This is a genomic window from Qipengyuania sp. ABI-127-1, from assembly GCA_022953095.1.
In the GTDB taxonomy this organism is placed as follows: Bacteria; Pseudomonadota; Alphaproteobacteria; order Sphingomonadales; family Sphingomonadaceae; genus Qipengyuania.
On sequence record JALJCR010000001.1, the window covers coordinates 1,126,138 to 1,239,415 of the forward strand.

The 113,278-nt window shown below is 63.6% G+C and carries 114 protein-coding genes (2 of these 114 running past the window's edge); 62 read left to right on the top strand and 52 right to left on the bottom strand.

The features are described from left to right. The 5 genes in view from atpD to MUY37_RS05530 are tightly spaced (at most 30 nt apart) and all read right to left on the bottom strand, a layout consistent with a single transcriptional unit that may run on beyond the window. Positions 1-250: the 5' portion of a F0F1 ATP synthase subunit beta gene (atpD, locus tag MUY37_RS05510; protein WP_499194378.1), read on the bottom strand. The gene continues 1,208 nt to the left of window position 1, outside the view; 250 of the gene's 1,458 nt are visible here — the first part of the coding sequence; it begins with the start codon at positions 248-250; its stop codon lies off the left edge, out of view. 18 nt (positions 251-268) lie between these two features. Continuing rightward, a complete protein-coding gene (locus MUY37_RS05515) occupies positions 269-631 on the bottom strand; it encodes a hypothetical protein (protein WP_234041445.1) in 363 nt (120 codons plus the stop codon). Between the two features lie 11 nt (positions 632-642). After that, positions 643-1,515: a F0F1 ATP synthase subunit gamma gene (locus MUY37_RS05520; protein WP_499194379.1), complete on the bottom strand. Its 873-nt coding sequence runs from the start codon at positions 1,513-1,515 to the stop codon at positions 643-645. A 30-nt stretch (positions 1,516-1,545) separates the two neighbouring features. Then, positions 1,546-3,075: a F0F1 ATP synthase subunit alpha gene (gene atpA, locus MUY37_RS05525; RefSeq protein ID WP_499194380.1), complete on the bottom strand. Its 1,530-nt coding sequence runs from the start codon at positions 3,073-3,075 to the stop codon at positions 1,546-1,548. Positions 3,076-3,087: 12 nt separating this feature from the next. Beyond that, positions 3,088-3,642: a F0F1 ATP synthase subunit delta gene (locus tag MUY37_RS05530; RefSeq protein ID WP_499194381.1), complete on the bottom strand. Its 555-nt coding sequence runs from the start codon at positions 3,640-3,642 to the stop codon at positions 3,088-3,090. A 171-nt stretch (positions 3,643-3,813) separates the two neighbouring features. Between MUY37_RS05530 and MUY37_RS05535 the strand changes: the two genes are divergently transcribed. Further along, entirely contained in the window at positions 3,814-4,680 is an 867-nt protein-coding gene (locus MUY37_RS05535; protein WP_499194382.1) for a TauD/TfdA dioxygenase family protein, read from the top strand. Positions 4,681-4,698: 18 nt separating this feature from the next. Here MUY37_RS05535 and MUY37_RS05540 read toward each other — a convergent pair whose 3' ends face one another. After that, on the bottom strand, positions 4,699-6,249 hold the full coding sequence (locus tag MUY37_RS05540) for a S1 family peptidase (protein WP_499194383.1): 1,551 nt from the start codon (positions 6,247-6,249) through the stop codon (positions 4,699-4,701). A 90-nt stretch (positions 6,250-6,339) separates the two neighbouring features. Here MUY37_RS05540 and ada point away from each other — a divergent pair, with 90 nt between their 5' ends. Together ada and MUY37_RS05550 are read left to right on the top strand one after the other, a co-directional pair. After that, entirely contained in the window at positions 6,340-7,380 is a 1,041-nt protein-coding gene (gene ada / locus MUY37_RS05545) for a bifunctional DNA-binding transcriptional regulator/O6-methylguanine-DNA methyltransferase Ada (protein WP_499194384.1), read from the top strand. After that, on the top strand, positions 7,377-8,120 hold the full coding sequence (locus MUY37_RS05550; RefSeq protein WP_499194385.1) for an isocitrate lyase/PEP mutase family protein: 744 nt from the start codon (positions 7,377-7,379) through the stop codon (positions 8,118-8,120). Before ada ends, MUY37_RS05550 begins: the two co-directional genes overlap by 4 nt. A gap of 26 nt (positions 8,121-8,146) precedes the next feature. Here the strand turns inward: MUY37_RS05550 and MUY37_RS05555 are convergent, their stop codons facing one another. From MUY37_RS05555 to MUY37_RS05575, 5 genes are all read right to left on the bottom strand, one after another. Further along, complete coding sequence (locus tag MUY37_RS05555; protein ID WP_499194386.1) at positions 8,147-9,526, bottom strand: NAD-dependent succinate-semialdehyde dehydrogenase; 1,380 nt, start codon at positions 9,524-9,526, stop codon at positions 8,147-8,149. Between the two features lie 138 nt (positions 9,527-9,664). Further along, on the bottom strand, positions 9,665-10,567 hold the full coding sequence (locus tag MUY37_RS05560; protein ID WP_499194387.1) for an OmpA family protein: 903 nt from the start codon (positions 10,565-10,567) through the stop codon (positions 9,665-9,667). Positions 10,568-10,813: 246 nt separating this feature from the next. Then, complete coding sequence (locus MUY37_RS05565) at positions 10,814-12,385, bottom strand: cryptochrome/photolyase family protein (protein WP_499194388.1); 1,572 nt, start codon at positions 12,383-12,385, stop codon at positions 10,814-10,816. A 43-nt stretch (positions 12,386-12,428) separates the two neighbouring features. Next, positions 12,429-14,045 (bottom strand): tetratricopeptide repeat protein, encoded by a 1,617-nt coding sequence (locus MUY37_RS05570; protein WP_499194389.1) that lies wholly within the window; start codon positions 14,043-14,045, stop codon positions 12,429-12,431. Between the two features lie 102 nt (positions 14,046-14,147). Further along, positions 14,148-16,313 carry a primosomal protein N' gene (locus MUY37_RS05575; protein ID WP_499194390.1) on the bottom strand — a complete coding sequence of 722 codons (2,166 nt, stop codon included), beginning with the start codon at positions 16,311-16,313 and terminating at the stop codon, positions 14,148-14,150. 65 nt (positions 16,314-16,378) lie between these two features. Here MUY37_RS05575 and MUY37_RS05580 point away from each other — a divergent pair, with 65 nt between their 5' ends. The 11 genes from MUY37_RS05580 to MUY37_RS05630 all read left to right on the top strand — a co-directional run bounded on the left by MUY37_RS05580 (position 16,379) and on the right by MUY37_RS05630 (position 25,808). Beyond that, positions 16,379-17,074: a DUF4197 domain-containing protein gene (locus MUY37_RS05580; protein ID WP_499194391.1), complete on the top strand. Its 696-nt coding sequence runs from the start codon at positions 16,379-16,381 to the stop codon at positions 17,072-17,074. 65 nt (positions 17,075-17,139) lie between these two features. Next, entirely contained in the window at positions 17,140-17,802 is a 663-nt protein-coding gene (gene fsa, locus MUY37_RS05585; protein WP_499194392.1) for a fructose-6-phosphate aldolase, read from the top strand. Next, positions 17,803-19,626: a cobaltochelatase subunit CobT gene (gene cobT, locus MUY37_RS05590; RefSeq protein WP_499194393.1), complete on the top strand. Its 1,824-nt coding sequence runs from the start codon at positions 17,803-17,805 to the stop codon at positions 19,624-19,626. It begins immediately after the preceding gene. Continuing rightward, positions 19,626-20,036, top strand: a complete 411-nt coding sequence (locus MUY37_RS05595; RefSeq protein ID WP_499194394.1) for a hypothetical protein — start codon at positions 19,626-19,628, stop codon at positions 20,034-20,036. Before cobT ends, MUY37_RS05595 begins: the two co-directional genes overlap by 1 nt. Next, positions 20,033-20,455, top strand: a complete 423-nt coding sequence (locus MUY37_RS05600; protein ID WP_499194395.1) for a GNAT family N-acetyltransferase — start codon at positions 20,033-20,035, stop codon at positions 20,453-20,455. Before MUY37_RS05595 ends, MUY37_RS05600 begins: the two co-directional genes overlap by 4 nt. A gap of 2 nt (positions 20,456-20,457) precedes the next feature. Next, positions 20,458-21,129, top strand: coding sequence for a nitroreductase (locus MUY37_RS05605; RefSeq protein ID WP_499194396.1), 672 nt, complete (start codon positions 20,458-20,460; stop codon positions 21,127-21,129). Positions 21,130-21,233: 104 nt separating this feature from the next. Further along, positions 21,234-22,676, top strand: a complete 1,443-nt coding sequence (cysS, locus tag MUY37_RS05610; RefSeq protein ID WP_499194397.1) for a cysteine--tRNA ligase — start codon at positions 21,234-21,236, stop codon at positions 22,674-22,676. 2 nt (positions 22,677-22,678) lie between these two features. Beyond that, complete coding sequence (locus MUY37_RS05615; protein ID WP_499194398.1) at positions 22,679-22,990, top strand: DUF559 domain-containing protein; 312 nt, start codon at positions 22,679-22,681, stop codon at positions 22,988-22,990. Between the two features lie 31 nt (positions 22,991-23,021). Further along, positions 23,022-23,960 carry a D-2-hydroxyacid dehydrogenase gene (locus MUY37_RS05620; protein WP_499194399.1) on the top strand — a complete coding sequence of 313 codons (939 nt, stop codon included), beginning with the start codon at positions 23,022-23,024 and terminating at the stop codon, positions 23,958-23,960. 49 nt (positions 23,961-24,009) lie between these two features. Beyond that, positions 24,010-25,443 (top strand): aldehyde dehydrogenase family protein, encoded by a 1,434-nt coding sequence (locus MUY37_RS05625; protein ID WP_499194400.1) that lies wholly within the window; start codon positions 24,010-24,012, stop codon positions 25,441-25,443. A 104-nt stretch (positions 25,444-25,547) separates the two neighbouring features. Next, positions 25,548-25,808 (top strand): hypothetical protein, encoded by a 261-nt coding sequence (locus tag MUY37_RS05630; RefSeq protein WP_499194401.1) that lies wholly within the window; start codon positions 25,548-25,550, stop codon positions 25,806-25,808. Between the two features lie 77 nt (positions 25,809-25,885). Here MUY37_RS05630 and MUY37_RS05635 read toward each other — a convergent pair whose 3' ends face one another. Together MUY37_RS05635 and MUY37_RS05640 are read right to left on the bottom strand one after the other, a co-directional pair. Then, complete coding sequence (locus tag MUY37_RS05635; RefSeq protein WP_499194402.1) at positions 25,886-26,239, bottom strand: hypothetical protein; 354 nt, start codon at positions 26,237-26,239, stop codon at positions 25,886-25,888. Further along, positions 26,229-26,444 (bottom strand): hypothetical protein, encoded by a 216-nt coding sequence (locus MUY37_RS05640; RefSeq protein ID WP_499194403.1) that lies wholly within the window; start codon positions 26,442-26,444, stop codon positions 26,229-26,231. The genes MUY37_RS05635 and MUY37_RS05640 overlap by 11 nt, the downstream gene beginning before the upstream one ends. A gap of 174 nt (positions 26,445-26,618) precedes the next feature. Between MUY37_RS05640 and MUY37_RS05645 the strand changes: the two genes are divergently transcribed. Continuing rightward, positions 26,619-27,260, top strand: coding sequence for a S24 family peptidase (locus MUY37_RS05645; RefSeq protein ID WP_499194404.1), 642 nt, complete (start codon positions 26,619-26,621; stop codon positions 27,258-27,260). Here the strand turns inward: MUY37_RS05645 and MUY37_RS05650 are convergent. After that, positions 27,257-27,634 carry a hypothetical protein gene (locus tag MUY37_RS05650; RefSeq protein ID WP_499194405.1) on the bottom strand — a complete coding sequence of 126 codons (378 nt, stop codon included), beginning with the start codon at positions 27,632-27,634 and terminating at the stop codon, positions 27,257-27,259. The genes MUY37_RS05645 and MUY37_RS05650 overlap by 4 nt on opposite strands. Positions 27,635-27,754: 120 nt before the next feature. Here MUY37_RS05650 and MUY37_RS05655 point away from each other — a divergent pair, with 120 nt between their 5' ends. Then, positions 27,755-28,396 (top strand): MBL fold metallo-hydrolase, encoded by a 642-nt coding sequence (locus MUY37_RS05655; RefSeq protein ID WP_499194406.1) that lies wholly within the window; start codon positions 27,755-27,757, stop codon positions 28,394-28,396. Positions 28,397-28,630: 234 nt separating this feature from the next. Here the strand turns inward: MUY37_RS05655 and MUY37_RS05660 are convergent, their stop codons facing one another. After that, complete coding sequence (locus tag MUY37_RS05660) at positions 28,631-29,029, bottom strand: MAPEG family protein (RefSeq protein ID WP_499194407.1); 399 nt, start codon at positions 29,027-29,029, stop codon at positions 28,631-28,633. A 241-nt stretch (positions 29,030-29,270) separates the two neighbouring features. Between MUY37_RS05660 and rpmF the strand changes: the two genes are divergently transcribed. The 5 genes from rpmF to MUY37_RS05685 all read left to right on the top strand — a co-directional run bounded on the left by rpmF (position 29,271) and on the right by MUY37_RS05685 (position 32,275). Continuing rightward, the gene (gene rpmF / locus MUY37_RS05665; RefSeq protein WP_067464131.1) at positions 29,271-29,450 is read left to right on the top strand and encodes a 50S ribosomal protein L32; all 180 of its coding nucleotides are present in this window, start codon (positions 29,271-29,273) and stop codon (positions 29,448-29,450) included. Positions 29,451-29,477: 27 nt separating this feature from the next. Next, positions 29,478-30,515 (top strand): phosphate acyltransferase PlsX, encoded by a 1,038-nt coding sequence (plsX, locus tag MUY37_RS05670; RefSeq protein WP_499194408.1) that lies wholly within the window; start codon positions 29,478-29,480, stop codon positions 30,513-30,515. Beyond that, positions 30,512-31,477, top strand: a complete 966-nt coding sequence (locus tag MUY37_RS05675; protein WP_499194409.1) for a beta-ketoacyl-ACP synthase III — start codon at positions 30,512-30,514, stop codon at positions 31,475-31,477. Before plsX ends, MUY37_RS05675 begins: the two co-directional genes overlap by 4 nt. A gap of 125 nt (positions 31,478-31,602) precedes the next feature. Beyond that, positions 31,603-31,902, top strand: coding sequence for an integration host factor subunit alpha (locus tag MUY37_RS05680; RefSeq protein WP_115417952.1), 300 nt, complete (start codon positions 31,603-31,605; stop codon positions 31,900-31,902). Between the two features lie 7 nt (positions 31,903-31,909). Beyond that, positions 31,910-32,275 (top strand): MerR family transcriptional regulator, encoded by a 366-nt coding sequence (locus MUY37_RS05685; protein ID WP_499194410.1) that lies wholly within the window; start codon positions 31,910-31,912, stop codon positions 32,273-32,275. A gap of 24 nt (positions 32,276-32,299) precedes the next feature. Here MUY37_RS05685 and MUY37_RS05690 read toward each other — a convergent pair whose 3' ends face one another. The 5 genes from MUY37_RS05690 to MUY37_RS05710 form a co-directional block, all read right to left on the bottom strand. After that, positions 32,300-33,508, bottom strand: a complete 1,209-nt coding sequence (locus tag MUY37_RS05690) for a GGDEF domain-containing protein (RefSeq protein ID WP_499194411.1) — start codon at positions 33,506-33,508, stop codon at positions 32,300-32,302. A gap of 133 nt (positions 33,509-33,641) precedes the next feature. Continuing rightward, a complete protein-coding gene (smc, locus tag MUY37_RS05695; RefSeq protein ID WP_499194412.1) occupies positions 33,642-37,064 on the bottom strand; it encodes a chromosome segregation protein SMC in 3,423 nt (1,140 codons plus the stop codon). Positions 37,065-37,091: 27 nt separating this feature from the next. Further along, complete coding sequence (locus MUY37_RS05700) at positions 37,092-37,832, bottom strand: thioredoxin domain-containing protein (protein WP_499194413.1); 741 nt, start codon at positions 37,830-37,832, stop codon at positions 37,092-37,094. A 109-nt stretch (positions 37,833-37,941) separates the two neighbouring features. Further along, a complete protein-coding gene (locus MUY37_RS05705; protein WP_499194414.1) occupies positions 37,942-38,649 on the bottom strand; it encodes a thioredoxin domain-containing protein in 708 nt (235 codons plus the stop codon). Continuing rightward, complete coding sequence (locus MUY37_RS05710) at positions 38,646-39,191, bottom strand: DUF721 domain-containing protein (protein ID WP_499194415.1); 546 nt, start codon at positions 39,189-39,191, stop codon at positions 38,646-38,648. Before MUY37_RS05710 ends, MUY37_RS05705 begins: the two co-directional genes overlap by 4 nt. A 14-nt stretch (positions 39,192-39,205) precedes the next feature. Here MUY37_RS05710 and mutY point away from each other — a divergent pair, with 14 nt between their 5' ends. Then, positions 39,206-40,225, top strand: coding sequence for an A/G-specific adenine glycosylase (gene mutY, locus MUY37_RS05715; protein ID WP_499194416.1), 1,020 nt, complete (start codon positions 39,206-39,208; stop codon positions 40,223-40,225). 78 nt (positions 40,226-40,303) lie between these two features. Here mutY and MUY37_RS05720 read toward each other — a convergent pair whose 3' ends face one another. Next, positions 40,304-40,525 (bottom strand): hypothetical protein, encoded by a 222-nt coding sequence (locus MUY37_RS05720; protein WP_417322952.1) that lies wholly within the window; start codon positions 40,523-40,525, stop codon positions 40,304-40,306. 110 nt (positions 40,526-40,635) lie between these two features. Between MUY37_RS05720 and MUY37_RS05725 the strand changes: the two genes are divergently transcribed. From MUY37_RS05725 to MUY37_RS05735, 3 genes are read left to right on the top strand one after another with little or no spacing between them, the layout of a single operon-like run. After that, positions 40,636-41,946 carry a serine hydrolase domain-containing protein gene (locus MUY37_RS05725; RefSeq protein ID WP_499194417.1) on the top strand — a complete coding sequence of 437 codons (1,311 nt, stop codon included), beginning with the start codon at positions 40,636-40,638 and terminating at the stop codon, positions 41,944-41,946. Between the two features lie 3 nt (positions 41,947-41,949). Next, positions 41,950-42,807 carry an NAD(+) diphosphatase gene (gene nudC / locus MUY37_RS05730; protein ID WP_499194418.1) on the top strand — a complete coding sequence of 286 codons (858 nt, stop codon included), beginning with the start codon at positions 41,950-41,952 and terminating at the stop codon, positions 42,805-42,807. Beyond that, entirely contained in the window at positions 42,804-43,487 is a 684-nt protein-coding gene (locus MUY37_RS05735) for a DsbA family oxidoreductase (protein WP_499194419.1), read from the top strand. The genes nudC and MUY37_RS05735 overlap by 4 nt, the downstream gene beginning before the upstream one ends. Positions 43,488-43,578: 91 nt before the next feature. Here MUY37_RS05735 and MUY37_RS05740 read toward each other — a convergent pair whose 3' ends face one another. The 3 genes from MUY37_RS05740 to mgtE all read right to left on the bottom strand — a co-directional run bounded on the left by MUY37_RS05740 (position 43,579) and on the right by mgtE (position 47,757). Next, positions 43,579-45,381 (bottom strand): methyl-accepting chemotaxis protein, encoded by a 1,803-nt coding sequence (locus MUY37_RS05740; protein WP_499194420.1) that lies wholly within the window; start codon positions 45,379-45,381, stop codon positions 43,579-43,581. A gap of 174 nt (positions 45,382-45,555) precedes the next feature. Continuing rightward, positions 45,556-45,945, bottom strand: coding sequence for a DUF1489 family protein (locus tag MUY37_RS05745; RefSeq protein WP_499194421.1), 390 nt, complete (start codon positions 45,943-45,945; stop codon positions 45,556-45,558). A 360-nt stretch (positions 45,946-46,305) separates the two neighbouring features. Continuing rightward, complete coding sequence (gene mgtE / locus MUY37_RS05750) at positions 46,306-47,757, bottom strand: magnesium transporter (protein WP_499194422.1); 1,452 nt, start codon at positions 47,755-47,757, stop codon at positions 46,306-46,308. Positions 47,758-47,858: 101 nt separating this feature from the next. Here mgtE and MUY37_RS05755 point away from each other — a divergent pair, with 101 nt between their 5' ends. The 6 genes from MUY37_RS05755 to MUY37_RS05780 all read left to right on the top strand — a co-directional run bounded on the left by MUY37_RS05755 (position 47,859) and on the right by MUY37_RS05780 (position 53,461). Next, the gene (locus MUY37_RS05755) at positions 47,859-48,320 is read left to right on the top strand and encodes a peptidylprolyl isomerase (RefSeq protein WP_499194423.1); all 462 of its coding nucleotides are present in this window, start codon (positions 47,859-47,861) and stop codon (positions 48,318-48,320) included. 130 nt (positions 48,321-48,450) lie between these two features. Next, positions 48,451-49,794: a tRNA (N6-isopentenyl adenosine(37)-C2)-methylthiotransferase MiaB gene (gene miaB, locus MUY37_RS05760; protein WP_499194424.1), complete on the top strand. Its 1,344-nt coding sequence runs from the start codon at positions 48,451-48,453 to the stop codon at positions 49,792-49,794. Between the two features lie 168 nt (positions 49,795-49,962). Beyond that, positions 49,963-50,994: a PhoH family protein gene (locus MUY37_RS05765; protein ID WP_499194425.1), complete on the top strand. Its 1,032-nt coding sequence runs from the start codon at positions 49,963-49,965 to the stop codon at positions 50,992-50,994. A gap of 86 nt (positions 50,995-51,080) precedes the next feature. Beyond that, positions 51,081-51,566, top strand: coding sequence for an rRNA maturation RNase YbeY (ybeY, locus tag MUY37_RS05770; protein WP_499194426.1), 486 nt, complete (start codon positions 51,081-51,083; stop codon positions 51,564-51,566). Between the two features lie 72 nt (positions 51,567-51,638). Continuing rightward, positions 51,639-52,508, top strand: a complete 870-nt coding sequence (locus MUY37_RS05775) for a hemolysin family protein (RefSeq protein ID WP_499194427.1) — start codon at positions 51,639-51,641, stop codon at positions 52,506-52,508. Between the two features lie 68 nt (positions 52,509-52,576). Further along, entirely contained in the window at positions 52,577-53,461 is an 885-nt protein-coding gene (locus tag MUY37_RS05780) for a LysR substrate-binding domain-containing protein (RefSeq protein ID WP_499194428.1), read from the top strand. A 6-nt stretch (positions 53,462-53,467) separates the two neighbouring features. On the opposite strand, the gene MUY37_RS05785 is transcribed toward MUY37_RS05780, so the two are convergent. The 7 genes from MUY37_RS05785 to MUY37_RS05815 all read right to left on the bottom strand — a co-directional run bounded on the left by MUY37_RS05785 (position 53,468) and on the right by MUY37_RS05815 (position 57,726). Continuing rightward, positions 53,468-54,364, bottom strand: a complete 897-nt coding sequence (locus MUY37_RS05785) for a lysophospholipid acyltransferase family protein (protein WP_499194429.1) — start codon at positions 54,362-54,364, stop codon at positions 53,468-53,470. Then, positions 54,336-54,758: a Fur family transcriptional regulator gene (locus MUY37_RS05790; protein ID WP_115417948.1), complete on the bottom strand. Its 423-nt coding sequence runs from the start codon at positions 54,756-54,758 to the stop codon at positions 54,336-54,338. Before MUY37_RS05790 ends, MUY37_RS05785 begins: the two co-directional genes overlap by 29 nt. Positions 54,759-54,833: 75 nt before the next feature. Then, positions 54,834-55,274, bottom strand: a complete 441-nt coding sequence (locus MUY37_RS05795) for a Ros/MucR family transcriptional regulator (protein ID WP_499194430.1) — start codon at positions 55,272-55,274, stop codon at positions 54,834-54,836. Positions 55,275-55,422: 148 nt separating this feature from the next. After that, positions 55,423-55,875: a GNAT family N-acetyltransferase gene (locus MUY37_RS05800; RefSeq protein ID WP_499194431.1), complete on the bottom strand. Its 453-nt coding sequence runs from the start codon at positions 55,873-55,875 to the stop codon at positions 55,423-55,425. Continuing rightward, a complete protein-coding gene (gene tsaB / locus MUY37_RS05805) occupies positions 55,872-56,483 on the bottom strand; it encodes a tRNA (adenosine(37)-N6)-threonylcarbamoyltransferase complex dimerization subunit type 1 TsaB (protein ID WP_499194432.1) in 612 nt (203 codons plus the stop codon). Before tsaB ends, MUY37_RS05800 begins: the two co-directional genes overlap by 4 nt. A gap of 36 nt (positions 56,484-56,519) precedes the next feature. Beyond that, the gene (locus MUY37_RS05810) at positions 56,520-57,104 is read right to left on the bottom strand and encodes a malonic semialdehyde reductase (RefSeq protein ID WP_499195118.1); all 585 of its coding nucleotides are present in this window, start codon (positions 57,102-57,104) and stop codon (positions 56,520-56,522) included. 40 nt (positions 57,105-57,144) lie between these two features. Continuing rightward, on the bottom strand, positions 57,145-57,726 hold the full coding sequence (locus MUY37_RS05815) for a NifU family protein (protein WP_236924470.1): 582 nt from the start codon (positions 57,724-57,726) through the stop codon (positions 57,145-57,147). Between the two features lie 101 nt (positions 57,727-57,827). Between MUY37_RS05815 and MUY37_RS05820 the strand changes: the two genes are divergently transcribed. The 10 genes from MUY37_RS05820 (at position 57,828) to trxB (ending at position 71,242) form a co-directional block, all read left to right on the top strand. After that, positions 57,828-60,767 carry a M16 family metallopeptidase gene (locus MUY37_RS05820; RefSeq protein ID WP_499194433.1) on the top strand — a complete coding sequence of 980 codons (2,940 nt, stop codon included), beginning with the start codon at positions 57,828-57,830 and terminating at the stop codon, positions 60,765-60,767. Positions 60,768-60,889: 122 nt separating this feature from the next. Continuing rightward, positions 60,890-62,263: a class II 3-deoxy-7-phosphoheptulonate synthase gene (locus tag MUY37_RS05825; protein WP_499194434.1), complete on the top strand. Its 1,374-nt coding sequence runs from the start codon at positions 60,890-60,892 to the stop codon at positions 62,261-62,263. Between the two features lie 192 nt (positions 62,264-62,455). Further along, the gene (gene egtB / locus MUY37_RS05830) at positions 62,456-63,715 is read left to right on the top strand and encodes an ergothioneine biosynthesis protein EgtB (RefSeq protein WP_499194435.1); all 1,260 of its coding nucleotides are present in this window, start codon (positions 62,456-62,458) and stop codon (positions 63,713-63,715) included. After that, complete coding sequence (gene egtD, locus MUY37_RS05835) at positions 63,715-64,713, top strand: L-histidine N(alpha)-methyltransferase (protein WP_499194436.1); 999 nt, start codon at positions 63,715-63,717, stop codon at positions 64,711-64,713. Before egtB ends, egtD begins: the two co-directional genes overlap by 1 nt. Positions 64,714-64,764: 51 nt before the next feature. Further along, positions 64,765-65,424 carry a retropepsin-like aspartic protease family protein gene (locus tag MUY37_RS05840; RefSeq protein ID WP_499194437.1) on the top strand — a complete coding sequence of 220 codons (660 nt, stop codon included), beginning with the start codon at positions 64,765-64,767 and terminating at the stop codon, positions 65,422-65,424. Positions 65,425-65,470: 46 nt separating this feature from the next. Beyond that, a complete protein-coding gene (gene otsB / locus MUY37_RS05845) occupies positions 65,471-66,214 on the top strand; it encodes a trehalose-phosphatase (RefSeq protein WP_499194438.1) in 744 nt (247 codons plus the stop codon). Further along, positions 66,211-67,998 (top strand): glycoside hydrolase family 15 protein, encoded by a 1,788-nt coding sequence (locus MUY37_RS05850; RefSeq protein WP_499194439.1) that lies wholly within the window; start codon positions 66,211-66,213, stop codon positions 67,996-67,998. Before otsB ends, MUY37_RS05850 begins: the two co-directional genes overlap by 4 nt. Next, positions 67,956-69,380, top strand: coding sequence for an alpha,alpha-trehalose-phosphate synthase (UDP-forming) (locus MUY37_RS05855; protein ID WP_499194440.1), 1,425 nt, complete (start codon positions 67,956-67,958; stop codon positions 69,378-69,380). Before MUY37_RS05850 ends, MUY37_RS05855 begins: the two co-directional genes overlap by 43 nt. 55 nt (positions 69,381-69,435) lie before the next feature. Next, positions 69,436-70,215, top strand: a complete 780-nt coding sequence (locus MUY37_RS05860; RefSeq protein ID WP_499194441.1) for a tyrosine-protein phosphatase — start codon at positions 69,436-69,438, stop codon at positions 70,213-70,215. A gap of 61 nt (positions 70,216-70,276) precedes the next feature. Beyond that, complete coding sequence (gene trxB / locus MUY37_RS05865; RefSeq protein WP_499194442.1) at positions 70,277-71,242, top strand: thioredoxin-disulfide reductase; 966 nt, start codon at positions 70,277-70,279, stop codon at positions 71,240-71,242. A 138-nt stretch (positions 71,243-71,380) separates the two neighbouring features. On the opposite strand, the gene MUY37_RS05870 is transcribed toward trxB, so the two are convergent. The 3 genes from MUY37_RS05870 to MUY37_RS05880 all read right to left on the bottom strand — a co-directional run bounded on the left by MUY37_RS05870 (position 71,381) and on the right by MUY37_RS05880 (position 73,311). Then, positions 71,381-71,815: an MAPEG family protein gene (locus MUY37_RS05870; protein WP_499194443.1), complete on the bottom strand. Its 435-nt coding sequence runs from the start codon at positions 71,813-71,815 to the stop codon at positions 71,381-71,383. A gap of 15 nt (positions 71,816-71,830) precedes the next feature. Continuing rightward, the gene (locus MUY37_RS05875) at positions 71,831-72,283 is read right to left on the bottom strand and encodes an MAPEG family protein (RefSeq protein WP_499194444.1); all 453 of its coding nucleotides are present in this window, start codon (positions 72,281-72,283) and stop codon (positions 71,831-71,833) included. 68 nt (positions 72,284-72,351) lie between these two features. Then, positions 72,352-73,311: a threonine ammonia-lyase gene (locus tag MUY37_RS05880; RefSeq protein WP_499194445.1), complete on the bottom strand. Its 960-nt coding sequence runs from the start codon at positions 73,309-73,311 to the stop codon at positions 72,352-72,354. A gap of 67 nt (positions 73,312-73,378) precedes the next feature. Here MUY37_RS05880 and MUY37_RS05885 point away from each other — a divergent pair, with 67 nt between their 5' ends. The 4 genes from MUY37_RS05885 to MUY37_RS05900 all read left to right on the top strand — a co-directional run bounded on the left by MUY37_RS05885 (position 73,379) and on the right by MUY37_RS05900 (position 78,459). Next, complete coding sequence (locus tag MUY37_RS05885; RefSeq protein WP_499194446.1) at positions 73,379-74,590, top strand: saccharopine dehydrogenase family protein; 1,212 nt, start codon at positions 73,379-73,381, stop codon at positions 74,588-74,590. After that, entirely contained in the window at positions 74,590-75,888 is a 1,299-nt protein-coding gene (locus tag MUY37_RS05890) for a S41 family peptidase (protein ID WP_499194447.1), read from the top strand. The genes MUY37_RS05885 and MUY37_RS05890 overlap by 1 nt, the downstream gene beginning before the upstream one ends. Before the next feature lies 1 nt (position 75,889). Beyond that, entirely contained in the window at positions 75,890-77,068 is a 1,179-nt protein-coding gene (locus MUY37_RS05895; protein WP_499194448.1) for a carboxynorspermidine decarboxylase, read from the top strand. Between the two features lie 188 nt (positions 77,069-77,256). Beyond that, a complete protein-coding gene (locus MUY37_RS05900) occupies positions 77,257-78,459 on the top strand; it encodes a type III PLP-dependent enzyme (RefSeq protein WP_499194449.1) in 1,203 nt (400 codons plus the stop codon). A 9-nt stretch (positions 78,460-78,468) separates the two neighbouring features. Here MUY37_RS05900 and MUY37_RS05905 read toward each other — a convergent pair whose 3' ends face one another. The 3 genes from MUY37_RS05905 to MUY37_RS05915 form a co-directional block, all read right to left on the bottom strand. Beyond that, complete coding sequence (locus tag MUY37_RS05905) at positions 78,469-79,695, bottom strand: RNA polymerase sigma factor (RefSeq protein ID WP_499194450.1); 1,227 nt, start codon at positions 79,693-79,695, stop codon at positions 78,469-78,471. 7 nt (positions 79,696-79,702) lie between these two features. After that, positions 79,703-80,041, bottom strand: coding sequence for a YciI family protein (locus tag MUY37_RS05910; protein WP_499194451.1), 339 nt, complete (start codon positions 80,039-80,041; stop codon positions 79,703-79,705). A 125-nt stretch (positions 80,042-80,166) separates the two neighbouring features. Then, the gene (locus tag MUY37_RS05915; protein ID WP_499195119.1) at positions 80,167-80,916 is read right to left on the bottom strand and encodes a helix-turn-helix transcriptional regulator; all 750 of its coding nucleotides are present in this window, start codon (positions 80,914-80,916) and stop codon (positions 80,167-80,169) included. 68 nt (positions 80,917-80,984) lie between these two features. Here MUY37_RS05915 and MUY37_RS05920 point away from each other — a divergent pair, with 68 nt between their 5' ends. Next, positions 80,985-81,557 carry a glutathione S-transferase family protein gene (locus tag MUY37_RS05920; protein ID WP_499194452.1) on the top strand — a complete coding sequence of 191 codons (573 nt, stop codon included), beginning with the start codon at positions 80,985-80,987 and terminating at the stop codon, positions 81,555-81,557. Between the two features lie 13 nt (positions 81,558-81,570). On the opposite strand, the gene MUY37_RS05925 is transcribed toward MUY37_RS05920, so the two are convergent. The 6 genes from MUY37_RS05925 to murI all read right to left on the bottom strand — a co-directional run bounded on the left by MUY37_RS05925 (position 81,571) and on the right by murI (position 86,966). Continuing rightward, positions 81,571-82,350, bottom strand: coding sequence for a hypothetical protein (locus MUY37_RS05925; RefSeq protein WP_499194453.1), 780 nt, complete (start codon positions 82,348-82,350; stop codon positions 81,571-81,573). Next, complete coding sequence (locus tag MUY37_RS05930) at positions 82,347-83,039, bottom strand: nitroreductase (RefSeq protein ID WP_499194454.1); 693 nt, start codon at positions 83,037-83,039, stop codon at positions 82,347-82,349. Before MUY37_RS05930 ends, MUY37_RS05925 begins: the two co-directional genes overlap by 4 nt. A gap of 62 nt (positions 83,040-83,101) precedes the next feature. Beyond that, entirely contained in the window at positions 83,102-84,283 is a 1,182-nt protein-coding gene (locus tag MUY37_RS05935; RefSeq protein ID WP_499194455.1) for a cell wall hydrolase, read from the bottom strand. A 70-nt stretch (positions 84,284-84,353) separates the two neighbouring features. Further along, complete coding sequence (hemA, locus tag MUY37_RS05940; RefSeq protein ID WP_499194456.1) at positions 84,354-85,574, bottom strand: 5-aminolevulinate synthase; 1,221 nt, start codon at positions 85,572-85,574, stop codon at positions 84,354-84,356. 108 nt (positions 85,575-85,682) lie between these two features. Further along, a complete protein-coding gene (locus MUY37_RS05945; protein ID WP_499194457.1) occupies positions 85,683-86,165 on the bottom strand; it encodes a hypothetical protein in 483 nt (160 codons plus the stop codon). 6 nt (positions 86,166-86,171) lie between these two features. Next, entirely contained in the window at positions 86,172-86,966 is a 795-nt protein-coding gene (gene murI, locus MUY37_RS05950) for a glutamate racemase (RefSeq protein ID WP_499194458.1), read from the bottom strand. Between the two features lie 111 nt (positions 86,967-87,077). On the opposite strand from murI, the gene plsY reads away from it, so the two are divergent. The 5 genes from plsY (at position 87,078) to MUY37_RS05975 (ending at position 93,814) form a co-directional block, all read left to right on the top strand. After that, entirely contained in the window at positions 87,078-87,665 is a 588-nt protein-coding gene (gene plsY, locus MUY37_RS05955; RefSeq protein ID WP_115417941.1) for a glycerol-3-phosphate 1-O-acyltransferase PlsY, read from the top strand. Continuing rightward, positions 87,662-88,771 carry a DNA-processing protein DprA gene (dprA, locus tag MUY37_RS05960; protein ID WP_499194459.1) on the top strand — a complete coding sequence of 370 codons (1,110 nt, stop codon included), beginning with the start codon at positions 87,662-87,664 and terminating at the stop codon, positions 88,769-88,771. Before plsY ends, dprA begins: the two co-directional genes overlap by 4 nt. Positions 88,772-89,029: 258 nt before the next feature. After that, entirely contained in the window at positions 89,030-91,606 is a 2,577-nt protein-coding gene (topA, locus tag MUY37_RS05965) for a type I DNA topoisomerase (protein ID WP_499194460.1), read from the top strand. After that, positions 91,606-91,788, top strand: coding sequence for a hypothetical protein (locus MUY37_RS05970; protein WP_236924441.1), 183 nt, complete (start codon positions 91,606-91,608; stop codon positions 91,786-91,788). The genes topA and MUY37_RS05970 overlap by 1 nt, the downstream gene beginning before the upstream one ends. 202 nt (positions 91,789-91,990) lie before the next feature. Beyond that, complete coding sequence (locus MUY37_RS05975; RefSeq protein WP_499194461.1) at positions 91,991-93,814, top strand: diguanylate cyclase; 1,824 nt, start codon at positions 91,991-91,993, stop codon at positions 93,812-93,814. Positions 93,815-93,864: 50 nt separating this feature from the next. On the opposite strand, the gene MUY37_RS05980 is transcribed toward MUY37_RS05975, so the two are convergent. From MUY37_RS05980 to lepB, 4 genes are read right to left on the bottom strand one after another with little or no spacing between them, the layout of a single operon-like run. Further along, on the bottom strand, positions 93,865-95,118 hold the full coding sequence (locus tag MUY37_RS05980; protein ID WP_499194462.1) for an MgtC/SapB family protein: 1,254 nt from the start codon (positions 95,116-95,118) through the stop codon (positions 93,865-93,867). 22 nt (positions 95,119-95,140) lie between these two features. Further along, the gene (era, locus tag MUY37_RS05985) at positions 95,141-96,055 is read right to left on the bottom strand and encodes a GTPase Era (protein WP_499194463.1); all 915 of its coding nucleotides are present in this window, start codon (positions 96,053-96,055) and stop codon (positions 95,141-95,143) included. Beyond that, positions 96,052-96,723, bottom strand: a complete 672-nt coding sequence (gene rnc / locus MUY37_RS05990) for a ribonuclease III (protein WP_499194464.1) — start codon at positions 96,721-96,723, stop codon at positions 96,052-96,054. Before rnc ends, era begins: the two co-directional genes overlap by 4 nt. Further along, complete coding sequence (gene lepB / locus MUY37_RS05995) at positions 96,720-97,616, bottom strand: signal peptidase I (protein WP_499194465.1); 897 nt, start codon at positions 97,614-97,616, stop codon at positions 96,720-96,722. The genes rnc and lepB overlap by 4 nt, the downstream gene beginning before the upstream one ends. Before the next feature lie 67 nt (positions 97,617-97,683). Between lepB and pgi the strand changes: the two genes are divergently transcribed. After that, the gene (gene pgi, locus MUY37_RS06000) at positions 97,684-99,234 is read left to right on the top strand and encodes a glucose-6-phosphate isomerase (RefSeq protein WP_499194466.1); all 1,551 of its coding nucleotides are present in this window, start codon (positions 97,684-97,686) and stop codon (positions 99,232-99,234) included. On the opposite strand, the gene MUY37_RS06005 is transcribed toward pgi, so the two are convergent. Both MUY37_RS06005 and MUY37_RS06010 read right to left on the bottom strand, forming a co-directional pair. After that, complete coding sequence (locus tag MUY37_RS06005; protein WP_499194467.1) at positions 99,231-100,352, bottom strand: PAS domain-containing sensor histidine kinase; 1,122 nt, start codon at positions 100,350-100,352, stop codon at positions 99,231-99,233. The genes pgi and MUY37_RS06005 overlap by 4 nt on opposite strands. Next, positions 100,339-101,130 carry an alpha/beta fold hydrolase gene (locus MUY37_RS06010; RefSeq protein ID WP_499194468.1) on the bottom strand — a complete coding sequence of 264 codons (792 nt, stop codon included), beginning with the start codon at positions 101,128-101,130 and terminating at the stop codon, positions 100,339-100,341. The genes MUY37_RS06005 and MUY37_RS06010 overlap by 14 nt, the downstream gene beginning before the upstream one ends. 271 nt (positions 101,131-101,401) lie before the next feature. Between MUY37_RS06010 and MUY37_RS06015 the strand changes: the two genes are divergently transcribed. Next, the gene (locus MUY37_RS06015; protein ID WP_499194469.1) at positions 101,402-102,772 is read left to right on the top strand and encodes a DEAD/DEAH box helicase; all 1,371 of its coding nucleotides are present in this window, start codon (positions 101,402-101,404) and stop codon (positions 102,770-102,772) included. Between the two features lie 94 nt (positions 102,773-102,866). Then, positions 102,867-104,219: a glutathione-disulfide reductase gene (gorA, locus tag MUY37_RS06020; protein WP_499194470.1), complete on the top strand. Its 1,353-nt coding sequence runs from the start codon at positions 102,867-102,869 to the stop codon at positions 104,217-104,219. Positions 104,220-104,289: 70 nt separating this feature from the next. Here gorA and MUY37_RS06025 read toward each other — a convergent pair whose 3' ends face one another. Continuing rightward, the gene (locus MUY37_RS06025; RefSeq protein WP_499194471.1) at positions 104,290-105,387 is read right to left on the bottom strand and encodes an NAD(P)/FAD-dependent oxidoreductase; all 1,098 of its coding nucleotides are present in this window, start codon (positions 105,385-105,387) and stop codon (positions 104,290-104,292) included. Positions 105,388-105,458: 71 nt separating this feature from the next. Here MUY37_RS06025 and MUY37_RS06030 point away from each other — a divergent pair, with 71 nt between their 5' ends. The 8 genes from MUY37_RS06030 to MUY37_RS06065 all read left to right on the top strand — a co-directional run bounded on the left by MUY37_RS06030 (position 105,459) and on the right by MUY37_RS06065 (position 111,661). Further along, positions 105,459-106,478 carry an NAD-dependent epimerase/dehydratase family protein gene (locus MUY37_RS06030; RefSeq protein WP_499194472.1) on the top strand — a complete coding sequence of 340 codons (1,020 nt, stop codon included), beginning with the start codon at positions 105,459-105,461 and terminating at the stop codon, positions 106,476-106,478. Next, complete coding sequence (locus MUY37_RS06035; protein WP_499195120.1) at positions 106,478-107,200, top strand: SDR family oxidoreductase; 723 nt, start codon at positions 106,478-106,480, stop codon at positions 107,198-107,200. Before MUY37_RS06030 ends, MUY37_RS06035 begins: the two co-directional genes overlap by 1 nt. Positions 107,201-107,299: 99 nt before the next feature. Further along, on the top strand, positions 107,300-107,848 hold the full coding sequence (locus MUY37_RS06040) for a TspO/MBR family protein (protein WP_499194473.1): 549 nt from the start codon (positions 107,300-107,302) through the stop codon (positions 107,846-107,848). Between the two features lie 199 nt (positions 107,849-108,047). After that, positions 108,048-108,293, top strand: coding sequence for an accessory factor UbiK family protein (locus MUY37_RS06045; protein ID WP_499194474.1), 246 nt, complete (start codon positions 108,048-108,050; stop codon positions 108,291-108,293). 56 nt (positions 108,294-108,349) lie between these two features. Next, positions 108,350-108,637 carry a GIY-YIG nuclease family protein gene (locus tag MUY37_RS06050; RefSeq protein ID WP_499194475.1) on the top strand — a complete coding sequence of 96 codons (288 nt, stop codon included), beginning with the start codon at positions 108,350-108,352 and terminating at the stop codon, positions 108,635-108,637. A 70-nt stretch (positions 108,638-108,707) separates the two neighbouring features. Next, positions 108,708-109,307, top strand: coding sequence for a DNA repair protein RecO (gene recO, locus MUY37_RS06055; RefSeq protein WP_499195121.1), 600 nt, complete (start codon positions 108,708-108,710; stop codon positions 109,305-109,307). Positions 109,308-109,421: 114 nt separating this feature from the next. Beyond that, entirely contained in the window at positions 109,422-110,489 is a 1,068-nt protein-coding gene (gene leuB, locus MUY37_RS06060) for a 3-isopropylmalate dehydrogenase (RefSeq protein WP_499194476.1), read from the top strand. 26 nt (positions 110,490-110,515) lie between these two features. Continuing rightward, positions 110,516-111,661, top strand: coding sequence for a glycosyltransferase family 2 protein (locus MUY37_RS06065; protein ID WP_499194477.1), 1,146 nt, complete (start codon positions 110,516-110,518; stop codon positions 111,659-111,661). 166 nt (positions 111,662-111,827) lie between these two features. Here the strand turns inward: MUY37_RS06065 and MUY37_RS06070 are convergent, their stop codons facing one another. Both MUY37_RS06070 and MUY37_RS06075 read right to left on the bottom strand, forming a co-directional pair. After that, the gene (locus tag MUY37_RS06070) at positions 111,828-113,099 is read right to left on the bottom strand and encodes a phospholipid carrier-dependent glycosyltransferase (RefSeq protein WP_499194478.1); all 1,272 of its coding nucleotides are present in this window, start codon (positions 113,097-113,099) and stop codon (positions 111,828-111,830) included. Between the two features lie 43 nt (positions 113,100-113,142). Next, on the bottom strand, positions 113,143-113,278 hold the 3' portion of the coding sequence (locus MUY37_RS06075; RefSeq protein WP_499194479.1) for a hypothetical protein. Its footprint extends 251 nt past the window's final position; the window shows 136 of its 387 coding nt (coding positions 252-387); its start codon lies beyond the right edge, outside the window; its stop codon occupies positions 113,143-113,145.

Genomic DNA, 113,278 nt, shown 5'->3' on the forward strand with positions numbered 1-113,278 from the left:
TCTGCGCGCCGGTGTTGACGACTTCCTGGCCGCGAACGAGGCCGTCGGTGCCGTCCATCGCGATGGTACGCACGGTGTTTTCACCGAGGTGCTGGGCGACTTCGAGAACCAGCGTATTATCGCCGTTCTTCGTTTCGAGCGCGGTCAGGATCGCCGGCAGTTCGCCGGGGAACTGGACGTCGACGACGGCGCCGATGACCTGGCTGATGGTGCCGTTGGGCGATTGGTTGAGTACGGGTGCGGTGGCCATGATATCTATCCTACTGGCTCAGGAGTCTGCGAGGGTGGCGCCGTGTTCGGCGCAGATGGCGGCGGCATCGGCGAGGTTCCAGCCGGTGCTGTCTTCATTGACTTCAAGCTGCGCCTTGTTGCGCATGTATTCATCGTCGCCGAGGCCGAATTCGCAGCTCACGACATCGGATCCCATGGCACGCTTGCACATGGCGACGCTGACGGGTTCCGCGCCTTCGCAGGTTTCGGCGAAAACCGTTTTGAACAGGGCTTCGTCCGGTGCCGGCGGCGTATTGGCGGGTTCGGGCGAGACGACCTGTTCGGGCACAGGTTCGGCAGCGGGCTCTTCACCGCAAGCGGCGAGCAGGGCAAGGGGAAGGATGAGGGCGAGATTTTTCACGTCGATAGTCCTTACAGCGCTTCGGCGCCGGCAATGATTTCGATCAGTTCGGTGGTGATCGCGGCCTGGCGGCTGCGGTTGTACTGGATCGTCAGCTTGTTGATGAGATCGCCCGCATTGCGCGTGGCGTTGTCCATCGCGGTCATCGAGGCGCCCTGTTCGGAGGCTTCGCGTTCCAGCAGGGCACCGAATAGCTGCGTCTTGACGTAGCGAGGCAGGAGCTCCTCGAGAATCTCCTCTTCGCCCGGCTCGTATTCGACCACGGCATCGCCGCCGGTGCCTTCGCCTTCGGGCGAAGGGACGGGGATCAGTTGGTCGACGGTCGGGTCTTGCGCCAGCGCCGACTTGAAGATCGGGTAGACGAGGTGGGCGACGTCGAATTCGCCCTTCTCGAAGCGCTCGATCAGATCGTCGGCAATCGCCTCGGCTTCCTCGAAGCCCAGATTGCGCACCGCAGACGTGTCGAAATGCTTCTCGATCCGGTCGGCATAGTCGCGCTTGATCGGGGCGCGGCCCTTTTTGCCGACAAGGTAGAAGGACACGTCCTTACCCTCGGCGAGCAGCGCGCGCGCCTTGATCTTGGCAGCCTTCACGATGTTCGAGTTCAAGCCACCACACAGGCCCTTGTCGGTGTTCACGACCACCAGCAGGTGGCGCTTGTCCGACCCGGTGCCCGCGAGCAGCTTGGGGGCGCTGTCGCCGCTTACCTTGCCTGCGAGCGAAGCCATGACGCCCGACAGCCGCTCGGCATACGGACGTGCAGCTTCGGCAGCAGCCTGCGCACGGCGCAGCTTGGCCGCTGCGACCATCTGCTTGGCCTTGGTGATCTTCTGGGTCGATTTGACCGAGTTGATCCGGCCCTTGAGTTCCTTGAGGCTAGCCATTTCGGCTCCCTATCTTCGTGTCTCTAAGGCTCAGGCGAACTGCTTGGCGAAGGTCTTGAGCGCGTCGACGACCTTGTTCTTGGTGTCGTCTTCGAACTTGCCGGTGGTGCGGATGGTTTCCAGCACGTCGGCGTGTTCGGCGCGCATGAAGCTCAGCATCTGGGCTTCGTAGTCGGTGACGCGGTCAACCGGCACTTCGTCGATATAGCCGTTGGTGCCGGCGAAGATCGACACAGTCTGCTCTTCGAACGGCATCGGCGAGAATTGCGGCTGCTTGAGCAGCTCGGTCAGGCGCGCACCGCGGTTGAGCAGCTTCTGCGTTGCGGCGTCGAGGTCCGAGCCGAACTGCGCGAAGGCAGCCATTTCGCGGTACTGGGCGAGGTCGAGCTTCATCGAGCCCGAGACCTTCTTCATCGCCTTGGTCTGGGCGGCACCGCCCACACGGCTGACCGACAGGCCGACGTTGATGGCCGGGCGGATGCCCTGGTAGAACAGGTCGGTTTCGAGGAAGATCTGACCGTCGGTGATCGAGATCACGTTGGTCGGAATGTAAGCCGACACGTCGCCTGCCTGCGTTTCGATGATCGGCAGCGCGGTCAGCGAGCCGCCACCCTGCGACTTGTTCATCTTCGCCGCGCGCTCGAGCAGGCGGCTGTGGAGGTAGAACACGTCGCCCGGGTATGCTTCGCGTCCCGGAGGGCGACGCAGCAGCAGCGACATCTGGCGGTAGGCGACGGCCTGCTTCGAAAGGTCGTCGTACACGATCACGGCGTGCATGCCGTTGTCGCGGAAGAATTCGCCCATCGCGGCGCCGGTGTACGGCGCGAGATACTGCAGCGGAGCGGGCTCCGAAGCGGTCGCGGCGACGACGATGGTGTATTCCATCGCGCCGTTTTCTTCGAGCTGCTTGACGATCTGTGCGACGGTCGAGCGCTTCTGGCCGACGGCGACATAGATGCAGTAGAGCTTCTTGCTCTCATCGTCCGACTGATTGACTTCCTTCTGGTTGATGAAGGTATCGATCGCGACGGCGGACTTGCCGGTCTGGCGGTCGCCGATGATCAGTTCGCGCTGACCGCGGCCGACGGGCACGAGGGCGTCGATGGCCTTGAGGCCCGACTGCACCGGCTCGGAAACCGATTCGCGTGGGATGATGCCGGGGGCTTTCTGTTCGACCAGGCGGCGCTCGGTGGTTTCGATCGGGCCTTTGCCGTCGATCGGATTGCCGAGCGCGTCGACCACACGGCCGAGCAAGGCCTTGCCGACGGGAACGTCCACGATGGTGTTGGTGCGCTTGACGCTGTCGCCTTCGCCGATTTCCTGGTCGGAACCGAAGATAACGGCACCGACATTATCGGCTTCGAGGTTCAGCGCCATGCCCTGAACGCCGTTAGAAAATTCGATCATTTCACCGGCCTGAACCTTGTCGAGGCCGTGGATGCGGGCAATACCGTCACCCACCGAAAGCACGGTACCGACTTCGCTGACTTCGGCTTCACTGCCGAAATTGGCGATCTGGTCCTTGATGACCTTGGAGATTTCTGCGGCGCGGATATCCATGATGTGTGTCCTTTAAGCCTTCATGGCCTGGGAAAGCGAATTGAGACGGGTGCGGATCGAGCCGTCGATGCGCTTCGATCCGATGGTGACGACGAGGCCGCCGAGGAGCTCGGGATCGACCTTCGTAGAAAGCTTGACCGTGCGGCCTTCGCGGACCGTCAGCTTGGTCTTGAGCGCATCGAGCTGCGCATCGGTCAGCGCGTGCGCGCTGGTGACTTCGGCGGTCACTTCGCCGCGCTGGGCGGCGGCGATCGCGCGGAAGGCGCAAATTACCTGCGGCAGCTGCGACAGGCGGCGGTTCTGCGCCAGCACGCCGAGGAAGTTCTGCGTCAGCTCGGACACGCCGAGAATGGCGGAGACGCCCCACAGCGCCTTCTGTGCGGCACCGCGGCTGACCTTGGGGTTGGTGGTAACGGCGGCGAGCTCGGCCGATTCGGCGAGCGCGGCCTCGACCTTGTCGAGGTCCGATTCGACTGCGGTCACGGTTCCGTTTTCGCTAGCGAGATCGAACAGGGCCGAAGCGTAACGCCCTGCCAGGCTAGCCTGAATACCGGCGGAAATATCCACGCGCTTGAGGTCCTCTCGGGTCCGGAAGAAAAGTCTGTGCGATCCTGGCCGTGAACGGGTGACGGGAGTCGCCCCCGGCAAGGTCGGCGCGCGCCTAGCAAAGCCCCCCGTCAATGGCAAGCCGAGTCCGGGCAGGGAATCTGGACTCCGCTCGTAAGGGGCGTAGATTGCGTGGCACAAAGCAACCATTTGCGTGGGAGAGAGGCAATGGAGATGGCGGCACTGGCGCCCGCATGCGGGGTCGAAGTTGCCGGGGTGAGTCTGGCCGAAGCGGAGGGCGATACGCTCGATGCGATTAAGCAGGCGATCTACACTCACGGAATCGCGCTGTTTCGCGGGCAGGACGATTTCACGCCCGAGGCCCATATCGCCTTCGCCAGGCGCTGGGGCGGGATCGATCTCAACAATTACTTCCCGCTGACCGACGAACATCCGGAAATCGCCGTGGTCAGAAAGCGCGCCGATCAGGTCACCAATATCGGCGGCGGATGGCATACCGACCATTCCTACGATCAGGTGCCAGCCATGGGTTCGATCCTGGTTGCGCGAACGCTGCCGCCGAGCGGAGGCGACACTCTATGGGCGCATATGGGCGAAGCCTATGATGCGCTGCCCGACGATCTCAAGACCGAGATCGAAGGGCTCGAGGCCTATCACACTGCCGACCATATTTACGACGAAGACGGGCTTTATGCCAAGACCGACATGGGCGGCGATTTGCGCGGCAAGGCGCTCAAGACAGGGGCAACGCACCCGATCGTGATCCGTCACCCTCAGACCGGCCGCAAGCTGCTCTATGTCAACAGCGCCTTCACGGTGAACATCGTCGGCCGAAGCCGCGAAGAGAGCTTGCCGCTGCTACAGAAACTCTATGCGGCCGCCACTGCGGCGGACAACACCTGCCGCGTGGCGTGGGAGCCGGGTTCGGTGGCGATCTGGGACAATCGCACGACCTGGCATTTGGCGATGAACGATTATCAGGGGCACGCCCGCGAGATGCACCGCATCACGCTGACCGGCGAACCGCTGGCTGCGTGAGGCTGCGCGGATCGGCGGCTAGGGCCGCCGTGCGCTGCATTCATAGACCAGCCGTTCATTGGCTTGCCGGGGCAGCTTGCCGAGGACTTCCGTCTGCATCTCGCCGAGTTGCGCGGAGGCTTCCTCGGCCCCGCATTGGGGGGCCTCGTACTTGCCGCGCGCCTCGCGGGCCTCGTTCATGGCCTTGCGCGACAGAAGATAGCGTTCGGTGCGGAAGATACGTCGGTCGGGGTCGAAGCTGTTGACCGACACCGCGTCTTCGGAATTGGGTACGAATACGCGGCTCCAGGTGCCGCCCGAATACCCATATTGCGTTCGGCTGTTGACACAGCCGTCTGCGGTCCAGTCGAATTCTATGTCTTCGACCTGGGCACTGGTGACCCGGCTGCGTTCGGGCACGAGAGTGCATGTCAGCACGAGATCGCCCGATGCAGACATCCCCGCCCCTTCCGGATCATCCTCCCCAGCCTGCATGGCGGCGGCGACACGGCGGTCGATTTCGTCGAGGCCGGGGCGGGTAAGATAGGCGGCAAGCGCGGCGAGCACGATTGCGGCGGCTGCCCCCCCGACTATTCTCAGGCGGGTTTCATCGCGCTCTTCTTCGTCTTTCTGCCACAAGGCCATTGCCCATTGCCCCAGGCCGAAGGCGATCAGAAGCAGGACGATAGAGAGAAACAGACGGTCTTCGCGTTCGGTCATGACCCCCTGTTCGGCTTCGAGCAGGGCACGTTCGCGCTTTTCCCGCTGCGCTTCGAAACGCTGCGCGAGATCGGCGCGCGCAGTCATCTGTTCGCGCTGCAACCGCTCGCGCTCGGCCGCGTCGAGATCGGCCATGGAGCGGCAGGCGGAGCTGTTGATGCGCGGCTCGACGTCGTTGGCGCGTAGGAAAGGCACCATTTCGCGGTTCGACACCGCGAAGAAAAACTCCGCATCGCCGCCATCGCTGTCCGCGCCAAAGCTGTTCACCCCCACCACGCGGCCGCAGGGATCGAGCAGCGGACCGCCTGAACTGCCGCGCGCGATGGGCGCCGTGTGGAGGATGGTGTCGAACTGGCGGCTGGGCCGCGCCCCCGAAATGAAGCCGCGGCTTTTCACCGGGGGCTGGCTGCGAAAGATGTCGTTGAAATCCAGCCCCTGCGCGCGGTCGACATTCATGGGATAGCCAACACTGGTGACTTCGCCGCTGTCGGGCGGCGCGCCTCCGGCCAGGGCAAGCGGGGGCAGGCGCAAATCGCCGGTGATGCGGATCAGCGCCAGATCGTTGCGCGCGCTTACCGCCAGCGTCTGGCCATAGACGGCTTCGCCGCCGCCGCTGGGAATAATGCCGATTCTAAGCTCGCCATCGCGCAGCGCATCGCGCACCACATGGGCATTGGTGACGACCCGGTCGGCCGCAACGGCAAAACCGGTCCCGTGGCTGATCGGAAGCAGTTCGTCAGTGTCTTCGCCGATAATGACCACGCGCACCACGCCGCGCGCGGCGGCATCGATATCGGCGGGCTCCGCTTGCGCGAATGCGGGAGTGAACAGCGCCAGGATACTGGCCAGAAGAGTGACAAACCGTCCCATTTGCTGCGCCTTGTGACGATCATTGGCTTTGACCGCAAGCCGCGGGATGCGCGGCTGTCGATCGACGCGCACAAACGGGCCACTTGCGCTATGGAGATAGTCGTGACGATTACCGATGACACTGCCTGGGCCGCTGTCCTGCGCCGCGATCGCGCCTTCGACGGGCGCTTCGTGACCGGTGTGTTGACCACCGGCATCTATTGCCGTCCCTCCTGCGCGGCGCGGCATCCATCGCGCGGGAACGTGCGGTTCTTCGCCGATGGCGCGGCGGCGCGTGCGGCGGGGCTGCGCGCCTGCAAACGCTGCCTCCCGGACGATGTCGGACGCGACGAGGCGGCGGTGCTGGCGGCGATCGACGAGATTCGCGGCGCCGAAGACGCGCCTTCGCTGGCGGCGTTGGCCCAGCTCACGGGCTATTCGCCAACCCATTTCCAGCGTGTGTTCAAACGCGCCATCGGCCTCTCGCCCGCTGCCTATGCCCGCGCGCTGCGCGAAGAGCGGGCGCGCGATGCGCTGGCCGAGGCCGATAGCGTGACCGGCGCGATCTACGAGGCAGGCTATGGCTCGGCCTCACGCTTCTATGACGATACGAAAGGACGATTGGGCATGATGCCGAGCGACTGGCGCGATGGGGGCAGGGGCCGCACCATCCATTGGACATGCGTCGCAACGACGCTCGGCACCATGCTCGTCGCCGCGACGGAAAAGGGCGTGTGCTGCCTCTCTTTCGACGAGGGCGAGGAGGAACTGCGCGCGCGTTTCCCCAATGCCACGCTGGTCGAAGCGGGCGGTGAGTTCCGCGCGCTGTTCGAACAGGTCACAGCCGCCGTTGAGCAGCCCGTCAATGCCACCACCGCAGAGATCCCGCTCGATGTGAAGGGCACCGCATTCCAGCAGCGCGTGTGGCATGCGCTGCGTGACATCCCGGCGGGCGAGACGCGTAGCTATGGCGAACTTGCCGCCGCACTCGGCAATCCCAAGTCGAGCCGTGCGGTCGGCGGCGCGAACGGGGCGAACAACATCGCCGTCCTGATCCCCTGCCACAGGGTGATCGCAGCAGACGGCGGGCTGGGCGGCTATGCCTATGGCACAGAAATCAAAGCCGAGCTGCTGAGAAGGGAAACGAAATGACGAGCAAGATCGAGCAATTCAGGGCGCTGCATGTGCCGGGCAAACCGCTGGTGCTTTACAATATCTGGGATGCGGGCAGTGCGCGGGCCGTTGCCGAGGCGGGGGCCAAGGCAATCGCTACGGGCAGCTACGGCGTGGCCGAAGCGAATGGTTTCAAAGATGGCGAGACACTCCCGCTCGACATCGTGCTGGAGAATTTACGCCGCATTCTCACGGCTACCGACTTGCCGGTCACGATCGACATGGAGGCAGGCTATGGCGATACGCCTGCCGAGGTGGGCCGATCTGTCAGCAAGGCATTCGACCTGGGCGCCACAGGCATCAACATCGAAGACCGGATGCCGGGCGAAACCGAACTGCTGCCCACCGATGCGGCCGCCGAGCGTGTCGCTGCTGCCGCCGCAACCGGCATTCATGTCAATGCCCGTACCGATGTCTATCGGGGCGTCGATCCGGCGGATTATTCGCCCGAGATGATCGACGCCGTGCTGGAACGCGCAAGGGCTTATGCCGAAGCCGGGGCAGGGAGCCTGTTCGTCCCCTTCCTCGGCGATCATCCGACCATTCGCGCGATCTGCGAGGCTTCGCCCTTGCCGGTCAATGTGCTGTGGGCGCCAGGTCGTGGGACGACTGCTGAGCTTGCCGATCTGGGCGTGGCGCGGATCAGCTACGGGCATCAGCCCTGGGGCTGGGCCATGGAGAAATTGACCGAAGATGCCAGGGAGATCTATGCGGGATAGGCTTGGCCTCAGTTGGCGGCGAATGGTCACTCCGCGCCGACGAAAATCGCCTTGGCGTTGGCAAATTCCTTGATGCCGAAGCCGCCGTGCTCGCGACCGTAACCCGAATTCTTCACACCGCCGAACGGCATCGAGGGATCGGCCACGCCATAGGTGTTGATGAACACCATGCCGGTGTCGAAATGCGTCTTGGCCAGCTCGATCGCGCGGTCGGTATCGCGGCATAATATCCCGCCGCCCAGACCATAGCGGCTGTCGTTGGCGAGCCGCATCGCATCCTCGTCGTCCTGTGCGCGGATGACGCTGGCCACGGGGCCGAAAATTTCGTCGTCATAGGCGGGCTGTCCGGGGGTGACGTCGACCAGCACAGTGGCTGGGTAAAACGCGCCGGGACCGTCGGGGATTTTGCCGCCGCAGGCGATCTTCGCGCCTTTTTCCACCGACTGGTCGACCTGTTTCTGCACGTCGTCGCGCAGGTCCCTGCGCGCCATCGGCCCCATATCGCTATCGTCGGCCAGAGGATCGCCGATCCTGGTCGCTTCGAACTTGGCGACGAATTTCTCGAGGAAGGCATCATAGACCTTGTCGGTCACGATGAAGCGCTTGCCGTTGATGCAGGTCTGGCCGTTATTGTAGAGCCGCGCCCGCGCGCAAATCTCCGCTGCTTTGTCGAGATCGGCATCTTCGAGCACAAGATAGGCATCGTTTGAACCCAGTTCGAGCACCAGCGGCTTGAGCACCTTGCATGCCGCTTCCGCGATATGCTTGCCCGCGCCATCCGAGCCGGTCAGCGTGACGCCCCGAACCTTGTCGTGTTCGACGATCGCATCCGACGTATCGTGATCGATGACAAGCACGGTGAACAGGTTTTCTGGCAGACCGCCCTTGGCGAAAATCTCGGCGATCTTTAGCCCGCTGCCGGTGCAGTTCGATGCGTGTTTCAGCAGCACGCCGTTGCCGGTCATGAGATTGGCAATGGCATAGCGGATCACCTGATAGGCGGGGAAATTCCACGGCTGGACGCCGTAAATCACGCCGATGGGCGAATAGGTGACGATGCCGCGCCCCGCATTGTTCGGCTCGCGATGCTCGTCGGCCAGCTCCTTGGGACCGTTTGCGGCAGTATAGTCGCAGATCGCAGCACACAGCTCGACCTCGTCGCGGCTGTCGCCGATCAGCTTGCCGACCTCGGCCGTCATCAGCTGGGCAAGTTCTTCCTTGTGGTCGCGCAGCGCCTTGCCGAGACCCTTGATCACCCGCGCCCGGTCATTGAGGCTGCGCAGCCGCCATTGCTCGAAGGCGGCGTGGCATTTGTCGACCGCCGCGCAGGCTTCCTCGCGCGATAGCTTGCTATAGGCGGCGATCTCTTCGCCGGTGGCGGGATTGACGGTGGTTATATCGGACATGAGGCCCTTTCCTGTCTGCTTTGCAATGGAAAGGGCCGAAACGCCTCGACGTTCCGGCAAAGGTGCAATCGCGGCGCGTGCAAAAAAGGGACGGGCGATAGGCTCACCCGTCCCGCGAATTGCAACAACTCGGTCCGGTCAGAGCCCAGCCTGCATCCCGTCGACGCTCTTGCTGACGAGGATATTCACCGCCACGCGGCGGTTCTGCGCCTTGCCGGCTTCGGTCGTGTTATCGGCCGCCGGGTCGGCCTCGGCCATGCCGGTGGGGACCATCATGCGATAGGGCTTCCAGCCGCATTCCTGCTGGAGGAAGTTCACGACGCGCGTGGCGCGCTTTTCGCTCAGTTCCTGATTGTATTCATAGTCGCCGACCGAATCGGTGTAGCCGACCACGAGCAGCAGAGCATTGTCGGTCGATTGCGCCTGCTGTGCCGTTTGGCACAGCTCGTAACGCGCCTCTTGCGACAGGTTATACTTCGCCGTGTCGAAATAGACGTTGGTCGTACCCTTGATATTGTATTCGTCGATATTGGCGACGCGGCCGCGCAAAGCCTCGGTTGCGGCTTCATTGGCGGTAAAGCGCTGGTCGGTACCGGTGTGGATCATTCGCGCGGTTTTGAGGTCACGCGATTTGACCGCCACCTTGGTGGCAATCAGGCCGCGATCGGCCCATTCGACCGTTTCGACATCCACCGGCAGGCCGTTGAGCAGGTCCGCCTCGGTCAGCGCATCCTTGTCGAGACCGAGGAAGCCGCCGCTGCTGCGAATTTCGGTGGCCGGACTGATGGCTACGACGGGGCGCGAACCGTCCGCGGTGGTAACCTGAATCTTGTTGTCCTTGCGGGCCGAGATGACGCCTTCGAATTCGGGGCCTTCGGGCATGTCCGAAAGATCGCTGGGTGTATGGCCGGTGACGGTCGTCAGAACTTCGCCCTGCCGGTCGTCATAGCTCGCTTGCGCTTCAAGCTCCTGCGCCATTGCCGGGGCGGCTAGCAGACCGATTGCAGCAAACGTAGCTGTGCCGGTGGAAAATGCGTTCATCTGTATACTCCTCATTCGTGACCCCGCCACGCGACCGATACGGCTGAAAGCGAAAGGCGCCGAGAGCCTTGCGCGAGCGGAATGGTGAACCGTGTCCGGTCCCCGTGATGTGAACGAACGGCCCTGGGGCCGCAGCTGCGCGCCGGTTGTCCACCTCAACCTGTCGGGTGGATGAACAATTGCGGCGAAATAGTGACGAAGGCGGTTGGCGCGGGGGACCGCTGCGACGAGCCGTTTTCCGAAGCGTCAGTCGTTTCGCGCCCATCCGGGCCGGGCCGGTTCGAGCGAGTCAAGGAACGCCTCGGCGCTGTCGAGATAGTCCTGCTGGCGTTCATTGCCCATCCGGTCCCAGGTGGCATAAATCCGGCCGATACGGTGGTTCTTTCCCAGCCGGTCGCGGTGCCGGTGCATAAAATGCCAGTAGAGCGGGTTGAAGGGGCAGGCACCTTCGCCGGTCTTCTTGCTCACCGAATAGGCGCAGGTGGAGCAGTAATTGCTCATCTTGTTGATGTAGTTGCCGCTCGCCGCATAAGGCTTGGAGGCGAGCTTGCCGCCATCGGCATAGAGGATCATCGCGGCGACATTGGGCAGTTCGACCCATTCATAGGCATCGGCATAGACGACCAGATACCAGTCCTGCACCTCGCGCGGGCTGATGCCCGCCAGCAGGGCGAAATTCCCGAGCACCATCAACCGCTGGATATGATGCGCATGCGCATTGTCGTGCGTGGTGCGGATGCAATCGGCAAGACAGGCCATGTCGGTTTCGCCGGTCCAGTAGAACTCGGGCAGACCGCGCTGGGCATTCAGGGCGTTGGCCTTTTGCAGATGCGGCACCTGGTGCCAGTAGAAGCCGCGCACATATTCACGCCAGCCGATTATCTGGCGAATGAAGCCCTCGACCGAATGGAGCGGGGCCTTGCCTTCCCTGTACGCCTTCTCCGCGCGCCAACACAGCTCCAGCGGATCGAGTAGGCCGAGATTGATGCTGGTCGAGAGCATGGAGTGGAACAGATCGTCCTCGCCCGCGACCATCGCGTCCTGATAGGGGCCGAAACACTCGATCCGCTCGGCGAAGAAGGCATCGGCGGCGTCCTTGGCTTCATCGCGCGTTACCGGCCATGCGAAGCTTTCGAGACTGCCGAAATGGTCGCCGAATCGGTCCTCGACCAGTTCGATGACCTCCCGCGTGATGTCGTCCGGCTCGAACTTGGGGCGTACGGGCGCCGATAGGCCTTCCTTGGGCGGTTTACGGTTCTCGCTGTCGTAATTCCACTCGCCGCCTTCGGGCTTGCCGTCGTCGTCGACAAGCAGACCGGTCTTACGCCGCATTGCACGGTAGAAGAACTCCATGCGGAGCTCTTTGCGATCCGCTGCCCATTCGTCGAATTCGGCCTGCGAACAGATGAACCGGTCGTCGCGCAGGATTTCTACTTCGCAGGCGAATTTGTCCGCCCACTGGTCCATCGCCTCGCGCACGCGCCATTCGCCGGCCTCGACCACGCTCACGAGGCGGGGCGAATGCTCCTCTATCGCGCGGGCAACCTCTCCGGTGAAGCTCCCCGCATTATCCGCATCGTCGAGCCTGACGTAATCGACTGTCCATCCCGCACCGCGCAGCTCCTTCGCGAAGTGCCGCATGGCGGAAAAGATCAGCGCGATCTTCTGCTTGTGGTGCTTGACGTAGGTCGCCTCGTCCCAGAGCTCCATCATCAGGATGACGGTATCGTCCTTGCTCCGCCCGCGGATGGAGGCGACGTCGCGAGTGAGCTGATCGCCAAGGACGGGGACGAGAACGGGGCGGGCATTACCCTTCAAAATGCCCGGCTCCGCCAAAAGCGTCCTGTATGTCCGCTGGCGATCAATCCTCGTCGTCGCCTTCCTCATCTTCGGGATCGGGCTGGAACAGCCAATCCGGTTCGGGCGAAAGGAATTCCAGCGCTTCGGCTCGTTTGCTAGGATCTGCTTCCAGTTCCTCGAGAATCTTGTTGAGCCGATCGATGCGCTTGGGGGCATGTGGGTCGTTGATCACCGGACCCAACACGCTGAGGGCATCGGTATCGCGCTGCTCGAGAAGCAGGAGATGACCGAGCGTCTGGCGGAATGAACGATCGAACTGGGCGTTGAAATACGCGTTTTCCAACGCGATCAGAGCGGTTTCGGGCACCAGCTCGCCGCTCAAACGGTGAGCGAGATAATACTCGTGCAACGATGCAGGATTCTGAGGATCCTTGCGGTTCGCCAGCGCAAACTGCTTCTGGGCCTCTTCGAAGTAGGAAGGATCGGCTGCGATCGCGGGCCATTCGGTTTCGCCCACCGGTTCGAACCCGACCGCCTTGGTCAGCGCGATGCGACCGAGGTAGATATTGGGCCAGGCGGATTCCTCATCCAGTTGCTGTGCTCGCTCGGCGGCCCTGGTTGCTTCCTCGTAAAGCCGCGCATCGAACAACGCTTCGGTTGCGGTGAGCTGCGCCATGACGCTGTCCGGATAGTTCGCCGCCAACTGGCGCGCATCGTCTACCAGGTCCAGCGCCATCTCGCGTGTCACGCCGGATTGCGACTGTGCCCGGATGGGCAGGCTCGCCGCTTCGGCATCGCTGACCTCGCGTACCGTGACCTCTGGGGGCCGATATCCATCGAAAGTTACTGTTTTTCCGGACAGTCGTCGGCTCTGGTACTTACGCATGTCCGACTGTAGAGCGTGCAGATTGCCGAACGCCTGGCGTGCCGCATCGAGGCTCGGGACGCGCTGGTTTAGGAGGTCGAGATAAGCCTTGAGTTGGCCATCGCGTTCGCCTGAAAAGGTGAGGTAATGCGATAGAAGCCAGCCTTGCGCATAAGCGGCGAAGACATCGCGGTAACGCATTTTCTCGGGACGCTGGAAAAGGTTCTCCAGATCGTAGGCGCGAAGGGCCTTGAGAGTCGATGCGCGGTGGTTTGCCGGCGCGCCTATGATGAACCCATCATCGGTGAGTTCCAGGGTGCCGTAGACTTCGGCAAAGCCTTCGCGGTACCAATAGGGATAGGCAGCGGGTGCATGCCGGAACATGAAATAGTGCGCGTATTCGTGGAACAGCACCGTTTCCGGCGACAGATCCGTGTCGTCACTGCGATTGTACCCGCGCGAACCGCGCTGGCGCTCTTCCCTCAGCGGGCTGAATGCGACGGTGTTGCCGCCGCGCGGAATAAAGAACCCGGCTACGCTCTTGCTGTCCACCAAGCGTCCGATGTCGCGCGCGGTGCCAAACTGGAAAAGTGTCAGCTTTTCGGAGAGTTCGGGTTCACGTTCGTCCGGCGAGATCTTGAGCATGAAGCGCATTGCCTCGTCGAGCCGTTCCATCCTCACCGCCGTTTTGGCAGCGGTTTCGGCATCGCTATCGGAATAGACCCGGAAATGGGCGGTGTCTGCCTGATACCATTCCGCATGGGCAGGCGTGGCAGCGAGCACTAGGCCCGCCAGCGCGAGTTTCAGTTTCATGTTTGACCCTCAGATTGCAGTCCGTGGTCAACCATTACGTTTGCGCCAAAATGTGCAAGTGCAAATCCGTACCGCGATGGATTTCGCGGTACCGTGTGGTTTTTAGACAAAACTGTAAGGATCCACGTCGACCGCAACGCGCACGCCGGGCGGGTGGTCGACCGCGCCGAGCCAGTGGCGGATGACGTCCTGCAAGTGAACGCTGCGCCGCGCGTTGATGAGGAAGCGGTAGCGGTAGCGGTTGCGGAGCAGCGCCATGGGGGCTGGGGCAGGGCCGAGGATCACGCATTCGGCGACCTGTGGGCGGAAGGCACCGAGCCGGTTGGCGGCCTCGCGCGCTTCGGCATCGTCTTCGGAAGAGATGATAATTGCGGCCCAGCGGCCGAAGGGGGGCGCGCCCGCCTCGCGCCGCATTTCGGTTTCGGCAGAGTAGAAGGCGTCGCGGTCTCCGGCGGCGAGCGCGGCGATAACCGGCGCTTCGGGATGGCGTGTCTGGATCAGCACCTCGCCCGGTTTCGAACCGCGCCCCGCGCGCCCCGCGACCTGTGCCACCTGCTGATAGGTCCGCTCGCCCGCGCGCAGATCGCCGCCTTCCAGGCCGAGATCGGCATCGACAACCCCGACCAGTGTCAGTTCGGGGAAATGGAACCCCTTGGTTACCAATTGTGTGCCGACGATCACGTCGATCTCGCGAGCCTCCACCGCGGCGATGAATTCTGCGGCGCGGCCGGGCGAGTTGAGCGTGTCCGAGGTGGCGACGAACACCCGCGCCTGCGGCAGGCGCTCCGCCACCTCGTCGGCGATCCGTTCCACGCCCGGGCCGCAGGCGACGAGGCAATCGGGCTCGCCGCATTCGGTGCAGGCCTGGGGGGCGGGGGCTTCATGGCCGCAGTGGTGGCAGGCGAGGCGTCGGGTGAAGCGGTGCTCGACCAGCCAGGCGCTGCAATTGGGACATTGATAGCGAAAGCCACAATTGCGGCACAAGGTCAGCGGCGCATAGCCGCGGCGGTTCAAGAACAGCAGCGACTGTTCGCCGCGTTCGAGCCGCTCCTCGATCCCGTCGACCAGCCGCTGGGCCAGCCACATGCCCTGCGGGGGCTTTTCCTCCGTCAGGTCGATCGTGTCGATGCTGGGCAATTGTGCCCCGCCGAACCGGCTGGGCAGGTCGATCTTGGTGTAGACCCCGCTCTCGGCCATCTGCAGGCTTTCGAGCGCGGGCGTGGCACTGGCGAGGACCACCGGCACCTTTTCGAAATGCCCCCGCATCACGGCTACGTCGCGCGCATTGTAGCGCACTCCGTCTTCCTGCTTGAAGCTGGTCTCATGCGCCTCGTCGACGACGATCAGGCCGAGCTTCGCAAAGGGGAGGAACAAGGCCGAACGCGCGCCGACGACGACCTGCGCGCTGCCGTCGGAGACCGCGCGATAGGCGCGGCGGCGCTCGGTCGATTTAAGCGAGGAATGCCACAGCACGGGCGATGCGCCGAAGCGCTCTTCGAAGCGGTGGAGGAAATTCTCCGTCAAGGCGATCTCGGGCAGCAGCACGAGCACCTGACGCCCGATATCAAGTGCCTCGGCGACGGGCTCGAAATAGGTCTCGGTCTTGCCCGATCCGGTCACCCCGTCGAGAAGGAAGGGGGCGAACTCCGCCTTGCGAACGGCCTCGGCGAGAATGTCCGAGGCCGCGCGCTGCTCCGCGCTCAACTCGACATGGGCAAAGTCCGGGCGGGCCGCGTCATAGGGGCGGTCGCAATCGACCTCGACCGGCTCGAGCACGCCCTGATTAACGAGGCCCCGCAGGACCGCCTCGGATACCCCGGCAATACCCGCCAGTTCGCGGATGTTGGCCTGCTCGCCCTCGAGCGCTTCCATCGCCGTCTCCCGCTGCGGGGTCATGCGTTCGGGCATGCCGCCGGTCAGGCGATATTCGGTCATGGTGGCCGGACCCTTCAGAGCACCGCCCGACGACAGCGCCATGCGCGCCACGCTGGCCAGCGAGGCGACATAGTAATCTGCCGTCCATTCGATCAGGCGGCGCAGCGGCGCGGAGAGCGGGGGTATCGGGAGCAATCCCCTCAAATTCCGCAGCTTCCCTACCGGAACCTCGGTGCCGGGCAGCCGTTCAGCCTCCCAGACGATCCCGATCACGGTACGCGGCCCCAGCGGGCATTCGACCACCGAACCGGGTTCGACACGCATCGCGTCGGGCACCTTGTAATCCAAGGGGCCGAGAGCGGCATTGAGGACGAGGCAGCGCACGCGGTTCATGGCCGAGCCATATGGGCGGCGGCAGGCGTGCGAAACAAGGGTGGGATGCAGTGAGGAGCAACGATATGACCGATATTCTCGTGAAACCCACCCGCCGACGCGCTGTCCTTGGCGGTCTGGCCGCAGGCGGCGGGCTGCTGGCCTTGCCCGGCTGCGCAAGCCTGCCCGGTTTCGGCATGGTCGATGCAGTCCAGCGCATCCTCTTCCTTTCGAGCGAGCGCGCCTTCGGCCGGATGCTGCAGGGCGACGGGTTTTGGGATCAGCAGGTCGCGCAGCTTGGGCTGGGTAATCTGCTCGGCACGCGCGGCGACGTAATGACCCGCATCCTCACCTCGGCGCTGTTCAAGAGTCGGCTGGAGGATGCCTTTGCCGATATTGCCTATGAAGGTGCCGAACGCGCGGCCCCGCTGGTGACCGATGCGGTGCGCACCATCGGCGTCCAGAACGCCATCGATCTCGTGCGCGGCGGGCCGACAGCGGCAACCAGTTTTCTGCGCGGATCGATGGGCACCACGCTCGTCGAGGCGATGGTTCCCGAACTCGGCACGGCCATGCGCGTGGCCAGCGATCCGCTGGTGGGCGAGCTTGTGCGCGGTCTAACCGGTGTCGACTTTGCGGGCGCTACCAATCGCCTTGCTACCAATATCGACGACACCATTTGGCGCGAGATCGGCGTAGAGGAAGCTGCCATCCGCCGCGATCCGCAGGCCACGCGCGATCCGCTGATCATCGGTGTGTTCGGCACCGGTGCGGGGTACTAGCCGCACCGCGACTGCATCGCTAAGGCTTGCCGGGAATCGCATTTTCCTTCCGGAGCCACACGCACATGAAATTCTTCGTCGATACCGCCGACATCGCCGACATCAGGGAACTGGCCGATACCGGCCTGCTCGACGGCGTCACCACCAACCCCTCGCTGATTGCCAAATCGGGGCGGGATTTCATGGAGGTGACCAAGGAAATCTGCGGCATCGTCGATGGTCCGGTCAGCGCCGAAGTGGTCGCGCTCGATCATGAAACGATGATGAAAGAGGCCGAAACGTTGCGCAAGATTGCGGACAATGTTTGCATCAAGGTGCCGCTGACGATCGACGGGTTGAAGACCTGCAAGAAGCTGACCAGCGACGGCACCATGGTCAATGTGACGCTGTGCTTTTCCGCCAACCAGGCGCTGCTCGCGGCCAAGGCGGGGGCGACCTTCGTCTCGCCCTTTGTCGGCCGGCATGACGACAACGGCTTCGACGGCATGGCGCTGATCCGCGATATCCGCCTGATCTACGACAACTATCCCGGCTTCACGACCGAGATCCTCGTCGCCAGCATCCGCAACCCTGTCCACGTGCTGGAAAGCGCGCGGATCGGCGCCGACGTCGCGACCATGCCTGCGGGTGTGATCAAGGGCCTGTTCAAGCATGTCCTGACGGACAAGGGGATCGAAGGGTTCCTCAAGGATTGGGAAAAGACCGGCCAGTCGATTCCCACCGCGTAAGTGACCGACCAGACCCCTCTCGATCGCTTCAAGCAGGCGCTGACCGGCGCTGCCCGTGCGCTCGCGCACGAGCCCGAAGTGGAAGTAGCCTGGAGCGCGGATGCCCCGGCGCAGAGCGGCAAGAATTTCCGCGTGCCGCTGCCGGGCCGCAATTTGCCGCGCGACCAGGCGATCGAGGCACGCGGTTTCGCCGACAGCTTCTCGCTCCGCCTGCGCCATCACAACGAGGCGCTGCATGGCAAGGGCGCGCCGCCTGAACCGATCGCGCGGGCCTGCTACGACGCGATCGAGCAGGTCCGCTACGAGGCGATCGGATCGAACCGCTATGCCGGGATCCGCGACAACCTCAATTCGGCTGTCGAACTGCGCACCGCGTCCGACGCCATCGTCCGCGCAGAGGAGGCGAGCGAGGTCCCGCTGCCGACCGCACTTTCGCTGATGCTGCGCGAGGCGCTCACCGGCGAGGCCGTGCCCGAGCGCGCCCGCGCGGGCGTCGAATTGGTGCGCGAGGATATCCTCGCTAAGATCGGCACCGATATGGAAGGGCTGGCCGAAGCGCTCGACGACCAGCGCGCGTTTCAGGACCTGACGCTCGACATGCTGCGGCATCTCGACCTCACCTTGCCCGACAGTCCCGATCCGACCGACGCCGAGGATGGCGACGAGGAAGAGGGCGAAAATCCCGAGGATCAGGAAAGCGACGAGGAAGACGAGGGCGGCGCCGAGCCCGAGGCTGCCGATGCGCGCAGCGAGCTCAGCGACGGCGAGGCCGAAGGCGATGCCGATCAGGAGGTCGAGGGCGAACAGGAAATGTCCGATGGCGATCCGTCGGACGATGGCGAGGAAGGCATGCAGCCCGTCCGCCCCAACCGCCCGTGGACCGACCTGCCCGATACTTTCGAATACAAGGCTTATACGGATAGGTTCGACGAGGAAATCGAAGCGCCCGAACTGTGCGACAATGAGGAGCTGGACCGGCTGCGCGCCTATCTCGACAGCCAGCTTGCAGGCCTTCAGGGCGTGGTCACGCGGCTCGCCAACCGGCTGCAACGCCGCCTTATGGCGCAGCAGAACCGCAGTTGGGATTTCGATCAGGAAGAAGGGCTGCTGGATGCCGCGCGGCTAACCCGCGTGGTCGTCAGCCCCGGCCATGCGCTCTCTTACAAGATGGAGCGCGATACCGAGTTCAAGGACACGGTCGTCACGCTGCTGATCGACAATTCGGGCAGCATGCGCGGGCGGCCGATCAGCATCGCCGCGATCAGCGCCGATATCCTCGCGCGCACGCTGGAGCGCTGCGGCGTGAAGACCGAAATCCTCGGCTTCACCACCCGCGCCTGGAAGGGCGGGCAGAGCCGCGAGGCCTGGCTTGCCGATGGCCGCCCGGCCAATCCCGGCCGCCTCAACGACCTGCGCCATATCCTCTACAAGAAGGCCGACGAGCCCTGGCGCCGCGCGCGCCGCAATCTCGGCCTGATGATGCGCGAGGGGCTGCTCAAGGAAAATATCGATGGCGAGGCGCTGCTCTGGGCGCATGACCGCCTGCTCCGCCGCCCCGAAGACCGCCGAATCCTGATGGTGATTTCGGACGGCGCCCCGGTCGACGACAGCACGCTCAGCGTAAACCAGGCGGGCTATCTCGAAGGGCACCTGCGCAAGGTAATCGACTGGATCGAGAAGCAATCGCCCGTGCAATTGGCCGCGATCGGGATCGGGCATGACGTGACCCGCTATTACAAGCGTTCGGTGACCATTATGGACGTCGAGCAGTTGGGCGGGACGATTATCGAGCAACTGGCCGATTTGTTCGAGGTGGAGGGGTGATGAGACATCGCAGCGAGACTCCGCTTGCATGGTTTTCGCTGTTCGCCACGTCGGTACATTTCGTGCTCGAGACCTGGTACCATCTTGTGTGGGGCCAGCCGCTCCAGGCCTTGGTCGTCGATTACATCGGCAATGTCTTGATGTTCGGCGGGGCCATCGCTTCGCTCCGCCTGCGCCCTCGCAGTGCCGCCGGTTTGCTGGCAGGCGCGTGGTGCTTCTACCTTGGCTTTGGCTGGCGCAGCGTCTTCGGGCGTTTCGAATTGCTGCAGCAGGGCAAGGCTGCGGTTAACGGCGAGGCCAGCTTCGTCCTGCCTCTGATCGCCTTCGGTCTGGTGGTCGTGGCGATCTGCATGGTCTGGGCGCTGTGGCTGGCATGGCGACAGGCGACCGAGAGTAGCGGCGCGGAATGAGCCCGGAGGTGACAATCCGTTTGCTGGGGCTCGGCGACGAAGCGCTTGTCGAGGCCGCTGCCCAATTGTTCGACCATAAACCGCTTCCCGAGCAGACACGTGCTTTTCTCGCCAGCGATCGCGAGTTTATGTGGCTCGCCCTCAAGGAAGGCCTTCCGGTGGGCTTCGTCAGTGCGACCAGCATCCTCCACCCCGACAAGCCGCCCCATCTTTTCGTCAACGAACTTGCGACGCATCAGGACCATTGGCGGCGAGGCATCGCGACCCGACTGATGCGAGTAGTCGAGCAGTTCGGCCGCGAGAATGACCTCTGGCCAATCTGGGTCGCTGCCGAGGGTGACGACGCGCAGGCGATCTCCTTCTACCGATCGCTTGGAGACATGGAGGAACGCGGTGCGACCGTGTTCGAATGGGAGTGACAATGAACGTAACCGAAGCCGTCCAGACCCGCCGCTCCGTCCGCGCCTTTACCGACCAGCCAGTCGAGCGTGAGGTGCTCACCCGCATCCTCGAGAAGGCGCAGCGCTCGCCGTCAGGCGGGAACACCCAGCCATGGCACGGCATCGTCCTCACCGGTGAGCCAATGCAGGCGCTCTTCGCGCGGATCACGCAGGAATTTCCCAAGGGACGCGAGGCGCACAAGCCCGAATACCATATCTACCCGCCCGAACTCGATGGTCGCTACGAAGAACGCCGCTTCGGTGTAGGCGAGGACCTGTACGGCGCGCTCGAGATCTCCCGCGAGGAGAAGGGCAAGCGTCTCATGTGGTTTGCTGAAAACTTCCGCGCCTTCGGGGCGCCGGTGCTGATGCTGGTCCACACGCCCAAATATATGGGGCCGCCGCAGTGGAGCGATATCGGCATGTGGCTGCAGACCATCGGCCTGCTGTGCCGCGAGGAGGGGCTCGACACCTGCTTTCAGGAAGCCTGGGCGGTCTATTCCCCGCAAATCCGCGAAGTGGTCGATATCCCCGAGGACCATACCTTTTTCTGCGGAGTGGCGATCGGTTACCGCGATGCGCAGGCGGCTGTGAACAATTTCGACGTCAAACGTGCCCCGCTGGACGAGAGCGTGCGCTGGGAGGGGTGGTAATTTCCATCGTCATCCCAGCGCAAGCTGGGATCGTTCTCCACCAAGTGCCAGCCCGACAGCGATCCCAGCTTGCGCTGGGATGACGGGATAGTATCAGGCCCCGCATGACCGACACGCCGCTCAAACTGTTCAACTCGCTGACTCGCGCAATCGAAGTCTTCGAGCCCGTCCATGAAGGCGAGGCGCGCGTCTATTCCTGCGGGCCAACGGTCTACAACTACCAACATATCGGCAATATGCGCGCCTATGTGTTCGCCGACACGCTGGGGCGGGTGTTGCAGTGGAAGGGCTACGAGCTCACCCATGTCATCAACATCACCGATGTCGGCCACCTCACCTCGGATGCGGATGAGGGCGAGGACAAGATGGAGCGGATGGCGGCGAAGGAGGGCAAATCCGCCTGGGACATCGCCAAGTTCTATCAGGAGGATTTCGAGCGCGACCTAGCGCGGTTGAACGTCCAGTCCAAACAGCACCCGCGCGCGACCGATTATGTCGAGGCGATGATCGCCTGGGGCGAGAAGATCGCAGACAAGCACTGCTACGAACTCGATAGCGGGCTCTACTTCGACGTCTCGACGGTTGCCGATTACGGCCGCCTTGCACGTGCCGTCACCGAAGACGGCGAGGGCCGGATCGACACGGTCGAGGGCAAGCGCAACGCCGCCGATTTCGCCATCTGGCGCAAGACCCCGGCGGGCGAAACGCGGCAGATGGAATGGGACAGCCCCTGGGGCAAGGGCGCGCCCGGCTGGCATCTCGAATGCTCGGTTATGGGCGAGAAGCTGCTCGGCTTCCCCTTCGACATCCACACCGGCGGGATCGATCACCGCGAAATCCACCACCCCAACGAAATTGCGCAGAACCAGGCCTATTGCTGCACTGGCGGGCTGGACGACGCCGCCCATTCGGGCGCGAAGATCTGGATGCACAACAACTTCCTCGTCGAGCGCAGCGGCAAGATGTCGAAAAGCGCGGGCGAGTTCCTGCGGCTGCAACTGCTGGTCGACAAGGGCTATCACCCGCTCGCTTACCGCATGATGTGCCTGCAGGCGCATTACCGCAGCGAGCTGGAGTTCTCTTGGGAGGGGCTGGGCGCCGCGCTCACGCGGCTCAAGCGCATCGTGATGGCGGTAGAGCGGCTGGCCGATGCCGCGCCCGGTGATCCTTCGCACCAGAAATTCGCCCCCATGCGCGCGAAGTTCGCCGAGGCCGTTTCGGATGATCTCAACACCGCTGTCGCGCTGGTCGCTCTCGAAGAGGCGCTCGCGGTCAAGAAGGTCGATGCGGGCGTCGAGCGCGCGGTAATCGAGGATATGGACGCCGTCCTCGGCCTCGGCCTGTTCGGTCTGACGCGCACCGATCTGCGCATCCGCCCGAAAGGCGCGCAGATCACTGAGGCCGAAATCGAGGCCGAGCTGATTCGCCGCAAGGAGGCCCGCATGGCCAAAGATTTCGCCACTTCGGACGCGATTCGCGAAAGCCTTGGGGAAAAAGGTGTCGAGGTGATGGACGGCGACCCGCTCGGTTGGGAATGGAAGCTCTGACCATGGCCGATCCGCAGACCCTCCTCTGGCAGCATCTCAAGGATATGCCCAAGGGCCTGCAATTCGTCCGCGACCACGAGGCGGAGGGCTTCGTTCTCCCGCTCTATTGTGCCGAGGCGCATCTCGCGATCGAAGTCCGCGAGGATCCGTTCAAGCCGAAGAACGACAGCGAGCGCGAACGCTGGCAGGAAAAGCACCGCGTCGACATCATGCAGGTCCCGCCCAGCCACGTGCGGCGCAATGCCAGCGACGTCGCCGCAGCGATCGTCGACATCGCCAGCCGCCGCAAGGAACGGTTTGCGAAAAGTATCTGAAGCGGCAATTGATGGCATCGAGGAGAATTCGATGACCAAAGCCGTCCTGTCCGCCCTGATCCGCCCGCTGGTCGAACCGCGTCTGCCCGAATGGGTCGAGCCGCTGTGGTTCGCGAGTAACGAGCAGGCGCTCGAATATGCGCCGGAGGCGGAGATCGGCTGGTTCGACCTGAACGAGAAAGAACCAATGGCGGAGATCGCGCGCGCCGCGACCGGTCTCAAGTGGATGAATTCGATCTATGCCGGGCTCGATTTCATGCCGCTCGACCTGCTCAAGGAACGCGGCGTGACGGTTACCAACGGCGTCGGCATCAACGCGATCACCATCGCCGAATATGTCGTCATGCTGATGCTTGCCCATGCCAAGGGGTATCGCGAGGTGGTACGCGCGCAGGAGCGGCACGAATGGCTGCTCGACAGCCCGGGCAAGCGCGAGCTTTCGGGTGAGCGCGTGCTGTTGCTGGGCCTCGGCGCGATCGGTCAATTGGTGAAGACCCGGCTCGAGGCTTTCGACATGAAGGTCGTGCCCGTGCGCCGCTCAGGTGCGGAAGGGGCGCTGAGGCCAGGCGAATGGCGCGAGAAGCTGGGCGAATTCGACTGGGTCGTGCTCGCGGTTCCATCCACGCCCGAGACCAGGCACATGATCGGCGCGATGGAACTTGCTGCGATGCGCCCCAATGGGGTGCTGGTGAACATCGCGCGCGGCGATGTGGTCGATCAAGAGGCGCTGGTCGAGGCGCTGAAGGAACAGAAGATCGAGGCCGCACTGCTCGATGTGACCGAACCCGAGCCGTTGCCCGAAGACCATCCGCTGTGGGAGCTCGACAATGCGCAGGTGACCATGCACCTGTCGGGCCGCGCCCAGACCAAGATGTTTCAGCGCAGTGCGGATCGCTTCATCGAGAATCTCGAGCGTTGGCGGACCGGAGAGCCGGTTCAGCCGCAACTGGACCTCGACCTCGGATACTGACGGAACGTCCGCTGGGCTGCCTCCGTTCTGGTGGTGAACAGGAGACGCCATGCCCACGCTCAAGGATACCTACCCGCTCTACCTCAACAACACAGCCGCGCAGCCCAACACCGATCTGGAGGTGACCGACAAGTTCACCGGCGAGGTCGCCTTCCGCACCGCGCTGGCCAGCCCCGAGGTGATCGACGCGGCGATCGCGGGGGCGGTCAGGGCCACCGAGCCCATGGCGCGGCTCGCGAGTTACGAGCGCAAGGCCGTGCTGGACCATTGCGTCGCGCGCTTTCGCGAACGTTTCGACGAACTGGCCTATGCGCTCTGCGTCGAGGCTGGCAAGCCGATCAACGATTCCGAAGGGGAGGTCACCCGGCTGATCGATACCTTTCAGATCGCCGCCGAGGAATCGACCCGCATGTATGGCGAGGTGATGCCGCTCGATATCTCGCAGCGCGCGAAGGGCTACCAGTCGATCTGGAAGCGCGTGCCCATCGGGCCGTGCAGCTTCATCTCGCCGTTCAATTTCCCGCTCAATCTTGCCGCGCACAAGATCGCGCCCGCCATCGCGGTCGGCTGCCCTTTCGTGATGAAGCCCGCGAGCAAGACGCCCTTGGGCGCGCTCATCATCGGAGAAATCCTCGCCGAGACCGACTTGCCCGAGGGCGCTTTCTCCATTCTGCCCGCAAGCCGCGACGGGGCCGACCTGTTCACGGTGGACGAGCGGCTGAAGTTGCTCAGCTTCACCGGCTCGCCCGCAGTCGGATGGGAGCTCAAGGCGCGCTGTGGCAAGAAAAAGGTCGTGCTCGAACTCGGCGGCAATGCCGCGGTTGTGGTCGACCACGATGCCGATCTCGACGATGCGCTCGAACGGATCATCTTCGGCGCTTTCTACCAGAGCGGGCAGAGCTGCATCGGCGTGCAGCGCATCCTGATTCACGAGGATGTCTATGATCGGTTCAAGGACATGCTGGTCGAGAAGACCAAGGGCCTCGTTGCAGGCGATCCCAAGGACCGGGATACGTTCATCGGCCCGATGATCTCCGAAGGCGAGGCCAAGCGCCTCAAGGGCTGGATCGACGAGGCGGTCGAGGGCGGGGCGAGCCTGCTCACCGGCGGCGGATGCGAGGGCAATATGCTCGAGGCGACGCTGCTCGAAGATGTGCACAAGGACGCCAAGGCGCTCAATGAAGAAGCCTTCGGCCCGCTCGCGATCCTGCAGAAGTTCGGCGATTTCGGCGAGGCGCTCGCCGAAGTGAATCGCTCGACCTTCGGCCTGCAGGCCGGTATCTTCACGCGCGACCTGTTCAAGATGTTCGATGCCTGGGACCGGCTCGAGGTCGGCGGCGTGGTGATTAACGACGTCCCCAGCTACCGCGTCGACAACATGCCCTATGGCGGCGTGAAGGACTCCGGCCTCGGCCGCGAAGGCATCCGCTTCGCGATGGAGGACATGACCGAGATCCGGAACCTGGTGATCCGGCGGGGGTGACTAGGGGTGGCGGAGGGCCGATTAGCGCTTTGGCTGCCTGAAAGCGGTTATTCCGCTACCGACCCGATTGCGGTCATCTGCGAAAACGTGAGAAAAGCGGCACGATGGTCAAATACATCTATTTGCAGCCCGATGAGCAAATGCCAGAAGTAGCTGACGAGGATGCGTGGCTTATCGTCGAAGCAAGCGATGATGGTCGCTTCTTTGGCTCCGGTTACGGTTTCAAGGCGTCGGGTGAGGGCGTGTTTTACGCCTCCTCAGCAGAGAGCGATGTTACTCTGGAAGCGGCACTCGCCGCAGCGACTGAGTGGGCGCGTGAGCGAGGTGTCCCGACAATCTGGGTTCAGACAAGTCCGGCCCTGTGAATGTCTACTTACCACCCCAATTGCCGACATTCCGAGTGAAGCTTGAGGGCCGCAAACAGACGCCTGCACCGCTCGCCTCACCCCTCTTCCAGAAGCAGCAAATCGCACTGGACCACCAGCCGCGGCTCGGGCGCCATACGATGTTCGACCTCGATCACGCCCGCATCGGCCACCAGCTGGCCGGGGATGGCGAATTCGTGGTCGGGCAGGTCGGCGACGAATTGTTCCCCCGCTTCCACCGCCTGCTCGCCTGCGAACAAGATTGCGAGGCTGTGCCGCGTGCCCGCGAAGGTGATGCTCGCCCACGCCTTCTCGGTATGCGTGAGGACCTGTCCACGATGCTGGTGCAGGTCCGCCAGCGCGGCGCGCACGCGATCGGCGGCGGTGCGGCGTGTGCGCGGCGGCTGGGGTGGGGTGTTCTCATCCGACATGCGCGGTCTCCTGTTCGCGGACGACCTCGCGCGCGGCAGCGTATCGAGCCATGAACCCCTGAATACGTTGTTCGGTACGGTCGCGCGGTTCGCGGCCCATGCGCAGGTCGAGCACGAAGCGCGGATCGTGCGCGGCCAGGCGGCCGAATTTGGTTGCCGCCATCTCGTGCTGGCGGAGAAATTTCTCGATGGAACGGATCAGCATGTCGGGCTCCCCTAATGATGGCCGAAAGTGGCGATTCGCTGCATGTGTTCCGTTTATGTTCCAATCGAAATCCTACTTGTCTAGGAAAAATCCTATGCTATAGGAATTTTCTCGCATGGTGGACTTCAGCGTCCTTTTAGCAGGGTGCGAGTGGAGCGGCAGGAGGTGCAGGATATGGCTGACGTCATGACGCCCGAGCGCGCTCGGCTGGTCGAGCTGGCCGAGGCTGGGCGTACGAGCCTTGCCTCGCTTTCGGCGATGTTGGGGCGCAATCCCAGCTATTTGCAGCAATTCGTGCGCAAGGGCAGCCCCCGCAAGCTGGAGGAGGCTGACCGGCGCAAACTGGCCGAATTTTTCAGCGTGAGCGAGGTTGAGCTGGGGGCCGACCCGGAACACCTTCGCCCCTACGATGCGGACGATTTCATTGCCGTGCCACGCCTGCCGCTCGACGCGTCGGCCGGGCCGGGCGCCTTTTCGGCCGAGGAAATTTCCTTCGACAGCTACCGTTTCAGCCGCCGCTGGCTGCGCGAGATGGGGCTGGAGGGTGCCGATTTGACCGCAATCCGGGTCGAGGGCGACAGCATGGAGCCGGTCTTGCGCAGCGGCGACGAGATTTTTGTCGACCGGCGCAAGCGTTCAGGCGAGGGCATCCATGTGGTCCGCATCGGCGATGTCCTGCACGTCAAGCAGGTCCAGGCCAGCGCCCCGGGCCGCATCACCCTTATCAGTGCAAACGACAGTTATGCCCCGATCGACCTCGCGCGCGAGGAGGTCGAGGTGATCGGCCGCGTGGTCTGGAAAGGGGGGCGGGTCTAACCCGGCCGCCTTATGTAATCTTCCGACTGCAGCGTCAGCATATAGTCGGCGATAAGCTCGATATCCTCTTCCACCAGGTCGACATCCATCTGCATCGGATAGTTATGCGCATCGGTGAGGAAGGTCACCAGCGTGTCGCGTGTCAGGCCGGGGCTGTTGGCAATGTCGGCGAAGCCGGGGGCCTGCGGATTGGGCGAAACGGCATTGTCTTGCACCGCATGGCATTCCCCGCAGATCGCAATGACATAGGTCGGCGCTGCATCCTCGTCGGCGGCAGCCGTCGCTGCGTCCGGTAAGGGCGCCGACGGGACATCATAGGTCTGGCAGGCTGCCACCGGCAGCGAGGCTGCAAGAATCGCTGCGATATGTCTCATCCGTTCGCTCCTTCGCGCGTATCATGCCATTATGCCGCAGATGCGGCTTGTTTTCGATGACGAGGCCGACCATTTTCCCCGGCAATGGAAAACAGCAAACAAACTCCCGCCGCACCGCCGATGAAAGCCGGAATCGTGCCTGTGACCCCGTTGCAGCAGAACTGCTCTTTGATCTGGTGCACCGCGACCAACAAGGGGGCATTGGTCGATCCGGGCGGCGATCTCGACAAGCTGAAGGCGGCAGTCGCCAAGACCGGGGTGGAACTGGAAAAGATTCTCATCACCCACGGCCATATCGACCATTGCGGCGAAGCTGGCGTGCTGGCGAAGGAACTGGGCCTGAAAATCGAAGGCCCGCACGAAGCCGATCGCTTCTGGATCAGCCGCCTGGACGAGGATGGCGCAAAATACGGCGTCAACGGACAGGTGTTTGAGCCTGACCGCTGGCTGGAGGATGGCGACACGGTCACCGTGGGCGATCTGACGCTGGAGGTAATCCACTGCCCTGGACACACGCCCGGCCATGTCGTGTTCTTCCACAGGCCGAGCAAATTCGCCATCGTCGGCGACGTGTTGTTCCAGGGCAGCATCGGCCGGACTGATTTCCCGATGGGCAACCATCAGGATCTGATCGACGCGATCACGCAGAAGCTCTGGCCGCTGGGCGACGACGTTACCTTCATCCCCGGCCACGGCCCGACCAGCACCTTCGGGCAGGAGCGCAAGACCAACGCCTTCGTGAGCGATTACGCGTTAAGTTGATGGCGTCTGTCCGCGCCTGACTGCGTCAGCCGCTGCGCACTGTTCCTGCCCTCTCCCCCACCCGGCCACCCACGGCACGGTATTCTATGGGTGGCCGGGTGGGGGAGAGGGTAGGCCAGGCAAGGGCCGGACGGAGGTCCGGCACGTACGCAACACAGACTCCGGGTGGGGGCGTGGGCTGGTGCCGCAAGCCTTCGACGGATGTCGAAGGCGCACCCAACAAGGACTCCTCTCCTACATAACCCCCATCGCGATCAGCGTGGCGACAACCGCCAGGCCGAGCAGCGTCAGCATGGTGATCAGCACACCGATCATACGCGGCTTGGTGCCGGTTTCCGCGTCCATGCCGAACCCATGCGCCACACGGCCGAGCATGTAGATGCCTGCGACCCAGGCCAGCCAAGGATCGCCGCGACCCGACAATTCGATCGCCGCGATGAGGACGAGCACGAAGGGCGTGTTCTCGACGAAATTGAGCTGTGCGCGCATCCGCCGCGTCAGCGGGCCGCCTCCATCGTCGCCATGAATGGTCTTGGTGACCCCGCGCATCTGCCCGACGCGTACCGCCAGCCAAAGATTGATGATTGCGGCCGCTGCCGCTGCGGTGAGTGTAACCGGCAGAAAAATACCCATGCGATCCCTCCCTTGTGATTGTGTCTGATGCGACCCATCTGGAGTGCTAGGGCGAAGCATCCTGTCGTGCAACGCCGCCCATTCGGCGAGACGGGTTGCGTCCCCTGAGAATTTCGCTATAGCGCGCGCCTTCACCGCCACGGTCGGGATATTCGGGTTCACGCGCTCTTGCGGCGTGCCGGACCTTCCCCTAGGGCGGCCACCGAAATTGATTGTAATTGTTTGAGGAACAGGTGCCGCCATGGCCGTCCCCAAGAGGAAAGTATCGCCCCACCGTCGCGGCAACCGCCGTGCGCATGATTCGCTTAAGGTCGAAGCGCATCACGAGTGCTCGAACTGCGGTGAACTCAAGCGTCCGCACAATCTGTGCCCGCACTGCGGATATTATAACGGCCGCGAAATCATCGCCGTCGGTCTGTAAGACCGTCAGTCTAGCCGGAGTTTGCGCATGAGCCTGCCGCGTATCGCTGTCGACGCGATGGGCGGGGATGAGGGCGTGCGTGTGATGGTCGATGGTGCCGCCATGGCCCGTCGCCGTCACGACAAGTTCAAATTCCTGCTGGTCGGCGACGAAACGCGGATCAAGGCCGCGCTCGAAACGCATCCCGGCATGGCCGGGGCTTCCGAGATCCTGCATTGCGACGACGTGGTCGGCGGCGACGAGCTGCCGAGCCGCGCGTTGCGCCGTGCCAAGACCACCAGCATGGGCCTTGCGGTCAATGCGGTGAAACAGGGCGATGCGGGCGCTGCCGTGTCCGCGGGCAATACCGGCGCGCTGATGGCGATGAGCAAGCTTGCCCTGCGTACCATGCCGGGGCTCGACCGTCCCGCGCTCGCGGCGCTGCTCCCGACGCTGACCGATGACGACGTGGTCATGCTCGACCTCGGCGCGAACCGCGAATGCGACGCGCGTAATCTCGTCCAGTTCGCGATCATGGGGGCCGCCTATTCGCGCATCGTGACGGGCCGCGAACGTCCGCGCACGCGCCTGCTCAACATCGGCACCGAAGAAACCAAGGGCACCGAGGATATCCAGGCCGCCGCCGAAACATTGCGAGCCGCCACCGGGCTGGCCATGGATTTCGAAGGCTATGTCGAAGCCGACAAGATCAACCGCGGCGATGTCGACGTGGTGGTGACCGACGGTTTCTCCGGCAATATCGCATTGAAGGCGATCGAAGGCACCGCGCGCTTCGTCACCGACCTGCTGCGCACCGCCTTCACCAGTTCGCTGCGTTCGAAGATCGGCTTCCTCGTCTCGCGCCCGGCGACCGAATTGCTCAAGCACCATCTCGACCCGAACAATCACAATGGCGCGGTATTCCTCGGCCTCAACGGCGTGGTGGTGAAAAGCCACGGCAGCGCCAATGCCAAGGGCGTCGCCAATGCGGTCGAAGTGGCCGCGCGCCTGCTGGAGGACGATATCACCAACCGCATCAAGCAGGATCTCGGCGCAATCGAATCCGCGAGCGTGGCGGCGAAATGATCCGCTCGGTCATCACCGGCACGGGGTCGGCGCTGCCCCGCACCTGCGTTACCAATGCCGACCTTGCGGAGCGTGTCGATACCAGCGACGAGTGGATCGTCGAGCGTACCGGCATCCGCCAGCGCTATATCGCTCAAGAGGACGAGACAACCTCCAGCCTCGCCACCGAAGCCGCGCGTGCCGCATTGGAGACGGCGGGTGTCGATGCGTCCGAGATCGGCCTTATCATCCTCGCCACGGCGACCCCCGACCATACCTTTCCCGCAACCGCCACTCAGGTTCAGGCCGCGCTCGGCTGCGGCGGCGGAGTGGCCTTCGACGTGCAGGCGGTATGTTCGGGCTTTCTCTATGCGCTGGCCACGGCGGATTCGCTGCTGCGTACGGGAATGGCCACAAAGGCGCTGGTGATCGGTTCTGAAACCTTCAGCCGCATTCTCGACTGGGAGGACCGCACGACCTGCGTTCTGTTCGGCGACGGTGCGGGCGCGGTCGTGCTCGAGGCGCAGAACGTGGCCGAGGACGGGCCGGGCATCTTGTCGAGCCGCTTGCACGCCGATGGCCAGCACAAGGACATGCTCTATGTCGATGGCGGCCCGTCCACGACGGGCACGGTCGGCCATTTGCGGATGAGGGGGCGCGAGGTGTTCCGCCATGCGGTGGTCAACCTTGCCGAAGTGCTCAGGGAAGTGCTCGGCGATGCGGGCCGGGACGCTGGCGATATCGACTGGGTCGTGCCCCACCAAGCCAATGCCCGCATTCTCGATGCCACGGCGCGCAAGCTCGACCTGCCGGCCGAAAAGGTCGTCGTCACGGTCGATCGGCATGCCAACACCTCGGCTGCGTCGGTACCGCTGGCGCTGGATACAGCCGTGCGCGATGGACGGATCAAGCGCGGCGATTTGGTCATGTTAGAAGCGATGGGTGGGGGCTTCACCTGGGGCGCGTCGCTGGTTCGCATGTAGTTGGCGTTCGGCGATCTCCTCCGGGGTTTGCCAGACGCGCCGCAAATCCCTATATTGCTTGGTGAACTTCGAGATGGCTCGTATTCTCGCTCAGGGTCGCTTCTGACGGGAAGGATAGAATGGATATGATGCGTTCCGTAGGCACGCTAACCCGGGCCGATCTGGCCGAAACGATCAATCGAAAGATGGGGCTCAGCCGGGCGGATTCGCTCGAGCTGGTCGAAGCGATCCTCGCCAAGATGTGCGATGCGTTGGCCGATGGCGAGAATGTGAAGATTTCCGGCTTCGGAAGTTTCGTGCTGCGCGACAAGAGCGAGCGCGTCGGACGCAATCCCAAGACCGGGATCGAAGTGCCGATTACACCGCGCCGTGTGATGACTTTCCGGGCCAGCCAATTGCTCAAAGAGCGTATTGCGAACGGTTGAAACCCTGATGGCGACATTCGACGACGGCAAGGACGAAGGCGCACTGCGCACCATCGGTGAAGTCGCCAAGGCAACCGGCATCAAAGCGCATGTGCTGCGGTATTGGGAACAGCAATTCCCGATGCTCAAGCCGCTGACCCGCAGCGGCGGACGGCGGTATTACCGGCCCGACGACATCGAACTGGTCGAACGGATCGATGCGCTCGTCAACAAGCAGGGCTACACGCTGAAAGGGGCCAGGGCCGCATTGCGCGGTGCACCCGATCCGCAGGCCATGGCGCAGAAAGCGTCGGCACCGGCACCGACCCAGGGAACCACCGTGGAAAAACTCAAATCGATCAGAGACGAGTTGCAGGCCGCGCTGGCAACCTGAACGGCCAGATAGCTTTCCTGCCGCTCAAGCCCGATTGGCTAGCGCCAGTTCATCTGTGGAATCGGCATATTCGGTGCGGTTTCGGCCCAGGGCCTTTGCGCGATACAGGGCCGTATCGGCCTGATGCAGTGCATCGTCGAGCTTGGCATCGCCATCGGCTATGAACACACCAAGCGATGCCGTGGTGACCAGGCCCGAGACGTTCAGCTTTGCGGCGATTTCCGCGATGGTTTCGTGCAGCGCTTCGATCGTACGACGATTCTCGGCAATCGAGCGGAAGGGCATTATGATAGCGAATTCCTCGCCGCCCAGCCGTGCGGCGATATGGTCGGGACCGACCTGCGAATTCAGCACCCCGACTATCGCCTGTCCGACGCTTTCGAGCACCCGGTCGCCCGTGGCATGACCGAACCGGTCATTGATGGACTTGAAGTGATCGATGTCGATCATGATCACAAGCCGCTGCGGCCAACCCACCCGTTCCGCATAAGTGAAAAAGGCACGCCGGTTGAACAGTCCGGTCAGGCTGTCGTGATCGGCCATGTGCATGGCGCGTTCCAGCGATACGCGCAGGCTTTCGCCCAGGCGCCGATTTTCGACCAGAAGCTTGGCAGAGCGTTCGTGCCCGATGGTCGACGCATATGAGTAGGCGATGAAAATCAGGAAAAGGATCGTCATCCCGGCCATGAGGGCCAAACCGTCGGCGGCGCCCGTCAGATACAGACCGAGGCCAAACGCACCCAGAAAGCCGCTGGAAAAACTGAGCGCGAGCCCGCGCATCGGCGACAGCATCGTCACGACGATGCTCATCCCTATAAGGGTGCCGCCGCCGACGAGCAGCCGGGCAGGGTGCAGCGTCGGGAAGGCGAGGATCGGCAGCATTGTCGATCCCCAGGCCATTCCGCCGACGAAGAGCGACGCAGCCAGCCAATTGAATGCACGCGCAATGCCGCGTTCTTCGCGCAAGGCCGAGCGCATATTTGCAAAGCCGGCGCGCGTACCGGCCATCGCAAGCAGACGGAAGGCGAGGGGGAGAATGAAATAGGAAGCATTGGGCAGAAAGAAAGCTGCCCCGGCGGTAACGAACCAGCAGGAAAGATTGGCGATGACCGAGCGTTCTTCGGTATCGACCAGCCCCTTGAGAATTGCGCGCCGTATCTCTCGTTCGCGAGGGATACGTTGGTTTTTCGCGAAACCCTGCGCGGCTCGCTTGGGCAACAATCGTGCAGTCATACCCTCGCCCCCCATTTCCGAAATGGTTGAGGAATGTTTAGCCCCCACCATTTGTAGTCGCGCTAATTCGCAACTAAGTGAAACCGCCTAGGCCTTCTCCCAAGGGCTTAAGCCTTGAGAGCGGGGGCTGGCGTCATTCCGCTGCCAGCAATTCCTCCGCTCCGCCAAGGTCGACGCTGACGAGGCGGCTGACGCCCTTTTCGATCATCGTCACGCCGAACAGGCGGTGCATGCGGCTCATCGTGACGGCATTGTGGGTGACGATCAGATAGCGCGTTTGCGTTTCGCGCGTCATCGCATCGAGCAGGTCGCAAAAGCGGTCGATATTGGCATCGTCCAGCGGCGCATCGACCTCGTCGAGCACGCAGATCGGCGCGGGGTTGGTCAGGAACAGCGCGAAGATCAGCGCCGTTGCGGTCAGCGCCTGTTCGCCGCCCGACAGCAAGGTGAGCGATTGTAGCTTCTTGCCCGGCGGCTGGGCGAAGATTTCGAGCCCGGCTTCCAGCGGATCGTCGCTGTCGATCAGCGCCAGATGCGCCTCGCCGCCTTCGAACAGGCGGGTGAAGAGCCGTTTGAAGTGGGTGTTGACCTGCTCGAACGCGGCGCGCAAACGCTCGCGGCCCTCGCGGTTGAGATTGCCGATCGATCCGCGCAACCGGCTCACCGCCTCGCGCAGTTCCTCCTGTTCGGCCGCGTTGGAGCCATGCTCGCTCTCGATCCGCTCCAATTCCTCGGCTGCGACCAGATTGACCGGCCCGATCCGCTCGCGGCTGGCGGTCAGGCGGTCCATTTCTTCCCCCTCGGCCTCGGCGGAACCGAGCGTCTCCTCGTCGAATTCGAACCGGGCGGGCAGCAGCGGGGGCGGGCACTGGAAGCGCTCGCCCGAAGTCCGCGCCATTTCGATCCGGCGGCCATCCTGATTCTCTGCCCGTTCCGTCAGGCCAGCCCGGCTTTCGCGCGCCTCGGCCAGCCTCTCATTGGCGGCGGCAAAGGCATGGTCGGCCTGCTGCGCGGCGGCATTGGCCTCGCCGACGGCTTTCTCGGCTTCGGCAAGGTCGCGCGTCAGGCGCTCGCGCACTTGGTCGCCTTGTTCGATCTCGCGCATCAGGCCTTCGGGCTTGGCGGCGGTGATCGCGCGCTCCTGCGCAATTTCTTCCGCGCGGATTTCCATCTCCGACAGGCGCCGCGCCGCATCGCCGCTGCGCGCCTGCCAGTTGGCCATGTCGCTGCGCTGGGCCGAAGCCCGTTCGCGCGCGACCGCCAGCGCCTGGTCGTGGCTGGCAAGTTCGGCCGCGCGCGCTTGCAGAGTCGAGCGGGCGGCTTCGTTCTTCGCCCGGGCCGCTTCCAGCGTAGCGCGTCCGGCCTCGGGATCGGGCAGGGCGTCGCGCTTTGTTTCGGCAGAGGACAGATCGGATTTGGCGGCAGCTATAACCTCGCCCTGCTCGACCTCGCTGCAATCGAGTTCCGCGAGCCGCGCGGCGAGCCGTTCGCGCGCTGCCTCCGCCTGATCGAGCGTGCGCAGCGCCTGCCTTTCCGCATCGGCGGCACCGGCCAGCTCACGATCGGCGGTAACGAGATCGCGTTGAAGCTGCCCCAGCTCCTCGCCCACAGTATCGAGCGATTGCCGGGCAGCCTCGGCAGCCTCGCGGAGCGCGGGGAGGCGGCGGTCGAGTTCGGTGAAGCGGTTTTCCGCTTCCAGTCGCGCGGCTTCCGCCGAGCCTTCACCACGCACCACGAGACCATCCCACCGGCGCAAATGGCCGTCCAGGCTGACCAGCGCATGGCCGGGGGACAGCACGCGCCCGTCATCGGCCTCGGCGACATGCACCAATGCCAGCAGGGCGCGCAGCTCGTCGGGACAGGTGTCGACATGAGCGGATAGGCTGTCGGTCGCGGCTGCGGGCGCGTCCGCCCCGGTCCAATAGCGCCCTTCCGCCTGATCGTCGGGCGGGCCGAGCAGTGCCTTCCCATCGCGCCCCAGTGCCGCCGCCACCGCACGTTCGTACCCTTTTGCCGCACGTACCCCGTCGATCGCCTGTTGGCGTCCCTTGCGCTTCGAGGCAGCCCGCTCGCGCGCCTCGCGGTCGCGCTTGAGCGCCTCCCATTCTCGCTGGACGCCCGAAAGCTCTGCCTTCGCTTCGGCGAGCGCGGAGGAGGCCGTATCGCGTGTCGCCTGGAGCTTGGCCTTGCGCGCCTGCATTTCCTCGACCTTTCTACGCAGGTCTTCCATCGCCGCCGCAGCGTGTTCGGCCGCTGCCTTCGCCGTATCGACACCGGCATCTGGATCTTCGCCCATCAGCGCCGCGCGCTGTTCGGCCATCCGGCGTACCTCGGATTCCACGCGATCGAGCCGCGCCTTCGCTTGGGCGATTTCGGCTTCGGCGACACGCCATTCGGCTTCCACCCCGGCATTATCGGCAGTGGCCTTGGCCAGCGCGAGTTCGGCGGCGCGGCTATCGCGTTCGGCCTGCTCGCGTGCACCTTCGAGCGCAGGGCGCCTTTCCTCATCTCCGGCCAGCGCCTTTTCGCTTTCCGCCAGTTCGCGTTCGAGCCGCGCCAGCGCCTCGGCAGCATCCTTGGTCAGCCGGTCGGCATCGCCCCGATCGGCTTCGAGCCGCGCTTTCTGGCGGTCGAGATCGGCGAGGCGCTGCTCGGCGGCTTCGAGTTGACTGGTGAGCGCCGCCATCCGGTGTCCGTGGGCGCTGGCATCGTCGCGGCGGTCGGCCTGTTCCTCGCGCGCTTCGGCCAGCGCTTCGGCAGCCGAGCGCTGGGCTTTCTGAGCCTCTTCGGCCGCCCCTTGCGCTTCGGCAACGCGAGCCTCTGCTTGGCCCGCCGCCTTTTTGGCCTCCTCGGCAGCCGCGGCGGCATCGCGCCAGCGAGCGAAGACCAGCCGCGCCTCGGCGGTCTTAATCTGGTCGGAGAGCTTCCTGTAGCGCTCGGCCTGTTTTGCCTGCCGCCGCAGCGAGGCGATCTGGCTGTCGAGCCCGGCCATGATGTCTTCGAGCCGTTCGAGATTGGTCTCGGTCTGCCGCAGCTTGCTCTCGGCGTCGCGGCGGCGGACATGCAGACCGGCAATCCCGGCAGCCTCTTCCAGCATCTGGCGGCGCTCGGTAGGCTTGGCGGCGATGACCTGCGCGATTTTGCCCTGGCTGACGAGCGCCGGGCTATGCGCCCCGGTGGCGGCATCGGCGAAGATCAGCGCCACGTCCTTGGCGCGGACATCGCGTCCATTGAGGCGATAGGCGCTGCCGGCCCCGCGTTCGATCCGGCGGACGACCTCCATTTCGTCCCCGCGGTCGTCCTCGCCCTGCAGCACGACTTCGGCGAAATCGCGTCGCGGGCGGCTTTGCGTACCGGCGAAGATGACGTCTTCCATCCCGCCTGAGCGCATCGATTTGGGCGAGTTTTCGCCCATGACCCAGCGGATCGCTTCGAGCAGGTTGGATTTGCCGCATCCATTGGGGCCGACCACACCTGTCAGCCCCGGTTCGATGAACAAGGTGGCGGGTTCTACGAAGCTCTTGAAGCCACTCAATCTGAGCTTCGAGATCTTCATCGGTGTCCGTTCCCGCCGGCCGGCGCCCTACCTGGCGCCGGCGCGCTGGAGGATGGGCTCCAGTGCTGCCCAGGTATTGGCATCGGCATGGTTGCCGTTGATCAGGAAGGTCGGCGTGCCCTGGATGTCGAGTTCATCGGATTGCTTGGTCGAGTTATCGGCGATTTTGGAATAGGCGTCTGTATCTGCAAGGCATTGGCGCGCCTGGTCCTCGCTCAGTCCACGGGCGGCGAAGAAATCGTAGAATCCCCCGACCTCCGCCAGCCGGACCAAACGCTCTTCGGGAGGTAGGTTGAGCGATTGTTCGACTGCAGCCTGGTTTTCGAAGATGGGAGTAAGTACCTGTTGCTGGTTGGCAAAGACCTGATCCGATAGCGGAATGAAGGCTTCGTCCGCTGCACAGCGCACCATTGTGGCCAGGGCAAGATCGTGGGGGCCGTGGATCTGGTTGCGCAATTCGAAGCTGACCCGGCCGGAATTCACGTATTCGGATACCAGCGGCTCCATCCCTTCCTCCGCGAAGCGCGCGCAGGTCGGGCAGGTTAGCGAAGCATATTCGACCAGCTTGATCGGTGCGTCGGGATTGCCGATCATGTAACCGTCCATGTCGGTAACGGTCACCATGTCGCGCCATTCGGTTCCCTCGGGTGCCGGAATGGCGGCGATTGCTTCGCCGGCGATCTCGCCTGTTTCGTCAGCGCCTGAACCGCAGGAGGCAAGCGCGAGGGCGATCGGTGCGGCGAGAACGAAACGCAGGGTCTTGGTCATCGGAATCCTCATATATGGACTGGGAGGCTAGGTCAGGGGGCACGACGAAGGGAAGGCGCACCACTGCCTATCCACAGGCCTTTCCCCCGAAAAACCGGTTCGTCCGGCTTCAGAACACGTCGGCGAGATGTTTTTCGAGGCTGAGCCAGTCATGCGTGCCTTCGAGCAGTTCGCCATCGAGGACGAAGCTGGGAGTGCCGGTGAGGCCGTATTTTTCGACATCGGCGGCGGACGTATCGGCCATCGCGCGGGCTTTCGCTTCGTCCGACAGGCAACGATCGAGCTCGGCACGGCCGTAGCCGCGCGTTTCCATGATATCGTAGAAATCGAGATCGCTGGCGATCGCCTGTAGCCGCGCGGGAAGCGAGCCGAATTGCCAGCGCGAGCGCTGCGCCTGGGTAGCCTTGGCGGCTTTTCCCATCCATTCGTCGAAGCGATACATGATCGCCTCGTGATTACCGCCGAACTTGCTGGCATCGCCGCAATGGGTCAGCAGGGCCGCGGACAGATCCACCGGATCGCGGATCAGGTGGCGGATTTCGTAGCTGATGCGACCGCTCGGGACGTAGGCCACTTTGATGGCGCCTTCGCCATTGCGCGCGAAAGTGGCGCAGTGCGAACAGGTATAGCTCATGAATTCGATCAGCTTACGGTCCGCATCCGGATTGCCGAACGTATGCCCGCCATCGGTTTCGGCCAGCATGCTGCCCCAATTGCCGCCCGGAAGGATCGGCCGTTCCTGCGCGCTTGCGCTCAGAGCGAGCGTTCCGACCCCTAGCAGGGCGAGGCCCTTCAGCACCATGCTTTTGATTTTCACGTGTTCTCGTTCCCGTCTTCTTGCGATCCGAGACTGCGGGCCAGCGATTCCAGCACTGTCCTCAATTCGGGATCCCCAATATCGCGCAGGCTGTCGCCCAATTCCATCGGAATCGGTTTGAGCGATGGCGGCGCCTTCGGCCTGTCCCTGTCAGGCGGTGGCTTAACCTGGCCTTGCCGCAGCTTGATGCGGGCAATGGCGCGGTAGCCGAAAAACCGGTTCACCCGGTCGATGATTTCGGGGATTACCTGCTGCACCAGCGGCGCATGCGCAGGCTTGACCACCAGATGCATGATGCCTTCAGATTTCTCCCCCGGGGGGAAGCGAATCATTTCGGGTGTGCAGACCTTCGCATGGGTCTCACCGACGATTTCCGGCCAGCGGCTCACCACGGAGCTTTGGACGAAGCCGAAGCGGCGGAACGCGCTGCGCCCGATCTGCGGCATCAGATCGCTGATCGGTTTGGCCCCGCCGCCGCGCGGGCGCTGGTACTTCTTAGATCCGGATCTGGTCTTGTCGCTTCCCATCGTGGGAACGCTCATGCCATAGGCGGGCCGTGACTGCCACCGTCTCCGATAGGCTACTCGACTGGTACGATGCGCATGCGCGCGATTTGCCGTGGCGCGCGCGGCCCGGAGCGCCGCCACCCGATCCGTATCGCGTATGGTTGTCGGAAATCATGCTGCAACAGACGACAGTTGCGGCGGTGAAACCCTATTTCGAAGCCTTCATCTCGCGCTGGCCCACGGTCGAAGCGCTTGCCGCAGCTCCGCAGGAGGACATCATGGCGGCATGGGCGGGGCTGGGATATTATTCGCGCGCGCGCAATCTGGTGAAATGCGCGGGAGAGGTGGCGCAGCGCGGCGGATTTCCCGCGACCGAGGGGGAATTGCGCGAGCTGCCCGGGCTGGGTGCCTATACCGCCGCCGCCGTGGCTGCGATTGCTTTCGGTGAGCGCGCGGTGGTCGTCGATGCCAATGTCGAGCGGGTAGTCGCGCGGCTATTCGCTATCGAAGACCCGCTACCGGCTGCGCGCAAGGCGATCCGCACGGCAGCCGCTGAGATTACGCCGGAGAAGCGGGCGGGCGATTTCGCGCAGGCGATGATGGATCTGGGCTCGGGAATCTGCACGACGCGCGATCCCAAATGCCTGCTCTGCCCGCTGAGCGCAGACTGTCGGGCTCGCGCGGCGGGCGATCCGGCGCGGTTCCCGGTCAAGGCACCGAAAAAGGCCAAGCCCGTGCGGCAGGGGCACGCCTATTGGATCGAGCGGGAGAATGCTGTGTGGCTCGTCCGGCGCGAGGGCAAGGGGATGCTCGGCGGGATGCGCGCGCTGCCCGATGATGGCTGGAGCGCACGCGGCGATGGGGTGGGCGAGCCGCCGCTGGATGGGGACTGGGAAGGCGCGGGAATGGTGCGGCACACCTTCACCCATTTCGCGCTCGAACTGTCGGTGCAGGTACAGCGTGAAGCGACACAGCCCAGCGGCGAGGGCGAATGGTGGCCTCTCGACACGCTTAACGAAGCGGGCCTGCCGACACTCTTCGCCAAGGCCGCCCGGCTGGTAACGTCATGATTCCCCGCGCAGGCGGGATCTTCAGACAGCGATGCGCTCGACCGCCTGAGAATCCCCCCTTTCGCGGGAGATCGATCGTCAGATAATCCCACCGCCCAGCGTCAGCCGCACGGCGGCGATCAGCAGCACGATCAGACAGAAATTGCGCCCGGTATTGCTCGACGAAAGCTGGCCCAGCACCACGCCGATCGCGATCAGCGGCAGTGCGAGCCAGTTGGCCCAGCCGAGAAGGGGGATGGTCGCCGGAATGACGACGACGAGCGAGACGATCCCGAACAGGATGGAGAGCAGATTGAGCATGTGTCCTATATGGTTAGGACACTGGCCGATTGCAACAGTTTCGATTGGCAATTGACGCTCTGCCATCGCTCCCGCACAAACCCGCCGTTTTGAAATCCGGAGAGACACGAATGGCCTATCGCACCTTCGATACCCCGCAGATGTCCCGCCGCGCGCTGCTGCGCGGGGGTGCGGGATTCACTGCCGGGGCAATATTGGCAGGCTCGCCAATGGGGCGCATGGCTTTGGCCCGTGACTATGGGGCGAACTGGCGCAACGTTACCGCCATGGTCGACACCTATGTCTCCGAACGCAAGGTTGCCAACATGATCGCCGCGCTGGGTTGGGGGCGTCAGGACCCGCTCTATATCGCGCGCGGCACGCTGGCTCTGGGCGGGCCGAGCAAGGTGGATGCCGATAGCCTCTATCGTATCTATTCGATGACCAAGCCGGTCACCGGCATGGCCGCGATGATGCTGATCGACGAGGGCCGCCTCGGGCTCGATCAGCCTATCGCCGAGTTGCTGCCCGCCTACGCGAACATGCAGGTGCAGCGGACCTATGACGGGTCGCTGACCGATCTGGTCCCGGCCGAACGCCCGATCACCGTGCGCCAACTGCTTACGCATACTGCGGGGCTGGGCTACAATATCGTGCAGAAGGGGCCGATCAGTGCCGCCTACACCGAACAGGGTCTGATCCCGGGGCAGGTTAGCCGTCTGCCAATTCCTGGTCTTGGCCGGGGTAAGGCAGTCACCGGGCTCGACACTTTCGCCGATCGCCTCGCCAAACTGCCGCTGGTGCTGCAGCCTGGCACCAAATGGAGTTATTCGGTCGGTCTGGATCTGCTCGGTAGGGTGATCGAGATAGCCAGTGGCATGGCCTTCGACGAATTCCTGCGCACGCAGATCTTCGAACCGGCGGGCATGACCAGTACGTTCTTCACCGTTCCAGAAAGCGATGTCGGGCGCTTCACCACCAATTACGGGATCATGAACAACACGCCGCTGCCGATGGATCCGGCCAGGGCCTCGATCTATCTCGACGAGCCGCCGTTCCCCTTCGGCGGGGCGGGGCTGGTTTCGTCCGCCCGCGATTACGATCGCTTTCTCACCATGCTGCTCGGCTACGGCATGATCGACGGCAAGCGCGTGATGGGCGAACTTGCCGTGCGGGTGGGCACGTCGAACTTGCTGCCCGCCACCGCGACGACCGAGGGTACCTGGGTCGAAGGGCAGGGCTTCGGCGCGGGCGGCCGCGTGACCGATGGCGCTTATGGCTGGGGCGGGGCGGCGGGCACCGTCGCCTTCGTCAATTTCAAGGCCGGCCTGCGCGCGACCCTGATGACGCAATACATGCCGTCCGAAGCCTATCCGATCCATACTGGCTTTCCCGCAGCGGTAGGCAAGGATCTGGCCGCGATGCAAGCCGCGAAGGCATAAGATATGCTCGCATTTAGCGGCTCGCGCCTCGACCGCGCCGATCACGTCCGTGCCGATCCCCAACGGCTGGCGGGTTACATGAACTGGAAAGCGCGGGTGCTCGCGCTTGATGGGCTGATGCCTGCGATCGGCGACGGTGGCGGGCTGGTCTGGGGTACGCTGGCCGATGCGCCGGAGGATGCCGAACTGTGCTTTCTGGGGCTCGATGAGGGCAAGGCCTGTTTCGCTGCCGTACCGCCCAATGGCGATGCCAGCCCGCGCATGGCCAACCCGCAGCTCTGGTCGCTGATGGCGACGTTGCGACCCGATGATCTGGCGATCTACGGCGGCGCGCGCAGCCTGACCGACTGGCATGCGCGGCACCGTTTCTGTGCGGCCTGCGGGGGCGCCACGAAGCTCGCCAAGGGTGGCTGGCAGCGCGACTGTACCGCTTGCGGCGCGAGCCATTTCCCGCGCACCGATCCGGTCACTATCATGCTGGTCGAATATGACGGCAAGTTGATGCTCGGTCGCGGTCTCGGATGGCCGGAAGGAAGTTTTTCCGCGCTTGCCGGTTTCGTCGAGCCAGGCGAGAGTATTGAAGAAGCGGTCAATCGCGAGGTGCTGGAAGAGGCGGGCATCACGGTGCGCGATGTCTCCTACATCGCCAGTCAGCCCTGGCCGTTTCCAAGCCAATTGATGATCGGCTGCCACAGCCATGCCAACAGTGACGAGTTGACCATCGACGAGACCGAAATGGCCGAGATCAACTTCTATACGCGCGCAGAGGTGGAAGCCGCGCTGGCCGGTAACGGTCCGTTCCGCTGCCCGCCGCGCCATGCTATCGCGCATCACCTGATGCAATGGTGGGTGAAGAGATGAGCGAGCCGAGAACCTTGCGGATCGATATCTGGTCCGATGTCATGTGCCCCTGGTGCCTGGTCGGCTGGGGCTCCCTGCAGAAGGGGCTCGAACTGCTCGATGGCGAGATCGAGGCGGACATTCGCTGGCATGCCTTCGAACTCAATCCGGACATGCCGGCCGAGGGCGAGGAAAGCACCGCACATATCGCGCGAAAATACGGTTCCACCCCCGAACAGTCCAAGGCGGTGCAGGGCCGCATGCGCGAAGCTGCCCAAAATGCCGGTGTTTCGCTCGATTACGCTGGCCCCGATCCCGAACCGCAGCGCTGGATGTGGAACACCTTCGACGCGCACAAGCTGCTGACCTGGGCGGGCGAGGAGCATGGGGCGGCCAAGCAGACCGAGCTGAAGCTTGCGCTATTCCAGGCGCATTTCAACGAGCGCCGCAAAATTGCGGATCACGACGTGCTGCTCGACGTGGCGGAGGCTGTCGGTTTCGACCGCGCGGGTGCCCAAGCCGCGCTCGCCAGCGAGGAACTCGCGCATAAGGTTCGCGCCGAAGAGCGCGCCGCCTGGGATCTCAACATCACCGGCGTGCCCGCAATGGTGGTCGAAAACAAGTTCATGATCCCCGGCGCGCAGCCACCCGAGGCCTATGCCGACGCGCTGCGGCGCGTGGCGGAGAAGACTGCCGCCTAAGAAAAGGCTTGCCAGGTCGGGCGCGATAGCATTGCCCCTTTGCCTTCACTGGCTTGGCAATCCGGGACGCTCCTGGATGATCGCCGCGTGATCAGGCTGCGCGAACCGAACTCACGAACTCGTGTGCGCGGCCTTCTAGATCGCGGGCCGTGTGGTCGAGTGTCGCTGCGGATGCGAGCACCTTGTCGGCTGCCGCACCGGTGCTGCGGGCCGTTTGACCGATCTGCGCAATTCCGCCGCCGATATTCTCGACCCCATTGGCTGCGCGATCGAGATTGCGGGCCAGTTCGCGGCTCGACAGAGACTGTTCGTCGACTGCTTGCGCAATGGCGGTCGCAGTCGTCTCCACTTCGCGGATGCGCTCGCCGATCCGGGCGAGGGCTTCGACGCTTTCACGTGTCATTACCTGCATCCCGACGATGCGCGAGGCGACATTACCGGTCGCTTCGCGAGTCTGGCGGGCGAGTTCCTTCACCTCCGAAGCGACCACGGCAAAGCCGCGTCCCGCCTCGCCACCGCGCGCGGCCTCGATCGAGGCGTTGAGTGCCAGCAGATTGGTGCGGTCGGCGATCGCGCCGATTAGATCGACGACTTCGCCGATTTCCTCGGCGACCCCGGCCAGTTCGGACATCTTTGTATCGGCGGTCTCCGTCGACTGGCGCGCATCCTGGACCATATTGGCGGAGATGCCCGCCTGACGGCCGATTTCGGCAATCGACATCGCGAACTGGTCGCTTGCCGAAGCGGCGGCCGTAACGCCGCCCTGGGTTTCGGACATGTCGCGCGAAACCTGCTCTACCACGCCGATGGTCTGTGTCGCCGCTCCCGCCATCTCGCTCGAAGTCGATTGCAGCTCGCGCGAGGCTTGCGTTACGCCGCTCGCGACTTCGCCCACGCCTCCCTCGAAATTATCCACCAGGCGGCGTAAAACTGCATTTTGGTCCTCGCGGGCCTTGCGTTGCAGATCGGCCAGCGCATCGGCACTTTCGCGGAAAACCACCAATGCACGCGCCATTTCGCCGATCTCGTCATGCCGTTCGGTCGCCGGGATCGCTATGGATCGGTCGCCGCCCGCCAGGCGGGTCATGGCCCCGGTGATTTCGGCCAGCGAACCGGAAACCTGGCGTGACAGGCCCCGTGCGCCGAAATGGACCAGGGCAACGCAACCCGCGATGAGCGCAAGGGCAACGATCATGGTCCAGGTCTTGACTATGGCGAGCGATTGCTGAGCAGTATCGGACTGCACCGCCAGCGCGGCTTCGATTTCTGCGGCCTGCCGCGCGAGCTGACCGCCACTGATGTCGATCGCATTCGCCAGCGCGTTGCCGGTGATGGAGGGTCCGTGGACGGTGATCGAAGCTTGCAGGGCATGCAGCTCCGGTTCGAAGCCCTCGACCTGCGTCACCAACCATTCCATCCGCGCGCGCGATTCGCTGTCGCCGCCGTCGAGTGCGATGGTGGCATCGATCTCGTCGCGTGCCTGGGCCAGCGTAGCGAAAGCGGAGGCGATCGTTGCGCGATCACCATCTGCAGCATAGCGCGAAGCGAAATAGCGGCTTTCGGCGATCGATGTTGCGAGTTGCGAAGCGGCCATGGCGCGCGATGCATTGACCGCCGCCTGATCGGATCGATCGGCGAGCACCGCCTGCGCCCCGCCGAGGATCGCGCCGAGCAGGACGAGGATAACAGTGAAGGAAAAGGCGAAGACGCGTACCTTGCCCGAAATGCTGGAGCGCACGAGCCCATAGCGTTCCAGGAGACTGTTGCTGTACGACGAGCCCGCCCCGGTCCGAGCAGGCTTTTTTACGGCAGGCTTCGCTTTTGCCGGTTCTGGAGGAGTGTTCGGATTGGCTTCCCAAACGAATGCATCGGCAAATTGGGGCTGGACGGTCATCGGAGGGACGCTGCGCTGTTGACGATGCCTCCCGCTTACGGAGCAGACCTTGCCAAGGCGTAAACCGTTCCGCAGAAAAGCATTCAAAAGCAGTGGCTTATTTTAGAAATCTCACTGCAACACTTCTGTCACAATGTATAGAAAACATGCGCTTGTGCACTGCAGCACACGGATTCAGATCAGCCCTAGCCGCTCCAGCTTTCCGGCCAACTTGCCCGGCAGCGCGTCACCGATGTCTTCGCCCTCGGCCAGATCACGCGGGGGATCGCCCTTCAAGTAGCGCCAGCCCTGGTGCGCGCGCTTGGGGCGCGGGTGGACGCGGATAAGCTCGGGCTTGAGGTCGATCGACCACCGCCCATCCTTCGTTTCCGAAAAGCCGAGGATCTCGCTGCGCGCGACGATGCTGTGCTGGTGAATCCAGTAGAGCGAACCGCCGATGCACTGTTCCCACTTGGTCGGGCGATAGCGCGTCGTGAGGTTCGGGCTGCGCCGCTGCGCATACCAGCTTTCGATATCGCCATAGCTTTGCGCGCCGAAGGCGATCTTGGTCAGGTTGAGCGGCATGGGAGTGAGATAGGGCTCTGGGCAGGCATTGGAACCCCTGACGTTACCCAGGCAGCAGGACAACTCCACATCGTCGCCCCGGACTTGATCCGGGGCTGGTGCTACTGGCTGCCTCTCGCTTTGTCTCAAAAAGCACCGACCCCGGATCAAGTCCGGGGCGACGTTTGGGTATAGGTAGCATAAACCGGAAACGTTCCTGGCGAAACCGCTGTCCTACATCCGCGCCAACGGTGCAGACCTTGGCCCATGCCGCTGACCAGCCCTTTTCAGCCCGCGCAGAAGCGTCATTTCACACGAACAGTCCGGCCCGCAGCTTCTTCCGCCCTGGACCGGGTAACACCCGGTCCGTGTGTAGGAAGGCTAACCGACGATCCCGCTGGCCACGGCGAGGCCGAGGAATGCGAAGAAACCCATCGAATCGGTAATCATCGTCACGAACACGCTGCTCGCCACTGCCGGGTCCTGGTCGAGCCGGTCGAAGGCCACGGGCACCAGCACGCCGGCAAGGCCCGCAATCACCACGTTGATCACCATCGCCAGCGCGATAACGCCGCCGAGCATGGGAGTGAAGATCGCGCCCGTCGCAAGGCCGATCAGCACCGCGATGGTCACACCGTTGAGCATCGCAACGCGCATCTCGCGCATCAGAATACGCCGTGTGTTGCTGCGGGTGAGCTGGTTGGTGGCGATGGCGCGCACGGTCACCGCCATGGTCTGCGTGCCTGCATTCCCGCCGATGCTCGCAACGATCGGCATGAGAATCGCGAGCGCCACAAGCTTCTCGATCGCCGCGCCGAACAGGGCGATGATCAGCGATGCGACCAGTGCTGTTCCAAGGTTCGCCACCAGCCACCGGACGCGCGCGGAATAGGCCTCGCGGATCGGTTCGTTGATGTCGCCTTCGCCCGCGCCCGACATCAGCAGCGCGTCCTCGCCCGCTTCTTCGGAGATGATGTGGACCACGTCGTCCACCGTCATCTGGCCGACCAGCCGCTCGTTCTCGTCGACCACCGCAGCGCTGATGAGGTTGTACTTCTGGAACATCAGCCCGACCTCTTCCTGGTCGAGCGTGACCGGGATCAGCGTCTGGTCGCGCTTCATCACGTCGGCCAGCGGGATCGCGCGCGGCGCGCGCAGCACCCATGAGAGCGCGCAGGTGCCGACCGGGTGATGCTTCTCGTCGACCACGAAGATTTCGTAAAATTCGTCGGGCAGGTCGCGCCCGTCGCGCAGGTAATCGATGAGATCGCCGACCGTCAGATGTTCGGGCACTGCGACGAGATCGCGGCTCATCAAGCGGCCGGCGGTCTCTTCGGGATAGGACAGCGCGGACTGGATCGCGATCCGGTCCTCCAGCTCGACCTCGGCCAGGATGGCGCGCTGGTCTGCCTCGTCGAGGTCTTCGATGAGCTGGACGGCGTCGTCGGTCTCGAGCTGGTCCACGATCTGCGCCACCGCTTCCGGCGGCAGCGCTTCCATCATGGTCTCGCGGACATAGTCGTTGAGTTCGGCGACGACCTCGGAGGTCATCAGATCGGTGATCGCCGCGGCGAGCTGGTAACGCTCGTCGCGCTCGAAAAGTTCGAGAAGGTCGGCGATATCGGCCGGGTGGAGCGGTTCGACCAGTTCGTAAACCGCCTTGAGGTCCCCTTCGTCGAGCGCATCCTCGACCGAGCGGACGAATTCGGGTTTGAGCGTGTTCTCTTCGTCCATCCGCTCGTCGTCGATCCGGTCGTCCGGACGCGCTTCTTCCTCCGGCTCACGCGCCAGCAGGAAACCGTCGTCGTCGAGGGGGCGGTTGCTCTCGCTCATGTGCAGCGGTCTAGGCGGGCGGGGCTGGATTGCAAGCAACGGGTGACAGGCCGCCCACAATCCCTATGTAGGCGCCAGCCAATTCACAGGAGAAACGACCGATGGCCGACAAGCTGACCTTCACTCTCGATACCGGCGACGGTGAAAACAAGGACGTGGTGATCAAGCTGCGCCCGGACCTGGCACCCGGCCATGTCGAGCGCATCACCGAACTGGCGGGCGAGGGGTTCTATGACGGCGTCGTGTTCCACCGCGTGATCCCCGGCTTCATGGCGCAGGGCGGCGATCCGACCGGCACCGGCATGGGCGGCAGCGACAAGCCGGACCTCAAGGCCGAATTCAACAGCGAACCGCACACCCGCGGCACCTGCTCGATGGCCCGCACCCAGGTGCCCGACAGCGCCAACAGCCAGTTCTTCATCTGCTTCGACGATGCCGAATTCCTCGACGGCCAGTATACCGTCTGGGGCCAGGTCGAGAGCGGCATGGATCACATCGACGCTCTGCCCAAGGGCGAGCCGCCGGCAAACCCGGGCAAGATCGTGAAGGCTACCGTCGGTTAGCACCATCAACCTCGTCACCCCGGCCTCCGAGCCGGGGTCCAGCTTTGCTGGCACCATGCGAGAAGTAGCTGGACCCCGGATCAAGTCCGGGGTGACGGTGTCCTTGATATCCGCTAAAGCCCCCACTCCCATGAAACCGACCAATTCCCCCAAGACCTACAGGGTCAAGAGCTTCGGCTGCCAGATGAACGTCTATGACGGCGAGCGCATGGCCGAGATGCTGGGCGAGCAGGGCATTGTGCCTGCGCCCGAGGGCGAGGATGCCGACCTCGTCGTGCTCAACACCTGCCACATCCGTGAGAAGGCGGCGGAGAAGGTCTATTCGGACATCGGCCGTATCTCCAAGGCGGGCGCGGAAGCGGGCAAGCAGCCGCTGATCGCGGTCGCAGGTTGCGTCGCGCAGGCCGAGGGCGAGGAGATCATGAAGCGCTCTCCGGCGGTCAGCATGGTCGTCGGCCCGCAGGCCTATCACCGCCTGCCCGAGATGCTCGACAAGGCGGTGAAGGGCGAGCGGGCGACCGATACCGACATGCCCGCCATCGCCAAGTTTGCCGCATTGCCCGAGCGCCGCCGGACCAATCCGGCCAGCTTCCTCACCATTCAGGAAGGGTGCGACAAGTTCTGCACCTATTGCGTGGTGCCCTATACGCGCGGCGCGGAAATTTCACGCCCTTACAGCGATTTGGTGATCGAAGCGAAGAAACTGGTCGATGCGGGCGCGAAGGAAATCACGCTGCTGGGCCAGAACGTGAGCGCATGGAGCGGCGAGAACGACAAGGGCCACAAGGTCGGCCTCGCGGGCCTGATTCGCGATCTTGCCAAGGTCGAGGGTCTTGCGCGCATTCGCTACACCACCAGCCATCCGGCCGACATGGACGACGATCTGATCGCGGCGCATGGCGACACGCCCAAGCTCATGCCCTTCCTCCACCTGCCGGTGCAGGCGGGCAGCGACCGAGTGCTCAAGGCGATGAATCGTAGCCACACGGCGGAAAGCTACCTGAGGCTACTCGAGCGCTTCCGCGCCGCGCGCGCCGACCTCGCGCTCTCGGGCGACTTCATCGTCGGCTTTCCCGGCGAGAGCGATGCAGAGTTCGAGGAGACGCTCGCGCTGGTCGATGAGGTCGAATACGCGCAGGCCTTCAGTTTCAAATATAGCCCACGCCCGGGAACGCCCGCCGCGACGATGGATGACCAGATTGCGAGAGAGGTCATGGACGAGCGGTTGCAACGCCTCCAGGCCGCGCTCAACCGCGACCAGATGGCGTTCAACCATGCGAGTGTCGGCAAAACCTGCGAAGTGCTGGTCGAACGCAAGGGCAAGCATCCGGGCCAATGGCTCGGCAAGTCGCCCTGGTTGCAGAGTGTGTGGTTCGAAGGCGATGCCGCGATCGGCGATCTGGTACAGGTCGAACTGGTCGAAGCCGGCCCGAACTCGCTTGCGGGCAAACTGTGCGAGATGGCCGTCGTCTGACGTCATCCCAGCGAAAGCTGGGATCGTTCCCAGTCTCGCGCGATTTTGAAAGCGATCCCAGCTTTCGCTGGGATGACGGAAACATGACTTTCCACCGTCATCTCACCGCTCGCAACTTGCACCCCCGACAGCGAGGCTTACATTCCGACTCGCAAGCGAAAGGAGCATATGGCTCGCAAACCCGCACAGAAGGACGCCACTGCCTTCACCCCGCCGCCGTCCCCGCAGCGCGAAGTCCGCCGGGCACAGGTCGATATCAGTTTCGACAATCAGAGCCTGCTCGGGCCGCTGTTCGGTCAGTTCGATGCGAACCTCGTCCAGGTGGAAAACCGTCTCGGCGTGTTTATCGCGGCGCGCGGTAACGAGCTGCACATAGAAGGGCCGGAAGACAGCGTCGCCCGCGCGCGCGACGTGTTGAAGGCAATGTATGACAAGCTCGCCATCGGGCAGGATCTCGATCAGGGCGCGATCGAGGCGCTGATCGCCATGTCGGACGAGCCCACGCTCGACGGCATTGTCGACGCCGAGCCCAAGGGGCCGCCGATCATGATCCGTACGCGGCGCAAGACGATCGTGCCGCGTAGCGCGATGCAGGCCGTCTATATGCGCAGCCTCGTGCGGGACGACATCATTTTCGCGCTGGGCCCGGCAGGCACGGGCAAGACCTATCTCGCGGTCGCGCAAGCGGTCAGCCAGCTCATCAGCGGCAGTGTGCAACGTTTGATTCTGTCGCGGCCGGCGGTGGAGGCGGGCGAAAAGCTTGGCTTCCTGCCCGGCGACATGAAGGAAAAGGTCGATCCCTATCTGCGCCCGCTTTACGACGCGCTTTACGATTGCATGCCGCCCGAACAGGTCGAACGGCGGCTGGCCTCGGGCGAGATCGAGATCGCGCCGATCGCCTTCATGCGCGGCCGGACGCTCGCCGATGCCTTCGTGATCCTCGACGAAGCGCAGAACACCACGCGCGAGCAGATGAAGATGTTCCTCACCCGCTTCGGCCAGAACAGCCGCATGGTTATCTGCGGCGATCCGCGCCAGGTCGACATCCCCGGCGGCGATGGCATGAGCGGGCTGGCCGATGCGGTCGGCAAGCTGGAGGGGGTCGAGGGCTTCGGCACCATCCGCTTCACCGCTGCCGATGTCGTGCGCCATCCGATCGTCGGGCGGATCGTGGAGGCCTACGAAGGGCCGAGCGCCTGATGTAGACCGCCGTTCGTGTCGAGCGAAGTCGAGACACGTCTGCGCCAACGGTTCTCGACTTCGCTCGAACCGAACGGATTTTGGAATTGGACCTTGATATCGACATCGATAGCTGGCCGCAGGGCGACTGGGCAGCGCTTGTCGAGCGCGCCAGTGACGCCGCGGCCGGGGTCGAGCCTGCGCTCGCCAATCCACGGCTGACCGCGTCAGTGCTGCTTACCAGCGACGAGGACGTCCACGAACTCAACAGGGAATGGCGCGGCAAGGACAAGCCGACCAATGTGCTGTCCTTTCCCATGCTCGAGCGCGAGGAATTGCTCGATCTTGCGGCTGAAGGGCCGCCCGAAATGCTCGGCGATCTGGCATTGGCGCATGAAACCTGTGCCCGCGAGGCCGCGGAAAAGGGCATCGCCCTCGAAGACCACGCCGCGCACCTGATCGTCCACGGCCTGCTCCATCTCGCCGGACACGACCATGTCGATTCCGACGCCCAGGCCGAGGCGATGGAAGCGCTGGAAATCGCGGCGCTTGCAAAACTGGGTATCGCCGACCCATATGGGGACCGCAACTGAACGGAGCACAATGTCAGGGCCATGCCCGATTCGTCATCACCCGCGGGAGACGCGGAGAGTAGCAGCGGGCTGATGCTCGCAATCCGGAAATTCTTCGACCCCGATTACGGCGAACGCTCGCTGCGTGCGCAGCTCGAAGAAGCGATCGACGAGCACGAGGAGGGCGAAAACGGCGACGATGTCCCCGAGCACAGCGGTACCGGCGACCTGTCGCTGGTCGAGCGGCAGATGCTGCGCAACCTGCTCCACTTCTCCGAGCACGACGCCGACGACGTGGCCGTGCCGCGCGGCGAAATCATCGCGATGAACGCCAATGCGAGCTGGGACGAGCTGGTCGAGACTTTCGCCGAGCACGGCCATTCGCGCATGCCCGTCTATCGCGAGCAGCTCGACGATGTGATCGGCATGATCCACATCAAGGATGTCTTCACTATCCTGGCGCGCGAACAGACCCCGCCCAAGGACTGGACCGTGCTGATGCGTCAGCCGCTTTATGTGCCGCAGACGCGCAATGCGCTCGACGTGCTGGCAGACATGCGCGCGCAGCGCATGCACCTGGCGGTCGTGGTAGATGAGTTCTCGGGTACCGACGGGATCATCACGATCGAGGATCTGGTCGAGGAAATCGTCGGCGAGATCGAGGACGAGCATGACGAGACGCCCGAGGAATGGATCGTCGATATCGGCGAGGGGATGTGGGACTGCGATGCCCGCGCCGAGCTCGATGATGTTGCGGAGAAGGTTTCTCCCGCGCTCGCCGAGGTCGAGGAATCCGTCGATACGCTGGGCGGGCTGGCCTTCGTGCTGGCCGAACAGGTGCCCCAGACCGGCCGAGTGCTCGAGCACAAGAGCGGCTGGCGGATCGAGGTCACCGATGGAGACGAGACCCATGTGAAGCGGTTGCGCTTGCACGCGCCGGAGGAAGCGACACCCCCGGCCTGACGGCTGTTGCAGATTTCTGCACATTCTCCCTCGACACGTGCATCGCGCGCTCATAGCGTGCAAGCGTCATGGCAACGCGTCGTCTTCCTCCCCTGCGCGCTCTCGAAGCTTTCGTGCGCACCGTGCGTCTCGGTTCCGCGCGCGCGGCGGCCGAAGAGCTCGGCCTCAGCCCATCGGCGCTGTCACGACGGATCGGCAACCTCGAGGAATTCGTCGGCAAGAAGCTGTTTACGCGGGCGCGTCAGGCAATGCAGTTGACCGATGACGGACATGCGTTTTTCGAGGCCGTGAACCCGCAACTGGAAGCGCTGGCGCGGGCGGTGGAAAGCCAATCGGACAATCTGTCGCTGCTGAGATTGCATTTGGGGGTTTTGCCGCTGTTCGGCACACAACGTCTGTTTCCGCGACTTGGCGAATTGCGTGAGCGGCATCCTCTCTTGCATATCGACATCGACACCGGGGCGCATCTGGAAGACCGCGTTGGCGATGTGCTCGATGCGGCGATCATCCTTTCGCGCGGCCCGTCACGCGGGTTGCATGCCGTTCGGCTCGACTACAACAAAGTCCATGCAATCTGCAGCCGGGACCTGGCCGAGCGGATCGGCCCGGAACCCGATGCGGACAGGCTTTCGCGGCAGACGTTCCTGATCCACAACGAACTGTCCGAAAGCTTCACCGCCTGGCGCGCGGAGATCGGCTTGCCAGAATTGGAGCCGGCAGCGATCGACCATTTCGATTCGGGCCAGATCATGCTGGAAGCGGCCGCCCAGGGGCTCGGCATTGCGATCATGCATGATGACCACATGCGCCGGGCAGCGGACAACCGATTGGCGACATTGTTCAACGTCGAGGTCGAAAGTCCTTACAGCTACTGGTTCATCTGCAAGCCCACGGCGCTGGAAGAGCGTCCGGTCCGCCTGTTCCACGACTGGCTGGTAAAGGCCGAGCTTTAGGGCCGCTTACAGGTCGGTCGGTTGGGGCCGGTATTGGACTGCTTCGACCACATGCTGAAAGTTGCGCAGTGGCTTGCCGAGATTGGTCACGAGCTGCTTCTCGATCTCTTCGCGAGCTTTAGCCGCTATCGCCTTGCGTCCGTGATAATCGGCCGGACTGAAGGGGTCGAGATAGTGGAGCGTCAGAGGAAAGCTGCCCCGGCGCGCCATGATCCGCTTTGCATTGTGCAGGCCGCTTTCCTGACCAACCCAGCCGATTTCTTCCGAATGCTCGCCGTAATCGAGCACTACGGGCTGAACCATTACCCCCGGAGGTGGCGGCTCGAGTACCGAGATCATGCTGGACTTGAACGGCAAGAGCGAATGGCCGTCCGTCACCGTGCCCTCGGGGAATATGGTCACCGACCAGTTATCGGCCAGGGCCTCTTTGAGTGCATTGATCTGTTCCGCCACACCCACGCGGTTCTCCCGCTTGACGAAAACGGTGCGGTTCAGACCGCACAGCCAGCCGATCACCGGCACGTCCGATAATTCCTGCTTGGCCACGAACGCGGTGCCGCTGGCTCCAGCCATGCTGAGAATATCGATCCAGCTTATGTGATTGGCGATGAAGAAGACATCGCGCCGCAACGGTGTGCCCACAATCGTCACCCGCGCGCCGACTATCCATGCGGTATAGCGCAGGAAGAGCATGGGCATCGGCGAGCCATAGGCGAATACGCGGTAAAGATAGTGCAGCGGCACCAGCGCACCGAGCAGAACGAGGATGGCGAGGGTGCGAAGGATGAACCGCGCCCAGCCCGCTACGGTCAGCGGGACGGTTTCTCCCCGGGCTGCCGCCAGCCGTCGTGCCGTGTATTTTGCGAGCCGACGTTCAGTCTTCGCGGTCGAGGCGGACGCCATACAGTTCCAGCCGGTGATCAACCAGACGATAGCCGAGCTTGGCGGCGATCTGTTTTTGCAGCGCTTCGATTTCCGGATCGACGAACTCGATCACCTTGCCGCTTTCGACGTCGATAAGATGGTCGTGATGCGCTTCGGGCGCCGCCTCGTAACGGGCACGCCCGTCGCCGAAGTCGTGGCGGTCGAGTATTCCCGCCTCTTCGAACAGGCGGACCGTGCGGTAAACGGTCGCGATCGAGATGCCGGAATCGATCTTATTCGCCCGCTCATGCAACAGTTCGACATCGGGGTGGTCGTCGCTTTCCGACAGCACGCGCGCAATAACCCGGCGCTGCTCGGTTATGCGCAGCCCCTTATCGGCACATAATTGTTCGAGATCGATTCTCTGGTGCAATTTGGCTTCCCGCATGAAAAACGCCCCGCACCCTTACCGGGCCGGAGCGTCTTCCTCAAGGTGATCGCGAAGGCTTTAGTCAGCCTTCTTCTTACGACCGCGCTTCTGGCCCGGTTTGCGGCCGAGGCCGATTTTGACTGCCAGATCGCGGCGGGTCGCCGCATAGTCGGGGGCGACCATCGGGTAGTCGGCCGAAAGATTCCAGCGCGCGCGATACTCATCCGGTGTCAGACCATGTTCAGTCGACAAGTGACGCTTGAGCATCTTCATCTTCTTGCCGCAGTCGAGGCAGACGAGATGATCCTTCTTTACGGAAGAACGGATCGAAACGGCCGGTTCGGGGACTTCTTCGGCAGCGCCACCGCTGGGATCCAGTCCCGACAGGGCCGAATAGACGTTGCTAATCAAGGTCGGGACTTCATCAACATCGACATTGTTGTTACTTACATGTGCCGCGACAATGTCCGAAGTTAGAGTGATTAGAGTCTCAGTCATGTCGGTATCGAAATCTTGCATTAGACGGCCTTCTGAATTGCGTCGGATCGCTAGCTATGCGCCCTGTTCTATGTCTCTATTGTATAAAACAGACAAGAAAATGCAATAAATGATGTAAGTCGATATTTTGACGCATTGCTACAACTTTTGTCGTTGTTTTGTCGCGCTGCTACAAGTTTCGGGCAAAGGTAATGGCATCGACCGTGGTCGAATCCAGGGTTCGGTAGTAAGCGCGCCGCTTTCCGATGGGTTCGAATCCGCAGCTGCGATAAAGTATTTCGGCGGGATTGTTGGCGCGCATTTCGAGAAAAACTCGTTCCGCGCCGGCGTCGCGTGCTGTATTCGCGAACATCTCGATCAACATGCGGCCTAACCCCCTGCCGCGCATCTCCGGGCGCACGGCGATCAGCAGCAACTCTTCCTCGCCGGGCGCGCGCCGGGCAAGGATGAAACCGGCTGCTTCGCTCCCGATTGCGGGCCGGTTCCCATACTCATCGATGAGGATCGCATAGGTGTGCGACATGGCCAGAGAGTCGGCGACCTGCTGGCGTGTCCATGCCTCGCGCCAGAAAGGCTCGAAGGCGGCATCCATCACAGCCATGAGCTGATCGATCTCGCTCATCGACCTGGCAGCTTGGCGTCGGGCGCCCGCCCGTAGAGCGGCGCGGTGCTGTCGCTCAAAAGGCTGGTTGGCACTTTCAGCGCGTGGCATGCGTCAGGCAGCGCAACCGTGGGGGGGCTGGCCCCGGCTTGCAGGGCGAGCTCTTCCGCTTTCGAACCCGCCAAGACGGCGCGGAGATCACGGTTTGCCGCGACAGTCGGAGCGAGCGAGGCGACGGCATCGATGGGCAGGCCATCGCCCCCGAAGTCTTGGACGAACCATTCGCCATGGCCGCCATTCATACATACGGTGACACAAGCGTCGTTGTTGCCCCGCGCCATTGTGGCCACCAGGGCGAGCGTCGGGTATCCACGGACCCGAGCCTGCCAGGCGATCCCCAGCGCCCGTGCCACTGCCACGCCAATCCGCACCCCGGTAAAACTGCCCGGGCCGAGCGAGACACGTATCTCTTCCGCGCGGCCCCTATCGGGCAATTCGGCAATCATCGGGACGAGCCTTTCGGCATGACCGCGGCCGAGCACCTCATGCCGCGCATCGACAAGCGCGCCCTCTTCGAACAGCGCCACCGAGCAGGCTTCCGTTGCGGTTTCTATTGCCAATATGCGCATGGGCGCGCACTGCCCCAGCAAGGGCGTGGCTGCAAGTCAGGCGATACGGTTGAAGATCTCGAAGTCGGGGCGCGGACTGCGATCGAAAATGCTTTTGGGATCGCCATAGCCGATCGAGCAGATGAAGTTGCTTCTATGCCTTGGGCTGTCGCCGAAAAAGGTTTTGTCGACCGCCGCGTTGTCGAATCCGGACATTGGCCCGCAGTCGAGCCCAAGTGCCCTGGCCGCGATCATCAAATAGGCACCCTGGAGCGAACTGTTGCGGAAGGCCCCTTCCTTGCGGCCCTCCTCGTCGCCCTCGAACCAGCTTTTCGCGTCGGTATGCGGAAAGAGCCAGGGCAGTTCCTCGTGGAAATCGATATCGTAGCCGATGATCGCCGTGACCGGTGCGGCCATGATCTTGTCGCGATTTCCTTCCGAGGCGCATTCGGCCAGTTTCGCCTTGGCGTCCTCGGATTTCACCCAGACGATCCGGGCAGGCTGCATGTTGGCCGAGGTCGGACCCATTTTCAGCAATTCGTAGATTTCCCGGATCTGCTCGTCGCTCACGGGCTTGTCGAGCCAGCCATTATAGCTGCGGGCGTCGCGGAAGATGAGGTCGAGCGCGTCGGCGGAAAGCATGTCGGCCAAGGTCGGTTTTCCTTTGTTTGAATGAGAGAAGTCAGGCTGCGCGGACTTCAACGACCTCGGGAACATAATGTTTCAGCAGGCCCTCGATCCCGTGCTTGAGCGTGGCGGTGGACGAAGGGCAGCCCGAGCATGCGCCCTGCATCTGCAGATGAACCACGCCGTCGCGATAGCCGCGATACTGGATGTCGCCGCCATCACCCGCGACGGCCGGGCGGACACGGGTTTCCAGCAATTCGTTGATCTGCGCGATGATGTCGGCATCCTCGTCGCGCTCTTCCACCAGCATGCCGTCCTCTTCCGGCGGAACCGCGATACCGCCCGCCGTACCGGGCGCGAACAGTGGCGCCTGCGACACGAAGTGATCGAGCAGGATAGCCAGAACCTGCGGCTTGAGATCGGTCCAGTTGACGCCAGGGGCAGCGGTCACGGTGACGAAATCGCTTCCGAAAAACACATTCACGACCTCGCCGGTATCGAAGATCGCCTGCGCCAGTGGGCTGGCCTCGGCGGATTCCGGCGTGGCGAATTCGCGGGTCCCCTTGCTCATGACCGGTTGGCCGGGCAGGAATTTGAGGCTCGCGGGATTGGGCGTGGTTTCGGTCTCGATGAACATGGGTCACGATGTAGGAAGCGCGGGAAGCCGGGACAAGGAAGGATCGCTTGTCCATCGAACATTCACCTAGCCTTCACGCTTGGCCCGCCTATATGCCTTGCATGACTCATTTCTCGCGTGCCTTCCGGCGTTTCGCGCTCATCTTTCCCGCCGCGCTGCTCTTCCCGCAGCCCATGCTCGCGCAGGAACCGGCCGAACCATCGCCCCAATTCGTCACCCAGCCCGATGAAACGCCGTGGATCTATGAAGGCAGCGACGTCCCGCGCGATAAGGAATGGATCTTCGGCGAGTTGCCGAACGGCTTGCGTTATGCCGTGCGCAAGAACAGCGTTCCACCCGATCAGGTTTCGATCCGCGTGCGGATCGATGCAGGCTCGCTCCATGAAGAAGATAGCGAGCGCGGATATGCGCACTTGCTCGAGCATCTGCTGTTTCGCGAAAGCCGCTATCTTGCGGTGGGCGAGGCAATCCCCACCTGGCAGCGCCTCGGTGCGACCTTCGGTAGCGATACCAACGCGCATACCAGCCCGACCGAAACGGTTTTCAAGCTCGACCTGCCCAATATCGACGAAGCGAAGCTGGCCGAAAGCATGAAGCTGCTGTCGGGCATGGTGCGCAGCCCGGTACTCAGCGATACCAATGTCGGGGCAGAAGTGCCCATCGTCCTGGCCGAAAAGCGCGAGCGCGGCGGCGCTTCGGAACGGGCGGGCAATGCAAGCCGCAAAATCCTGTTTGCAGGCCAGCGCCTGGCGAACCGCGTTCCGATCGGGACCGAAGCTACGCTTGGCGCCGCTACCGGAGCGAGCGTCAGCGCCTTCTACAAACGCTGGTACCGACCCGAGAATGTGGTTGTATCGGCGGCGGGCGACATGGACCCGATGCAACTCGCCGCGGAGATCGAGAAATGGTTCGGCGACTGGCAGGGCGAGGGGCCATATGTTCCCGCGCCCGATTTCGGTGATCCGGTCGCGCCCTCGGGGGCGGACCCAGCAAATCCGGTGGGCGAAATCGGCGTTGTCGTCGAGCCCGATCTGCCGCGCTCCTTTTCCTATGCGATCATGCGACCATGGCGGCCGGTACAGGATACCGTCGCCTACAATGAAGGTTTGCTGCGCGATGCGCTGGCGCAGGCCCTGATCAACCGCCGCCTCGAGGCGCGTGCGCGTGCAGGCGGCAGCTATCTCTACGCACAGGTCGCGCAGGACGATGTCAGCCGATCGGCCGATATGACCTTCGTCAATTTCGCACCGCTGACCGAAGACTGGCGCGCTGCTCTCGACGATATCCGGTCCGTAATTGCCGATGCTCTGGCAACTCCGCCATCGCAAGAGGAGGTCGACCGCGAACTTGCCGAGTTCGAAATCGTGTTCAAGAGCCAGGTCGAGCAACGCCGCGTGCTGCCCGGTCCACGACTTGCCGACGACGTGGTGAATGCAGTCGATATCCGTGAAGCCATCGCCGCGCCGGAAACGGTTCTGATGGTGTTCAATTCGATGCGGGAGACGGTGACGCCGGAACTGCTGCTTGAGCACACCCGCGCGCTGTTTTCGGGCGACGTGATTCGCGCCGCCTATGTCACCCCGGCAACCGGCGAGGCGACCGAGCAGGCCATTCGCAGTGCCTTGCTCGAACCGATCGAGGCCGATGGCAATGCGCGCATCGCCGCACAGGCGATTTCCTTCGACGATTTGCCGCCGGTCGGCGAGCCCGGGGAAATCGAGGCGCAAGGGCCGATCGGCGTGCTCGACATCGAGCGGGTCGATTTCTCCAATGGTGTAAAGGCGATCCTCTGGTCTAACGATGCCGAACCAGGCCGGGTGGCGGTGAAGGTCCGCTTTGGCGCCGGGTTCCGGGCAATCGAAGCGGACCAGTCGGTCTATGCCAATCTCGGATATGCCGCACTGATCGGGGCCGGTATCGGCGAACTGGATCAGGAGCAGCTCGATCTGCTTTCGACTGGCCGCAAATTCGGATTCGAGTTCCAAACCGGCGACGGGGCTTTCACCTTCTATGCCCAGACGCGTGAAGCGGACCTCGACGAACAGCTTTATCTTTTCGCAGCCAAGCTGGCCATGCCGGGCTGGGACCCCAATCCCGTGGCGCGGGCCAAGGCGGCGGGCAAACTCGCCTATGAAAGCTATTCGGCCAATCCGGGCGGAATCCTCCAGCGCGATCTGGAATATCTCCTTCGCGGAAACGATCCGCGTTTCCGCACGCCGACACCCGACATGCTCGATGCGGCGACGCCCGAGGAATTTCGCGCGGTGTGGGAACCCTTGCTCAAGCAGGGGCCGGTGGAAGTCCTTGTCTTCGGCGAGTTCGACAAGGATGCGACGATCGAGACCTTGCGCAAGACCTTCGGCGCATTGGAACCGCGCGAAATGCCTTCCGACGCGGTGTTGAATCGCCCCGTGCCATTTCCCGAAGCTGGTGAGACCGAGGTGCGCTATCATCGCGGGGATGCCAATCAGGCCGCGGCGGTTCTCGCCTGGCCCAGCGGTGCGGGGGTCGAGAACCTGCGCGAATCGCGCCGTCTCGAAGTGCTCGCCTCATTGTTCAACAACCGCCTGATGGAGGCTATGCGCGAACATGCCGGTGCCAGCTATTCGCCGGTGGTCCGTTCCGACTGGCCCAGTGACGTGAACAGCGGTGGGCGCATCGCCGCGCTGGCCCAGTTGCGGCCCGAAGACGTGCCCGTCTTCTTCGCCGAGGCAGAACGCATCGCGAAGGAACTGGCCAGCGAGCCGGTTGGCGAAGACGAATACAACCGTGTGGTCGAACCGCTGCGCCAATATGTCAGCCGCGCTTCGACCGGCAATCTGTTCTGGCTGTATCAGTTGGAAGGTGCGACCGTGGACAGCCGCCGTGTTCCGATTCTGCGGTACCTTCTGGCCGATTATACGCAGACGCCGCCCGCCGCTTTGCAGGCCTTGGCCCAGAAGTATTTCGCCTCGCGCGAGGCATGGCGTCTGGCGGTCATTCCGCAGGGTCAGGACCTGGCAAGATCGGCACCCGTCGGCAACGCCGGATCGGGGCGCTGAAGCGGGTACTGCAATCGGCCTTTTAAGCTGGCCAAGCAAATGCTGCTTGCGCCATGATGCGTGCTCGTCTGCTACAGGCGAGCACTCAGGCGCCGTGACCGGCGCCGCAAACGGAAGAGACAATGGCGACGAACTGGGCACCCGATAGCTGGCAGGGATATGAGGCAAGGCACTTGCCCGAATATCTCGACGCGGCTGCTCTCGAAACGGCAACCGCCACGCTCGAAACGCATCCTCCGCTGGTCTTCGCCGGCGAGGCACGCGCGCTCAAGGCCGACCTTGCCGATGTGGCCGAAGGCCGCGCCTTCCTGTTGCAGGGCGGCGATTGCGCGGAAAGCTTCGCCGAATTCCACCCGAACAATATCCGCGATACGTTCCGTGTGCTGTTGCAGATGGCGGTGGTGATGACCTTCGCCAGCAAAAAGCCGGTGGTGAAGGTCGGGCGCATGGCAGGCCAATTCGCCAAGCCGCGCAGTTCCAATACCGAAACGCAAGGCTCCGTGACGCTGCCGAGCTATTTCGGCGACAACATCAACGGCATCGAATTCGATGCGGCGGCCCGCACCAACGATCCGCAGCGTATGGTCCGCGCCTACTCGCAGGCGGCGGCTACGCTCAACCTCCTCCGCGCCTTCGCGACTGGCGGGTATGCCAATTTGCGCCAGGTCCACCAGTGGACGCTCGATTTCATGGGGCGCAGCCCCTGGGCCGACCGTTTCTCGGATATCGCCGACCGCATCGGCGAAGCGCTGGATTTCATGGAGGCTTGCGGGGTCGATCCGCAAGTGCTGCCGCAATTACAGCGCACCAGCTTCTACACCAGCCACGAGGCCTTGCTGCTGCCTTACGAGCAGGCCTTGACCCGGCGCGACAGCCTGACCGGCGATTGGTACGACACATCCGCGCATATGGTCTGGATCGGCGACCGAACCCGGTTCGAGAATAGTGCGCATGTCGAATTCGCGCGCGGCATCGGCAACCCGCTGGGCATGAAATGCGGGCCGAGCCTGGAAACCGATGCGCTGCTGAAATTGCTCGATACGCTCAATCCCGCGCGCGAGCCGGGCCGGATCACGCTGATCAGCCGCTTCGGCCACGACAAGGTGGAAGATGGCCTGCCGCGGTTGGTGCGGGCTGTGAAGGCCGAAGGCCATCCGGTGGTGTGGAGCTGCGATCCGATGCACGGCAATGTCGTGAAGTCGGAAAGCGGCTATAAGACGCGGCCTTTCGATCGCATTCTGCGCGAAGTGAAGGGTTTCTTCGCTGTGCACCGCGCGGAAGGCACGCATCCGGGCGGCATCCACATCGAGATGACCGGGCAGGACGTGACCGAATGCGTGGGGGGTGCGGTGGCCATCACCGACGAGGCGCTGAAGGATCGCTATCACACACATTGCGATCCGCGCCTTAACGCCGCGCAGTCGCTCGAGCTGGCTTTCCTCATCGCCGAGATGCTCAATGAGGAACACGGCGTGCGGCAAGCGGACGCGGCCTGAGCTTCGCGGGAAACACGGGCAGAACCGGCGCCTGCCGGGGTCGCTCGGGATGCGCAGCATATTGCCCGAACGTCCTGCCATACGCTTGTTTGGGCGGGAGTTTTTCACCTGCGGCCTTTAAACGGTCACTGAAATACGCCATGGTGGGAGACGGTCGCCATGTGTCGGTGACCGCCATGAAGGGGGGATGGAATGTCCCATGCCCAAACCAGATCCCAACCCGCTCCGGCGCTCGGCGATGCGCTCGCGGTTCGCTATGCCGCCTTGCGCAATCTGAGCGAAGCGCTGGTCGCACCGCTCAGCGATGCCGATGCAACCATCCAGTCGATGGAAGATGCCAGCCCGGCCAAATGGCACCTCGCGCATACGACGTGGTTCTGGGAAACATTCCTTTTGCGCGATCACCTTGATGGATACGCGTTGTTCGAGGACGATTGGCCCTTCGTCTTCAACTCCTATTACGAGGCGGAGGGCGAACGGATCGCGCGGTTTTCGCGCGGGATGCTGTCGCGGCCCACGCTGGGAGAGATCCTGGCCTGGCGCGCGCATGTCGATGAGGCGATGACCCCGCTGTTCGAGCGCGAGGCACTGGCACCGCTTATCGAGCTTGGCATGGCGCATGAACAGCAGCATCAGGAATTGCTGCTGACCGATATCAAACATGCGCTGTTCCAGAACCCGCTCGGCGCGGCGATGTGGGATGTGGCCGGGAAGCAGGCGAAAGCACGAGATGAAGGGTGGCTGCGCCACCCCGGCGGTGTCGCGCGTATCGGTCATCAATCGGATGGGTTCGCATTCGATAATGAAGGGCCTGCGCATCGCGTGCTGCTCGAACCCTTTGCGCTGTCCTCGCGGCTGGTGACAAATCGCGAATGGGCGGATTTCATCGCCGATGGCGGCTACCAGGCGGCGGCATTGTGGCTTTCCGACGGCTGGGCCTGGGTGCGCGATAACGCCATCGATGCGCCGCTTTACTGGCGTGATGGCGAACAGTTCACCCATTCCGGCTGGCGAGAGCGCGATCCGAATGCGCCGGTCACGCATATCTCCTATTTCGAGGCGGACGCCTTCGCGACCTGGGCGGGTAAGCGCTTGCCGACCGAGTTCGAGTGGGAGGCGATAGCCCGTGGCCAGGAAGGGGAAGGCCCCGCGCACGACCCAAATGGCGGAAATCAGTTGGATGGCCCATCGCCGCCGCTTCCGGTTGGCAGTGACGGCCTGTTTGGCGATTGCTGGCAATTCACGCGTTCGGCCTATCTACCCTATCCCCGCTTTGAGCCAGCGGCTGGCGCTGTGGGCGAATACAACGGCAAATTCATGAGCGGTCAGTTCGTGCTTAAAGGCGCGAGCTGCGCGACTGTGCGCGGCCATTCGCGCGCCAGCTACCGAAACTTCTTCTACCCGCACCAGCGATGGCAGTTCACCGGCCTGCGTCTGGCGAAGGATATCTGATGAAAGCCGAAACCGGAATTTCGCTCGTCGATCTGGACGAGGACGGCGTCGACCGAGCTTTTCGCGCCGATGTGGTCAAGGGCCTACGCCAACAACAAAAGGCCGTGCCTGCCCGCTGGTTCTACGACGAGGAAGGTTCGCGTCTGTTCGAACAGATCACGCGGGTCCTCGAATATTACCCGACCCGTGCCGAAACCGAGATACTCGGCGCGCAAGGTGCGCAATTCGCCGATCTCATCGGGCCGGAACGGGCCGTGGTGGAATTCGGCTCCGGCAGTTCGGTGAAGACGCCGCTATTGCTCGAGGCGATCGCGCCCGCCGCTTACGTTCCGCTCGATATATCGGGCGATTTTTTGCGTCAGAGCGCGGCGGCCCTGGCGCAGAAATTCCCCCACCTGCCCGTCTATCCCGTGGAGGCGGACTTCATGCGCCGCGTCAGCCTGCCAGACGAGGTATCCGCGCTGGCGAAGCTCGGCTTCTTCCCCGGCTCGACGATTGGAAATATGGTGCCCCGCACGGCTGTCGATCTGCTGCGTTCCATGCGTGCAACGCTCGGCGCCGACGAAGGGGAGAGCCCGATGTTGTTGATCGGAATGGATCTGGTCAAGGATCGGGCTGTTCTGGAAGCGGCCTATGACGACGCGGAAGGCGTGACGGCGGCATTCAACACCAATCTGGTCAGGCGGATCAACCGCGAACTCGACGGCACTATCGACCCGGCCGCTCTCGAGCATAGCGCGGTGTGGAACGACGATCTGGCCCGGATCGAAATGCATCTGCGCGCGACGCGTGATTTCTCCTTCGAGGTTTCGGGAGAGAAATTCTCGCTACGAAAGGGCGAGACGATCCACACGGAAAACAGCCACAAGTTCACCCGGCGCAGTGCCTACACGCTGTTGCTTGCCGGTGGCTGGACGCCAGTCCGGCGATGGCTGGATGATGAAGAGCGGTTCTCGGTCATCCTCGCGATTGCCACAGAGCAACGCGAAGCGCCCTGACCGACTGCGCGGGTCATGGACGCTTCATGACCCCGTTCCTATATGGAATAAATGGATCTCGAACCCGTCTTCCAGGCAGCCGCCGACACCCTGCGCGCGATTCCGCGTTCGGAGTTGCTGATCGCGGCGCTGGCGGCGATGGCATTGGGCTGGATCGGTGCCGTAGTCGCCAGGCGTTCGGCGCTGGGCGGCATTCTGCGCATCGCGAGTTCGCTCGCGCTTGGGCTGATCCTGCTGACGGTGGTGCTGCAACTGTCCCGTTTCGATCCGCGCTTCGATGTGGCGGTGCCGCAGATCGGGCTGCCCGAACAAATGGTCGAGGGCGGCGAAACCCGCATTCCCCTTTCCGCGGACGGACATTTCTGGGTGCGTGCCGAGGTCAATGGCGTGCCCGGCAATTTCATGATCGATACCGGTGCCACTTTGACTGCGATATCCGCGCCCTTGGCCGAACGCGCGGGGCTTGAACCGCGGCGCGGCGGCATTCCGATCATGCTCGGCACGGCCAATGGCACGGTCCAGGCCCATGTCGCCACGGTCGACAGCCTCACTTTCGGCAATGTCAGCGCCAGCGGCACCGATGCGGCGATTGCGGAAAGTTTCGGGGATTTCAACGTCATCGGCATGAATGTGCTTGCGCGGCTGGGATCGTGGCGGGTGGAGGACAATACCCTGATCCTGGTCCCCCGCGCCGAGGATACGATTTCGTAAAATCCGCCGTTGGATCGCGCAGCGCGAGCCGCTAGGCCTGCCATCCATGGACCGTGCGATCGCGCTTCCCGCACCCCCGCCACTTGGCACCCTGCTTTCGCAGGGCTCTCTGGCGGTGTTTCTCGATTTCGACGGGACCCTGGTCGAGATCGCATCCGATCCCGATGCCATCCTCGTTCCCCCGGATATGGGCGAACGCCTGAGGGTGTTGCGGGACCGGCTGGAGGGCCGGTTGGCACTTGTCAGCGGGCGCGCGCTTGATGATGTGGAACGGCATCTGGGCCAGCTCGACCTCGCGCGGGCCGGATCGCACGGCCTGGATCGAATCCACGCCGACGGGCGTCCCGCCGGATCGATACCCGAGCCGCTGCCTGACGGGGTGATCGTGAAGCTGCGCGGTTTTGCTCAGGATCATGGCTTGCTCTTCGAACCGAAAGCCCATGGCGGCGCCCTGCATTATCGCCAGCGGCCTGAATACGAAAAACAGGCGCAGGCTTTTGGCGCGGACCTTGCCGACAAGCACGGGCTGGCGGTCAAACGCGGGAAAGCGGTGGTCGAACTGGTCCGACCCGGCGCCAGCAAACGGGGCGCCGTGGAGGCATTCATGGAAGAACCGCCCTTTATCGGCGCCATGCCGCTGTTCATCGGCGACGATGTGACAGATGAGGATGGTTTTGCGGGCGTGACCGATTACGGCGGTTTCGGCATCGCCGTCGGCGAACGGCCCAGCGAGCGGGCACGATACAGGCTCGACAATGTTGCTGCAGTGCACCATTGGTTGGAGATATGATGCAGGCCGATCTCGAGCTATCCCCCATCGGCAATTGCCAGGTCAGCGCGCTGGTGGATTGCGAGGGCGCCTTCGTCTGGGGCTGCGTCCCGCGGGTCGATGGCGATCCGGTGTTTTGCGCGCTGCTCAATGGCGATACGCGCGACCGGGGCATCTGGCGCTTCGAACTCGAAGGCCAGACCAGGGCCACACAGCGTTACGAACGCAACACCGCCATTCTTGTCACCCGCCTCGAGAGTGAGGATGGCAGTGCGGTGGAAATCCACGATTTCGCGCCGCGGTTCGAGCGTTCGGGCCGGATGTACCGGCCCGTAGCCTATACCCGTATCGTGCGGCCCGTGGCGGGCGCGCCGCGCATGCGCGTGGTGCTTGCGCCGATGAAGAATTACGGGGCGGGGCTGGCCGCAACCACAAACGGCACCAATCACGTCCGCTACCTGATCGGCCCGCAGGCACTGCGCCTGTCGACCGATGCGCCTGTCGGCTACGTCCTCGAAGGGCGCAGCTACCGCGTGGAGAGCGACCAGCATTTTTTCCTTGGTCCGGACGAACCCTTCGTCGGCAATATCCGCGACGAGGTGCGCGGGATGGAAGCGATGACCGCGCGTTACTGGCGGCACTGGGTACGCGGCCTGCACATCCCGCTCGAATGGCAGGAAGAGGTGATCCGCGCGGCGATTGCGCTCAAGCTGTGTCAGCACGAGGAAACCGGCGCGATCGTCGCCGCGCTGACCACATCGATTCCCGAAGCGGCGAACAGCCAGCGCAACTGGGACTATCGCTATTGCTGGATACGCGACAGCTATTACACGGTGCAGGCACTCAACCGGCTCGGCGCGCTCGACGTGCTCGAGAAATACCTCGCCTATTTGCGCAATATCGTCGATCAGGCGCGCGGTGGGCAGATCCAGCCGCTCTATTCGGTCATGGGTGCCGACGACCTCCACGAATTCGAGGCTGAGCATCTTGCCGGATATCGCGGCATGGGGCCGGTCCGCGTGGGCAATGCCGCCTACAAGCAGGTGCAGTACGACTGCTACGGCCAGATCGTCATGCCGACCGCGCAGGCTTTCTTCGACACACGTTTGCTGCGCATGGCCGACGAATGCGATTTCGCCCATCTGGAGGAGGTGGGCGAAGCGGCCTGGGCCAAACATGACAAGCCCGATGCGGGCCTGTGGGAATTCCGCACTCGGCAAGAAGTGCACACCTATTCGGCCGTTATGTGTTGGGCAGCGTGCGACCGGCTCGCCAATGTCGCTGCCACGCTGGGCAAGGGCGATCGGGTGGTTTTCTGGAAGAAGCGGGCCGAAGCGATCCGGGAGACGATCGAAACGAATGCCTGGAAGAAGCAGGGCCAGCATTATGGAGCCAGTTTCGAAAACGGCTATCTCGACGCCAGCCTGCTGCAATTGGTCGAGTTGCGCTATCTCAAGCCGGACGATGAGCGTTTTCTGAAAACCTTCGCTGCGGTCGAACGCGAGCTGCGCCGGGGCGATCACATGTTACGATACGCCGCTGAAGACGATTTCGGTGCGCCCGAAACCGCCTTCAACGTCTGCACCTTCTGGCTGATCGAGGCTCTGGGCCTGGTCGGTCGGGAGGAGGAGGCGCGTGAGATCTTCTGCTCGATGCTGAGTCACACGACCCGTTCGGGACTGCTTAGCGAAGATCTCGATTATGAAACCGGCGAGCTGTGGGGGAACTTCCCGCAGACCTACTCGCTGGTTGGTATAATCAATTGTGCTGGACTGTTGAGCAAACCCTGGAGCGAAGTGCGCTGAGCACCGATCCCCGCCTTGTCGTCATCTCGAACCGTGTCGCGGTGCCCAAGGCGCGCGGCGCAGCGGGGGCGCAAGGTGGTTTGGCAGGTGCGCTTCATGCGGCACTGAAATCGCGCAAGGGCCTGTGGTTCGGCTGGTCCGGACAGGAAAGCGGTTCCGGGCGGACCGGCCATATCGACACGCAGACCAGCGATGGCGTGACCACCGCCACGATCGATCTATCGCAGCGCGACATCGATGAATATTACAACGGCTATGCCAATTCGACACTCTGGCCGCTGTTCCATTATCGCCTCGATCTTGCGGAATATGAGCGCGAGACAGGCAAGGGATATGAACGGGTCAACGAACGCTTTGCCGAACTGTCCGCGCCGCTGATCGAGCCCGAGGATGTCGTATGGGTCCACGATTATCACCTGATCCCGCTGGGGGAGCGGCTGCGCTCGCGCGGGTTGAAGAACCGGATCGGCTTCTTCCTTCACATTCCGTGGCCGCCCACGCGGCTGTTCGTGTCGCTGCCCTATCACGAGCGGCTGGTGCGCACGCTGCTGTATTACGACGTGGTCGGCTTCCAGACGGAAGAATGGCTCGACAGTTTCCTGCACTATTGCGAGAACGAGCTTGGCGCCCAGGTCGACAAGGCGAGCGGCGCGGTTACGTTCGAAGGGCGCACCACGCTGGCGCGCGCCTATCCCATCGGCATCGATTGGGATCATTTTTCCCGCCTCGGCGAAACGGGTGACGCGCGGCAGGCACAGCAACGCTTGCTCAGTTCGACGCGTCGCCGCACCGCGATGATCGGGGTGGATCGGCTCGACTATTCCAAGGGGCTGCCCGAACGGATCGACGGGATCGGCCGTTTCTTCCAAAGGAATCCCGAGCGCGTGCGCGATCTCGTCTTCATCCAGATCGCGCCGCCCAGCCGCGAGGATGTCGACAGTTACCAGGCCATCCGCGCCGAGCTGGAACAGAAGTGCGGCCAGATCAATGGCGCGCGCAGCGAGGTCGACATGGTACCGATCCGCTACGTCAATCGCGGCTACAGCCATGCCGAGCTGTTCGGCTTCTTCCGCGCCGCGAAGATCGGTCTCGTGACCCCCTTGCGCGACGGGATGAACCTCGTCGCCAAGGAATATGTCGCGGCGCAGGACCCGGAGGACCCCGGAGTGCTGATCCTGTCGCGTTTCGCCGGAGCCGCCGCGCAATTGCCCGACGCCGTGCTGGTCAATCCGCATAGTCCCGACGATATCGACCATGCGATACGCACCGCGCTCGACATGCCGCTCGAAGAGCGCAAGAGCCGCTATGAGAAGATGATCGCGACGGTGCGCGACGACAATGTGCAGCACTGGACCGCGAACTTCCTGCGCGACCTTTCGTAAGCCCCGGTCCGCTGCGCGATTGCGCATACCCTGCGCGGCTGCCACCGTCCCGCGCATGATTCGCGAAGCATTTCTCGACACCCAGGGCATCCACAATTTTCGCGATTACGGCGGCTGGAAGACGCGCGGCGGCGGGACGGTGCGCACCGGCCTGCTCTACCGCTCGGGCCACCATGTCGAGGCCACCGATACGGACCTTTCGGCCATCGCCCCGCTCGGCATCCACACGGTTATCGATTTGCGCGGGCAAAGCGAGCGTTCGGCCCATCCCTGCCGCCGGGTCGAGGGCTTCGATGGCGAGGTGGTCTTCTATGAGGGAGAGACGACCAGCAGCCCGCCGCATATGGATATCGCTCCGGACACGACCGCTTCCGACTTCGCCCGCGAACGGATGCTGGCGGTCTATACTAGGATGCCCGACAATCCGGCGATGATCGACATGTTCGGCCGCTATCTCAACATCCTGGTGGAGCGGGAGGGCGCGAGCCTGGTCCACTGCTATGCCGGCAAGGACCGCACCGGCGTGGCGGCGACCATGCTGCTGCATATTCTCGGCGTGTCCGAAGACGACCAGCGCCGCGAATTTCTGCGCACCAATGACAGCCCGACCTTCGATGTTCTCGCGCGCCAGTCGCTTCCGGGGATCGAGGCGCGGCTGGGGCGCAAGCTCGACGAAGGGGCGGCGAAGGACCTGCTCGGCGTGCGCGAAGAGTATATCGATCGCTATCTCGAGATCGCGAGCCAGCGGCATGGCAGCTTCGATGGCTATCTCGAACGGGCGATAGGTGTGGATGACGCACTGCGCGATGCGCTGATTGCACGCTTCGTGGCGTGACTCTCGGTTCGGCGGTTCCCATATAGCCGCGATACCTTTTCAGACTGACGGATTTGACGACATGGCTACCCATCGCACCAAAATGCTCATCATCGGCTCCGGCCCGGCGGGATACTCCGCCGCCATTTACGGCGCGCGCGCGATGATGGAGCCGATCGTGGTGCAGGGCCTCCAGCCGGGTGGCCAGCTGACGATCACCACCGATGTCGAGAACTATCCCGGCTTTGCCGACGTCATCCAGGGGCCATGGTTGATGGAGCAGATGCAGAAGCAGGCCGAACACGTCGGCACGCGGATGATGTGGGACACGATCGTCGACGTCGATCTGTCCAAGGGCTCCCCCTTCAGGGCGGTGGGCGATAGCGGCGACGAATATATTGCCGACGTGCTGGTGATCTGTACCGGCGCGCAGGCGAAGTGGCTCGGCGTTCCGGGTGAGCAGGAACTGGGCGGCAAGGGCGTATCGGCCTGCGCCACCTGCGATGGGTTCTTCTATCGCGGCAAGAAGGTCGCCGTGATCGGTGGCGGCAACACTGCGGTCGAGGAAGCGCTTTATCTTACCAACCATTCGGACGACGTGACGCTGATCCACCGCCGCGATGAGCTGCGTGCGGAGAAAATTCTGCAGGAGCGCCTGCTCAATCATCCCAAGATCACTTGTGTCTGGAACAAGACGGTCGAAAGCTTCGAAGCCGGGCCGGGTGGCGCGCTGGGCCATCTCAACCTGCGCGATACCGTGACCGGCGAAGACAGCACGCTGGAAGTTGACGGCGCCTTCGTCGCCATCGGCCATGCGCCTGCGACCGAACTGTTCAAGGGCAAGCTGCCGATGGACGAGGGCGGCTATCTGCTGACCGAGCCCGGCTCGCCCAAGACCGAGATTCCCGGCGTCTTCGCAGCCGGCGACGTGACCGACCATACCTATCGCCAGGCGGTGACTGCGGCAGGCATGGGCTGCATGGCCGCGCTCGACGCCGAGCGCTTCCTCGCCACGCTCGACGTGGCGGAGCGTGAAGCGGCCGAATAAGGCCCGCCACAGTCATTGCGAGCCGAAGGCGGAGCAATCCATCTCCGGACGTCGCGGCGGTTTGCCGCGCTGGAAGATGGATTGCCGCGGAGCCTACGGCTCCTCGCAATGACTGTCGGTGCTTACATGTGGCGGTGCTTACATGTGGATGTCGAACACCACGATGACGGCGTGGAAGATCAACACCATCAGCGCCACGCTCGACAGCGCGTAGAGCACGAAGCGCACCATCACGACATTCGCGGTCGCCTGCACCAGCGAGTGGATTACCCTGAGACCGACGTAAATCCACGCGATCAGCGCGTTCATCCCGTCGCCCGAACCCACCAATGCCAGCAGCAAGGCTACGGCATAAAAGACGGTCGGTGCCTCATGCAGATGGTTGTAATTATGCGCTTTCCACTGGACTTCGGCTGGCAGCTCCTCGTCGAGCGCCCTGGTCCGGCGCGCATCGTTGGGCTCGATACCCGCTTCGGACATTGCCGGGATGCGGGTGGCATACATCCACAGCCACATAATCATGGTCCATACCATGAGCGCGACAACAGGCTGCAGGATTTGCGATTCGATCATCGGTCAGGAACTCCGTCAGGCCGGCGCGAGGCCGGGATCGTGGAAGAGGGTCAACGATAGGGCACGGTAGGCGAGGAAGGTCAGCACCAGCGATCCTGCCAGGAAGAGCATGAAGCGGACGGGGACCTTGTTCACCGTCGCCTGCCAGATCGAATGGACGACCCTGAGGCCCACATAAATCCACGCTGCCAGTGCGTCCGCGACGCTCGGACCCATGATCGCGATGATGACCACGGCCGCGTAGAACACTGTGGGCTGTTCCATCAGGTGTGTGTAATTGTGCGATTTCCAGTTCACCTGCGGCGGCAGCGCGCCTTCGCTATCCTGCCCGCGCACGCCGGCTGGCGCATTGCCGACAGTAATGCCTGCCTTTGCGAGAGCAGGAAAGCGCGTGAAGGCCATCCAGAACAGCATGACGAGCGACCATGCCACGAGCACTGCGGCAGGTGCGAGCATCTGGGCTTGCATTGTCGAATTCTCCCCTCTCGATCTCAGCCCGAAGGATTGCGGGCCGCAGGATCGATTGTCAAACGCAACTATGTGTCGACCAGTGTCGCGGCAAAGCTTGCGGCGTCGGTATTGCCGCCGGTGAGCAGGATCACGGTATCCTCGTCCACCGGCACTTTTCCGGCAAGCGCTGCGGCCATGGCGGCGGCACCACCCGGTTCGGCAACCAGGTTGAGCCTTGCGAAGGCGAAACGCTGCGCCTCCCGCACTTCTTCGTCGGTCACCGTCACGCCCGGTTCGGCGCGGCCTGAAAGCACAGCGAGATTGATCTCTTTGGTCGCATCGGGCTGCAGCGCGTCGCAGATCGTTGGCGGCGGATCGTCGCCCACACGCACGATCTCGCCGCTTGCGATGGCCTGGCCGACCATGTCCCACCCTTCGGGTTCGACCACGTGAATCGCGCTGTCCGGACAGGCGAGGGCGAGACCGGCCGCCAATCCGCCGCCACCGCAGCACACTACCAGTCGCGAAGGGCTGCGGCCAAGCTGCGCTTCGATCTCGACGCCTGCGCTTCCCTGACCCTCGATCACCCAGGGATCGCCGAAGGCATGCACCAACACGGCGCCGCGTTCCTTCACCAGTCTTGCAGCCACTTCGTCGCGATCCTCGCCGGGGCGATCATAGAGCACGATTTCAGCGCCCAGCGCCCGTGTCGCCTCCAGCTTCACCCGGGGGGCGTTGCGCGGCATGACGATAGCCGCCGCAATACCGAGCCGCCGGGCCGCCCAGGCTACCCCCTGCGCATGATTGCCCGAGGACACCGCTACCACGCCGCGCGCCTTTTCCGCGTCGGTCAGGTTGGACAGACGCCACCAGCCGCCGCGGATCTTGAACGCGCCCACCGGTTGCAGGCTCTCCGCCTTCACATGGCAGCGCACGCCATCGATCTCCACCGGCAGCAGCGGCGTCGGCGGCAGGATGCGACCGATCGAATCGGCGGCGGCGAGCACGCCCTGGCGGGTCGGCATACGGATATCGTCTCGGATCATTGGCGCACCTAACGCATTTCGCTAGGGGGCGCGCAAGATTCGAATTTTCACGAAAGAGGTTTTACCCATGTCGACAGTCCTGGTGATCGGTGCCGGCGGCGTCAGCAGCGTCTGCGTCCACAAAATGGCGATGAACGCCGAGATCTTCTCGGATATCCACCTTGCCAGCCGTACGAAGTCCAAATGCGACGCGATCGCCGCTTCGGTAAAAGAACGCACCGGGCAGGACGTGGCGACTTACGAAATCGACGCGGAAGAAGTCCCGGCGATGGTCAATCTGATACGCAAGGTCGGGCCGAGCCTCGTGGTCAACCTGGCGCTGCCGTACCAGGATTTGCCGATTATGGACGCCTGCCTCGAAGCGGGCGTCGATTACCTTGATACCGCGAATTACGAGCCCAAGGACGAGGCCAAGTTCGAATATAAGTGGCAGTGGGCCTATCACGACCGCTTCAAGCAGGCCGGGCTGATGGCGCTGCTGGGTTCGGGCTTCGATCCGGGCGTGACCAGCGTGTTCACCATGTGGCTCAAGAAGCACAAGCTGAAGACCATCCGCCAGCTCGACATTCTCGACTGCAATGGCGGCGATCACGGCCAGGCCTTTGCCACCAATTTCAACCCCGAGATCAACATCCGCGAGGTGACCGCGCCCGCGCGTCATTGGGAAGGTGGCGAATGGGTCGAAACGCCGGCGATGGACAAGAAGGTCGAATTCGACTTCGAGGCCGTCGGCCCCAAAAACATGTACATGATGTACCACGAGGAGCTGGAAAGCCTCGCCAAGTTCAATCCCGAGCTGGAGCGCGCGCGCTTCTGGATGACCTTCGGCGACGAATACATCAAGCATCTGACCGTGCTGCAGAATGTCGGAATGACCGGCATCGAGCCGATCAAGTATCAGGGCAAGGACATCATCCCGCTGCAATTCCTTGCCGCCGTGCTGCCCAAGCCCGAGACGCTGGGCGAAACGACCAAGGGCAACACCAATATCGGCGTAATCGCGACCGGCGAAGCGCTCGACGGTTCGGGCGAGAAGACGTTCTACATCAACAATATCTGCAGCCACGAAGCCGCTTACGAGGAAACCGGCAACCAGGCGGTTTCCTATACGACCGGCGTTCCGGCCATGATCGGTTCGGCCATGATGGTCACCGGCAAATGGGCCGGGGAGGGCGTGTTCAACATGGAAGAAATGGACCCCGATCCCTTCATGGACATGCTCAACGATCATGGCCTGCCCTGGCAAGTGAAGGAGCTCGACGGGCCGGTGGATTTTTGATGCGTTTCGGACGCAAACACGCGGCTCTCCTGTTGGGATGTGCCGCGTTTTCCCACGTCCCGTCCTATGCTCAGGAGGGTACGGAAGAGGTCGCCGAGACCGCCTTCGATGCAGCGGCCGGCTGGATCGAGTTCGAGGAAGTGCTGCGCGCCAAATACGCCTATATCGAACGCGGGGATATGGACGTGGAGGCGCAATTGGCACGCTCGCGTGCGCTCGCGTCCAAAGCCCGCGATCGCAAAGAGCAAAGGCGGATTCTCCACCAGACGGCGCTTACCTTTTCCGATCCGCATCTGATCGTCGGTCCTTTCGAGGACGGCGATTTCAATATCGCCATGACCTCTACCGATCTGGCCGTGAGTATGGCGAAGGGGCGCGCCCGTATCATGGACGTTCGTCGAGGCTCCTCCGCCTTCGCTGCCGGATTGCGCCCTGGCGACGAAATTCTCGCCATTGATGGGATCGCAGCCGAGAAAGCCGCACTGATGCCTTACGGAGAAGTGCTCGATCGCCCGACCCCGTTGCAATTGAGCTACGGCGCGACCCTGGCCGCCAATGGGAGGCGTGCCAGCAATCGGACGCTCACGCTGCGCAGAGCGGCAACTGGCGAGACGCGCGACGTCGTGCTCGAAAATCCGCGCGAGTTCGCACGATCGGTCGGCGATCGTCCGCTGGTCGACCTCGAATTCCTTGGCGATCGCGGCGAGGTCGCGGTTCTTCGGCCCAACAATTCGCTCGGCAACAACGATACGATCGGTGCCTTCGACGAGGCCTTGGCGCGCGCGCTCGAAAGAGGGGCAAGCGCAGTCATCCTCGACATGCGCGAAACGCCGAGCGGCGGAAATACCGAGGTGGCGCGCTCCATCATGGGGCACTTCGTCGCCGAGCCGAAGCCTTACCAGATGCATCGCATTCCCGCCTTTGAACGCGAATTCACCGTTCCGCGGCAATTCGTCGAATATGTCATGCCGCGAGCGCCGCAGTTTTTAGGGCCGGTATTCGTGCTGCATGGCAAATGGACCGGCAGCATGGGGGAGGGCATCGTGGTCGGCATGGATGCGGCGAGTGATGCCGTGACCATAGGGTCGGACATGGGCGATCTGCTCGGCGGTCTGTGGAATTACGATCTCGAAGTCAGCAACGCCCGACTCGATCTCGGAGGCGAGGCGCTGTTCCATGTCGATGGCACGCCGCGAGAGGATTATGTCGCGCAGCATGCGATCATGCCTGCAAGCACGGCTGGCGATGGTACGGACCCTGCCATTGGCAAAGCATTGCAGCTTTTGGGGGAGCGCTAGAGTGGAAACCAAAGCCGGCGATCCGGGCGCCTTTGCGCACTTCGACCTCGACCGTGTCGATAGCCCTGCCTTCGTGGTCGATGCAGCGAAGCTGCGCGCCAATTGCCAGATTCTGGCCGACATCCGCAACGCGGCGGACATCAAGGTGCTGGCCGCGCTCAAGGCGTTCAGCATGTGGTCGACCGCGCCGATCATCGGCGAATATCTCGATGGCGTGTGCACCTCCGGCCTGTGGGAAGCGCGGTTGGCGAGCGAATTCTACGATGGCGAGATCGCGACCTATTCGGCGGCCTACAAGCCCGAAGAGCTGGAGGAAGTCTGTCGGCTGTCGGACCATGTCATCTTCAATTCGCCCGGGCAGCTCGAACGCGCCACGCTGATCCTCGACGCCGCACGCGCGGCAGGGCAGGATTTCGATGTCGGCCTGCGGATCAATCCGATGCACCCAACCGGTGAGGTGCCGCGCTACGATCCCTCCAGCCCCGGCAGCCGCCTCGGCTTCCCGATCGACCAGCTCACGCCCGAGATCATGGCGCAGGTCGACGGCATCCACTTCCACAATCTGTGCGAACAGGATTTCGAACCGCTGCATGCCACCTGGGACAAGGTGTTCGACACGATCGAGCCGTGGTTCGGGCACCTCAAATGGATCAACATGGGCGGTGGCCACCACATCACCCGCGCCGATTACCAGCGCGAGGAATTGGTCGAATTCCTCAAGGATGCCAAGGACGATACCGGCGCGGAAATCTATCTCGAACCGGGCGAGGCGGTGGCCTTGGATGCGGGCATATTGGTCGGCACGATTCTCGATACCGGGTTCAACGGGCTGCCGGTTGCGGTGGCGGATATCTCGGCCACCTGTCACATGCCCGATGTGATCGAAGCGCCCTATCGCCCGGCAATGCTGGGTGAGAGCAGCGAGCGCGATGTGCCCGAGATACGCATTGGCGGCCCTTCCTGCCTCGCAGGTGACGTGATCGGCGATTATCGCATCCCCGGCGGGGCGGAGGTGGGCAAGCGCTTCGCCTTCCTCGACCAGGCGCATTATTCGATGGTCAAGACGAACACGTTCAACGGCGTTCAGCTGCCCAGCATTTATCTATGGGACAGCGAGACCGACCAGCTCGAGCTGGTCAGGGAGTTCGGATACGAGACGTTCCGCGACCGGTTGAGCTGAAGCGCGATCTGTCGCAGCAGCGGCCCGACGCAACCTATGCGGGCCTTGCGCATTTTAGCTGCATATTCACTTGCGGCACATGAGAATCCGTTTATATGCGCCGCTCCCGCTGCCCCAAGGGGACTTCCTAACCGCAAGGCAGCTTGTCGTTTCATGGACCGCAAGGTCTGTTTAGGGGGTCCCTTGAGTTGCAGCATTTCCCTGACGCCAAGGCTGTAGTCCGCGCCCTTTCGCCGGACGAACCGATCATTCTCAACCGCCCGCACGCCGCTGCGCGCGCGGCGCGTTTCTTCGTCGAGAAATTCCCGGGCAAGTCGCTCTATGCGGTGAAGGCGAATCCCTCGCCCGACCTGCTGCAGATCCTGTGGGACAACGGCGTCACGCATTACGACGTGGCCTCGATCGCCGAAGTGCGCCTGGTGCGCGCAACGCTGCCCGATGCCGTCCTGTGCTTCATGCACCCGGTGAAGGCGCCCAGCGCGATCCGCGAGGCCTACCACCAGCACGGCGTGAAGACCTTCAGCCTCGACAGCGTCGAGGAACTGGAGAAGATCGTCGAGGCTTGTCGCGGCGAAGACGGCGAACCGGCGCAGGACCTGCGCCTGTGCATCCGCCTGCGCGTTTCCAGCGAATATTCCGAACTCAGCCTCGCCTCGAAGTTCGGCTGCGACCTCACCGAAGCGCCCGAACTGCTGCAGCTGACCCGCCAGCATGCCGACTGGCTCGGCGTATGTTTCCACGTGGGCAGCCAGGCAATGACGCCCTTCGCCTATGTCCAGGCGCTCGAGCGCGTGCGCGTCGCCATCGGCGAGGCATCGGTGGTCATCGACATGGTCGATGTCGGCGGCGGCTTCCCGTCGGTCTATCCGGGCATGGAGCCTCCGCCGCTGGAGGACTATTTCCAGATCATTCACCAGAACTTCTACAATTTGCCGGTCGCCTACAATGCCGAGCTGTGGTGCGAACCGGGCCGGGCGCTGTGCGCCGAATATTCGTCGCTGATCGTCAAGGTCGAGAAGCGCCGCGGCGAGGAACTCTACATCAACGACGGCGCCTATGGCGCGCTGTTCGATGCCGCCCACGTGGACTGGAAATTCCCCGTCCGCGCGCTGGAAGACGACCTCATTAAGCCCGACATGGACTTCGCCTTCTACGGGCCGACCTGCGACGATGCCGATTACATGCAAGGCCCGTTTGTCCTGCCCGAGGACATTCAGGCTGGCGACTATATCGAGATCGGTATGCTCGGCGCTTATGGCGCGGCGATGAAGACCGATTTCAACGGTTTCGGCGCGGCCGAGCGAATCGTCGTCACCGACGAGCCGATGGCGAGCCTCTACGACGGCAGCCGCCAGCGTCCGGCAGCCGACAATGTGGTGAGTCTGCGCTAGGCCGCGAGCCTAGCGTGCGGCGCGAAGGACAAGCGCGTCGCGCTGCGCGATAAGCCATGCGCGCTCGGCGGAGCCTTCCTGCAAGCCGATCGCCGTGTCATAGGCCTGAATGGCTTCCCGCACGCGCTGGGTATGCGAAAGCAGTTCGGCCCCGACGGCGTGATAGGCGGGCGATCCTTCCAGCGCGGCGCAAGGCAGCTCCTCGAACTCTCTCAGCCCCGCGGCCGCACCTTGGAGCTTACGGATCGCGACGACCCGGTTGAGCCGAATGAAGGCGCTGTCCCTGATCGCGATCATGCGGTCGTATCGCGCGAGGACGCGGTTCCACGGGGCTGGGTCGGACTGTCGGCGCCGCGAGCACCATAGAGCCTGTATATCGGCCTGGAGCGTCCGCAGCGACGCGTCCTGTGCGGTATCGACCTGCCCGTAATAGTCTCTGGCACGTGCGAGCATGGGCCGGTCCCATAGCTGTGGGTCCTGGTCCTCGAGGGGGATCATCTTGCCCGCGGCATCGCGCCGAGCCGGTCGTCGCGCTTCCGAAAACCACAAGGCGGCGGCCAGCGCGTTCACCTGCGCGTTGCCCGGCATGAGCGTGGCCAGAATATCGACCAGTTCGAGCGTCTGGCGGGCAAGCAGTGCTTGCTCGCCATCCGGATCGCTCGATGCGTGCGCTTGCGAATAGGCGATCTCGATCGTGCAGAGCACGGACTCCAGCCGCTCGGCAAAAAAGCGGCTGTCGGGAATTTCGAACATGATCCCGCTGCCGGTGAGTTTCTTCTTGGCGCGTAGCAGCCTTTGGGAAACCGCCGCAGGGCTGAGCAGGCAGGCACGCGAGATATGTTTCGCGCTGAAACCGCAGATGGTCGACAGGGCGAGGGCGACGCGCGAGGCGATGTCGATCGCCGGATGACAGCAGGCGAAGAACAGCGCGAGGCGGCGATCCGGGATCATGCTGCGTTCGCTCACGCTCACCTCCTCGTCAAACGATGCCGCCGCGTCGGCATGTGCGCGCACGACGCGCGAATGGCGCAGGCTGTCGATCGCAATTCTTTGCGCCACGGCATAGAGCCACGCCGCCCAATCCCGCGGCGGCGAGCGAGTGGCGGCGGCGCGCACACATGCTTCCGCAAAAGCGTTTTCGGCCAGTTCGACATTGGCGAAGCGGGCGGAAAGCGCGGCGACGATGTGCAGCCGCTTTGCTCTGACAGTCTCGGCCAGATCGACGCTGTTCGCCAAACCTGCCTTAACCCTCGTCGATACAGGGCCGGATTTCGACCGATCCGTCGCCCGCGAACGGAATGTCCTTGGCGATGGCCATCGCTTCATCGAGCGATGCGACCTCGACAAGGTAGAACCCGCCCAACTGCTCGCGCGCCTCGGCAAAGGGGCCGTCATGGACCATCGTCTCTTCGCCTTTGCGATGCAGTGTCGTCGCGGTTTCAGGGCCGTTCAACCCTTCGCCGCCGACGATGGCGGAGGCATGCGCTTCACCGAAGGCCTCGTGGCGTCGGATGATCTCGTTCCAGCCATCCTCGTCTTTGTAGTTGGCGTGATCTTCATGGATGAGAAGGACGTATTTCATCGTAGGTCTCCTGCGAGCCGAGACCGGGAGCGGCCTCGCCTTCAAGACGAATGGCGATCTAGCATTTCGACAGCGGCGATGAAAATTATTGCAGCGGCCCGGGGGAACGAATGTTTACCCATCCGTCAGGAGGTCGGTCCGTCGGCTGCGGCCGGACCTTTGGGCCTCTCCGCCGCATGGCGCTCGCGCCACTCCGCCATGCGCAGGGCCTTGTAGCGGCGCAGCAATTCCACCCGGCGTGGGCGGAAGCTGGTTTCTCCCGTCTCGAGGCTCTCGATCCGCGCAACTTCGAATGTGCGGTAGTCTTCGCGGAGCAGGCACCAGGCAACCAGCATCAGCGTGGTCGGGCTGTAGGACAGGCCGAGGGGGAAGATTTCGCGCGTGGTGCGGCGGTCCTGCCGGTCGCGATAGGCGATCCGGAGGCTCACCTCGTCCCAGCAGGCCTGGCGCAGCGAATCCAGATCGACCGCGATATCCGGGCGCTCCTTTGCCGGACGCCATGACCGCATGATCGCGTGCATGGCCTGGCGTGCCTGCCGGTCGGGCAGGGTGGCGATAATGCGGGCCAGCGCGTCTCGGCCTGCGCGGGCGAGACACTCGTCGCCCAATTCGTCGAGACTGCCCACGGCCAGCATCAGGGCCTCGGTTTCCAGCCGCGAGAAACTCTGCGGCGGCAGGGCCGGGTCTTCGGTCAGCGTATAGCCATAGCCCGCCGCGCCATCGATCAGCGCGCCGCCTGCGCGCAGGGTGGCGATATCGCGATAGAGCTGGCGCCGCGAGATTTCTGTCTCCGTCGCCAGCCGCTCGGCGGTGACGGGGGAGGGCAGCCGCCGGAGCACGGCGAGCAATCGCATGAGCCGGTCCTGTCGCGCCATCACTACTGCCTCTTTCTGTCAGCAGGGCGGATATATCCCGTGCGACGTGCAATCGAAAGGAGAACCTTATGCCGACCCTATATCATGCGCCCCAATCGCGCTCCGACACAGTCGTGGACCTGATCCGGATGCTGGGCGCAGATGTGGATGTGAAAGAAGTCACCATCCCCCGGCAGGACGGGTCGGGCGTGTCCGATCCGGCCAATCCGCATCCCGAAAAGAAAGTGCCCTATCTGGTCGATGGCGACGAGCATGTGCGCGAGCGCGGGGCAATCATGCTGTATCTGACCGATGCCTATCCGCAGACCGGGCTGGGGCCGCTGCCGGGCGATAGGGGCCGCGGCGCCTATCTGTCCTGGCTATCCTATTATCAGGGCGTGATGGAGCCGCTATTGATCCTCAAATTCGCAGGGCTAGCGCACCCTGCGATCGAAGCGGGGATAGGCACCGAAGCGACCATGCTGGAGCAACTGGCCGCTCCGCTGCGCAAGGGACCGTGGCTGCTAGGCGAAGCATTCAGCGCGGCGGACATGCTGTGCAGTTCCCCGTTCCAATGGTTTTCCGACATGCTGCCCGAACAGGCCGAAATCCGCGACTGGGCCGTGCGCTGCGCCGCGAAAATGCGCGACCCGGAAACCTAGGGACGGTCGCCGATCAGCTTCGCCCGTGTCTGGCGCGATGCGCGTCGAGCACGGGTTTCACGCGGCTCAGCGCTTCGCCTACGAGGTCGGGAAACTGCTCTTGGCCGAGCTCGAATACGGCATTGTGCGCCGCCACGATGCGCTGCGCATCGGCCCAGTCGACCCCCAGTTCGACAGCCCATTCGTAAAAATCATCTGCCGCACCCGTGCGCGGCTCCAGCGCCTTGGCCAGTGTCGGATGGAAGCCTAGTCGCCCGGTGAAGGGTAGCAGCGACAATGGGAAGCCCTTGCGCAGATACACGAAGGTATCGTCGACATGGATCGTCCCGCTCGCACGGTGCAGTGCAAGGATGGAGGAGAAATGGACGTTCTCGTTTTCGGTAACCAGCGCGACGCCGCGCGGGATCGAAAAGGCGAGGTCATCCGCATATTGCTGCATCAGGGCGTCATCTTCGCAGCGGAGCTCCTGCCAGTCGAGATTGGGCGCAATTTCCAGATGACGCGAGGTTCCGTAATGCCTGGCTTGCGGAAACGCCTTTTGCATCCACTCGCAATGGACCGTGTGGAAGGGATGCAGGTTGAGCACCGCCTCGACTCTGCTGCCACCATCGGTCAGCGTATCGACCCGGGCGCGGATGTCGTCATCGAACGCATAGCTGTCGAGAAAAACGAAATTGCCGCTCGCCAGCCGAACCAACGAGCATTGCGTGCCGATATCGAAGAATCCACCTATCCGGAAGCTGCCGCGCACGGTCCAGAACCCGTCGCCCAGATCGATGAAGGCGTCGCTCATTCGAATCCGACGAAACGCGCCGCCTCGTCCACGCCTTTGCGTTCGCTGACAACGGCGTTGGCGGGGAAGCTTTCGTCCGGCCAGCCCATGGCGACCGCCTTCATGATTACCTGATCGTCCGGTATGCCTGCATGTTCGCGCACCACCGGGCTCTGCATGATTCCCTGGCTGTTGATGACGCAGCCCAGTCCACGCGACCAGGCAGCATTAACCAACGCGGTGGTGACCGCGCCGCAGTCGAAAGGTGTGTCGTCGCTGCCCGATAGTTCTTTGTCATAGGTCACGATCACGCAGACCGGTGCATCGAACTGGCGGAACCCGCGCAGCACCCAGTCCTGCCGCTTGTCCTTGTTGTCGCGCTCGATTCCCATCGCGCCGAACAGTTGCTTGGCGACGCCGATCTGGCGTTCGCGGTGGACGCCGGCAAAGGGCTCGCCGCGGCGGAACTCGCGGCTGTCCGGCACACCGGCAAGGATGTTCTCCGTGTTGCCCTTGCGAATGCGGTTGAGCGGCTCGCCGGTGATGACGTGGAAATGCCACGGCTGCGTGTTCATCGAGGTTGGCGAGCGCATCGCCAGCGTGAGGATTTCCTCGATCAGCGCGCGCGGCACCGGCTTGTCGAGATAGCCCCTGATCGAGCGGCGATCCATCACCACCTCTTCATAGGTCATGTCCCGATTGCCGCTCATTCCACTCTCTCCCTTTTCGATGGCGGGAGGCTTAGCGCGCCGACTCGGTGGCGCAAAATCCCTTACGGTATCGCGGGAAGGCAGGTGCCGATCGCGGGGGCGGGGAACAGGCGACAATCGAGAAACACCGCTTCGGCTCCTCCTGCACTTGCGGCGACGAAGCTGAAGCGCAAGTTGCGGCGGGCGCTCTCGGTCAGCGGAAGAGCAGTCGGGACGGCGCTGGCATCGCTCCACCCCTGCACGCGGCAATAGCCGCCGCCGGTGCACAGGCTGCGCGCGCGCTCGACCAGCGCCTGGGGCGAGTCGCCCGGCGCAACGAGAACGAAATGCACGCCCGCGCCCGGCGAAGAAGGGGAAGGGTCGTCATCGCCGGGGCGTGCAACGGTCTCGCGGGTGATGCTGCGCACACTTTCTCCGCTTTGCAGCAGGGTCGGCAGCGGATTGGCACTGGCCACAGCGAGCGCGGTTTGGCGCAGCTTCAACGGATCGGGCTCGCCCCCGTCATAGCGGGCCGACAGGGCGGTACGGCTGCCCCAGAAACCGCGCCAGCGAAAGAAGATATGCGGTCCGACCTGCGCCACCTTGTCGAGCCGGTCGCTCCACCAGGGATAGACGTAGTCGGCATGGAAATGCGTGGCATTGCCGACCGGGGCATGGGTGGCACCGCCGAGCATCTCTTCGGCGCGGGCGCGGGCATTGCGCCATGCGGCATCCGAATAGCGTCGCGCGAGCGAACCGTCGCAGGTAAAACTGAACTGGCAGCCGGTCGGCCGCTGCGAGCCTTCGAAGACCACGCCGCACACAGTCTTTGCGAAGGCGGGGTGCCGCACGCGATTGAGGATCACCTGCATGACCGCGCGCTGGTCGCCATCGTTATTGCCCGCTTCGGCCATACCCGCCAGCGCGAGACAGTCGCGTGCGCGGGTCCTATCGGCACTGCTGGCGCTAAAGGCGAAGGGCGTGGCCTTGCCGGGGCCGACTGCCGCGAAATCGACGGAGGCGTTGCGCGCCTGCGCATCGTCGGCGGAAAGTTGGGACAGGATAATCGTGTCGTCACCCCCGGCAGGCAGGTCGGGAAGGTCGGGCGCTTCCGCCACGATCGCAGGCGGTGACGATTGGTCGGGTGTTGCAGGGACGCTACCGAACAGCGCCAGCGGCACGAACGGCAGCAATATGAGGCCCGCCAGCGCCAGAAAGGGCACCGGATCGCGTCCGGATTGCGCTGTTAGAGCGGGATCGTCCATCCCGGCTATCTAGGCCGAAAATCGCCGCTCGTCAGTCCCTTGTCGGCTGCTCGCGACAAAAGCGCGCAGCTTACGCCGCCTCGGCCAGTTGCAGATCCATCCGGTCCCAGATTTCGACCAGCGCCCCGACCAGATCGTCCATCATCTCCGCCGAGTGGGCGGGGCCGGGGGTAAAGCGCAGACGCTCGGTGCCGCGGGGGACGGTGGGGAAGTTGATCGGCTGGACGTAGACGCCGTATTCGGCGAGCAGGATGTCGCTGATCTTCTTGGCACGCACCGGGTCGCCGACCATCAGCGGGACGATGTGGGTGACGCTGTCCATTACGGGCAGGCCCGCATCGCGCATCTTCTGCTTGAGCATTTCGGCGGCGGCCTGCTGGCCTTCACGCTCGACCGAGGATGCCTTGAGGTGCCGCACCGATGCCAGCACGCCCGCGACCAGGGCAGGGCTGAGCGACGTGGTGAAGATGAAGCCGGGCGCATAGCTGCGAATGCAGTCGACGATTTTCTTGTCCGCCGCGATATAGCCGCCCATTACGCCGAACGCCTTGCCCAGCGTGCCTTCGATGATGTCGATCCGATGCGCGGCTTCGTCGCGTTCGGAAATGCCGCCGCCGCGCGGGCCATACATCCCCACGGCGTGAACCTCGTCGATATAGGTCAGCGCGTTGTATTTCTCGGCGAGGTCGCAGATCGCGTGGATCGGGGCGACGTCGCCATCCATCGAATAAACGCTTTCGAAGGCGATCAGCTTGGGAGTCGCTTCATCTTCGGCTGCCAGCAATTCTTCGAGGTGCTGAAGGTCGTTGTGGCGGAAGACGCGCTTCTCGCAGCCCGAATTGCGGATTCCCGCGATCATGCTGGCGTGGTTCAGCTCGTCGGAAAAGATCACACAGCCCGGCAACAGCTTGGCTACGGTCGACAGCGTTGCGTCGTTCGAGACATAGCCGCTGGTGAACAGCAGCGCGGCATCCTTGCCGTGAAGGTCCGACAGCTCGGCTTCCAGCTCGACGTGGTAATGCGTGTTGCCGCCAATATTGCGCGTGCCGCCACTGCCCGCACCGACATCGTGCAGCGCCTCTTCCATGGCGGTGATGACCTTGGGGTGCTGGCCCATGGCGAGATAGTCGTTCGAGCACCACACGGTGACCGGCTTCGGGCCATTGTGGCCGGCAAAGCAGCGAGCATTGGGGAAGGCGCCTTTGTTGCGCAGGATGTCGATGAAGACGCGATAGCGGCCTTCTTCGTGCAGCCTGGCAATCGCTTCGTCGAAAATCTGGTCGTAGTTCACTGGCGTATTCGCCCGATTCTGCGCCGCCCGTCCACGGCCAACTCTGTCGCTCGCCCTAATCGAAACGGTTGCAAATCGCTACCGCGATCTTTGCGAGCGATTCTCAAGTCAGCAAGCTGGTGGCGGCGGCTCGAAGCCGGGCAGGGGATCGCCCCCGTCCCCATGGACGAATTCGCCGCGGAGGCTCTCGACGAAGCGGGCGAACTCCTCGCGGATCGTGATCCACAAGTCGCGTTCGTCGGGGCACTTCTCTGGAATGGTGCGAAGCAGGACGTCGAGCGCCGCATCCACCAGTCCGAGATACCAGCGCGGGGGAATATGCAGCGAATCGTTGTGGTGCACGATGGCGGTTCCGTGGTCGATGCGCGCGGTCGCCGGGTCTTCGATCCAGGTCAGGAGCAGGTAGAGGCTTTCGGCCACCATCCGTCCTTCGAGCTCGGCCGTGTGACCCAGCCCGTGGTGCTCGAACGAGGCCCGCGCATCGGGATGGCGGGCGTAATAGGCGTCGAGCACCGGGCGTGTGACATCACCGCCAACCTCGGCGAGACGTTCGAGGCTTCGTTGAGCGAGTTCGGAGCGGTCGCGAGTCATGGCAGGTCAGAATTTCTCCAGTCGGTCGATACCACGCTCGGCAAATGCCGGTGCGAGTCTTTCGAAATCCGCCAGCGCGCCGGTAGTGATCGCGCAGTCGCCGGTGCTGCGGGCGAAGGGCTGGCCTTCGGTGAGATGTGCGATCCGCCGCGCGATCCCCTGCGCTCCATGCACGAATTCGACCTCCTTGCCGAAGGCTTCGCGCAATTCTTCCTCGAGCAGCGGGAAATGGGTGCAGGCGAGCACGATGGTGTCGATATCGCTTCCGTGCGTCTGCAGTATGAGGCCTTTCGCCGACTCGGCCACGTCGTCGATGCGCACGCGTTCGCCGCGCAATTTGGCCTCAGCCAACGGGACCAGGCCATTGGCGCCGTGGCGCAGCAGCCGCTTGCCCACCGCAAAGGCATGTTCGAGATCGTCGACATATCTCTGCCGCATCGTCGCTTCGGTGCCGAGCAGGCCGAAAACGCCGGTTTTGGTGAGCGCGGCGGCGGGCTTGATCGCGGGCACGGTGCCAACGATCGGCGTTTCGAGCACATCGCGCACCATGCCGAGCGCGATCGTGCTGGCGGTGTTGCAGGCAATGCAGATCAGGCGCGGCTGGTAACGTTCGGCCATCCGCCCGAGCAGCCCGGCGACGCGCGCCGCGACCTCCGCCTCGCTCTTGGTGCCATAGGGCAGGCCCGCCATGTCGGCGGCGTAGATCACCGGCGCATCGGGCAACACCTTGCGCAATTCGTCCAGCACGGTCAGCCCGCCGATACCGGAATCGAACAGCAGGATGGGGGATGTTGCGTCCAAAGCGGATATTCCGTGCGGCCTTTAGCTTGTCGAAGGGCCGTACTTAACTTTACAGCACAATCAAAGAGGAAGGGCGCGGCCGCGATCGGTCGCCCGGCAGCGGAGGTTCCCGTGGACGCATTTTACGCAGCATTGCTCGGCTATGTGGTCGGATCGATCCCCTTCGGCCTGTTGCTGACCAAGGCAGCGGGCATGGGCGACGTGCGCCAGATCGGTTCGGGCAATATCGGCGCGACCAATGTGCTGCGCACCGGCAATAAGGGGCTCGCCGCCGCTACGCTGGTACTCGATCTCGTCAAGGGACTCGCCCCGGTGGCAATCGCGGGCCAGCTTTGGGGCGAAGTGGCGATGGCCTTTGCCGCCGGTGCCGCGGTGCTCGGCCACTGCTTTCCCGTCTGGCTGGGGTTCAAGGGCGGCAAGGGCGTGGCGACCAATGCGGGCGTTGCCTTCGGCCTCGCCTGGCCGCTGGGGCTGGCTTACGCCTTCATCTGGCTGAGCGTGCTGGCGATCTTCCGCGTCTCCTCGCTCGCCGGGATGGCAGCGGTCGTCGCTGCCGCTGCCGCCGCGCCGCTCTTCGGCTATCCGCAGTTCTTCCCCGTTCTCGCCGCGATCGCACTGCTCATCATCTACCTCCACCGCGCCAATATCGCGCGGCTGATGAAGGGCGAAGAACCCAGGATCGGCGGCTCGAAAGAGTGAGCGACGCGGCGCAGCCCGCGCTGTCGCAGGACGAGGCTTTCGCCCGCATCCGCCTGCTGCGTTCGCCCAATATCGGGCCGGTCAGCTACGCCATGCTGCTGCAGCGCTTCGGCAGCGCCGCCGAGGCGCTGGATGCGCTGCCCGATCTCGGCCAGCGGGGCGGGCGGCAGTATCGCGCTTGCCCCGCCGAAAAGATCGAGCGCGAGATCGAGGCCGTGCGCAAGGCGGGCGCGAAGTACCTGTTTCACGACCAGCCCGGCTATCCCGCGCTGCTCGGCCAGATCGACGGCGCGCCGCCGATCCTGATCTGGCGCGGCGATCTGGCGCTGGCATCGAAACCCTGCGTCGCCATGGTCGGCGCGCGCAACGCCAGTGCCGCCGCGGTCAAGCTGGCGCGCGATTTTGCGCAAGGACTGTCCGAAGCTGGTTTCACCGTGGTTTCCGGCCTGGCGCGCGGGATCGATGGCGCGGCGCATGAGGGGGCTTTCCCCACGACTATCGGGGTCATCGCCAGCGGCATCGACATCGCCTATCCCCCGCAGCATGCCGAGTTGCAGGAGCGGATCGCGGAGGACGGCCTGCTGCTCGCCGAACAGCCGCCGGGCACCGAACCGCGCGGCAGCCACTTCCCCAGCCGCAATCGGATCATCGCCGGGCTCGCGGGCGGAACGCTGGTGGTGGAGGCCGCGGTCAAGTCGGGCAGCCTGATCACCGCGCGGCTGGCGGGGGAGGCGGGGCGCGAGGTCATGGCCATCCCCGGCAGCCCGCTGGAGCCGCGCAGCCATGGCTGCAACCACTTGATCCGCGAAGGCGCGGTGCTGGTGCAGACGCCCGAAGAAGTGTCCGAGCTGCTGTCGACCTTCGACGGCGAGCCCCGATCCACTTTTCGCGAACCGTCACCGGCCTTCGATTTCGAGCCCGGCGAGTTGGCAGAGACCGACCCGGCCGACATTGTCGGCCTTTTGACAAGCGCGCCGGTGGCGGTCGACGAGATCATCCGCCAGTCGGGCGCCGATGCCAGCGCCGTGCACCTTGCGCTGCTCGAACTCGAGATCGCCGGACGGCTCGAGCGGCATGCGGGCGCCCGGGTCAGCCTCTCGCTCTGATCGCGGCGAAATTGACGCGTTCATGCAAGCGCGATTCGAACAGGCGTCCTATGGTGAAGCCACTTGGTGACCGATTCGGCCATCACGATTTTCCGGATTGAACAGCGGGCACCCCCCAACGGCGCTCGCGACGGGTCGCCCGTGTACCTCCTAGGCCGGGCGACCCGTTCCGTTTTTTGGCGCTTGACGTCATTCGGGACCGGTCCCCATTTTCGCGCGTATACGCACGTACACACGTAAGGGACCGTAATTACCCCCATGCAACTGGTTATCGTCGAATCGCCCGCGAAGGCGAAGACCATCGAGAAATACCTTGGCAAGGACTTCAAGGTTCTGGCCAGCTACGGCCATGTCCGCGACCTGCCGCCCAAGGATGGCAGTGTGCGCCCCGACGAAGGTTTCGCGATGGATTGGGAACTCTATCGGGACAAGCAGAAGCGGTTCAAGGAAATCGCCGACAATGCGAAGATGGCCGACCGTCTGATTCTCGCGACCGACCCCGATCGCGAGGGCGAGGCGATTTCCTGGCACGTGCGCGAATTGCTGGCCAAGCGCAAGGCGCTGCCCAAGGATGTCGAGCGCGTGACCTTCAACGCGATCACCAAACGGGCAGTGACCGACGCGATGAAGGCGCCGCGCGATCTCGACCAGGATTTGATCGACGCCTATCTCGCCCGCCGCGCGCTCGACTATCTTTATGGCTTCACGCTGTCTCCGGTGCTGTGGCGCCGCCTGCCGGGCGCCAAGAGTGCCGGCCGTGTGCAGTCGGTCGCGCTGCGTCTGATCGTCGATCGCGAGATCGAGATCGAGAACTTCCGCGCCGACGAATATTGGTCGGTCATCGCGAAGTTGCAGCATGACGGCACCGAATTCGACGCGCGGCTGGTCAAATATGACGGCAAGAAACTGGAAAAGCTCACCCTCGGGAACGAGGGCAGCGCCATGGCCGCCAAGAATGCGGTCGAGGCGGCGAACTTCACGGTCGAGGAAGTCGAAACCAAGCCTTTCAAGCGCAATCCGGCTCCGCCGTTCACCACCTCCACCTTGCAACAGGAAGCCGCCCGTAAGCTCGGCTTCTCAGCCAGCCATACCATGCGCTGCGCGCAGTCGCTCTACGAAGCGGGCGCGATCACCTATATGCGTACCGATGGCGTGAGTATGGATGGCGGCGCGATTGCCGATTGCCGCAAGGCGGTGGCCGATCGGTATGGCGGCCATGCGCTCCCCGATTCCCCGCGCATGTACAAGTCGAAGGCCAAGAACGCACAGGAAGCGCACGAGGCGATCCGACCGACCAACTTCAATCAGGACCGCGCCGGATCGGGCGATGAAGGCAAGCTCTACGACCTGATCTACAAGCGCGCGATGGCCAGCCAGATGGCCGCGGCCAGCCTCGAACGCACCAGCGTTACCCTGCGCGACGCGACCGGCCAGCACGAGCTTCGCGCGACCGGCCAGGTGGTCAAGTATCCGGGCTTCCTCGCGGTTTATCAGGAAGGTCGTGACGATGCGGAGGACGACGAAGACGGCCTGCTGCCCACGATCGCGAAGGGTGATAGTCCGCTCAAGAAAAGCGTCGATGCCAACCAGCATTTCACCCAGCCGCCGCCGCGCTTTTCCGAAGCCAGTTTGGTCAAGCGGCTCGAAGAGCTCGGCATCGGTCGCCCCTCGACCTATGCCAGCACCATCCAGACTTTGCGCGACCGCGCCTATGTGCGGATGGAAAAGAACCGCTTCTTCGCGGAAGAAAGCGGGCGCCTGCTAACGGCCTTTCTCGAACGCTTCTTCCCGCAATATGTCGCTTTCGATTACACGGCCGGGCTGGAGGACGAGCTCGACACGGTGTCCGACGGGCGCGAGGACTGGAAGAAGCTGCTCGAAGCCTTCTGGCGCGATTTCAAGCCCAAGACCGAAGAGGTAATGGAGAAGAAGCCGTCGGAAGTGACCGAGGTGCTCGACGATTTCCTTGGCGATTACCTCTTCCCCGAACGCGCCGATGGCAAGGATCCGCGCCATTGCCCGCTATGCGAAACCGAAGGGCGCGACGGCGGCAGGCTGGCGCTGCGCGGTGGTCGCTACGGTGCCTTCGTCGCCTGTGCGAATTATCCCGAGTGCAAATACACCCGCCAGTTCGCCAAGCCGGGCGGTTCCGACGGCGATGACGGCGCGGATGACGGCGTCATGGGCGAGGATCCGGAAACCGGCCTGCCGGTGGAGCGCAAGAGCGGCCGCTTCGGCCCCTATGTCCAGCTTGGCGAGGGCAAGGAGGCCAAGCGCGCGAGCATTCCGAAGGACCTCGACGATTTCGATCTCGAATGGGCCTTGAAGCTATTGAGCCTGCCGCGCATCGTTGGCGCGCATCCGGAAACCGGCAAGGAAATCGAAGCCGCGATAGGGCGTTACGGCCCCTATCTGCGCCACGATGGGAAGTACGGCAAGCTCACCTCTACCCGCGAAGTCTTCGAGGTCGGCATGAACCGTGCGGTCGATATTCTCGCCCAGGCCGCCAATCGCAAGGGCGGCGGGCGCGGCAAGGCCGAACCGATCAAAACGCTGGGCGAGCACCCCACATCAGGCGGCGAAATCAAGGTGATGCCGGGTCGCTACGGCCCCTATGTCACCGATGGCACGACCAATGCGACGATCCCCAAGGATGTGAAACCCGAGGATGTGACCGAGGCACAGGCGATCGAGCTGATCGATGCACGTGCCGCGAAGGGACCGGCAAAGAAAAGGAAGGCCGCGCCGAAGAAAAAGGCCGCCGCGAAAAAGAAGCCTGCGGCAAAGAAGCCCGCAGCGAAGAAGAAGCCTGCCGCGAAGAAGGCGGCGGGCTGATGGCCAAGGAACGGTTCGAACGCCACAAGCAGCCCTGGACCGGAGAGGAAGCGGGCCAACTGCGCACGCTTGCCGGAAAGGGGCAGGGTCTGAAGCAAATCGCCAAGGCGCTGGGGCGGAGCGAGGAATCGACCAAGGATTTCGCCAAGAAGAATAAGATCAAAATTGCGAAGAAACGGTAGGCACGCTGCATTTTCCCGCAACCGAGGCTGACTGGCGGCGCGGCATGTTCAAGTCCGTTTCGAGTCCATCGGCTGCGGCGGCGAAAGTGAAGCCTACTGCGTGAGGTGGGTGTGGTTGAAGGTTCCTGGCTGAATACCGCGTCAGGAACCATACCCACTCGGCCTTAACGCTTCGGTTGGTCTTCCCTGCCATAAGGCAGCCATGCGATTGGCAACCATCACCAATGTAGCCTACGGCGCGACCGTCGCCTTGACGGTCGTATCCGGCGTTATGATGCTGCTGGCATCGAATGCGCATGATCTCGAACGGGCCGCTGTCGAACAGCGCCATCAGCTCGACGAGGCCACCTCCCGGCTCGGCCGGGACATCTACGCCATGAGCGAGCATGCGCGGCAATACGTCAATACGGGCGATGAGACCTACGCCGTGGTCTATCGCCGCGACGAGGAAGAACTGGAATCGGTTGAGCGGCGGATCGAACATATCGGCGATGCCGGTGCCAGCCAGAATGAACTTGCCACGTTGGCCGAAGCGATCCGCTGGGCGGATACGCTGCATGATGAACAAGTCGCAGCGATCGCCGCCTACGAACAGGGCAACGAGGAGCGCGCGCGGCAGATCCTGTTCGGCCCGGAATACGAGCGCGAACTGAACCGCGCCGAAATGCTGGTGCAGCGTTTTCAGAACCAGCTCGACGGGCGCATAGAAAGAGTGGTGAACGAAGCGGCGGCAATCGCGGCCATGTGGAAATTGCTGGCTGAAATCGTGCTGGCGATCACTGGTCTGCTGTTTCTGTGCGTGCTGTACTTCATTTTCAAGCGCCGCGTGCTGCATCCCGTGGTCAGGCTGAGCGATGTGGTCAGCCGGTTAGCCGCCGAGGATTATGCGACCGAGCTACCCGAAGTGAACCAGATCGACGAAATCGGGGACATGGCGCAGGCTATCCGCGTTTTCCGCGAAAACGGCTTGGCGCGGCAGCGGCTTCAGGCCGAACGCGATGCCGACAGCGCCCTTCGCGAACTGCTTTCGCGCATGACCCAGCGCATGCAGAGCTGCGATACGCTGGAAGACTTCGAAGACGTAGTGCGGCGGTTCGTGCCGGAGATCGACCCGGGGCGGGCCGGACGTCTTTACCTTTTCGATGAATCCCGCAATGCGATGGTCGAGGCCTGCACCTGGCAGGAACCGATACACTCCCAGGCCGAATTCGCCCCCTCATCCTGCTGGGCTTTGCGGCGCGGAATGCCGCACAGGCCACAAAGCGACGGAGTAGATGTGCCTTGTCAGCATCTCGCATTAGCGGATGGGGAAATATCCGATTCGCTTTGCCTGCCGTTGATGGCTCAGAACGAAACGCTTGGACTGCTCTATCTTGAAGTCCGCGATCACAGCGAAGGCGGATCGCCGACGCCGGCCAACTATATCGAGATGCTGGCCGAAAACATCAGCCTGGCCCTGGCGAATCTCAAATTGCGCGACGCGCTTCGAAAGATGGCCATGCACGATACGCTGACCGGCCTTTCCAATCGCCGCAACTTCGATCACGTCATGGAAAAGCTCCGCACTGGCGAGGGGGACGCCGCCGGGCGAATGACTTGCCTGATTCTGGACGTCGATCATTTCAAAAGCTTCAACGACCGTTTCGGCCACGAGGCCGGCGATCTCGTGCTGAGCGAAGTGGGCAAGGTCCTGCGCGAAGCGACGCGCGAGCCCGAATTCGCCTTCCGCTACGGTGGCGAGGAGTTTGTGATGTTATTGCCGGATTTCGACAGCGAGCAGGCGGCGGCCCGCGCGGAAGACATTCGTTCGCGAATCGCCGCGCTCAATCTTCACCATGACGGCGAACGGCTCGGCCGGATCACGATATCGATCGGCGTTGCCAGCGTTCCGGAACATTGCGATCTGAGCCAGATGGTCCAAGCTGCGGATGCCGCGCTGTACCGCGCGAAGGAGGGTGGGCGCGACCGAGTCGAACTGGCCCAGTGTCGGCGGGAGGTGAGGGGAAGCACCCTGCAAACGGGTTGATCCCGACCGGCGCACCGCCCACTGATCGCAGACCTGGTCGCCAATATGCTTCATAGTCTTGCGTAGCCGAAGACGAGGCTTGCCGCCAATGCCACCATGCTTGCCGCCAAGGCGATGGCGGCGGGCCGTGCCTCGTGCCTGCCAAAGGCCACGGTCACGCCGAGCTTCACGCTCATATTGGCGAGGATCGTGCCCGCGATAGCCAGCGCGGCAAGGGCAGGCGAAATTGTTCCCGGTTCGAGCCCACCTGCGGTCACGATGGCTGCATCGACATCCATGCTGCCCATCAGCAGCAGCAGGATGGCGATGCCCTGTTCGCCGAATTCGCCTTGCGCCCAGCGCGCGGCCACTGCGGCAAGGGCAACGAAGGCGACGAAGGTCAGGGCGGGCAGCATGGCGATGGGGTTGCCAGGCGGTGCCGGTCCGGTCGTGCTGGGGGCCTTGCGGTAGAGCCAGTAGCTCGCCGCGAAGCCGGCGATCAGCGCGGGCGCCACCACCACCACGAACGGTTCGAGCAGGCTGGTTGCGAGCACCGCGACGAGGATGATGACGCGTAGGTACATGACCGCGCTGGCCAGCGCGATCCCCGCATTCTCCGCGCCGCCGCCCAGGCCCGATCCGAGGCGCTGGGCGAAGGAATGGGTGACCGCCGTGGAACTGTAGGCCCCGCCGATCACCGCAGTGGCGATCGTTCCCCGGCGCGCGCCGAACATGCGGTTGGCGACATAGCCGACGAAGGAAAAGCCGGTGACGATGACGACCACCAGCCACAAGACGCGCGGCTCCCAGGCGTCGTATGGGCCGTAGCGGCCTTCGGGCAGGAAGGGCAGCACCGCCAGCGCGATGACCGCATAGCGGGCGAAGGCCTTGATGTCGGCCTCGTCGAGCGCGCCGACCCAGCGATGGGCCTCGGTGCGCAGCGCAAGGATCAGTGTGACCACCGCCGCACCCGCAACCGCCAGCGCCTCTTCGCCGATCCCCGCGAGGAACCCCAATCCGAGCGTCAGCATGGCGGCCACCGCGCTGGTCGCGTCGGGCCTGCCGGTGTCGAGCACCGAGCGCGAATAGCCGATGGCCACCAGTGCCGCGGCGACCGCGAAAACGATACCCGAGACGACGGGGTATCCCAGCAGGCCGATGGTACCGCCTAGCCCCGCTGTCATGCCGAGCAGGGTGAAGGTCCTTATGCCCGCAACCCGCATTCCCGGCGTCTCGTCGCGCAGCTTCCAGCCGCGTTCGATTCCGATCAGCAGCCCGACCGCGAGCGCTGCGGCGACCTGGGGTACGAAGTGGGACGCAAGCATGTCCAGCGGAAAATCTCCCAGCTCAGCTCTTCCAGTCGAGCCCCATTTCCTCGAACATTTCCTTGTCCTCGCTCCAGCGCTCGTCGGTCTTCACGTGAAGGAAGAGATGGACCTTCTGGCCGAGCAATTCGGAGAGTTCCTCGCGCGCGGCCTTGCCGATTTCCTTGATCCGGCTGCCGCCCTTGCCGAGCACGATGGCGCGCTGATTGTCGCGCATGACCACGATCTGCTGGTGAATCTCGACACTGCCATCCTTGCGCTGGATGTATTTTTCCGGGCGAACGGCGCTGTCATAGGGCAGTTCCTCGTGAAGCTGCTGATAGAGCTGTTCACGGGTAATCTCGGTGGCGAGCAGGCGCTCGCTGGCATCCGAAACCTGGTCCTCGGGATACATCCACGGGCCTTCCGGCATCATCGCGGCGAGCGCGTCCTTCATCTCGGGTACGCCGTCGCCGGTCAGCGCGGACACGAAGTATATGTCCTCGAATTGCGCTTTTTCGGTCAGTTCCTGCGCCAGCGCCAGCAGCGGTTCCTTCTTCGCCACATCGACCTTGTTGAGGACGAGTATCTTGCGTTCCGGTCGCCCTGCGATCTGTTCGATCAGCGGTTCGAGTTCATGGCGCCGCTGCTTGACCGGGTCGACCAGCAGCAGAACGGCATCGGCGGCTTCCGCGCCTTCCCAGGCCGCGCTGACCATCGCGCGGTCGAGCCGCCGCTTGGGCGCGAAGATGCCCGGCGTATCGACCAGGATCATCTGCGTTTCCGCATCGTCGCTTGTGTGCAGCGCGATGCCCATCATCCGCGCGCGGGTGGTCTGCGCCTTGGCGCTGGTGATCGCGACCTTTTGGCCGACCAATTGGTTGACCAGCGTGCTCTTGCCCGCATTGGGCGCGCCGAGGACGGCGACGACGCCGCATCTGGTTTGCGTATCACTCACCCGAATTTCTCCATGAATTTGCGTGCCGCTTCCTTTTCCGCTTCCTGCTTGCTGCCTGCGGTGCCTTCCGCCTTGCCGACCCTGTGCACACTGACCCGCACGGTAAAGCGCGCCGCATGATCGGGGCCGGAACGGTCGATCAGCTCGTATTCGGGCGGCTTGCGCTGATTGCCCGCAGCCCATTCCTGCAACGCGCTCTTGGGATGTTTCGACTTGCCCGCACCGCTTTCGAGCGCCGGGCGCCAGAGCAGGCGGACGAGATCGCGCGAGGCATCGAACCCGTTATCGAGGAACTGCGCGCCGAGCAGCGCTTCCATTACGTCGCCGAGGATATTGTCGCTATCGCGGCCACCGTCGCTGCTGGCTTGCTTGGAAATGCGGATATGCGGTGCCAGGCCGACACCGCGCGCAATGGTCGCGCACATTGCGCGGCTGACGATCGCGTTGAGACGCTGGGCGAGCTTGCCCTCCGGCGCATCGCTTTGCGCATAGAGCCAATCGGCAATGGACAGGCCGAGCACACGGTCGCCGAGGAATTCCAGCCGTTCGTAGTCGCGCTTTTCGCCCATGCTTCCATGCGTGAAAGCGGCGAACCACAGCGCCTCGTCTTTCACGGTAAAGCCGGTCTTCGCCAGCCATTCGCGGGTTTCAGGGGCGAGGGCGCTCATATGTCGCTTCCGATCCGGTCCCAGCGCGCGGCGGTGAACCAGGTCCAGGGCAGCAGCCACTGCGCGCTGCCATCGGTGGACCACAGCACACGGCTGGCGCGGCCGACCAGCAGGTCTGCATCCACCAGACCCACACCGCCATCGGGCACGGGGGGAAAGCGGCTGTCGAGCGAGTTGTCGCGATTATCGCCCATCATGAAAAGCTGACCTTCGGGGACGATTACGGGGTCGAAATTGTCGGGGTCGATCCGCAGGGGCTGGCCGCGCGAATTGGTGACGAAACCGCCCGCGCCATCGGTAAGCAACCGCGCCCCGACCGGGCCGAAATCGATAGTCATGTAGCTTCTGCCCGAAGGCAGCGTCTCGCGGAACTGGCGATAGCGGCAGATCGTGCCGTCGACCACGATGCCGCCATCGCGGCGGCAGCTCGTATTGGCGCTCATCGGAATGTCGGCATAGCCCGCCGCTTCCCTGGGCAGCGGCTCGCCATTGAGGATCACCACGCCATCACGGGTGGCGATCGTATCTCCGGGCAGGCCGATCACGCGCTTCACGTAATCCGCCCCGGTCACCGGATGCTTGAAAATCGCAACATCTCCGCGCTCCGGCAGGTCGGCGAAAAGGCGCCCCTCCCACAAGGCCACTTCACCCGGCAGCGAGAGCCTAGAATAGCCATAGGGCCATTTGGCCGCGACAAGGTAGTCACCATTGCGCAGGTTCGGCAGCATCGATTCCGACGGAATCGTAAAGGGCGAAAAAATGAAGCTGCGGAAAATCAGCACTGCGATCACCAGCTTGGCCACAAACCACAGGAAACTGCCGAGCGTTTCCTTCTCGGGTTCGTCCTTGGCGGGTGCGGGGCTCGAATTCGTATCCAGCGCTTGCTCTGTCATGCGGGGTTCTCAATCATCGCCGAAGTCCCTAGTCGCCGACCTGCGCACACGAAAGGATTTTTGAGACATGACTTCTTCCGCCGCGATCTGGGACAAGCTCGAAAACCTGCCGCGCCCGACGCTGGGTGAGCTGTTCAGCGCGGTGCGCGACGGCGGCGAGGGCGCGGACGAACCGGGCGGGGCGGAGCGCGTGGCGATGCTGTCGGGCCGGATCGAGCTGGAAGAAGGCGGTATTCTGTTCGACTGGTCGAAGACGCATCTCGACCGCGCGGTAATCGCGGCGTTCGAGGAGCTGGCCGAGGCGATGGATTTCGCCGGCATGCGCGCCAAGCTGTTCGGCGGCGAGGTGGTCAACCCGACCGAGGGGCGCGCCGCCGACCACGCGACGCTGCGCGGCACGGGCGACGAGGCCAAGGTGGAAGAGGCGATGGCGCTGATCGACCGCATGGGCATGCTGGTGGGCGCGATCCATCAGGGTGCGCTGGGCGAGGTGGAGCATCTGATCCATATCGGCATCGGCGGCAGCGCGCTGGGTCCGGCGCTGGGCGTCGATGCGCTTTCTCGCGACCTGTCCTATTGCGATGTCCACGTGGTCTCGAACATCGATGGGGTCGCGCTCGAGGCAGCCTTTGCCAAATGCGATCCGGCCAAGACGCTGATCGCTGTGGCCAGCAAGACCTTCACCACGATCGAAACCATGACCAACGCCCAGTCGGCGCTCAAATGGCTTGCCGACAATGGCGTATCGGACCCCGGCGGCCGCGTGATCGCACTCACCGCCAATCCCGAAGGCGCGGTCGAATGGGGCGTCGACGAGACGCGCATCCTGCCGTTCCAGGAAAGCGTTGGCGGGCGCTATTCGATCTGGTCGTCGATCGGCTTTCCCATCGCGATGGCGGTCGGCATGGACGATTTCCGCGCCATGCTGGCGGGCGCCAAGGCAGTGGACGAGCATTTCCGCGACACGGACGGCGCGGCGAACCTCGTGCTGCGCGCGAGTTTTGCCGATCTCTACTACAGCCGTGTGCGCGGCTGCCAGACGCGCGCGGTCTTCGCCTATGACGAGCGGCTCGGCCTGTTTCCCGACTATCTCCAGCAGCTCGAGATGGAGAGCAACGGCAAGCGCGTTACCGCCGACATGCAGCCCGTCGATGGCCCGACCGCGCCGATTACCTGGGGCGGGGTGGGCACCGACGCGCAGCACGCGGTGTTCCAGCTCCTCCACCAGGGCACGCACCTTATCCCCGTGGATTTCATCGCCAGTGTGGCACCGGGCGACGAGCTCGACCCTGCGCACCACCGCATCCTGCTGATGAACTGCTTTGCGCAAGGCGCGGCGTTGATGGCGGGCAAGGCGGGAGAGGACCCCGCGCGCAACTATCCCGGCGACCGCCCCTCGGCGACGATCCTGTGCGACGATCTCGACGCCGCTGCGTTGGGCGCGCTCATCGCCTTCCACGAACACCGCACCTTCGCCAATGCCGTGCTGATGGGCATCAACCCCTTCGACCAGTTCGGCGTCGAACTAGGCAAGGCGATGGCCAAGGCGATCGAAAAGGGCGGCGAGGAATTCGATGCCAGCACCGATGCGCTGGTGAAGGCGGCTGGGTTGGCCTAGCGCTGTTCGCTTTCCTTGGACGGGATGACGAGCTTGAAGGTTGTCCCGCCCTCATCCGAGGCGACCTCCATCCGTCCACCATGCGCCGTGGCGATCTGGTCGACGATGAACAGGCCCAGTCCCAGGCCATCGTGATTGCCCTGTTTCGAGCCGCGATCGAAGGGCTGAAACAAAGTCTTGAGGACATGGGCAGGAATGGGCGTGCCCGAATTCGTGACCGAGATTTCCAATTCGTCCCGCGTCGTTATTGCCTTCACCATGACCGGGGCATCGTGTCGGCCGTGATGCAGGGCGTTCGAAACAAGATTCGAAAGGAGCTGGGCCAAACGGTCGGGATCGCACTCCACCGATCTCCCGATCGCAATCTCGCTGCGGATGTCGCGATCCGGCCTTGCCGTTTTCGCTTCGACAATGACGGTTTCCAGCTTCCTGTCCAGGTCCGGCGCCCTCTGGAGATCGAGCGAGATACCCGATCCCAGCCTGCCACGGGCGAAATCCATGACATTGTTGATCAGCTCGATGGCGCGGTCGATCGTTGAGTCCATTTGGGTGACGATTTCACGATCTTCGGTGTCGAGATTGCCGGAGTCCTTGAGCAGCTCGGTTCCTGCTTTCAGCGCAGCCACGGGGTTACGAAGATCGTGGCCCAGGACCGCGATGAACTGCTCGCGCAATTCGGCCTCGCGATCGCGCTGTTCGGTTTCGGATTCCGCCCGGATTTTCGACTCGAGCAGGTTGCGTTCGTATTTTCGGCGGTCTTCCGCACGGAACAGCGTCAGACGCGTGAAAAGATGGGTGTCCGATTCGTCCCGCTTTTCCGATGCATTGGCAATTACGGGCACGAGCCCGTGGTCGCATCTCAAGTCGAGGGCGATCTCGTAAACGAAGCCCTGCAGGCGCAGCAGCGGGGCAAGGTGCGTTTCGTAGGCAATGCGCCCACCGGTTCCGAGCAAGTCTCGCAGGGGTTTACCGACCAGATCGTCGGCCGACAGATCGAGCCAGCCGAGCAGGGTCCGGTTGGCCCGTAAGATCTTCGAATCGGGGGCGAGCGACAGGTAGCCGCACGGCGCGTTCTCGTAGAGGTCGAGGAGATCCTCGGTCGGGTCAGGTCCGGACATAGTGCCGGATTGCCTGCGCGACTTCATCCGGTGCGCTCAGGTTGGGGCAGTGCCCGGTCGCCTCCAATTGCACGAACGAGCTGTCGGGTACTTTCTCGGCGACATATTTGCCGACCTCGACCGGAGCGATGATATCCTCGCTGCATTGCAGCACCAGCGTGGGAACGGGCACTGCCGACAGATCCGCCCGATTGTCCGAGAAGAAGGTAGCCCGCGCAAAATCGCGCGCGATATCCGGATCGGTGTTGCAGAAACTGTTGGTCAGCCTTTCGCCCAGTTCGGGGCGGTCGGGATTGCCCATGATCGCCGGTCCCATGGCGGCGGACCAGCCGAGGTGGTTGTTGTCGAGGAATTCGAGCAGTTCTTCGATCTGCTGTTGGTCGAAGCCGCCAGTATAGTCGCCGTCGTCGATGTATCGAGGCGAGGGGCCGACCATGATTAACTGCTTGAAGAGATCAGGCGCCTCGATGGCCGCGAGCGCGCCGATCATCGCACTGACCGAATGGCCGACGAACACCAGATCCGGCGTATCGATCGATCGCGCAACCTCGACGACATCGCGCGCATAGCCGTCCAGGTTCGCATACTTCGCCTTGTCATATGCGCTCAGGTCGCTGCGTCCGGCCCCGACATGGTCGAAGAGCACGATGCGGAAGGAATCCGCCAACTGGTTGGCCACCGGTTCCCACATGCTCTGATCGCAGCCAAAACCGTGGGAGAACAGGAGGGTGGGCGATCCCGAGCCGAAGGCCCGGACATTATTGCGCGTCTCAATCATGTGGGCGATTGTTACCAGCCCATTGGTTAATTCCAAAGTTCCACGCAAACCTCCGTGCGGGTTGACTTTCACCATGCCCTGCACCACATGCACGCCATCGAAGCGCGCTAGCCAGCGTGAAGCGGCGATGGCAACACATCCATCGCCCCGGCCGCGCCTCGGTTCATTTTCTCAGACTTCCCAATTCACGCGGGTGGTTACAACCTCCGCGACCGCGCCCGGATTCCGTCTGTGGAACCGAGGGCGCGCCGCATGTTTAATGCGAGTAATCATGACTCAGTTTTCAGACCTCGGGCTGTCGCAGCCCGTCCTCCAGGCCCTCGATCTCAAGGGCTATACCGAACCCACGCCGATCCAGGCGCAGGCAATCCCGCCCGTGCTCGAAGGGCGCGACCTCATGGGGATCGCCCAGACCGGCACCGGCAAGACCGCCGCTTTCATGCTGCCCAGTATCGACCGGCTGCGGGAAGCCGACAGGCAGACGCCATTCAAGTCCTGCCGCATGCTGGTCCTCGCCCCGACGCGTGAGCTGGCCGGGCAGATCGCCCAGAATGCGAAGGAATATGGTGCGCTGGCGGGCCTCAAAGTGCATTCGATCGTCGGCGGCACTTCGGTCAACAAGGACCGCAACAAGCTCCATCGCGGGACCGACATCCTCGTCGCCACGCCCGGCCGCCTGCTCGACCTGATCGACCAGAAGGCCTTCACCCTCGACAAGGTCGAAGTGCTGGTGCTCGACGAGGCCGACCAGATGCTCGACCTCGGCTTCATCCACGCGCTGCGCCGGATCAGCCAGCTCGTGCCCGAAGACCGGCAGACGCTGTTCTTCTCCGCGACCATGCCCAAGCAGATCCAGGAACTGGTCGGTAAATATTGCCGCAATCCGGTCAAGGTATCGGTGACGCCCGAAAGCACCACCGCCGAGCGGATCGACCAGTATCTCTTCATGGTCCAGCAGGACGAAAAGCAGACGTTGCTCGAAATGATCCTGTCCGAACGGCACCCGGTGCCCGGCAAGTTCGAGCGCGTGCTGATTTTTGCGCGCACCAAGCATGGCTGCGACCGGATCGTGAAGAAGCTCAGCCAGAGCGGTATTCCGGCCAACGCGATCCATGGCAATAAATCGCAGCCGCAGCGCGAACGCGCGCTGGGCGAGTTCCGCAGCGCCAAGACCCCGATCCTGATCGCGACCGATGTAGCCGCGCGCGGGATCGATATTCCCGGCGTGAGCCACGTGCTCAATTACGAGCTTCCCAACGTGCCCGAGCAATATGTCCACCGCATCGGCCGCACGGCGCGCGCGGGCAAGGACGGCATCGCCATCGCTTTCTGCGCCGAGGACGAGCGCGATTACCTCAAGGACATTCGCAAGAAGACCGATGCGGAGTTCGAACGCCTGCCGCTGCCCGACAATTTTCGTGCAGTGGTGGAAGGTGTCGGGCCGACCAAGCGTGCGGCTCCGGGCCAGCGCATGGCCAAACCCAAGGTTCGCCCCACCGGCGATGCCGCAGCGCGCCGGTCCAAGCCCAAGAACAAGCACCCCAACCGCGCCGGTGCGCCCAAGCGTGACGGTGCACCCGGTGGCAAGCCCGGCGGCAGCCGCCCTTCGCGCAATCGCAACCGACGCCGCGCGGGGCGTTAATCCGAAGCCAGGGGCAGCTTCCCTGTAACTCCCGCCTTGGCAAATGCGTATGACGGGCCATATCGCACGCCTGCGTTAATTACGGAGCTGCCGCATGTCCGAGCAATATGATTTCGACCTTTTCACCATCGGTGCCGGTTCCGGCGGCGTGCGCGCCAGCCGCGTCGCGGCGGCTCACGGGGCAAAGGTCGCGATCGCCGAGGAGCACCGTGTCGGCGGCACCTGCGTTATCCGCGGCTGTGTGCCCAAGAAGATGCTCGTCTATGGCGCGCATTTCGCCGAGGATCTGAAGGATGCGCGAAACTTCGGCTGGAAGACCGAGAACTGCGAATTCGACTGGGCGGTTCTGCGCGATAATGTGCTGAAGGATGTCGACCGGCTCGAGGGTGCCTATACCGACACGCTCGAAAACCACGACGTAACCATCTTCCACGAACGCGCCGAAATTTCCGGCCCACACGAGATCACGCTGGCGAGCGGCAAGAAGGTCACGGCGAAATACATTCTGATCGCCACCGGCGCTCGGCCGCGCCTGCCCGAATGCGAGGGTGCAGAACATGCCATCACCTCGAACGAGGCGTTCCATCTCGACAAGTTGCCGGGGCGCATCATCATCGCGGGTGGCGGCTATATCGCCAACGAGTTCGCGGGCATCTTCAATGAGTTCGGAAGCAAGGTGACGCTGGTCAACCGCAGCGACAAGCTGCTGCGCGGCTACGATCCGGCGCTGGTCGACCGGCTGCTGCAGATCTCGATCATGAAAGGCATCGAGTTCAAGTTCAACACGAAGTTCGAATATATCAAGCCATGCGAGGATGGCGGCTATTTCGTCAAGCTGACCGATTGCGACGAGGAGCGCGTCGACCAGGTGATGTTCGCTACCGGGCGTGTGCCCAATGTGGAAGGGCTCGGCCTCGACAAGGCAGGAATCGAACTGGGCGACAATGGCGAGATCAAGGTCGATCGGTTCAGCAAGACCAATGTCGATCACATCTATGCAGTGGGCGACGTGACCGATCGCGTGCAATTGACCCCGGTGGCGATCCGCGAAGGGCAGGCTTTCGCCGATACCGTGTTCGGCGGGCACGATCCGCTCGCGGTCGACCACTCCTGCATTCCCAGTGCCGTCTTCAGCCATCCTCCCATCGCGGCGGTCGGCATGACCGAGGGCGAGGCGAAGAACAAGCTTGGCAGCGTCAAGATCTATCAGTCCGACTTCCGCCCGATGAAGAACGTTCTGGCCGGGCGCAACGAGCGCAGCCTGTTCAAGATGGTCTGCGACGGGGAGAGCGGCGAAATCGTCGGCATCCACATGATCGCGCCGGAGGCGGCGGAAATGATGCAGGCCGCCGCCATCGCGGTGAAGGCCGGTCTCACCAAGGCGGATTTCGATTCCACCACCGCAATCCATCCGACGATGGCGGAAGAGCTGGTGCTGATGCGCTAACCCTGCGCTGCGCGGTTCACAGCCCGTCCCCTTTCTACAGAAACCGGGAGGCGGGTGGCTTGGGGGACTGTTAGCGCAGCCGATCCGGTGCCAGCGCCGCTTGTTCGACGCCCACTGCCTGCAATTCCTCCGGCCATTCGCCCCCCACGGCCAGCGCTTCTGTGGCCAAGGCCATGGCGGGTGAGGTCTGGAGGCCGAAGCCGCCCTGGCCCGCCAGCCAGAGAAAGCCCGGTGCGGTCACGTCGAAGCCAGCCACGGGCAGGCGATCCGGGGTAAAGCTCCGCAGTCCCGCCCACTTGCTTGCCAGGCGCGGGATCGTGAGCGTGGTGGCCTCCTCAACCCGCCAGGCGGCGAGCGCGACGTCCTCCTCCTCGGGCTGGGCATCGCACGGGTCGCTTTCGCCTTCGTCCATCGGACTGGCGAGCAGGCGGCCGCTTCCCTCAGGCTCGATGTAGAAACCGGGGCCGACGGTTTTGGTGAAAGGCCAGGCGGACACGTCCAGCGGCACGTCGAAGGTGATGACCGTGCGCCGCAGCGGGCGGATACCGATCGGGCGCACACCGGCGAGACGCGCCACGTCGTCCACCCAGGACCCGGCGGCATTCACCACCATGCGCGCGGCATAGCTCGCCCCCGGCGTATCGACGATCCAGCACCGGCCATCGTGGCGCATCGCCGTCACCGGAGCCTCGACCGCCAGCGTGCCGCCCGCGCCAGCCAGCGCCTTGCGGTGGGTTTCGAGCAGGGCATGCGCATCGAGCTTGCGGCCATCCCCGTCGAGCAGCGCACCGACGATCGCATCCTCGCGCAGTATTGGAACGATAGCGCGCGTCTCGGCGACCGACAGGCGCTGAACCTGTGAAACCCATTCGCGGTAAGTCGCCTCGAGCCGGTCCAGCATCTTGTCCTGTCCCGCCAGCGCGATGAACAGCGCGGGGTGGGGGTGCGCGCCCGGCGGTTCCATCAGCGGAATGCTCGCCGCGGTCAACGCGCGCACCAGCGGAGCCTCCATGTCGAAATGGGCGAAGGCGGCGCTGCGGCCCGAGGAATGGACGCCGGGGGCAGCCTCCGCCTCGCATACTACGGTGCGTCCGTGCCGGGCGAGGCGCGCCGCTGCAGAAAGCCCCGCAATCCCCGCACCCACCACGAGGAAATCGACCGTGTCCATTCCGCCTCCGTTGCCCGTTGCATTCAATCCGCCTAACCTGCCGCAAAATACGCGCGATGGGGAGCGGGCAGATGGCAGGCACCGTACTGGTAACCGGCGGAACGGGATATATCGGCGGTGAAGTGATCGAACGGTTGCTGGCCAAGGGCCACAGCGTCCACACTACGGTCAGGAATCTGGCAAAGAGCGAGCCCAGGCTGCGCGCACGCTGGCCGCGGGCGGGCGAACGGCTGAGCGTCTTCCAGGCCGATCTGATGAGCGACGATGGCTGGGCCGAGGCCAATGTCGGCTGCGATGCGGTGGCGCATGTCGCATCGCCCTTCCCGCTGAGCGTACCGAAGAACAAGAACGACCTGATCGTTCCCGCGAGAGAAGGCACGCTGCGCGCCCTGAAATTCGCGCATGCGGCGGGGATTGCGCGCTTCGTCCAGACCAGCAGCGCGGCGGCCATCGCCTATGGCCATCCGGAAAAGAACCATTTCGACCACCATGACTGGACCAATCTCGATGCTGACGTGCCGCCCTATATCGAGAGCAAGACCGTGGCCGAGCGCGCCGCGCGCGACTGGGTGGCGGCGCACGCACCCGACATGGCGTTCTGCTCGATCAATCCGGTGGCCGTTTTCGGCCCGGTCTATAACGACGATATGTCGACCAGTGTCGAGTTGGTGAAAAAGATCATCGACGGTTCGATCCCCCTGATCCCCGACATGGGCATTTGCGTGACCGATGTGCGCGACGTGGCCGAAGCGCATGTGCGCGCGATTGAGGCTCCGGCGGAAAAGGTGCGCGGCGAGCGTTTCCCTACCAGCGAGAAGTTCATGTGGATTCGCGAAATGGCCGATGTGGTCCGCGCACGTGTACCCGAACATGCGGGCAAGGTGCCCAGGCGCCCGATGCCCGACTGGCTGGTCAGAGTGCTCGCGCTGTTCATGGACGAGATGAAACAGATCAAGGGCGAACTCGGCAATGTTCGCGATGTGTCGGGCAAGCATACCGAGGAGGCGCTCGGCTTCACCTTCATTCCAGCCGAACAGACGCTGGAAGACACCGTGCGCAGTCTCGTCGAAAAGGGGATCGTGAAAGCTTGATGGACATGAATGGCAAGCGCGTGCTCCTCACCGGAGGCACAGCGGGTATCGGCGAGCAGATGGCGCTCCAGCTCAGGGACAAGGGTGCCGAGGTGATCGTGACCGGGCGTTCGCTCAAGCGGCTGGAGGCGATGCGCAAGCGCGGGTTCGAGGCGGTGGAGGCGGATCTTCACACCCCGCTCGGCGCCGAGCGCATTCTTCATGCGCTCGGAGACCGCATCATCGATGTGCTGGTCAACAATGCCGGCCAGGGGGTCGACCACGATTTCCGCGAAGCCGCGCCCGATGCGGATGCGGCGGACGATTGCATCTATACCAATCTCAACACGCCGATCCGGCTGATTACCGCGCTTGTTCCGCGGCTGAAGAAGCGGCCCGAGGCGGCGATCGTCAATGTCACCAGCGGGCTTGCCATCGCGCCGCGCGCGGGCGGGCCGGTCTATTGCGCGACCAAGGCGGCGCTGCGCAGCTATACGCAGGCGATCCGCGCGCAACTGGCCGATACGAATGTCGCGGTAATCGAGGCGCTGCCGCCGGTGGTCGACACCCAGATGACTGCCGGGCGCACCAACAAGAAGATGCCGCCCGAAGAATGCGCGCGGCAGATCGTCCACGCGCTGGAGAAGGGGCAGTCGGAAGCCAATGTCGGCATGGTCAAGATACTGAAGGCGGTTCACTCGGCTTCGCCGGCATTGGCGCGTAAAGTGATGCTGCGGTTTTAAAGCACCGCTCCACTCGGGTACGAATCGCGTCGGCGCATTGCCACTGGGCCAAGGGCTCGTCACAAGGCGCATGAAACGAATCGCTGACGGGATATTTGCATGAACATGCTGGCGTCGCGCGGGCAGCTGCGCGCAAGTTTCATTCGCTGGGCACTTTTCACGGTTCCGCTTTGCGTGTTGCTGGGCTTCCTTGCGGGGATGTTGGGCAGCCCCGACACCGCCTGGTTCCAGAGCCTCGCAAAGCCGGATATCTACCCCGAACCCAAATGGTTCGGTATCGTCTGGACGATCCTCTATGCGATGATCGGCCTGTCGGTGGCGCTCGTCGCTTCGGCTTGGGGCGCACGCGGGCGCACCGCTGCCCTATGGGTTTTCGCGGTGCATTTCGTGCTCAACCTTTCGTGGAGTTACGTGTTCTTCGGTGCGCAGCAGATCACCGGGGCGCTTTTCCTGCTGGTCGCAATCGTGCTCTCCCTGCTGGTGGTCATCGCGCTGTTCTGGCGCGTGCGGAAACTCGCCGCAGTTCTGCTGGTGCCCTATCTCGCCTGGGTCTGCTTCGCGACCGCACTGAATTACCAGTTTTTGCAGCTCAATCCCGATGCGGATGGTGGCGGTCCTGACGGCGCGGTGGAGCGGGTGAGGATTTAAGGTTTGTTGCGTGGGGTTAGGACCTGCGTCCTGACCTTTCGGCACCGGCCCACGCCCCCTCCCGTCCACCCACGGCACGGTATCTTATGGGTGGTCGGGAGGGGGCGTGGGACGGTGCAGCCGCAAGCCATCGACGGAGGTCGATAGCGTACCCAACAAAAACTGGACAAAAGTGCCCGCACGAACCATTTGATCGGCCATGCAAAGCCAGAACCCGTTGATCGCCGATTTCGTCAAACTCGCCAATTCGGCGGCCGGTACGCTTGCCGGCATGGGGCGCGAGGCACGCGATGCCGCGCGCGAGCGGGCGAAGGAAACTTTCGGCGGGATGGATTTTGTCAGCCGCGAGGAATTCGACGCGGTCAAGATGATGGCCGGCAAGGCACGCGAAGAAGCGGAAGACCTCAAGGCCCGCGTCGCGGCTTTGGAAGCGAAAGCCAAATGACCGTCGCCCCTGCGAAGGCAGGGGCCCAGATAACGGTCCCGCAAGCGGCTCGCTGAATGGTCGGCTGCTGGGTCTATATCATGACCAACGGCCCGCATGGCACGCTCTACATCGGCGTGACGAGCGACATTGCGGCCCGCGTTCACGCACATCGCGAGGGACGAGGTTCGGAGTTTTGCCGCAAGCACGGCCTCAACCGGTTGGTTTACGCCGAGCATTTCGAGGATATCCATGAGGCAATCACCCGCGAAAAAGCGATGAAGCGCTGGAAGCGGCAATGGAAGCTCAAACTGATCCGGCGAGACAACCCCGACTGGAGCGATTTGTTCGAAACAATCCAGTGAACGGGCCAATCGCGTCCCTTATCTGGGCCCCTGCCTTCGCAGGGGCGACGTAAGTCGTTAATCGTTGAACATGCACCTCACCGCACCCGCCATATTGATCGCCGCGCGCCCGCATGGGGAAACGGCGGTGATCGCGCGGCTGCTGACCGAGGAGAGCGGTGTGGTCGCGGCCTATGTCGCGGGCGGGCGCGGGCGGCAGTTGCGGCCGGTAATGATCCCCGGAAACGTGGTGCAGGCGGACATCCGCGCCAAGTCGGACAGCCAGCTACCATTTGCCAGGCTGGAGCTGGTGCAGAGCCGGGGGCCGTGGCTGTCCGAACCGCTATCGTCCGCCGCAATCGCATGGGCCACCGCGCTTACGGCCGCGGCATTGCCCGAGCGCAACCCCTATCCCACCCTTTACGCGGCACTCGGCGGACTGCTCGATGCGATCTGTTCGGCCGATGCTGCGCGCCAGTGGGTCGAGGCGCTGGCTATTTACGAGGCGCTGCTGCTGCGCGAGCTGGGCTATGGCGGCGAGCGGCCCGCGATAGCGGACCTTGGGCAGGCCTTGGAAATTCTCGACCGCCAGGAACCGCTTATCGCACGCTACCTGCTTGCCGATACCCGGGCCGACGTCCTAGCTGCACGGCAACTCCTCAGGCAGCGGCTGGCACGGATGATATCCTGATCGGTCATTGCGAGGAGCCGCTGGCGACGAAGCAATCCATGGCGTTTCGGTAGCCGCATTGTCGGTCCATGGATTGCCGCGCGGCCGTGCCGCTCGCAATGACGAGGTAGTGACTTGAAGATTGCAGTTTTCGCAGGCGACGGGATTGGTCCCGAGGTTACGGCGCAGGCGCTGCGCGTGCTCGATGAACTCGCGCTGCCCGGCTTGACGCTGTTGGAGGGCGATGTCGGCGCTGTTGCCTACCGCCGCCATGGGCATCCGCTCCCGCAGGAAACGCTGCAAATGGCTTGCGCCGCCGATGCTGTGCTGTTCGGCGCGGTGGGGGATTTCACCTGCGACGACCTGCCGCGCGACTTGCGGCCCGAACAGGCGATCCTCGGCCTGCGCAGCGAGCTTGGCCTGTTCGCGAACCTGCGCCCGGCGGCTGGCTTTCCCGGCCTCGAACACCTGTCCTCGCTCAAACCCGAAGTCGCGCGCAGCATCGACCTGCTCGTCGTGCGTGAGCTGAATGGCGATGTCTATTTCGGCGACAAGGGCGAACGCGAGAGTACCGGCGGCCGCGAGGGATGGGATGCCATGTCCTATAACGAGGCCGAAGTGCGCCGCATCGCGCACACCGCCTTTCGCGCCGCAATGGGCCGGAACAAGCGTCTGACCAGCGTCGACAAGGCCAATGTCCTCGAAACCAGCCGCATCTGGCGCGAGACCATGATCGAGGTGGCGAAGGACTATCCCGAAGTGGAACTCGACCACATGTATGTCGACAATGCCGCGATGCAGCTCGTCAAGGCGCCGGGCCGGTTCGACACGATCGTCACCGGCAATCTGTTCGGCGATATCCTTTCCGACCAGGCTTCCGCCTGCGTCGGGTCGATCGGCCTGCTCGCCAGCGCCTCGCTCGGCGAACGGCAGACCGATTATGGCACGTTCGGCCTTTACGAGCCGATCCATGGCAGCGCACCCGACATTGCGGGTGAGGGCAAGGCGAACCCGGTGGCCGCCGTGCTGAGCCTCGCAATGCTGCTGCGCCACTCGCTCGGGCGCGAGGAAGACGCGGCGCGAATCGAGCGCGCGGTCGGGCGCATTCTGGCCGATCGCGTGTTCGGCGGCGACCTCGGCGGCAGTGCTTCGACAGGCGAGATCGGCGATGCGATTGTTAGGAAGCTGGTAACCATATCTTGAGGAATGCCGCATAACCGGGTCATGCAATGGATATGACCCCGGAAACGCAGCCCTCCATAGCTAGTGCGGCCTCCAGCGTCCGTCCGCTGGACCTCGCGATCATCCTGCCGACGCTCAACGAGCGCGACAATCTCGAACCGCTGGTCGAGCGGATCGAGGATGCGCTGGGCATCTCGGGCTGGGAGGTGCTGATCGTCGACGACAATTCGTCCGACGGAACCAGCGACGAGGCTCGCCGTCTGTCGCTGTCCGACCCGCGCGTTCGGGTCATTCAGCGGATCGGCCGCCGGGGCCTGTCGAGCGCGGCGATCGAGGGGTTCTGCGCCACTGCCGCGCCCTATGTGGCAGTGATGGATGCCGACCACCAGCACGATCCCAAGCTGCTTGTTGATATGCTTGCGGCAGTCAAATCGGGCGAGGCCGAGGTCGCCGTGGCCAGCCGCTTCGCCGAAGGCGCGAGCATGGAGGAATGGGGCCGTCCCGACCGCGAGAAGCTGTCGAGCGTGGCCAATTTCCTCGCCCGCAAGCTGACCGGTGTGGACCTGTCCGATCCGATGAGCGGCTTTTTCCTGCTGCCCACCGCGACGGCGCGCCGCCTGGTGCCGAACCTGTCGGGTATCGGCTTCAAGATATTACTCGACCTGCTCGCCACTTCCGACACACCGCTCAAGGTGAAGGATTTTCCGATGAATTTCTCCGCCCGTCGCTCCGGCGAAAGCAAGCTCGATCGTGCGATTGCCCTCGATTTTCTCGCCGGTCTTTATGACAAGAGCTTCGGGCGGGTGATCCCCACACGCTTCGCGCTGTTCGGCACGGTCGGGGTTATCGGTATCGGCGTGCACATGGCGATCCTTTATGCCTTCCTGTTGATCGTCGGAACGAATTTCGGCTGGAGCCAGGCGGTCGCGACGTTCGGGGCGATGACCTTCAATTTCTGGCTCAACAACTTCCTGACCTACCGCGATCGCCGCCTGAAAGAAGCGAACAAGGTGTTCTGGGGCTGGCTCAGTTTCATCGTGGCCTGCTCGATCGGCGCCTTCGCCAATGTCGCGGTGGCGACCACGCTGTACGATCGGGGCCTGCACGAAGTGCTCGCCGCGCTGGTCGGCATCGGCATCGGCTCGGTATGGAACTACGCCCTGTCGAGCCGCTTCGTCTGGGGTAGGTATTAGGGATTGTTGCATGCGGTCGGGACATCCATCCCGGCCCTGCGGCGGCACCAGCCCACTCCCCCACTCGGCCACCCATTCAACATGATCCCGTGGGTGGCCGGGAGGGGGAGCGGGAAGGCACAGCCCAGGGAAGCGCAGATGCGCTTTCCGCACGCAGCGAAAAACTTCACCGCCAGCTTTCCAGCCAGGTCCACACCGCGAAACTGTCCGGCCCTACCAGCGGCGCACCGCTGATGATCGGATAGAACCAGGCGAATACCAGCACGCTGCCGACGACCGGCGTAAGCGCGGTCTTGCGCCAGCCGTTCTGCCACAATGCATCGCAGGCCAGTGCCAGCGCACCGAGCAGCGCCATGCTGGGCACGGCGTAATGGTAATAGAATTGCACCGGCTTGCTCGCGACAATCCAGAAACCCAGGCTCACGCCATAGAGCGCGACCACGCCGAGCGCGGTCCAGTGGCGGCGGACCACGCCGTGCCAGGCGCACCAGGCGAGCGCGGGCAGACCGAGCAGCATGGTCAGCGGATTGCCGATCAGCATGATTCCGCGCTGCACACCGTCGATCGGCTCGTAGAGATACCAGATCGATCGCGCGTTCAGCACCCATTGCTCCCAGGTCGACTGGTAAGGATGGGGCTTGAGCACCTGTTCCTGCTGCGACAGCATGAATTGGTGGTGGAACAGCAGACCTTCGGTAATCGGGTTCACGCGGAAGAAGAAGGCCGGAAGATAGGTCGCGGCATAGACTGCCAGCGGCACCACGCCGAGCCACAGCGTCGCCTCGACCAGCGTGGTGCCTGGCACCGGTGCGCCCCGGCGGCTCAGGAACAACCGGCGGCGCCCGGCTGCGGCGCGGGCGAAGAAGAAGGCGAGGCCGGGCAGCATGGCGATAACGAGCGCGTTCCACTTGGCGCCCATGGCGAGACCCAGCGCGATACCGGTCAGTGCGAGCCGCCATCGACCCTGTTCGGGCTGGCGGATCGCGGCGGCATAGTGCCATGCCGCGAGGCTCAGGAAAGCTAGGCAGAAGATGTCCAGCATCGCGATGCGCGCATGGATGAACAGGTGGAAGCCCGTCGCCAGCAGCACGCCGTAGGCAAGTGTGGCAAAGCGGCTCAGCGTGCCGAACCAGACCGCCCGCATGGCGGCGAACAGGGCGAGCGTGCCGAACAGGGTCGGGAGCAGCCGCCAGCCCCACGGATTGTCGCCGAACAGCGCAATGCCGAGCGCGAGTAGCTGTTTGCCGAGCAGCGGATGTTCGCGATTGGTGAATTCGCCCATGACCAGCAGCTCGCGCGCGGCGGGAAGGTAATGGACCTCGTCGAAATAGGGTTTGGCGACGATTGTCAGGTGCGGCAGGCAGGCGAGCCAGAAAATCAGTGCCAGCGCGGCGCACCAGCGCAAGGGATCCTTGGGTTGCTCGGGCGCGCGGCTCATCGGCAAGCGGCTTAGGAAAGCCGCGCGCCAGCATCAAGCGCGTTCAGGCAGTTGTCCGCTGCTCCAGCCAGAACAGCCGCGCGACCATCGGCAGGAGCGAGATCGAGGCGGTCAGCGCGACGGCCACGATCCATATCGGGACATTCATGCCCACCGCCCGGGCGCGCGGGACGATGAAG

Coding starts and splice junctions, on each gene's coding strand:
- MUY37_RS05840 (WP_499194437.1), top strand. CDS start 64,765: ATGGATCTCGAACCCGTCTTCCAGGCAGCCGCCGACACCCTGCGCGCG.
- MUY37_RS05735 (WP_499194419.1), top strand. CDS start 42,804: ATGAGCGAGCCGAGAACCTTGCGGATCGATATCTGGTCCGATGTCATG.
- MUY37_RS05560 (WP_499194387.1), bottom strand. CDS start 10,567: ATGAACGCATTTTCCACCGGCACAGCTACGTTTGCTGCAATCGGTCTG.
- MUY37_RS05630 (WP_499194401.1), top strand. CDS start 25,548: ATGGTCAAATACATCTATTTGCAGCCCGATGAGCAAATGCCAGAAGTA.
- MUY37_RS05880 (WP_499194445.1), bottom strand. CDS start 73,311: ATGATCCGAGACGATATCCGTATGCCGACCCGCCAGGGCGTGCTCGCC.
- gorA (WP_499194470.1), top strand. CDS start 102,867: ATGTCCGAGCAATATGATTTCGACCTTTTCACCATCGGTGCCGGTTCC.
- nudC (WP_499194418.1), top strand. CDS start 41,950: ATGCTCGCATTTAGCGGCTCGCGCCTCGACCGCGCCGATCACGTCCGT.
- MUY37_RS05740 (WP_499194420.1), bottom strand. CDS start 45,381: ATGACCGTCCAGCCCCAATTTGCCGATGCATTCGTTTGGGAAGCCAAT.
- MUY37_RS05915 (WP_499195119.1), bottom strand. CDS start 80,916: ATGGCGCGACAGGACCGGCTCATGCGATTGCTCGCCGTGCTCCGGCGG.
- tsaB (WP_499194432.1), bottom strand. CDS start 56,483: ATGCGCATATTGGCAATAGAAACCGCAACGGAAGCCTGCTCGGTGGCG.
- otsB (WP_499194438.1), top strand. CDS start 65,471: ATGGACCGTGCGATCGCGCTTCCCGCACCCCCGCCACTTGGCACCCTG.
- MUY37_RS05645 (WP_499194404.1), top strand. CDS start 26,619: ATGGCTGACGTCATGACGCCCGAGCGCGCTCGGCTGGTCGAGCTGGCC.
- MUY37_RS05620 (WP_499194399.1), top strand. CDS start 23,022: ATGACCAAAGCCGTCCTGTCCGCCCTGATCCGCCCGCTGGTCGAACCG.
- MUY37_RS05885 (WP_499194446.1), top strand. CDS start 73,379: ATGTCGACAGTCCTGGTGATCGGTGCCGGCGGCGTCAGCAGCGTCTGC.
- MUY37_RS05570 (WP_499194389.1), bottom strand. CDS start 14,045: ATGAAACTGAAACTCGCGCTGGCGGGCCTAGTGCTCGCTGCCACGCCT.
- MUY37_RS05765 (WP_499194425.1), top strand. CDS start 49,963: ATGGCTCGCAAACCCGCACAGAAGGACGCCACTGCCTTCACCCCGCCG.
- MUY37_RS05815 (WP_236924470.1), bottom strand. CDS start 57,726: ATGTTCATCGAGACCGAAACCACGCCCAATCCCGCGAGCCTCAAATTC.
- MUY37_RS06045 (WP_499194474.1), top strand. CDS start 108,048: ATGCAAAGCCAGAACCCGTTGATCGCCGATTTCGTCAAACTCGCCAAT.
- MUY37_RS06040 (WP_499194473.1), top strand. CDS start 107,300: ATGAACATGCTGGCGTCGCGCGGGCAGCTGCGCGCAAGTTTCATTCGC.
- atpA (WP_499194380.1), bottom strand. CDS start 3,075: ATGGATATCCGCGCCGCAGAAATCTCCAAGGTCATCAAGGACCAGATC.
- MUY37_RS05550 (WP_499194385.1), top strand. CDS start 7,377: ATGACGAGCAAGATCGAGCAATTCAGGGCGCTGCATGTGCCGGGCAAA.
- MUY37_RS05930 (WP_499194454.1), bottom strand. CDS start 83,039: ATGAGCGGCAATCGGGACATGACCTATGAAGAGGTGGTGATGGATCGC.
- MUY37_RS05690 (WP_499194411.1), bottom strand. CDS start 33,508: ATGACTGCACGATTGTTGCCCAAGCGAGCCGCGCAGGGTTTCGCGAAA.
- MUY37_RS05700 (WP_499194413.1), bottom strand. CDS start 37,832: ATGACCAAGACCCTGCGTTTCGTTCTCGCCGCACCGATCGCCCTCGCG.
- MUY37_RS05850 (WP_499194439.1), top strand. CDS start 66,211: ATGATGCAGGCCGATCTCGAGCTATCCCCCATCGGCAATTGCCAGGTC.
- miaB (WP_499194424.1), top strand. CDS start 48,451: ATGAAACCGACCAATTCCCCCAAGACCTACAGGGTCAAGAGCTTCGGC.
- MUY37_RS06025 (WP_499194471.1), bottom strand. CDS start 105,387: ATGGACACGGTCGATTTCCTCGTGGTGGGTGCGGGGATTGCGGGGCTT.
- MUY37_RS05655 (WP_499194406.1), top strand. CDS start 27,755: ATGAAAGCCGGAATCGTGCCTGTGACCCCGTTGCAGCAGAACTGCTCT.
- MUY37_RS05925 (WP_499194453.1), bottom strand. CDS start 82,350: ATGAGCGACGCCTTCATCGATCTGGGCGACGGGTTCTGGACCGTGCGC.
- MUY37_RS05870 (WP_499194443.1), bottom strand. CDS start 71,815: ATGATCGAATCGCAAATCCTGCAGCCTGTTGTCGCGCTCATGGTATGG.
- fsa (WP_499194392.1), top strand. CDS start 17,140: ATGAAATTCTTCGTCGATACCGCCGACATCGCCGACATCAGGGAACTG.
- MUY37_RS05540 (WP_499194383.1), bottom strand. CDS start 6,249: ATGGGACGGTTTGTCACTCTTCTGGCCAGTATCCTGGCGCTGTTCACT.
- rpmF (WP_067464131.1), top strand. CDS start 29,271: ATGGCCGTCCCCAAGAGGAAAGTATCGCCCCACCGTCGCGGCAACCGC.
- MUY37_RS05785 (WP_499194429.1), bottom strand. CDS start 54,364: ATGGCGTCCGCCTCGACCGCGAAGACTGAACGTCGGCTCGCAAAATAC.
- MUY37_RS05640 (WP_499194403.1), bottom strand. CDS start 26,444: ATGCTGATCCGTTCCATCGAGAAATTTCTCCGCCAGCACGAGATGGCG.
- recO (WP_499195121.1), top strand. CDS start 108,708: ATGCACCTCACCGCACCCGCCATATTGATCGCCGCGCGCCCGCATGGG.
- rnc (WP_499194464.1), bottom strand. CDS start 96,723: ATGAGCGCCCTCGCCCCTGAAACCCGCGAATGGCTGGCGAAGACCGGC.
- MUY37_RS05795 (WP_499194430.1), bottom strand. CDS start 55,274: ATGCAAGATTTCGATACCGACATGACTGAGACTCTAATCACTCTAACT.
- MUY37_RS06005 (WP_499194467.1), bottom strand. CDS start 100,352: ATGTCCGGACCTGACCCGACCGAGGATCTCCTCGACCTCTACGAGAAC.
- MUY37_RS05820 (WP_499194433.1), top strand. CDS start 57,828: ATGACTCATTTCTCGCGTGCCTTCCGGCGTTTCGCGCTCATCTTTCCC.
- lepB (WP_499194465.1), bottom strand. CDS start 97,616: ATGACAGAGCAAGCGCTGGATACGAATTCGAGCCCCGCACCCGCCAAG.
- MUY37_RS05720 (WP_417322952.1), bottom strand. CDS start 40,525: ATGCTCAATCTGCTCTCCATCCTGTTCGGGATCGTCTCGCTCGTCGTC.
- pgi (WP_499194466.1), top strand. CDS start 97,684: ATGACTTCTTCCGCCGCGATCTGGGACAAGCTCGAAAACCTGCCGCGC.
- egtD (WP_499194436.1), top strand. CDS start 63,715: ATGAAAGCCGAAACCGGAATTTCGCTCGTCGATCTGGACGAGGACGGC.
- MUY37_RS05635 (WP_499194402.1), bottom strand. CDS start 26,239: ATGTCGGATGAGAACACCCCACCCCAGCCGCCGCGCACACGCCGCACC.
- MUY37_RS05600 (WP_499194395.1), top strand. CDS start 20,033: ATGAGCCCGGAGGTGACAATCCGTTTGCTGGGGCTCGGCGACGAAGCG.
- MUY37_RS05615 (WP_499194398.1), top strand. CDS start 22,679: ATGGCCGATCCGCAGACCCTCCTCTGGCAGCATCTCAAGGATATGCCC.
- MUY37_RS05920 (WP_499194452.1), top strand. CDS start 80,985: ATGCCGACCCTATATCATGCGCCCCAATCGCGCTCCGACACAGTCGTG.
- MUY37_RS05675 (WP_499194409.1), top strand. CDS start 30,512: ATGATCCGCTCGGTCATCACCGGCACGGGGTCGGCGCTGCCCCGCACC.
- MUY37_RS05825 (WP_499194434.1), top strand. CDS start 60,890: ATGGCGACGAACTGGGCACCCGATAGCTGGCAGGGATATGAGGCAAGG.
- MUY37_RS05980 (WP_499194462.1), bottom strand. CDS start 95,118: ATGCTTGCGTCCCACTTCGTACCCCAGGTCGCCGCAGCGCTCGCGGTC.
- MUY37_RS05860 (WP_499194441.1), top strand. CDS start 69,436: ATGATTCGCGAAGCATTTCTCGACACCCAGGGCATCCACAATTTTCGC.
- ada (WP_499194384.1), top strand. CDS start 6,340: ATGGAGATAGTCGTGACGATTACCGATGACACTGCCTGGGCCGCTGTC.
- MUY37_RS05755 (WP_499194423.1), top strand. CDS start 47,859: ATGGCCGACAAGCTGACCTTCACTCTCGATACCGGCGACGGTGAAAAC.
- MUY37_RS06070 (WP_499194478.1), bottom strand. CDS start 113,099: ATGAGCCGCGCGCCCGAGCAACCCAAGGATCCCTTGCGCTGGTGCGCC.
- MUY37_RS05875 (WP_499194444.1), bottom strand. CDS start 72,283: ATGCAAGCCCAGATGCTCGCACCTGCCGCAGTGCTCGTGGCATGGTCG.
- MUY37_RS05780 (WP_499194428.1), top strand. CDS start 52,577: ATGGCAACGCGTCGTCTTCCTCCCCTGCGCGCTCTCGAAGCTTTCGTG.
- MUY37_RS05800 (WP_499194431.1), bottom strand. CDS start 55,875: ATGAGCGAGATCGATCAGCTCATGGCTGTGATGGATGCCGCCTTCGAG.
- cysS (WP_499194397.1), top strand. CDS start 21,234: ATGACCGACACGCCGCTCAAACTGTTCAACTCGCTGACTCGCGCAATC.
- MUY37_RS05605 (WP_499194396.1), top strand. CDS start 20,458: ATGAACGTAACCGAAGCCGTCCAGACCCGCCGCTCCGTCCGCGCCTTT.
- MUY37_RS05890 (WP_499194447.1), top strand. CDS start 74,590: ATGCGTTTCGGACGCAAACACGCGGCTCTCCTGTTGGGATGTGCCGCG.
- MUY37_RS05935 (WP_499194455.1), bottom strand. CDS start 84,283: ATGGACGATCCCGCTCTAACAGCGCAATCCGGACGCGATCCGGTGCCC.
- MUY37_RS05910 (WP_499194451.1), bottom strand. CDS start 80,041: ATGAAATACGTCCTTCTCATCCATGAAGATCACGCCAACTACAAAGAC.
- MUY37_RS05775 (WP_499194427.1), top strand. CDS start 51,639: ATGCTCGCAATCCGGAAATTCTTCGACCCCGATTACGGCGAACGCTCG.
- MUY37_RS05520 (WP_499194379.1), bottom strand. CDS start 1,515: ATGGCTAGCCTCAAGGAACTCAAGGGCCGGATCAACTCGGTCAAATCG.
- trxB (WP_499194442.1), top strand. CDS start 70,277: ATGGCTACCCATCGCACCAAAATGCTCATCATCGGCTCCGGCCCGGCG.
- MUY37_RS05580 (WP_499194391.1), top strand. CDS start 16,379: ATGACCGATATTCTCGTGAAACCCACCCGCCGACGCGCTGTCCTTGGC.
- MUY37_RS06010 (WP_499194468.1), bottom strand. CDS start 101,130: ATGATTGAGACGCGCAATAATGTCCGGGCCTTCGGCTCGGGATCGCCC.
- MUY37_RS05745 (WP_499194421.1), bottom strand. CDS start 45,945: ATGCCGCTCAACCTGACCAAGATCGCCTTCGGCGCGCAAAGCTATGGC.
- MUY37_RS06030 (WP_499194472.1), top strand. CDS start 105,459: ATGGCAGGCACCGTACTGGTAACCGGCGGAACGGGATATATCGGCGGT.
- MUY37_RS05595 (WP_499194394.1), top strand. CDS start 19,626: ATGAGACATCGCAGCGAGACTCCGCTTGCATGGTTTTCGCTGTTCGCC.
- topA (WP_499194460.1), top strand. CDS start 89,030: ATGCAACTGGTTATCGTCGAATCGCCCGCGAAGGCGAAGACCATCGAG.
- MUY37_RS06035 (WP_499195120.1), top strand. CDS start 106,478: ATGGACATGAATGGCAAGCGCGTGCTCCTCACCGGAGGCACAGCGGGT.
- MUY37_RS05555 (WP_499194386.1), bottom strand. CDS start 9,526: ATGTCCGATATAACCACCGTCAATCCCGCCACCGGCGAAGAGATCGCC.
- MUY37_RS05975 (WP_499194461.1), top strand. CDS start 91,991: ATGCGATTGGCAACCATCACCAATGTAGCCTACGGCGCGACCGTCGCC.
- MUY37_RS06050 (WP_499194475.1), top strand. CDS start 108,350: ATGGTCGGCTGCTGGGTCTATATCATGACCAACGGCCCGCATGGCACG.
- MUY37_RS05970 (WP_236924441.1), top strand. CDS start 91,606: ATGGCCAAGGAACGGTTCGAACGCCACAAGCAGCCCTGGACCGGAGAG.
- MUY37_RS05945 (WP_499194457.1), bottom strand. CDS start 86,165: ATGACTCGCGACCGCTCCGAACTCGCTCAACGAAGCCTCGAACGTCTC.
- egtB (WP_499194435.1), top strand. CDS start 62,456: ATGTCCCATGCCCAAACCAGATCCCAACCCGCTCCGGCGCTCGGCGAT.
- MUY37_RS06065 (WP_499194477.1), top strand. CDS start 110,516: ATGGATATGACCCCGGAAACGCAGCCCTCCATAGCTAGTGCGGCCTCC.
- MUY37_RS05625 (WP_499194400.1), top strand. CDS start 24,010: ATGCCCACGCTCAAGGATACCTACCCGCTCTACCTCAACAACACAGCC.
- mgtE (WP_499194422.1), bottom strand. CDS start 47,757: ATGAGCGAGAGCAACCGCCCCCTCGACGACGACGGTTTCCTGCTGGCG.
- plsX (WP_499194408.1), top strand. CDS start 29,478: ATGAGCCTGCCGCGTATCGCTGTCGACGCGATGGGCGGGGATGAGGGC.
- MUY37_RS05710 (WP_499194415.1), bottom strand. CDS start 39,191: ATGAGCGTTCCCACGATGGGAAGCGACAAGACCAGATCCGGATCTAAG.
- MUY37_RS05685 (WP_499194410.1), top strand. CDS start 31,910: ATGGCGACATTCGACGACGGCAAGGACGAAGGCGCACTGCGCACCATC.
- MUY37_RS05575 (WP_499194390.1), bottom strand. CDS start 16,313: ATGAACCGCGTGCGCTGCCTCGTCCTCAATGCCGCTCTCGGCCCCTTG.
- MUY37_RS05650 (WP_499194405.1), bottom strand. CDS start 27,634: ATGAGACATATCGCAGCGATTCTTGCAGCCTCGCTGCCGGTGGCAGCC.
- MUY37_RS06015 (WP_499194469.1), top strand. CDS start 101,402: ATGACTCAGTTTTCAGACCTCGGGCTGTCGCAGCCCGTCCTCCAGGCC.
- MUY37_RS05660 (WP_499194407.1), bottom strand. CDS start 29,029: ATGGGTATTTTTCTGCCGGTTACACTCACCGCAGCGGCAGCGGCCGCA.
- MUY37_RS05810 (WP_499195118.1), bottom strand. CDS start 57,104: ATGCTTTCCGCCGACGCGCTCGACCTCATCTTCCGCGACGCCCGCAGC.
- MUY37_RS05680 (WP_115417952.1), top strand. CDS start 31,603: ATGATGCGTTCCGTAGGCACGCTAACCCGGGCCGATCTGGCCGAAACG.
- MUY37_RS05725 (WP_499194417.1), top strand. CDS start 40,636: ATGGCCTATCGCACCTTCGATACCCCGCAGATGTCCCGCCGCGCGCTG.
- smc (WP_499194412.1), bottom strand. CDS start 37,064: ATGAAGATCTCGAAGCTCAGATTGAGTGGCTTCAAGAGCTTCGTAGAA.